Raw genomic sequence first — 114304 nt, 5'->3', positions numbered from 1 at the left:
GTTGACCGGGCAGCTGGCCCTGGCCGCGCACGTACGGCAGCCGTCGTTGACCTTCGCCTGGAAGAACGGCCCCGACATGCCGATCGCCACCGTGTCGACCAGGTCCTTGGCCCAGCCCGGATCCTTGTCGTCGGCCAGCGCGCCCTGCTGCTGCTCCAGAGCGTCATGTTTACCCGCCGCCTTGCCGAGCTGGAGCAGCGCCGCCCCGCCGGGCTCGGTCATGCCGTGCCTGGCGAACGCGCCCAGCAGCGCGGCCAGCTGGTAGACGCCGAGCTGCGGGTGCCGGTCGAGGTCGCCCGCCTTGGGCTTGGAGCCGCCCGTCTTGAGGTCGATGATCACCGCCCGGTTCTCCGAGTCGCGCTCGACGCGGTCGACCCGGCCCTTGATCTGCACGCCCTCCGACACCATCGCCGTGAACGCCTCCTCCAGGGCCACCAGCTCGCGCGGATTCTCCTTGTGCCAGCGCAGGAACTTGCCGATCATCTGCTCGGCCACCTGGCGCTGCTTGCGGTTGTACCAGACGCCGCCGAAGTCGAGCTCGTTCCAGATCTGGTCGAGGCGGTCGCCCAGCAGGTCCTCGCTGGGCAGGTCGGTGGCGGCCAGCACGGCCAGGGCGTGGATGATGTTGCCCAGTCCCTGCGCGGTGCTGGTGCCGGCCGCGCCCACCGCCGTCTCCAGGAGCCAGCGCAGGCCGCACTTGGTGAAGCTCTCGACCGCCGACGGTGAGATGTTCACGATGTCGCCGGGCCAGCTCAGCGGGCGGTCGTCGGAGATGGGGGTCAGGGCGTACCAGTCGTTGGGGTGGGCGCCCTGGACCCCGGCGGCGGCCAGGCGGGCCAGCTGCCGGGCCGCCCGCCTGCGCACGACGGCCGGTCTGGTGGGGTCGGTCACCGCGCTGCGCAGGTCGGCCACCAGCGCGGACATGGTGAGCCAGCGGGCCCGGTCGTCGACCGTGGCCGACTCGACCGCGCCCGGCATCAGCTCCGACAGGAACCTGGACGGCCGCTCGTCGGTGTCCTCCCCGCCCACGGCGGTGACCACGAGCCTGCGCCTGGCCCTGGTGGCGGCCACGTAGAACAGCCTGCGCTCCTCCGCCAGCAGCTTGGAGGCCAGCGAGGCGGCGTTGGGCTTGGCTCCCTCGACCACCTCCACCAGGTCCTCCACGCCCAGCATGGAGCCGCGCAGGCGCAGGTCGGGCCACACGCCCTCCTGCACGCCCGCCACCACCACGATGTCCCACTCCAGGCCCTTGGAACGGTGGGCGGTCAGCACGCGCACGGCGTCGCCGTCGGGGGCGCGGTCGGCCAGCGTGTCGCCGGGGATCTCCTGGGCGGCCAGGTCGTCGATGAACACCTCGGGGCCCGCCATGGGCATGCGGTCGACGAACTTGGCCGCGTGGTCGAACAGCGCCACGACGGCGTCGAGGTCGCGGTCGGCCTGCGCGCCCCTGGGGCCGCCCGACAGGCTCAGCTCGCCCCACCGCCCGGCCAGGCCGCTGCCGTCCCAGACGGCCCACAGGAGGTCTTCGGCGGTGCCCTGCTGCCTGGCGGCCTCGCGCGCGGTGGCCAGCAGCTTCGCCACCCGCTCGGCCGGCAGCGCCACGTGGGGCTCGATCCGGGTCAGCTCCCGCACGTCCTTGATGGCCGCGACGAGCAACTCCCCAGAGGACCGCGCCCCACTCCGAGACGGCACCTCCGCCTCCTCGTCACCGCCGCCCGGCTCGTCGCCGCTGCCGGGCTCAGGGTCGTCGCCGGACTCAGGGCCGTCGCCGGTGTCGACGCCGGCGCTCGCCTCACCACCCGGGCCGGCCTCCTCGCCGGTCTCCTCGCCGGTGCCGGGCTCGCCGGTGCCGGGCTCGTCGCCGTCGCCCGTGTCGCCCGCCTGTACGGCCTCGTTCTCGGCGATCTTGAGGGCGCGGCGCAGGCGGCGTACACCGATCATGTCGGTGCCGCCGAGCGGCCCCGTCAGCAGTTCCTCGGCCACCCCCTCGTCGAGCTCGGCCGGATCCAGCGCCACGCGGAGCATGGTGAGCAGCGGCCGCACGCCGGGCTCCTGCGCGATCGGCACCTCGTCACCCGCGATCATCGTCGGCACCCCGGCGTTGACCAGCGCCCGCCGCAGCAGCGGCACCTGGCGGCGGGCCGAGCGGACCAGCACCGCCATCCGGTGCCACGGCACCCCGTCGATCAGGTGGGCGCGGCGCAGCGTGTCGGCCACGATCGCGGCCTCCTGGCTGACGCTGTCGGCCAGCAGCACCCGCACGTCGCCCGCGTCGGCGTCGGGCAGCGGCACCAGGTCGCGGTGGCCGTGGCGCTGGTCGTGCTCGGGCGCGGGCGCGACCGGCAGCCTGGCCGCCACCCGGCGCGATGCCTCCAGCAGGTCGGCCCCGCTCCTGCGGCACACCCGCAGCGCCAGCACCGGCGCCTCGCGCCCGTCGCGGGTCTTGAACCGCTCGGGGAACTTCATGATGCCGTGCACGTCGGCGCCTCTGAACCCGTAGATCGACTGGTCGGGGTCGCCCACCGCGACCAGGTCGCGGCCGTCGCCGGCGAGCTGGGCCAGCAGCAGCTCCTGGGCCGGGTCGGTGTCCTGATATTCGTCGACGAACACCACGTCGTGCGCGGCCCGTTCGCGCTCGCGCACCTCCGGGTCGGTCAGCAGCGCGGAGGCCGCCCCGACCAGCTCGGCGTAGTCGTAGGTCTCCTCGGGGGCCAGGTCGAAGCGGTCCTGGTAGCGCTCGGAGAAACGCCCGGCCGCGGCCCAGTCGGCCCGCCCGTGCAGCCGGCCGAGCGCCACCAGCCGCTCGGCGTCCAGCCCGCGCTCGTTGGCCCGGGACAGGAAGTCGCGCAGCTCCTCGGCGAAGCCGCGCGTCTTCAGCGGCTCGCGCAGCGAGGCGGGCCAGTCGGGCGCGCCCCGCTCCAGCTCGCCGTGGAGCAGCCGGCGGATCTCCAGCAGCTGCTCGGGGCCGGTGAGCAGACGCGGCGGGGCCTTGCCCGCCAGCAGGCACTCGCGGCGCAGCAGCGCGTAGGCGTAGGAGTGGAAGGTCAGGGCGAGGGGGGAGCGGGTGGTGCGGCGCAGGCGGCCGGTGACGCGCCGGCGCAGCTCCTCCGCGGCCTTGCGGCTGAAGGTGAGGATGAGCACGCGCTCGGGGTCGACGCCGCGCCGCTCGATCCGCTCGACCACGCTCTCGACGATCGTGGTGGTCTTGCCGGTGCCCGGACCTGCGAGAACGAGCAGCGGGCCGCCCTGATGGGCCACCACGGCACGCTGGTGCTCATCCAGCACAGGAGGCGCAGCGGGCCCCCCGCCCCCTCGTCGCACCAACCGCCAGGTCTGAGCACTCACAGCACTAGATTCCACCAGACCACAGGGGTAGATCGTGCCGACTTGCCCGGTCTCCCTGGGAGATCCGCCTACGTTATCGAGGGAGATGCCGGATTTCTCGTGACACGCCGGTGGCGATGTTCGCCAGCAGCGTCACGATGGGCCGGCCGCTCCGGCGATTTGCCCCTCTCACGGAGAGTGAAGACTTGTAGCGTAGGGTCAATATTCGCCTTGTGCGGGGGGTTGAGCGCATGCGCTGGCAGGTCCACTCGGAGAAGTCGCTCTATCGCGATCCATGGCTGGACGTCCGCGTGGCGGATGTGGAGTTGCCCGACGGGAGCCGGCTCGACCACCGGCTGCTGCGCACGGCGCCGGCCGCAGGGGCCGTGGTGACCGACGACCACGATCGGGTGCTGCTCATCTGGCGCCACCGCTTCATCACCGACAGCTGGGCGTGGGAGATCCCGCTCGGGCAGGTGGAGGAGGGCGAGACGCCGCGGGCCGCCGCCGCGCGCGAGTTCGAGGAGGAGACCGGCTGGCGTCCCGGGCCGCTGCGCCCACTGATGGGCGTGCAGCCGAGCAACGGCGTCTCCGACAGCCTGCACCACGTCTACCGGGGAGAGTCGGCCACCCACATCGGGTCCCCGTCGGACCCGTGGGAGGCCGAGCGGGTGGAGTGGGTGCGGCTCGCGCAGGTCCGCAAGCTGATCGACAGCGGTGAGATGGTCTGCGCCACCAGCATCTCGGCGCTGCTCTACGTGCTGGTCGAGCACCTGCCGGGCGGGCGGCCGCCCGGCGCGGCGAAGCCGGGGGCCTTCGGCCTGGACTACGACCCGGGCCGGAGATACGTGCTGCCCGACGACCTGCCCGAGCTCTTCTGAGCGTCGCGGGCGAGCCCCGCCCTCGCGGACGGGGCCTGCCCGGCGTCAGGAGAAGAGGTGGTCCACCACCCGGGCCGTGGCCTTGCCGTCGTCGCGGGGCGCGAACGTGGCGCGGAAGGCGTCGTAGCGGTCGGCGTGGGCCGCCGCCACCTCGTCGATCGAGCGCAGCGCGTCGACCACGTCGGCCGACGTCGAGAGCAGCGGCCCCGGCGCCTGCTCGGGCAGGTCGATGTAGAGGCCGCGCTTGGAGGAGTATTTCGCCAGGTCGTAGCCGTACAGCACGATCGGCTTGCCGGTGGCGGCGAAGTCGAACATGACCGAGGAGTAGTCGGTCACCAGCACGTCGGCCACCAGCAGCAGATCCGCGATATCCGGATATGTCGTGACGTCGCGGGCGATGTCAGGGACGGCCGGCGCGGCCTGCATCGGATGGGCGCGGACCAGGATCTCGTGGTCGGCGCCCAGCGCCTCGCGGGTCTTGGCCAGGTCGAGCTTGACCATCGCGTTCTTGCGGTCGTAGTCACGCCACGTCGGCGCGTACAGCACCACCCGCTTGCCCTCGGCCAGGCCCAGCCGCTCGCGCACGGCCGCGGTCAGCGCGTCCCTGTCGGGCGAGTTGAGCACGTCGTTGCGGGGCAGGCCGCTCTCCAGGATCTCGCCCTTGTAGCCGAACGCCTTGCGCAGCACCGGCGTGGCCCACGGCGACTGCGACAGCAGCAGGTCCCAGCCGCGTACCTCGGCCACCTGGCGGTGCCAGATCGGCGGCCTCGGGTCGCGCTTCATGTGCGGCTGGTCACCGCCGATGAGCTTGGCCGGGGTGCCGTGCCACGTCTGCACCACCACCTGGTCCTCGCGGGCGCGGAACCACACGGGCAGGAACGAGTTGGTGATGATGTGGCGGGACCTGGCCAGCGCCTCGTGGTGCTCGCGGCTGCCGGCCCTGATGACGGTCGCGCCGCCTGGCGGCACGAACGCGCCGTCCTTGACCACCCACAGGTGCTCGCTGTCGTCGCCCCTGCGCAGCCGCTCCTCGTAGATGGCGCGGACGCTGTCGGCGTAGAGCCGTCCGTCGTTGACCACGTACACGGTGGCCTCGCGCAGCGGCTCGGTGCGCTGGGCCGGGTAGAAGACGCGGCGCAGGACGTGGGTGCCGGCGACGCCGCGCTCCTGCGCGGGACGGTCCTCCTCGACGGTGATCACCGGGACGTCGAAGCGGGTGGAGATCATCCGGTAGAGGTGGCCGCCGAGCGTGCGCGGCTCCTCGTCCAGGCCGCCCAGGGCCGCGTGGTCCATCCGCAGCGGGACGATCTCGCCCGACGGATGGCGCAGCGACATGTTCCAGGTGCCCGAGGACAGCGGGACGGCCTCGCCGAAGCGGTCCATCGAGGCCGGCTCCACCCGTACGGTGAAGTTCTGCCCGGAGCGCTCCATGGGCAGCCAGTAGGACAGCCCCGACCGGTGCCGCAGCGTGAGCGTGCGGGGCCCTGGCGCGTCGGGATAGTCGCCGCGCAGGACGAGCGCCGGGCCCTCCCAGACCGCCGAGGTGATCACCGGGCGGATGCGGTGGGCGGAGACCACGACCCGGTCACGCCGGTCGCCGAGCACGGTGATCTCGCGGTCGCCCACGGGCGTGCGGGTCTCCACCAGGTCGGCCAGCATGACGGAGGCCGCCGGGTCGCCCTTGGGCTCGACCCAGAGCCGCCGCCCGTCCTTCTCCTGCAGCAGCGCGGGCACGGCCAGCCCGACCTTGACCTCGGTGCCGTCGCCCGACGGGGTGAAGTCGGCGGCGATGCGGTGACCGCCCAGCCTGGCGTGACCCTTGGTGACCTGGCGGCCGGGCAGGGAGATCTTCAGTTCGAGGTGCTCGCCGTCGAGCGTCACACCGGTCAGCTCGGCCCTGTTGGGCTGAAGCACGACCTGCAGCGCCCGGTCGGAGGTCCAGACCGGCCTGACCCACCAGCCGGGCTTCAGCTTGAGCCCGGCGGGCCGCTCGGGACGGCCGATCGAGGAGCCGCGCAGCAGGCCCGTGGCCCGCGCGCCCCGGCTCCAGAACACGATCTCGGCCCGCCACGTCGTGGCGTCCGGCACGGACGGGCGGTGCCGCATGCGGCGGCGCACGCCCGAGACCACGCTGCGCACGGCGCCGCGCCAGCGCAGCGGCCACGTGCTCAGCTCGGCGTTGAAGCCGGACCAGTCGTAGTTGCAGCCGGGCTCGCGCGCCCCGTGGGTGGCCTCGGGGGCCAGTACGCGGCGGGTGCGCATCCGGATCGGCGGCAACCAGCGCGGCCCGCGCAGCACCACGGTCGCCCGGTTGAACCTGCGGCTGCGGACCGACAGCCCCGCCAGGTAGGCGAAGCCGGTCACGCGCAGCTTGCCGTCGGCCCAGACGATGTCGTCGATGTGGGTGACGGGCACCAGGTCGGCACGCCGCAGGCGGTAGAGGTCGGGCGGCAGTTCGTCGCGGAAGGGCAGGTCGGCGTACCAGCGCAGGCCCTTGCGGATGCGCTTGGACGGCTCCGCCGCCGCGGCCACCACCTTGGCGAGCGTCTCGCCGTCGACGAGTTCCTCGTCGGGGCGGGTCTCGATCAGGTGGCACAGGACGCGGCGCGCGACCGGCAGGTCGCGTTTGACGCCGGCGTCCACGCCCGCGAGGTACGGGCGGATGAGGTCGAGCATCTCGCGCCGCCGCGCGGGGCCGCGTTTGACCGCCAGCTCGATGCGCGCGCCGAGGTGGTTGCTGAGCACCTCGGTGTCGAATGCCGCGTCGCGGCCGCCTGGGCCGACGGCCCGCATGACCGCTGCAAAAGGCTCGCCACGATCGCAGAGATCCTGGACAGCCTTCAGGCGGTCGGCGAGCGAATCGCCGCCCTGGCTTTGGGCTGTGACGCCGGTGGCCATAGGGGTGGCACCGCCTTTCGGACCGCCATCAGTGTTTTGCCCATGGTAATGGGAGTCACATGTCACAGAATCGCCGTATTGGAGAAAGTGCAGGTCACGTTGGTTACTGAAAATCGGCTGAACGCCCGTCCCAGCGGGCCAGGCGCATGTCCACCCGCTCGCCGCGCAGCGGAGTGCCCTCGTCGCGCCAGTGGTCCAGGCAGCGTCGCAGGTGGTCAGGGGCCGCGGCGGTGCCGTCCGCGTGGACGACGCGCCACCACGGCACGCCGCCGCCCCACGTGGACATGACCTTGCCCACCTGCCGGGGGCCGCCCTCGCCGAGATATTCGGCGATGTCGCCGTACGCCATGACCTTGCCGGGCGGAATGCGCTCGACCACGTCGAGCACCCGCTCGGCGAACGGGTTCACGGGCTCCATGCGGATGGGCCCGCGTCGATGATCTCCTCGAACTTGCCGATCTCCACCACGCTGCCGCCCGTCGAGACCTCGATGACGCCGTCGCGCAGTGCGTAGACCTCGCCGTCCTCGCCCATGAGCCGGGCGCCGAGCGCGGTCGCCAGCCTCAGCAGCTGGGCCACCTGCCAGTCGGAGCCGGGCTCGCCGACCAGCTGGCCGTGCCAGCGGGCGACGGAGTGCGTGCCACCCCCGTGACCGGCCACGATCTCCTCAGATCCGCGCAGCTCGAAACCGGCCGGCGCGATGGCCTTCGCGAGCTCCGCGAAGGCGAGTGGCGACTCGCGCACCACCCGCAGCTCGTATCCCATGACGCGCGACCATAGCGGATCTTCCCAGCAACGAGAAACCTGTTCGCCTCATGCCGTTATGCCTGGTCGATGCCTGTCATCGGGCCGGTCATGGCTCCTTGCGCTGGTTGAGCACGACGATCGCCCCGCAGAACGTGACCAGCGCGAGCAGCAGGCCGCCCCCGTACAGCCACAGCCGCATCGGGTCGGGACCCGGCCTGGTGGGCACCGGAGAGTCCTCGCCCTGACCGAAGTGCTCCATGCCGGGCGTGATGCTGCGCTGCGCGCCCGTGAGGCGTTCGGCGGCGTTCAGCGCGGCGGCGGCGTCCACGACCCCGAACCCGGTCTTGTCGTCGTAGCCGGCCGCCGGCCGGCCCCTGGCGCTCGACGCCAGCGCCTGCGCGACCTGCTCGGGCGGCAGGGACGGATAACGCGACTTGATCAGCGCGGCCACGCCCGCCACCAGCGCGGCGGCCGAACTGGTGCCCTCCGACAGCTCGTAGCCCTTCTTGCGCTTGGCCACCGGCACCTGCACGCCGGGCGCGGAGACCAGCACGGACAGGTTGTCGCTGCTGAAGGTGGCCCGCCGGCCCTGCTTGTCGGTGGCGGCCACGCCGATGACGCCGGGATAGCCGGCCGGGAAGCTCCAGTAGGAGGTGCCCTTGTCCTGGGCGTACTGGGTCAGGCCGTCGTTGCCCACGGCCGCGACCAGCACGACGCCCTTGCCGAGCGCGTACGAGACCGCCTCGCGCTCCGACCTGAGCGGGCCGTACGAGCCGATCGACATGCTGACCACCTGGGCGCCGTGGTTGGCGGCGTAGCGGAGGGCGCGCGCCAGCGGGCTCTCCGCCGACGCCTCGCTCTCCAGCGGCGGGATGAGCATGGGCTCGTCGTCGATGACCATGGGCAGCGACAGGATGCGGGCGGCCGGCGCGGTGCCGACGAGCCCGTCGTCCGCGCCCGAACCCGCGATCAGGGCGGCCATGGCGGTGCCGTGCCGGCCCGGCGGCAGCTCGCGGGTGACCGAGCCCGAGGTCATGTCGGGACCGGCGGTGACGCGGCCCTTCAGCTCCTTGATCTTGCCGTCCACGGCGCTGTCCACGACGGCGACGGTGACGTTCTCCCCCTTGGTGACCGCCCACGCCTGCTCGATGTTGAGCGCGTCGAGCACCCACTTCTGCTGCTCCCTGACGGGATCGGCGGCGGGTGCGGAGAAGGCGAGCAGCGCGGCGGTGACGACGCGTACGGCGGTCAGCACACGTTCCCCTGGGTACAGGGCGGCACCTTGGGCGGGTCCGCCAGGAAGTAGGCGATCTGGTTGCCGACCGACTTGGCGGCCGGCCACAGCTCGCTGTGCAGGATCTCCTCGGGCGGGATCGCGGCCCTGGTGCGGCCGTCGGCGTAACCCGCCGTCGAGAACACGAGGTAGGGGCCCGCGCCCACCCATCCGGTGCGCTGGCGCTGGTCGGGCCCGAAGCGCTCGCTCACCGTGCCGGGGAAGGCGACGGGCAGCACTCCGACGCGGTCGTCCTGGGTGAGCTCCTCGGCGGCCGAGACCCTGGACGCCTCGTCCTTCAGCACGGCCACGCCGACCGTGATGACGAAGGAGGCCGTCTGGTCGATGTAGGTGGCTCGCAGCATGGTGCGGCACCCGTGGTTCTGCAGCACGCCGGCCACGGAGGCGTCCACGCCCTTGGCGCACTCGGTCTCGGGGGCGATGCCGACCCGCCTGGCGTACTGCTGGGCGCGGTCGAGCCCGAGGTAGCGCACCTCTTCGGGGAAGACACCGCTGGCGGGCCAGGCCTGCCAGCGCCGGGCGATCTCCTCCTGCTTGTACTGGTTCTGCTCGGCGGGCGTCAGCGGACGCGAGCGCGTTTCGGCGACCATGCCGACCGTGCCGAGCAGCACGACGACCGCCGACACCGCGATGATGACGCCGAGCAGCGTCACGAAGACCCGGCGGTTGCGGACGCCCTGCTGGAGGAGGGCCAGCTCGGCCCGCTCCTTGGCCTCCGTACGCCTGCGGGAGCCCGCCGCCGGCCATGAGCGCACGCGTGAGCGCCGGCCGGTGGTGGCGCCGAGCGGGTTCCTGTTCCCCTGCGCGGCCTCTCCTTCGGCACGCGGGAGCCCTGTGACCGACCTACGTCCCTTCACCACCGCCTCGTTCCCGCATTCGCTTCGTGTCTATTTCGTCCCCCTTGGTGGGCGGATCATGCGTCCTGTGCCATGGCGGCCCGGCGTACCCGTCTGACCAGGACGAATATGACGGCCAGGGACGCGAGCGCGCCGGCGCCGGCCGCGGCGGCGACCGCCGTGTAGACCGTGACGCGCCGTTCGTCCCTGACGATGACCTCGACCGGGCCCGCCTGCCCGCCGGCCAGCGGCCGGGCCGGGTCCTGGGCCTGGTCGCCCGCGGCGGTCTCGGTGTGCCCGGCCAGCCGGGCCGCCTCTGCCAGGGCCTTGGCGGCGTTGACGATGCCGAAGCCGGTCGCGGTGTCGTAGCCGCCGGGAGGCCGGTCGGTGGCGCTGTCGGCCATGGCCCGCGCCACCAGCGGCGGCGACATGCGCGGATGGCGCGCCTTGATGAGCGCTGCCACGCCCGACACCAGCGCGCTGGCCTGCGAGGTGCCCCGGCCGACCCAGTATTCGTCGCCGGGGCCAGCGCCCATGATGTCCACGCCGGGCGCGGCCACCAGCACCGAGGAGTTCCAGTTGGAGAACGTGGCCCGCCGCAGCCGCTCGTCGGTCGCCCCGACGGAGACGACGCCGGGGAAGGCCGCCGGGTAGGAGTAGGGGGCGAAGTCGCCTTCGACCTTCCTGTCGCCCCGGTTGCCCGCGGCGGCGACGAGCACGACGCCCTTGGAGATGGCGTAGCGGATGGCCGCGCGCTCCTCCCTGGTCGCCAGCTCCTTGGAGATCGACATGTTGATGACGTCTGCCCCCTCGTCCACCGCGTAGCGGATGCCCTTGGCCACCACGTTCTCGAAACGCTCGGCCGAGTTGAACTCCCGAAAGCCCGGCTCCTCGTCCTCGAGGATGACCCTTACCGACAGTACGTCCGCTTCAGGCGCGACGCCGATGATCCCCCGTTTTCCCTGGGGTCCGTGGCCGTGCCCGGCGATCAAGGAAGCCATGTACGTGCCGTGCAGCCTGCTGGGCGCGATCCCGGGCGGATTTGCGCCCTCGGTGAAATCCTTGCCCACGCGGACCACGCCGGCCAGGTCGCGATGGCCCGGATCGACGCCGGAGTCGAGCACGGCCACCAGCACGCCCGCGCCCTTGCTGGTCCGCCACGCCTGCGGCAGTTTCAGCGTCTCGATGACGGCCTGCTGGCCGCCGCGCACGTCGTCGGCGTGGGCGGGCTGGAGCAGTGTGCCGGCCGCGGCGGGGGCGGCGGCGAGCAGCAACGCCCCCGCCGCCGCGCCCACACCGCGCCCCGAGGCGCCCCGGTTCGGCGAGCCATGTCGCAGCACGCCTCGCCCCCTGCCCCGGGTCAGCACCGCCACTCCCTGGCGGCGCAGTCGGGCATCTTCGGCGTGCTCAGCTCGCTCAGCACCCGCTCGGCGATGTCGGTGGCGAAGGCGAAGATCGCGGGCCGCGGCTCCCCGGCCGCGTCCGCCGGCCGCCCGTCGACCTGGCCGGCAGTGGTCAGCACCAGGTACGGGCCCGCCTGGCGGACCGACCCCGACTGGCGCACGGCCGGCGTGAACCGGTCGGACACCGTGCCGGTGAAGGCCAGCGGGCGCAAGCCCGGTGCCGGTTTGCCGTTGTCGGCGAAGGCGGACTTGGCGTGTACGGCCCCCGGCTCGTCACGCAGCGCCACCACGCCGATCGTGACGAGCACGCCGCGCAGCGCGTCCACGTACGTGGCCCGCAGAACACCCTTGCAGCCCGCCGCCCGCAGCGCCTCGACCGCCTTGGCGTCCACGGCGTCCGCGCCGCACGCCGAGTGCGGCGAGATGCCGACCCGGTGGGCCCGCTCGCGCCCGCCCTGTTCGGCGGAGTAGGGCAGCGTCGCGGGGAAGATGCGGCCGGTCGGCCAGGCGCGCCAGCGCTCGGCCACCTCCTGCGCGGCCGCCGTGCGCAGCTCGGCCGTGCTGGGCCCCCTGGTGAGCTCCGTGCCCGCCGCACTGCCCGCCACTCCGGCGGTCACCGCGCAGAACAGCGTCAGCGCGGAGGCCACCACGAGTGTGGGCCAGGGGCGGGCAGAGTTCACACCTTCGACCTTAAAGGCCGTGTCTGGGGAGCATACGCAGAAACCCTCAGTAGCTGGGCAGGCTCGGGTCCACGGTCTTGACCCAGCTCAGCACGCCGCCGCCCACGTGGACGGCGTCGGCGAAGCCGGCGTTCTTGACGACCGCGAGCGCCTCGGCCGAGCGCGCGCCCGACTTGCAGTGCAGCACGATCTTCTTGTCCTGGGGCAGCTTCTCCAGGGCCGAGCCGTTGAGGAACTCGCCCTTCGGGATCAGCGTGGCGCCGGGGATGGAGACGATCTCGTACTCGTTGGGCTCGCGGACGTCGACGACGTAGATGCTCTCGCCGCGGTCCATCATGCCCTTGAGCTCGACCGCGGTGATCGTGGAGCCACTGGCCGCCTCGGCTGCCTCGTCGGAGACCGCGCCGCAGAACGCCTCGTAGTCGTCGAGCAGCTGGGTGACCGAGGGGGTCTTGCCGCACAGCACGCACTCGGGGTCCTTGCGGACCTTGACGTCGCGGTACTTCATCTCCAGGGCGTCATAGATCATCAGCCGGCCGACCAGCGGGTCGCCGATGCCGGTCAGCAGCTTGATGGCCTCGTTGACCTGGATGGAGCCGATGGAGGCGCACAGCACGCCGAGCACGCCGCCCTCGGCGCACGACGGCACCATGCCGGGAGGCGGGGGCTCCGGGTAGAGGCAGCGGTAGCAGGGCCCGTGCTCGGCCCAGAAGACGCTCGCCTGGCCGTCGAAGCGGTAGATCGAGCCCCAGACGTACGGCTTGCCGAGCAGCACGGCGGCGTCGTTCACCATGTAGCGGGTGGCGAAGTTGTCGGTGCCGTCGACGATGAGGTCGTAGCCGGAGAAGATCTCCATCACGTTCTCGGTCGTCAGCGCCGTGTTGTGGATCACGACCTCGACCAGCGGGTTGATCTCGCGGATCGAGGCGGCGGCGCTCTCGGCCTTCGGCCGGCCCACGTCGGACTGGCCGTGGATGACCTGGCGCTGCAGGTTGGACTCATCGACCACGTCGAAGTCGATGATGCCGAGGGTGCCGACCCCCGCCGCCGCGAGATACAGCAGCGCGGGCGAGCCCAGGCCACCGGCACCCACACACAGCACCTTGGCGTTCTTCAGCCGCTTCTGCCCCGCCATGCCCACATCGGGAATGATCAGGTGGCGCGAGTAGCGGCGCACTTCGTCGACGGTCAGCTCTGCGGCCGGCTCGACCAGCGGTGGCAACGACACGTTCTACGCTCCCGTTTCAGGGGTCTCATCTCAACTGTGAAACCTAGCTGGGCAGTGGGGCATTCCCCAATCGAGTCTCACTGATCAGACGGCGTGCCTCGGCCGCCACCACCTTCGGCGTCTCCATCATCGCCACGTGCCCCGCCGTCGGCAGCAGCACCAGCCTGACCTGCCGGAACGTACGGTACGCCTTCCGCGCCATGGCCGGGCGGACCAGGCGGTCGTGGCGGCCGTGAATGATCAGCGTGCGGGCCCTGACCTTCTCCGCCTGCCGCCAGAGCGTGTCCTCACCCCGGCGGAAGTACTCGGCGACGATGCCGCGGGCGGAGCGGATCATCGCCTCGCCGGCGTGCGGCAGGTCGTCGCGCCTGCGCTGCTCGTCGATGGCGTCGCGCAGGCGTACGGGATGCACGGCGCCCGCGTCGGCCCACACCATGGACATGGACGCGGTGATGCGCTGCTCGACCGGGATCAGGCGCAGCCGGTCGGCCACCCACTCGCCCAGCCTGGGCACCGCCGCCGCGGCGATGCGGACGGGGCCGTACCTCGGGAGCAGATCGGGCAGGGCCGGCGAGACGAGCGTCAGCGAACGGACCAGGTCGGGACGGGAGGCGGCCACCCTGACCGCGATCGCGCCGCCGAGCGAGTTGCCGAACAGGTGGGCCGGGCCCGTGTGCTCCAGCAGGCCGACCACCGCGCCCGCGTGGGCCGCGACCGAGTAGTCGCCGTCGGCCGGCACGGGCGAGAACCCCGCGCCCGGCAGGTCGATGGCATGGCCGGTGACGGTGTCCTTGAGCTCGTCCATCAGATCGGTCCAGTTGGTGGCCGCCCCCGCCAGGCCGTGCACGAACACCGCCTGCTCGGCGGGCCCCTTCGGCGTGGATCGGACGTACACCGGGCCGATCATGCGTCCCGGCCAGTGTGGGACCGGCTGCGCGGCCATGATCTCTCCTCCTCGTCTCCTTCGAACACCCCGTCTTTCCACGATAACCATCGTCCCTTGGTGCAGTCCGGATTCCGTACAGAGGGGCATTTACACGCTTTATCTGGACAGCAAGGCGTCACGTCCCAACCAGCACCAGGGGTACGCCATGCTCACCACCCACACCACCGCAACCCTCGCGGCCACGGCCCTCGCGCTCACCGTCCTGGGCGGAGGGCTCGTCGTCCTCGGCGACACCCGCCCCGCGAACGCGACCACCACCCTCGACCGCCCCGGCTGCAGGTACCGGGTGGTCCGGGTGAAAACCCGGCTGAACGTACGGGTGACCCCGGCGGGCCGGGTCGTGGACAAGCTGTATCCGGGGGATCGCACGTGGGGCAGCTGCAAGAAGTTCGGCAAGTGGCGCCGCATCCACGGAACCGACCTCGGCCGCAGAGGCTTCGCCTCCACCCACCATCTAAAGAAGACCGGCAAACGCTAACCACCCCCGCAGCACACCCCACCACCGCCATTAGCGCCTCTCGCCACCTTCACCCCGCCATCCGCCGCGCCCCCTGGACCGCCGTCGTTCACCGACGACCATCACGGTTCCTCCTCCGCCATCGACCAGCACCGCCTCCACACCGTCGTCGGACCGGCGTCGCGGATGGCGATGGCGGACGGCTGGAGGGCCGCCCCTGCGCAGATCGCTCATGCTTGGCCACCCAGAGGGCCTGGGCGTTTCTGGATTTTTCGTTGGATAGGGGTCTAAGCGATCTCTTGACACACCAAGGCTGTGGCAAAGGCTGGCGTAAGCCGTTTATGGCCATCGCGGCCGGAAAGCATGACGATACCGAGTGTGACGATCGAGGCACGTACCGTTAGCGGGTGGAGCGGGCCGACGATCGTCATGGCCGGGATCCACGCACAGCGGCGGACATCTCTTGGGACGGCTCGATCGCCATTCCCCGATCGACGTTGCCCGCCGCGCGCGCCGGGCAACGCACATGGTTTTTGGTACGCATCCCCATTGCGGTGAAAACGGCCAAGCCTATTCGTGTGTTTGTCGCGGCCGGCGCCGTGCCATTGTTCGCTCGCGGATTTTCGACGTCCGGGAGCGGCCGCGCATGCGCACCACCGGCACTAGAAAAGGGTCCGGCGTCGTTAGACGTCCGGGCGATGACCCGTTGCCGCCCATACTTGGCCGGGCCAAATGCGGAAGATTCGGACATATCCTCTCTTTTCAGTGGATAAATCTTTAATGCGAGCAATAAGATTGTTAATGCAGAGCAAAATGGGGTCGTGACCGTTTGCCCGCCCACCGGCCCGGAAATGACATTCCGTGGATGAGCCTTCAGCAGCCGTCCAGATCAGTTTCCCGGCAATCCGGAAAACGCCGAGAACGGGGCAACCGATCCTTTAGGGGGAAAACGCAATGCCCAAGCTCAAGAGTGTTATCGCAGGCCTCGCCTTCAGCACGGCGCTGACCGGCGGCATGGTCAGCGCGGGCGCGGCGACGACCGCGGCCAACGCCGCCACCCAGGTCACCACCGGCACGTCCGTCCTCGCGTCGGACGGCTGGGGCTGGGGCCGTCACCACCACCACCGTCGTCACCACCAGCGCTGCAACAGGGGCCACCACGGTGGCGGCGGCTGGGGCTGGGGCTGGGGCGGCCACCGGCGCAACCGTGGCGGCCACATCTGCATCGTGATCCGCAACGACAACCACAACGACAACGGCCACGAGGAGCACCACCAGCGCCGTGACGGGCAGAACTGGTAACAAAGTCCGTGCGTTGATGGCGCAGGGATGAGTGCCCGCTATTGATGCGGGTTCTCGGGAGCGGTCCGCTTTCTCTCGCGGTTCGGCCTGAGGCTTTCATTTCTCCTCGTCTCCACGGCAACTCGGTGAGGGCTCCCTCGGCAACAGCCGGGGAGCCCTCGCTGCGTTTTTCACGCCATTGTCATCGCCGGCCGGGAATCGCCGTCCCGGCTTTTCGTCGTGGGTGCCGCGCTGTTCGCCGTCCCATGGAAATGCCTTGTGTCGGGCAAAAACCGGTAAGTCCGGTTTGTCGCGCTTTCTCTTGGAAATATGCTGTGTGCGGATGAAATGTTAGTCGTCATCCGAGTCGCTGGACGGCCCATTCGCTTTGACGCGGACAGCCCTGCAGCGGCTGAACGGGGCAATCGATCCTTTAGGGGGAAAGCGCAATGCCCAAGCTCAAGAGTGTCATCGCAGGACTCGCCATCAGCACCGCTCTGACCGGAGGTGTGGTGAGCGCGGGAGCGGCCACCACCATGGCGAGCGCCGACGCGGCCACCCAGGTCAGCACCGGCACGTCCGTCCTCACCAACGGCTGCGGCTGGGGCTGGCGGCGTAACCGCTGCGGCGGCTGGGGCTGGAACCACGGCAACCGCTGGGGTCGCCACCACCACGGCCTGGGACGCATCAGGATCGTCATCATCAACCGGAACCACAACCACAACGGTGGTGACCGCCACAGGTGGTAACACCTCTGGCACGGCCTGAACCCGCCGCGCGCCCACCGCGCCGGCGCGGAGTCCGCCCAGGGCGATGAACGACCCGGGCGATGAGCTCAGGCACACCACTGAGTGCCCGCATTCACCGGCGAGCGGTACCCGACCTCCTTACCGAGGACCGGACGCCCACCCGGCGAATGCGGGCACTCAGCACGTCCGGCCCTCACATCGAACATCCACCGGGCTTGTACGCCCCCTCGACGCGTCCATCTCCCGACGCCACACCCTGCACGAACGCTCAACACGGCCGTCCCCTTGCACCAAACACCCGCCCGACCGGTACAGGCAGTCAAGGCGTCTATCCGCCCACGCCGAACACCCGCCCGATCGGTACCGGCACTTGGCGCGTCCCCCTTCGTCGGATCCACCCGGCGACCACGGGCACTCGGCGGGTCCGCTGCTCGTGCGGGCCCGCCGTCCTCTGCACGCGCGCGGGGGCTTTCGTGCAACGGCGGTCCTCATTGCGGGAGCGGCATCGTGAGGCGTGGGTCGTAAGTCGAGCGACGTCACCGCCCCTTGGCAGCTCTCGGCGCAGGGATCGGCCGTGGGGAGGTGTGGGTCGCCGGCCGGCCACAGCGCCACTCCACCAGAGCGCCACTGCACCACTGTCTCTCCGCTCCCTCGCGCCATCGGCGGCCGTCCATGCGGCTCTGTGCGACCTCGGCGTGCGGTTAACGCGCCGCCTGGCACGCGGGTCACCACCTCACAGCGATGTCCTCGCCGCTGTGAGGTGGTGGTCCTGCGCGTCGCTCCGACGTGTTCCAGGACGGACAGGCCTCGCGTACGTACGCGGGCAGGCCCGAGCCGCCCTCACCTCATAAAGGCGAGCGCTTTTCCACGGGTGCGCGAATAACAGGATGAGGACCCTCCGGCAAACGCCGGAGAGCCCTCACCTGGGTGCCGCTAGGAGAAAGGGATAACGTTCCGTATAAAACTACGGACCCACTCCTGGACGGTCGTCAATTACCGAGTGACGGCGTCGCGCTCGCCCCTCGGGAAGTGGTTGTGGTCGTGGTTGCGGTTGTAGTTGCGGTTGTGGATCTTGACGTTGACGCGGAGCTTGTGGTGGTGGTGACGGCGCCAACCCCAGCCGCCACGGTTCCAGCCCCAGCCGCCGCAGCGGTTGCGCCGCCAGCCCCAGCCGCAGCCGTTGGTGAGGACGGACGTGCCGGTGCTGACCTGGGTGGCGGCGTCGGCACTGGCAGCGGTGGTGGCCGCTCCCGCGCTCACCACACCGCCGGCCAGCGCGGTGCTGACGGCGAGGCCTGCGAGTACGCTCTTGAGCTTGGGCATTGCGTATTCCCCCTAAAGGATCGATTGCCCCGTTCTCGACGTTTCCGCAATAACCGGAAACAAATCTTGGACGCCCGCTGAAGAGTCATCCACAAGCTGTCATTTCCGACAGATTGCCTAGCAAACAGGCACAGCTCCATTTTGCTCTGCATTAACAATCTTATTGCTTGCATTAAAGGGCTATACGATGAAGTAACACGAATTATCCTGATATGTCCCATTTGGTGATCGACATGGCAGGCCGGGTAGGACCCGTCTGGTGATCCACTCGTCGCCGACTCGCTGAGCTGTGCCGGAGCCGATGCGCTGGCCGATGCGCTGGCCGATGCGATGGCCGGTGCGATGGCTGATGCGGTCCGGTGAGCGACCGGTCTGTGGATCGGCGGGCAGGTCACACGGCCGCAGAACGGCCTACGCGGCCGTACAGAGGACAGAGCTGCAGGAGTGGAGGGCGGCGAGAAGCAAGCTCGCAGCTCAGCAAGGGGGCTTCAGTGAGGCAACCCAGCAGCACGGCACGGCTCAGTGCGAAGGAGGACCAGTTGCACGGCAGGGCTCGGTGAAGCGAGACCGGCGGCACGGCAGGATTCGGTGAAGCAGGACCGGGCGGCACAGCACGCTCGGTGGAGCGGGCCCGCAGCGCGACCGGGCCCTCAGGGGGCTGCTACGCGGACTTGCGGGTCTTGCGCTTGGCGGGGGCCTTCTCCTCGCTCTTCGGCTTCCCGGCCGCCTTCTTCGGCTTGGCCGGCGCCCCTTCGCGTTCGCGCTTGGCGGCCTCCACGCTCGCCCGCAGCGCCGCCATGAGGTCCACCGCGGGCCCGCCCTCCTCTTCCTCCTGGGCGGGGATGACCTCTTTGCCCGCGACCTTGGCCTCGATCACCTGCTGCAGCGCCTCGCGGTAGGTGTCGTGGTATTCGCTGGGGTCGAAGTCCGACTCCATGGTGGTGATGAGGGACTCGGCCATCTTGAGTTCCTGGGCGCGTACCTCGATGTCCTCTTCCAGGAAGCCGAAGTCGGGCGTGCGGATCTCGTCCGGCCAGAGCATGGTCTCCAGGACGAACACGCCGTCCCTGACCCGCAGCGTCGCCAGCGACTCGCGCTGGCGCAGCGCCACCTTGACCACCGCGACCTGGCCCGAGCTCTCCAGGGCGTTGCGCAGCAGCACGTACGGCTTCGCCCCCTGCGCGTCGGGCTCCAGGTAGTACGACTTGGCGAAGTAGATGGGGTCGATCTGCTCGGCGGGGGCGAACTGGAGCACGTCGATCCGGCGCGAGGTGGTCAGGGGCAGACCTTCGAAGTCCTCGTCGGTGAGCACGACCATCTCGCCCGAGGCCAGTTCGTAGCCCTTGGCGATGTCGGCGTACGGCACCTCCTCGCCGTCCTGCGTACACACGCGCTTGTAGCGGATCCTGCCGCCGTCCTCGCGGTGCACCTGGTGGAAGGAGACGTCCTTCTGTTCTGTCGCGGAGTAGAGCTTGACCGGGATCGTCACCAGTCCGAAGGAGATCGCACCTTTCCAGATGCTGCGCATGGACACTCCTCAGCTCTCAACAGCTCGCCTTGGGGCACATACCCGTCATGGGGCAACCAATGCCATACCCAATCGAACCGATGCTCGCTGTACCTGGGGAACTACCCTCCGACCGCGATCTGTACGGTCTGGAGGTCAAGTGGGACGGAATCCGGGCCCTGCTGCACCTCGACGGCGGCGGTGTGCGGCTGATGGGCCGGCACGGGGTCGAGTACACGCGCCGCTATCCGGAGATCTCCGGCTTCGGGATCGAGAACGCAGTCATCGACGGGGAGCTCGTGGCGCTGGACCCCCGTGGCCGGCCCAGTTTCATCCGGCTCCAGCACCGCATGCACCTGACCGACCCCGAGCCGGACCTGCTGCGGCTGTACCCGATCACGTACATGCCGTTCGACCTGCTCTATCTCGACGGGACGCCGCTCTTCGACCTCACCTACCGCGACCGCCGCGCGCTGCTGGACGAGCTGGACATCGGCGCGGCCCCCTACTTCCCCGGCGCGTCCGACCTGCTCAGCGCCACGCACGAGCAGGGACTCGAAGGCGTGGTCGCCAAGCGGCTCGACTCGCCCTACCGGGCGGGCACCCGGTCGCCCTGGTGGATCAAGGTGAAGAACCTGACCACCCGCGAGGTCGTGATCGGCGGCTGGAAGCCCGGCAAGGGACGCCGCGCGGGAGGCATCGGGTCGCTGGTCATGGGCGTGTTCACGGACGAGGGGCTGACGTACGTGGGGCACGTCGGCACGGGGTTCACCGACGCCGCACTCGACGATCTGTACCGGATGCTGCGGCCCCTGGAGATCCCGCGCAGCCCGTTCCGCAACGAGGTTCCGTGGAGAAATCGGTGGGTTAGGCCCGATCTGGTCGGGGAGGTGGCCTACACGATGTGGACCGACGAGCAGCGCCTGCGCCATCCCGTGTGGCGCGGTCTGCGCCCCGACAAGCTCCCCGCGGAGGTCACGCGATGAAGGTGCCGGTCAAGGTGGACGGCCGCGAGCTGGCCCTGAGCAACCTGGACAAGGTCCTCTATCCCGAGTACGGCTTCACCAAGGCCGAGATCATCGACTACTACAGCCGCATCGCGCCCGTCCTGCTGCCGCACCTCGAAGGCAGGCCGCTGACCGTCAAGCGTTACCCCAACGGCGTCACCGGCCAGTTCTTCTTCGAGAAGAACGCCCCCGACCACACGCCCGACTGGGTCAGGCGGGTCAGCCTGCCCGTGCCCGGCAGCACCAAGAACCGCGAGACGATCGACTTCGCCGTCGTGGAGGACCTGCCCACGCTCGTCTACTACGCCAACCTCGCCGCACTCGAACTGCACGTCCCCCAGTGGCGCGTGGACGAGGACGGCGCGGCGCTGCCGCCCGACACGCTCGTCTTCGACCTCGACCCGGGGCCGCCCGCGACGATCGTCGAGTGCACGCGCGTGGCGCTCATGCTGCGCGAGGCGCTGAAGGAGGAGGGCCTCACGGCCGTGCCGAAGACCAGCGGCAACAAGGGCATGCAGCTGTACGCGGACTGGGACTGCCGCGAGGAGCCCTCCGCGTACGCCAAGAGGCTGGCCCAGCTCCTGGCCAAGGAGCATCCCGACGAGGTCGTCAGCGTGATGGCGAGGAAGCTGCGTCCGGGGAAGGTGTTCATCGACTGGAGCCAGAACAACCCGGCCAAGACCACCGTCGCGCCCTACTCGCTGCGGGCCGGAGAACGGCCCACCGTGTCGACGCCGCTCACGTGGAAAGAGGTCGAGAGCTGCGAAGATCCTGATGATCTGGTTTTCACCGCGCCCGACGTACTCGCCAGAGTGGAGAAGCGCGGCGACCTTTTCCGCCGGGCGTAGGCTGGGTGCGTCCACACCGAGAGGGGACAGAGATGTCGGAGATGGACATTCGCGGGGATGAGCGGGCCTACATCGAGGAGGACGAGGCAGAGGTGTCGATCGACGAGGGGGAGCTGTCCATCGAGACGCCCGAGGCGGACGCCGCCGAGCAGCAGCGCGAGCTGGGCGCGCAGACCGGCAGACTGCGCCGTGAGCTGCCGCTCGACGTCGATCCCGCCGACGCCGCCGACCAGGACCGCGAGGTGGACCTCGACGACGAGGACTACCGCTGAGCTGGGCTGACGCCGGCGAGGTGCGCGACGGATGACCGGTGATGAGCGTTGTCACCGGGCCGCGGCCGGCGCGCACGTAGGATGTCCGCACAGCCCGCTGAGAGAGCAATGGAGACCCGCGTGACCGCAACCCCGGATGCCAAACCCCGGGGCACCCGGCTGCCCCGTCTGGCCCGCCGCCGGCAACTCCTGAGCGCCGCGCAGGAAGTGTTCGTGGAGAACGGCTATCACGCGGCCGCCATGGACGAGATCGCCGACCGGGCCGGGGTCAGCAAGCCGGTGCTCTACCAGCACTTCCCCGGCAAGCTCGAGCTCTATCTGGCGCTGCTCGACCTGCACGCCGAGGACATGGTCAACCGGTGCAGAGAAGCGCTGGCCTCCACGCAGGAGAACAAACTGCGCGTGCAGGCCACGTTCAGCGCGTTCTTCGACTTCGTCTCCAGCCAGGGTGAGGCGTTCCGCCTGGTCTTCGAGTCGGACCTGCGCAACGTCGCGCCGGTACGCCAGCGGGTCGAGCGCTCGCTCAGCCAGTGCGCGGAGATGGTCAGCGAGCTGATCCAGGAGGACACCGGCTGCACCAGCGACGAGGCGCACCTGCTCGGGGTCGGGCTGGTGGGCATGGCCGAGGTGAGCGCCCGCTACTGGGTCACCACCCACGGCTCGATTCCGAAGGACGCGGCCGAGCAGCTCATGGCCCGGCTGGCCTGGCGCGGCATCAGCGGTTTTCCGCGTACGGCATAACCCGTTCGCTGGCCGCGATCATTCACCCTTTTCGCGGGCCTGAGCGGTCACGATGGAGTGAGCCAGCCCGTCGAATAGGGAGCCACCATGGAAGTCAAGATCGGCGTACGGTCCGTACACCGCGAACTCGTTGTCGAGACCGAGCTCACGGCCCAGCAGGTCGAGGAGGAGATCAGAAACGCGCTGGCCGTCGATCGCGGCGGCGTCTTCTCGATCACCGACGTGAAGGGCAGGCGGGTGCTGGTGCCGGTGGCCTCGCTCGGGTTCGTCGAGATCGGTGAGGACGAGGCCCGGCCGGTCGGTTTCGGCGGCACGCTGTAGAGACTCATCGAAGGGGGTACGGCTCGACCGCCGTACCCCTTCACGAGCACGAGCCATCACCTGGCTCGCCGCGCGCGGGCGGCCTGGCGGGGTCGGGTCAGTGGTGGGTGCCGGGGCGGGCGAGTGCGCAGGCGCGGGGCCATCGGCGGCGGGGGACGTACGCCCGTCCCGGTTCGGTCGCCGGGCATTCCGCGCTCCCTCTCCGCAACACCGCGCGCGAGGTCCAGCGATTCGGCCCACATCTGGTCAAGGAACTGCCGTAGCGGCGCGAGGCCCTCATGTCTGGCACGCTACCGCCGTTTCGTGCCCTCGCGCCGCCCGATGACCAGACCCGCCGCAGAACAAACCGCACAACAGCCGCACAATCCCCGCAGGACAACCCGCACAACAGTCGCACCGCCCAGACAGGCGGTGTGGGAGGGGGAAAGCCAGGCAGGGAGCAGGTCAGAGGCCCATGGCCGCCATGCGCTTGTTGTGCGCCTCGGTCAGGCTCGCGAAGAGCCGGGAGAGATCGGTCTGCCCCTCCCCCAGCGACTCCATCAGCAGCAGAGCCAGCTCCGGCCGCGCCGAGGCCACCTGCTGCCCCTGGCTGAGCGCCTCCCCGACGAGCCGGCGTGCCCACAGCGCGAGCCGCCCGGCGGCCGTCGGCTCGGCCTCGATGCCCGCCCTGACCCGCTCGACCGCGAACTGCGAGCGCTCCTCGTCCACCAGCACCTCGTCCACCAGCTTGGCGATCGAGGGATCGAGGTGCCTGGCCGCCTCCCGGTAGAAGTCGAGCGCGATGCCGTCTCCCACGTACGTCTTGACCAGCGCCTGCAGCCAGTCGGCCGGCCTCGTCTGCGCGTGCCAGGCGTCCAGCGCGGCCACGAACGGCGCCATCGCCGCGTCGGGATCGGCGCCGAGCTCGCCCAGCCGGTCGCGCAGGAGGCGGAAGTGGGCGTACTCGGTCACGGCCAGCTCGCTCAGCGCGGCCCGGTCGGCCAGCGAGGGCGCCAGGGTGGCGGCGTCCTCGGTCATCCGCTCGTACGCGCTGAGCTCCGCATAGGCCAGCACGCCGAGCAGATCGACGACTCCAGGAGACTCGTTCATGGAAGGCAGCGTACTTCGGTGAATCTACGGGAACATACGCAAGCTCGGTCAGCGTTGTGGTATCGAGTACACTGCTCTGTGAAAGTGCGACCGCACTGTGTTAATTCGGGGGAATCCCCCGATTACCCCCGATTCCCCGGGTGCGCGGTCGCTGATGACGCGAGAGGGCTGGCTCTACCGCGAGGACCCACGACACGGGGCTGTTTTCCGCCCGTCGGTCCCGGCAGGCCCGCCTTCATTTGAGACTGAGGCAGGCCACGCTGACGACTTTCCGAGACCTCGGAGTCACACCAGAGATCGCCGATGCCCTCGAGACCGAGGGTATCGTCGCACCGTTCCCCATCCAAGAGATGGCACTCCCGCTCGCCCTGAGCGGCCAGGACCTGATCGGCCAGGCACGCACAGGCACGGGAAAGACCCTCGCGTTCGGCATCGCGATGCTCCAGAGCATCGGCAAGCCGCGCAAGAACCGCAAGAAGCCCCGCGGGCTGGTCATCGTGCCGACCCGTGAGCTGGCCGTACAGGTCAGCGAGGACCTCGTGACCGCAGCCGGAAAGCTCGGCTCCCGGGTCCTCACCGTGTACGGCGGCCGTGCGTACGAGCCGCAGATCGAGGCGCTCAAGGCCGGGGTCGACGTCATCGTCGGCACCCCCGGCCGCCTGCTCGACCTGGTCAAGCAGAAGCACCTCGACCTGAGCCAGGTCACCACCCTCGTGCTCGACGAGGCCGACCGCATGCTCGACCTGGGCTTCCTGCCTGACATCGAGCGGATCTTCAAGCTGATCCCGGCGCAGCGGCAGACGATGTTGTTCTCGGCGACCATGCCGGGCGAGATCGTCTCGCTGTCGCGCAAATACCTCAACCGTCCGACGCACGTACGCGCCGAGATGGAGAGCGGCGAGGGTGAGGCCACGCCGCAGGTGCGCCAGATCGTGTGGCGCGCCCACCGCATGGACAAGATCGAGATCGTCGCGCGGCTGCTGCAGGCCGAGGGCCGCGGGCTCACCATGGTCTTCTGCGAGACCAAGCGAGCCTGCGACATGGTCGCCGAGCAGCTCGACACGCGCGGGTTCGCCGTCGCGGCCGTGCACGGCGACCTCGGTCAGGGCCAGCGCGAGCAGGCCCTGCGGGCGTTCCGCAACGGCAAGATCGACGTGCTGGTGGCCACCGACGTGGCGGCCCGCGGCATCGACATCGACGACGTCACCCACGTGGTCAACTACGACTGCCCCACCGACGACAAGACCTACGTGCACCGCATCGGCCGCACCGGCCGGGCCGGGCGCACGGGCATCTCGGTCACGTTCGTGGAGTGGGAGGAGCTGACCCGCTGGAAGATGATCAACCAGATGCTCGGCATGGACTTCGCCGAGCCCGAGGAGACCTACTCCACCTCGCCGCACGTCTACTCCGAGCTGAACATCCCCAAGGGCACCAAGGGCGTCCTGCCGCACGCCAGCCGGTCACGCGCCGGACTGTCCGCGGAGCGCATCGAGGACCTCGGTGAGACCGGCCGGATCCGCACCCGTGGCGGACGACGCCGGGAGGAGCGCGAGGAGCGCCCCGCCCGTACGCCGCGCCAGCGCCGCCGCACCCGCGGCGGACGGGAGCTGGCGGACAACGCACCCGTCGAGAGGCCGGAGGTCGAGCCTGTGAATGCCAAGACGGACGAGACTCCGGCGATCTTCACGGCGGACGAGGTCCAGGCCGCGGCCGAGCCGAAGCGCACCCGCTCCCGCAGGGGCGCCGCTTCCTCGGCCATCGAGCAGGCGCTCGCCGAGGCCCCCGAGTCGCCGGTCGCGGGCACGCCCGCGCAGCCGGCCGACGCCGAGGAGGTCACGGAGGCGCCCGCCAGGCGGACCCGTACCCGCAGGACCGCCTCGGACGTGGCCGCCGATGCGGTCACGGAGGCTCCGGCCAGGCGCACCCGCGCCCGCGCCGCCGCCCCCGAGCCGGAGACGGCCGAGCCGGTGACCGAGCGCCGGGCCGCCGCGCCGGTGACCGAGCGGGAGGCCGCGCCCGCGACAACCCGCCGGTCCGAGCCGGTGACCGAGCGTCAGGCCGAGCCCGTCGCGCGTCAGGCCGAGCCCGTCGCGCGTCAGGCCGAGCCGGTCGCGCAGCAGGTGCCCGAGCCGAGCTTCCTGTCCACGCCGCCGCCACCGGCGCGCCAGGAGCCGGAGCGCATCATCCCGCCCAGCCCGTTCGCGGTGATCTTCCAGTCGCCCGACCTGGCCACGGACGAGGACGACATCGCGCCGTCCGCCGCGACCGAGCGCAAGCAGCAGCGCCGCCAGGCCCGCGGGGGCGGCGGCAACCGCCGCCGCGCCGGCTGACCCGGACGGCCCCGGTGCGCGCCCGCCACCGGCGCGCACCCGACGAAAGGCGCGCACCCCACCCAGGGTGCGCGCCTTCCGCGCGTCCAGCCCCCTTCCGCGCGTCCAGCCCCCTCTCGCGCAGTACGGACCGCTGACGCAGTACGGACCGCTGACGCGGCACGGGCCCCTGACGCAGCACGGGCCTTCCGTGCGGACTGCCGGGTCTGGAAGCGCCGGGACGGCTACAGACGCGCGTGGACGGCCCTGAGCGGGCGTCTGGGTGGCGAAGTGTCCCCATGGGCGGTGGTGCGCTCTGGCGTGGCCTGAGAAGCGTCCACGGCTGCTCTCGCGGCCTCATGGCCGCGCCGACTGTGCCATGAGGCCGGTTCCCCTGCGCGTCCGGCCCTCCGGGGCGTCCCCACCCGGCCGATGGTGCGCCCGCGTCCGGGCCGGATCGGCGAGGTCCGGATACCTCGTAACTCCCCCGAATCCGCACCGGCGTCGAGGCCATGCCGGTGTCGAGGCGCTGACCTCTGGGTATTGTTGCCCCACGTGAGTACGCCGCGATTCCTCGACCTGCCTCCTGGCGTTGCACCACAGAAGATCGAGACGTCACAGGGCACGTTCGCGGCCCTGGAGGCGCTGCCGGTCAGTGGTGTGGTCGAGCGATGGCCCGCGCTCCTGGTCCCCGGCCTGACGGGCAGCAAGGAGGACTTCATCGCGGTCCTGATGACCCTGGCCCAGTCCGGGCGCCGGGTCGTCGCCATCGACCTGCGCGGCCAGTACGAGACTCCGGGCCCCGAGACCCCCGACGCCTACACGTGCGCCGCGCTCGGCGCGGACGTCGATCTGCTCGCCCAGGTGGTCGGCGGCGGCGATCCCGTCCATCTGGTCGGCCACTCCTTCGGCGGGCTGGTGGCCAGGGAGGCGGTCGTCGACGGGCGGACGAAGTTCGCGTCGTTCACGCTGATGGGCTCGGGTCCCGGCGCGATCGAGGGCAGGCGGGCCCGCAACGGCAAGAAGATCATGGAAGAGATTCCCGTGCTGGGTCTCGAACACGTCTGGCAGCACCGGCTGGAGCCCGAGGCGCTGGCCGCCGACGTCTCCGACGAGATCCTCGCGTTCCTGCGCAAGCGCCTGCTCACCAACTCGCCGACCGGGCTGTCCCGGATGGCCGAGGAGGTGCTGACCATGCGCGACCGTACCGACGAGCTGCGCCAGGTCGAGATCCCGACGCTGGTGCTCTACGGCGAGCACGACGACGGCTGGCCGCCCGACGCGCAGTCGGAGATGGCCGCCAGGCTCGGCGCGGACTGCGTGGTGGTGCCGGGCGCCGTCCACTCGCCCGCGGTCGAGGCGCCGGAGACGACGGCGGCGGCGCTGGTCAGGTTCTGGAACGCGGCCGAAAAGCACTATTTGGACACAAGGTCCAGCGCCATGTAATTCTGTACTTACTATGACGGCCATCGAAGACATCGTCGTCCAGCCGCCCCAGAGCGCCACCTGGCAGGTGCACCTCGACCGCTCGATGTGGGTGGCCGGCGTGCGCGGTCTCATGCTCCAGGCGCTGCATCCGCTGGCCATGCTGGGCGTGTGGCAGAACTCCAACTTCCAGGAGGACCCGTTCGGGCGGCTGCGCCGCACGGCGGACTTCGTCGGGCGGGTGACGTTCGGCAGCCCGCGGGAGGCCGACGAGATCGGCAGACGGGTGCGCAGCATCCACAAGGCGCTGCGCGTCCACGACCCCGCCACCGGCAGGACGCACCGGGTGGACGATCCCGAGCTGCTGCTGTGGGTGCACTGCGCGGAGGTGTCGTCGTACCTGGAGGTGACCACGCGCGGCGGGCTGGGCCTCAGCGCGCGCCAGGCCGACCGCTACCTGCGCGAGCAGCGCAAGAGCGCCACGTACGTGGGGCTGCACGAGGAGGACGTGCCCGGCTCGCGCGCGGAGATGGACGCCTACTTCAAGCGGGTGCGCCCCAGTCTGCGCGTGACGCCGGAGGCGGCCGCGACCGTGCGGTTCCTGCTCTGGCCGCGGCTGCCGAAGGAGTTGCGCCCGCTCTCGGCCGGAAAGCCGGTCTACTTCCCGTTCGGCGCGCTCTGCTACTACACGCTGCCCGGCTGGGCCAGGCGCATGTACGGCGCGCTGCCCGAGGTCCCGCGGGCGAGCGTGACCGCGGCGCTGGCGGCGTTCCGGCTGGCCGCCAACTCCGTGCCAGAGCCCGTGCACGACCACGCCTTCATGCCGGCCACCCGCGACATGCTGCACGCGTCCGCGGCGCGGCTGGGCGCGCTCGGCTACGACGTGCGCAAGGGCCTCAAGGGGCTGACCGACCCCCGGCGCTGGCCGAGGGCGCGGGCCGCCGCCTGACCCGACCCCCGGCGCCGGCCCAAGGCGCGGGCCGCCGCCTGACCCGACCGCCGGCGCCGGCCGAAGCCGCGGGCCGCCGCCTGACGGGCAGCAGGACCGCGGTCGCGCCGGTTCACTCCGCCAGGCCGTCCCAGGGCTGGCGGTCGGGACCGGCGGCCTGGCCCTCGGGGCAGTGCCGGCGGAAGTCGCACCAGGAGCAGATCGGCCCTGGGCTGGGCGCGAACAGCGCGTCGACCTCGGCGGGCACCTCCGGCGGCCCGACCGTCTCGCGCCGGCCCTGGGGCGCACGGCGCGTCGTGCCGGGGGGCGCCTGCACGGCCGCCCGGTAACGCTCGTCGGCCTCGGCGGCCTCACTGGCCAGGTCTTCCGCGCGGTGCAGGTGGCGGGCCAGCGACTCGTCGGTGTGACGCCACTCGACGATCTCGCCGGTGGGCAGGTGGTGCAGCTCGACCTGGTGGCACGGGGTGCGCATCATCGTCGAGGCGGCGATGGCGTAGATCGCCAGCGCGAGCGAGGAGCGGGCGTCGTCCTGGGTGAGCGGGCGGCGGCCGGTCTTGTAGTCGACCACGACCAGCTCGTCGCCGCGCCGGTCGAGCCGGTCGATGCGGCCGGAGACGGCGATGACCTTGGTCCGGGTGGCGACCGTGCGTTCGACGCCCACCGGATCGTCCGTCGGATCCAGAGTCGCGACATATCCGGACACGAGGTCGCAGGCGCGGCCCAGCCAGCGCCCCGACTGCTCGACGTCCTTGAACCCCTCGTTGATCCACCCGTTGGTGAGCAGGATGGACGCCGTCAGCGGGGTGCGCCGTTCGTACGGCTCGCGCCACCAGCCCGCCAGCGCGTTGTGCACGCTCGCGCCGACGCTGTTGTGCGCCCACGCGGGCCCCTTGGAGGGCTGCGGCCGGTCCAGGTAGGTGAACCGGTAGCGGCGGCGGCAGTCGAGCCAGGTGTTCAACCGCGACGGCGTACAGGAGTAGAGCCGCCGCGGCATCCCTTCGAGCGGAAGCTGCCCCGCGACGGAACTCATCCGGCCTCGCTCCGCGCGGCGGCCGCCGTCGCCCGGCGCCGCCCGCTCACTCCGGTCGCGCCCGCACCCACCTAGTCGTCGCTCGGGTCGAGCTTGATGCCGGAGAGCCTGGTGCCGTCGGTCAGCGGGCCCTCGGCCTCGGCGGTGGTCTCGGTACGGGTCAGCGAGCCGGACACCCAGTCGTCGAAGTGGGGCTCCAGGTCGCCGATCGTCACCTCGTCGCCGTGGGAGGCCAGCACCCGCGTGTCGGCCGGCAGCGTGAACAGCCGCCCGCCGATCGAGGTGAGCTGGTCGGCCAGGGCGGGATATTCGCCGCCCAGCTTGCCGGGACCGTCGGCCTGCAGGGCCTTGCCGGTGAAGACGGCTCCGAGCGCCTCGCAGTAGAGCGACACGCCGCCGGGCGAGACCCCGGGCGTCTCCAGGACGTCGAGCTGCACCTCGGCCACGCCGAAGACGCCGTCGTCCTCCATGTCGATGTCGGGCCAGGTCTCCCGCCAGGTCTCCCGCCACAGCGGCTTGTCCTTGGGATGCAGGGCGACCACGGCCTCGTCGCGGCTGGCCACCTCGATGGCCGCCCCGACGTGGTCGGGCAGGCCCGCCGTGCAGATGACGGCCAGCACCTCCCGCTCGCCCACCTGCTCCAGGATCTTCTCGGCGTCACGCGCCGCGTCGATGACGATGACCTCGTCGTCGTCACCCACGATCCAGGTGTTGTTCTCGACCTTGTGCTCGGTGCCGTCGATGTCGACGACGCCCTCGGTCACCACTCGCTCGATACGCGCTGTCACGCCTCCGAACTCTAGCCCGTTCGCCGGACCACGCGAATCGCGTTCGCCCGTCCTAATCCTCGAGTCTCGGTGAGAACGCCCCGAACGGCACGTCCAGATCGTGGTCACGGGCGTCGAGCAGCGACAGTTCGCCGAGCGCGATCACGCATCCGGCGTCGGCGGGCCAGGCCACGGCCCACAGCCAGTTGCCCAGCGCCTCGCCGGCGTAGACGGCCCGGTCGTCCTCGCCGTCGACGCACCACAGCGGGGCGGGATGGCCGAGCACGGACAGCTTCGCGTTCGGCGGCCCCGCGTCGAACCCCTCGCCGGGATCGGGGCCGTCGAGCCCCGCGAACGCCGCCCCGAGCCCGATGCCGGGCTCCTCCGCGATGATGAGCAGATCGGCCGGCCCTTCCATCAGCGACGGCCCGGTCAGCGCGACCAGGCTGGCTCTGGCGCCGGTGCGCTGGTCACCCACTTCGCCGAAGCCGGTCACCAGCCATCCGGCGGGCAACGGCCACGGCAGCCACACCGGTACGACGGACGTCTTGCGTATCGCCTCTAGCGCGGTGCTGGTCGGCGGCAACGGCGGCTGGTACGGCAGCACGTCACCGTGCGCGTCACATCGAAACGCACTCGACCAGGTATTCGGCCCGTGAAGCGGGCCAAAACACCGCGGGCAGGTTGGAGCCGCTCTCACAACTACCCACGGTGCTTTCCCGGGGGCGGCCGCGTCAAGACCGCTATCCGTTATCTCGTCGTAATCTTGGTCAGGTGCGCGTAAATTGTGTGGGTGCGATCATCATCGACGCTTCTGACCGGCTTCTCCTGATCAAGCGGGGTCGTCCGCCCGGAGTGGGGCTCTGGTCGGTCCCTGGCGGGAGGCTGAAGCCGGGCGAGACGGACGAGGCCGGCGTGCGCCGTGAGGTCCTGGAGGAGACGGGGCTGCGGGTGGAGGTGGGCCGGCTGGCCGGGGCGGTGGACCGCCCGGGGCTCGGCGGGGACACGTACGCGATCCGCGACTACCTCGCCACAGTGGCGGGAGGCGAGCTGGTGGCCGGCGACGACGCCGCCGACGCGCGGTGGTGCGGGCGGGCGGAGCTGCTGCGGCTGCCGCTGGTGGAGGGCCTGCTGGAGTCGCTGGGGGAATGGGACGTGCTCCCCTCCTGAGGAACGATCGGTCTGCCGCGGCTATCGGTTGGAGGTCAGGCTGGACGTCCACAGGATCAGGTGGTCGGCGCTGTACGTGGTGGACCGGCCGAGTGCCACCACCTCCGTCCCCTCGACGGCCACGGCCGACAGCCACTGGCTCCCCTGGCCCGCCAGCCGGTCCTGGGTGAGCTCCATGCGGTTCCACGAGAGCCCGTCCTGCGAGGTCCAGGCCGCGCTGTCGCCCTCGCCGGCCACGCCGTGCCAGCCGACCGCGACCAGGCCCTCGTCCGCCGCGGCCAGGTCGTACACGGCCGCCGCCCGCTCGGCCGGCAGCCAGGCCGTCCGCCAGCTCTCGCCCTCGTCGTCCGAGACGGCGGCGAACGCGCGCCGCGCCCCGTCCGTGAGGGCCGTGCCGATGGCCACGAGCTGGTCGCGGTAGGCGGTGATCCGGCGCAGCCCGGCCGAGGTCGAGCCGGGAGGTGACACGCGCTCGCGGGCGCTCCAGTTCACGCCGTCCGCCGAGTACCACACCACGCTGGTCTCCTGGTCCGCGCCGCCCGAGCCGCCCACCGCCAGGTAGCCGTCGCCGACGGAGACGACGTCGTGGACGCGGACGCCGGCGCCGCCCTGCGGCAGCTTCTCCGACCGGGTGTACTTCCGCATGTCGGGCGTGAACCACAGGGCGGCGCCGACCCGGCCGGCCTGGTCCTTGGACTCGCCCGCCACCACGTAACCCTTCTTGCCCGCCGTCACCGCGTGCGTGCGCAGGTAGGGGTGGTCCGCCCTGCGGGCCAGGTCGCCGGTGACGTTGACCCGCTTCCAGTTCTCGCCGTCGCCCGAGGTGACGAGCAGGGGGTCGGCGACGGACACGTTCGTCTCGGTGCCGCCGACGGCCAGCCAGCCGCGGGCGCCGTACGCCACGTCCTCCAGCGTCTGCCTGCCGGGGCCGCCCAGGCTCATGGACTTCCAGCTCTGCCAGTTCCTGATCGTCCACAGGCCGGCGTCGCCCGAGGCCGAGCCGACGGCGACGTAGCGGCCGGCGTGGCTGGTCAGCGCGTTCGTCTCCCTGGCGACCCTGGTCAGGCCCTCCACCTCGCCGAGCGGCACCCGAGAGGCCGAGCCGCGCGCCGGCGCGCTCATGAGCACGAGCTGGTTGTCCACGTCGGAGGCCGCCTGGTCGCCGCCGGCGAACAGGGTGCCGCCGTCGGAGATGGTGAACCCGCGCAGCGTCGCCCCCGGCGGGTTGGCGAGGTCGGTCCGCTTGTTCCAGGTGCGCCCGTCGGTGGTGGTCAGCACGGAGTACTTGCCGAAGCCGGCCTGCGCGATCGCGGCGACGCCCGACGGGTAGGAGATCAGCGACTCGACGCCGGGGCTCTGCGCGGCCAGGTCGCCGATGGAGCCGCACTGCGACCACTGCGCCCCGGTCGGCGAGCAGTAGACGCGGACGTCCCCGTCGATCGTCCGCCGCCGCGTCGGCACCAGCACGAACCGCTTGGGCAGCACCGCCACCATCCCGGCGCGCAGGTCGGTCGCCTCGGGGAGCTGGAAGCCGGTCGCCTGCCAGGTACGGCCGCCGTCGGCCGATCGGAGCACCCGCGATCCCTCGCCGTCCGCGGGGGCTCCGATGGCCACGACCGTGTCGCCCTTGGCGACCACGGCCTTGATCTCCCGTACTTCCAGCTCCCTCGTCTGCACGCGCTCCCACGACCTGCCGTCGCCGGAGCGCCAGATCGCCGGCACGATTCCGCCGCCGTCCGCCGGAGTGCTGCCGACCGCGACGAATCCCGAGCCCGTGCGCGCGATGTCCTCGATGTGGTCGCCGTTCCTGAACGCGGCCAGCCCGGAGGCCGCGACCGCCGTCCAGCTGAACCCGTCGGTGCTGGTCCACAGGCCGCGCTCGCCGGTGACGTCGTCGCCGCCGCTGGCCAGCCAGCGGCCGTCGCCGCCGACCACGCGCCGCACCGTCGGCGTGGAGGCGCCGCTCACCTGGCCGAGCTGCCAGTTCTTGCCGCCGTCCGGTGAGAACAGGAACAGCGGGCGCGGCGTCGGGCTCGTCGTGTCGCTGCCGACCGCCACCACGGCGCGGCCGACCGCGATGATGTCGTTGAGCTTCTGGTCGGTGCCGTCGGCGGCGGCCTGGACGGTGAACAGGTCGTCGCCGGAACGCCCGGTGCCCGCCTCCAGGCGCAGGCCGCCCGCCTCCTCGTCGGGCCACTGCCACACGAGCACGCCGGTGGCCACCAGGACGGCCACCGCCACGCTCAGGACGATCGGGACGGCTCTGCTGCCCCTGCGCACGGGGCTGGACCTGCGGTAGGCGGCCGGGGCCGGGCCTCTGTGGTGGCGGCCCGCGGCTCCCTGGGGGCGCGGGGTGCCGGTCGCGACCAGCAGGTCCGGCCGGGTGGGGCGGCCGGCGGGCGGCCGTCCGACCCGCCGCACCTCGGGCTCGTCCCCGTCCTCGTCCTGCTCCTCGTCGTTGGGCGCGGGCTCGCCCATCAGGTCGGCCTCGGGCCGGGGGCGAGGCACCTCGGGAACGGGCTCACGCCACTCGGGCGTCTCGGCCTCACCGCCCGCATCCCGCTCGGCGGAATCCCCGGCGGCGGCCCCATCAGGCTCGGCCGGACGTCGCTCCTGAGCGTCGGCGGCGGGCTCGGCGGCGCGGTCCCCGGGCGGAGGTGATCCGGGTGGGGGGCTCTCCGGGGAGAGCGGGCCGCCGGCGACGAGTTTGTCGGGGCGGTTGACGATGCGGCGCGGCCGCCGGCGGGGCTCGGTCTCCGGCTCCGCCGTCGGCGAGGCGTACGGCCGGCGCCCCCGGGGCGGCTCGGGCGGCTCCTCGTCCGGGATCGGCGCGGCGAACGGCGGCATCCCCCAGGGTGAGGTCAGCGGCAGCCCCCTGGCCCGGTCGTCGGTCGGGCCGGGCGGCGAGTGGCTGATCCTGGGCTCCGCCGGAGCCTGGGGTGTCGACGTGCTCTCGGAACGTGGTTCGTCGTCTTCCGGCGGTCGCCGTGGCGGTTCGCTGGGGCCGGAGGCCACGCGCCGCACCTCCTAGTCGAACTAGTCGTACAGGCCTTACAGGTCGATCCCGGCCGCGTCGCGCGGACCGTTCCAGGGCGGTCAGGGAAATCCCGCGCCGTCCCGACAGCATCCAGACCAGCATGCCTGAGCCGGAATAGCGAGACCTCTCTAGTGAGATTCCCGGCACCTCTTGCCGGGTTTATTCCGAAACAGTGCTAATTGACCGCTTTTTAGCTAGATACATCACACCAAACGCATACACCCCGAGCTGCACCACGGTTCCCGCCAACGCCTGCCACGGCACCGGCACCTTGCCTTGGTCGAGCGCGTCGTCCAGGTTGCCCGCCGCGGCGCTCACCCCGAAGGCCACCACGTTGTTGACCACGTGCAGGGCGATCGGCGCCTCCAGGCCCCCGGTCCGCACCGAAAGCCAGGCCATGACGGCCCCGAACGCGAACACGTCCACCAGCCCCGCCCACGAGTACGCGTGCAGCGAGGCGAACAACGCGGACCCGATGAGGATCGCCCAGATGGGACTGCGCACGTGCGCCCCCACCGCCTGCATGAACCAGCCGCGGAACATGTACTCCTCGGCCGCCGCCTGGAACGGCACCAGCAGCAGGATCACGATGAGCAGGGGCAGGAAGACCTCCCACCCGGCCCAGCCGAACATCTCGCTGTCCAGGCCGGCCGACGACAGCGCGAGCCACTGCGCCGTCTGCCCGAGCGCCAGCGCCAGCACGGCCAGCGCCGTGCAGCGCAGCAGCCACGACCAGCGCAGCCGCCCGGCCACCGAGGAGAGCGTGCCCGGCCTGCGCCGCTGGATCAGCGCCGCCGTGCCGAACACGAGCAGGATCGCGGGCGCGATCGACAGGAGCGTCATGGCCAGGCCGAAGGGCGTGCCCGCGGGCAACCCGGTCGCGGGGTCGAGCGGTGAGGGCAGCCCGAAGGCCACCGCCAGGATCACGAACGCGAAGACGACCAGGATGCCGATCGCGAAGAACCCGACGCCGATGATGAGCGTGCCCACGATCGAGCGCCACGGCCGCGCGGCGGCGTTCCTGGCGAGGTGGTCGAATCTGGCCCCCTCGGGAACCGGCAGGAACCAGGAGGGCGGTTGCCGCCCGTAGGGATATCCGGCCTGCTGCGCGCCGTACGGAATTGGTGACCCTGGATTTTCCTGCATGACTCTATTCTGTCCGCTTGATGCGCAATAGTTCACAGACGGTCCACCGATTCAGGCGGATGCTCGGAGGCGTAGACATTTCGACCCTGGGAGCAGTCCATGTCAAGGCTGGGACCTGTCATCACGCTCGCGGCGGGCGCAGTGCTCGCCGTGGGGCTGGGTGTCGCCAGCATCACGGCGACACCGGCCGCCGAGAACGCGGCCGCCGACAACGTCGCATCATCGCCCTCGGCCGACGAGGGCGCGCAGGAGGGCACCGGCGCTGACGCCTCGGCCGCGCCGTCCCCCTCACCCACGCGAACGGAGCCCAAGAAGATCGCCAAGGCCGACTACGGCGGCCGGGTGAAGGGCAACGGAGCGCTGATCGCCATCTCGATCAGGAACGGCAAGGCCGTCGCGTACTTCTGCGACGGCAGGTCCGAGGCCTGGTTCAAGGGCACCGAGTCGTCGGGCGAGCTTCAGCTCAGCGGCCTGGCGAGCGCCAAGTCCAAGGTCACGGCCGAACTGGGCGGCGGCCGGGCCAAGGGCTGGGTCTCGGTCGCCGGCAAGCGGTGGAACTTCACCGCGCCCACCGTGGTCAAGCCGTCGGGCCTGTACCGGGCCACCGCCATCGTCAGAGGCGCCAAGTTCCGCGCCGGCTGGATCGTGATCAAGGACGCGAACGGCCGCTCGTACCAGGTGGGCGCGGCCTTCGCCGGGGAGGAGCAGTACGACGTCCCGCAGCTGGACAGCGAGCAGCCGACCGCGCCCGTGACGGTCGAGGACACCACGGTCTACCCGAAGGACGTGGACGGCTTCATCGAGGAGATGCAATGACCGCGATCCAGCAGCAGCCGTCCCGCAGCCTGACCCCGTTACTGGTGCCGCTGCTCATCGGCGGGCTCGTGGTGCTCGCGCTCGGCGTGTACGGCCGGGCGCACACGCCGACCGGGTTCGCGGTCGGCGTGGCCGGCTTCTCCGCCGCGCTGCCGATGAAGGTGTGGCTGACGACGGGCGCGTTCGTGCTGGCGATCGTGCAGGTCGTCTCGGCCATGTCGATGTGGGGCAAGCTCGGCGTCACGATCCCGCCGGGTGTGCACCGCTGGTCCGGGCGCCTCGCGTTCCTGCTCACCATCCCCGTCGCCTTCCACTGCCTGTACGCGCTCGGCCTGCAGTACGACGTGCCCCGCGTGCTCGCGCACTCGCTGCTCGGCTGCTTCTTCTACGGCCTGTTCACCGCGAAGATGCTGGCCCTGCCCAAGCGCGGCACACCGGGCTGGACGCTGCCGGTGCTCGGCGGGCTGTCGTTCACGGTGCTCGTGGGGCTCTGGCTGACGTCGTCGTTCTGGTTCTTCACCGCCGTGGGCCTCAAGGTGTGAAGCTCTTCGTACGGGTGAGCCCGGCCGCCCGCCCCTTGGCGGCCACGACGAGCGCCATCTTCCTGGAGGCCTCGTCGATCATCTCGTCGCCCAGCATGACCGCGCCGCGCTTCTCCACCGAGGTGTAGTACTCGTAAGCCTCCAGGATGAGCTCGGCGTGGTCATAGTCCTCCTGCGCCGGCGAGAACACCTCGTTGGCCGCGTCGACCTGCCCCGGATGCAGCACCCACTTGCCGTCGAACCCCAGCGCCGCGGCCCTGCGCGCGACCCTGGTGAACCCCTCCACGTCCTTGATCTGCAGGTAGGGCCCGTCGATCACCTGGAGGTCGTGCATCCTGGCGGCCATCAGCAGCCGCATGAGGATGTAGTGGTAGGCGTCGCCCTCGACGTAGCCGGGCGGCTGCTCGCCGACCACGAGCGTGCGCATGTTGACCGAGGCCATGAAGTCGGCGGGGCCGAAGACGAGCGTCTCCAGCCGCTTGGACGATCCGGCGATGGCGTCGGCGTTGACCAGGCCGCGGGCGTTCTCGATCTGCGCCTCGATGCCGATCCTGCCGACGTCGTACCCCATCGTCTTCTCGATCTGGGTGAGCAGGGTGTCGAGCCAGACGACCTCGGTCGGGTCCTGCACCTTGGGCAGCATGACGCAGTCGACGTACTCCCCCGCCCCCTCGACGATCTCGATCACGTCGCGGTACGTCCACTGCGTGGTCAGGTCGTTGACCCGGACCACCCGCGTCTTGCCCGACCAGTCGCCCTCGCGCAGCGCGGCGACGATGTTGCCGCGCGCCTCCTCCTTGGCCAGCGGCGCGACGGAGTCCTCCAGATCGAGGAAGACCTCGTCCACGGGCAGGGTCTGGGCCTTCTCCAGGAACCGGGGGTTGCTGCCTGGCACGGCGAGCACCGAACGTCGTGAGCGCATGCGCACACGCTACTGGGCCTACCCCAAGGACTTTCGACCGGCGGAGCGTTCGCCGTTACAGTCTGAGCTGTGAGCGACAACACCAGCGGCACCACCGCGGCCATCGAGGAGGGCGCGAAGAAGTCCGGCATCCTCTGGCTCACCCTCGACCGCCCGCGCCTGGCCTGGCACGCCTGGCATGACGGCGCCATCTACCTGGTGTCGGGGGGCGAGGAGCAGGAGCTGCCCGGGCTCGACGCCCTCGACCGGGTGCGTGTCACGCTGCGCAGCAAGGACAACGGGGCCAGGCTGGTGGAGTTCGAGGCGGCGGTCGCGCCCGTCGACCAGGCCGCGGCGGCCGACGTCGTGGCGGTGCTGGCCAAGGAGCGGCTCAACGCCCGCGACAGCGAGCACCTGCCCGAACGCTGGGCCCGCGGCTCCCAGGTCTGGCGCCTCACCCCCGAACGGTGACCGCGCCCCGCCTCTGACGGCGCACCCTCGGACGCTGAACACGCCGGCGCTCACCCCTGCGCGGTGACCGGCTCCAGCTCCGGGGCGGGTTCGGGCCGGGCGCTCGCGGTGGCGGTCTGGGCGAGCAGCGCGCCGGAGAGCACGAGCAGGCCGCCCACGATCTGGAACACGCCCAGTGTCTCCCCGAGCAGTCCCCACGCCACCACGGCCCCGCCGATGACCTCCAGCGAGGCCACGGTGGCCCCCACCGCGGCCGACAGCCGCCGCACGGCGTGGACGCCCAGGATGTACGCGATCACGGTGGCGATCAGCACCATCCACAGGTACGCGGCCAGCACGGGCAGCGTGAGCCCGCCCTCCGGCGCGACGGAGCGGGTGAACGCCTCGTACGGGATGTCCCACGGCCGGGCGAACGGGATCAGCACGACGGCCGCCCCCGTCATGCCCCAGGCGATCAGGCCGAGCGGGTCGATGTCGTCGCCGAAACTATCGTTCATCAGGAAATATCCGGCGCAGCACGCTCCGGCCAGCAACCCGAGCAGCACGCCCAGCGCGTCGAGCCGCATCCCCTGCCACGCCTCGACCACGATCGCCAGGCCGACCACGGCCACGACCGCGCCCGCGTACGCGGCCCTGGCCAGGCGGATCCGGCGCACGACCCGCACCCACGCCACCACCATCACCGGCGCCATGAACTCCAGCAGCAGGGCGATCCCGACGGGCAGCCGTGTGATCGCGACGAAGTAGAGCGTCTGCACCCCGGCCACCGCCATGACGACGTAGAGGGCCAGGAACGGCAGCCTGGACGCGGGGATCCGCAGCGCTCTCGGGCGCACCAGGAGCAGCACCGCCACGAGCAGCAGGCCCGCGCCCGCCATCCTCGTCCAGACCGCCTCGATCGGCGCCATACCGGCCGCGATGAGGTATTTCGCCATGGGGCCTGAGAACCCGAAACAGCAGGAGGACACGAAAGCCAGCGCCAGCCCCGCATACCTCATCGCACACCTCACCCGTAATCACCGTTAAGCGGGTTTGATACTGACACGCCGGGCGTCCCAGGCGCAATAAGACGGCACTGTTAGCCTGACCACGTGAAGATCTTCGTGGCCCGGCTGCCGGGCACCCCGGTCTTCGACCCCGCGGGAGACCAGATCGGCCGCGTGCGAGACGTCGTGGTCGGACTGCGGATCGGCCGCCGCCCCAACGTCCACGGCTTCGTGGTGGAGGTGCAGCCGCGCCGCCCCGTCTTCCTGCCCATCACCCGGGTCCGCCGCATCGAGGCGGGCTCCCTGGTCTTCACCGGGCGGCTCAACATGCGCAGGTTCGAGCAGCGCGCCGCGGAGACGCTGGTCATCGGCGAGATGCTCGACCTGGGCGTACGCCTCGGCGACCAGCCCATGACGGTCTACGACGTGGCGATGGAGGAGGTCAGGCCGTCCACCTGGGAGATCACCAAGGTCGCCGTCTACAAGGGCAGACGGCGCGAGCCCCGGATCGTGGACTGGGAGGAGGTCTCCGGGTTCGACACGCTGCAGCAGGACCAGGGGGCCAGCGGGCTGATCTCCGCGTTCGAGTCGCTGCGGGCCGCCGACATGGCCAGTGCGCTGCACGACCTGCCGAGCAAGCGCCGCTTCGAGATCGCCCGAGCGCTCAACGACATCCGGCTGGCCGACGTGCTGGAGGAGCTGCCGCCCGACGACCAGATCGGCATCCTGGAGACGCTGGAGCCGGAGCGGGCGGCCGACGTGCTGGAGGAGATGGGGCCCGACGACGCCGCCGACCTGCTGCACGACCTGCCGGCCGAGCGGGCGGCCGAGCTGCTGGCGCTGATGGAGCCGGGCGAGGCCGCGCCGGTGCGGCGGCTGCTGAAGTACCCGGAGACCAGCGCCGGCGGCGTGATGACCAGCGAGCCGGTGATCCTCCCGCCCACCGCCACGGTCGCCGAGGCGCTGGCGCACATCAGGCAGCAGGACCTCCCGCCCGCCGTGGCCGCCCAGGTCTACGTGACCAGGCCGCCGAACGAGACGCCGACGGGCAAGTACCTGGGCGTCTCGCACTTCCAGCGGCTGCTGCGCGAGCCTCCGTCCACCCTGCTCGGCAGCGTGCTCGACCCGTCGATCGACCCGATCAGGCCCGAGTTCACGCTGCGCGAGGTCACGTACTACATGGCCAACTACAACCTGGTCGCGGCGCCCGTCGTGGACGAGCTGGGCCGGCTCGTCGGCGCGGTGACCGTGGACGACGTGCTGGACCACATGCTGCCCGAGGGCTGGCGCGAAAGGGCGGACGACCGTGACGAGTGACCGCCTCGACCAGCCGCGCGCGCTGCGGCGCACGCTGCGCCCCCACTACGACCCCGAGGCGTTCGGGCGGCTGTCGGAGCAGATCGCCCGCTTCCTCGGCACCGCCCGGTTCATCGTCTACATGACCGTCTTCGTGAGCGTCTGGGTGATCTGGAACGTGGCCGCGCCGGCCCGCCTCACGTTCGACCCCTATCCGTTCATCTTCCTCACGCTGATGCTGTCGTTGCAGGCCAGCTACGCGGCACCGCTGATCCTGCTGGCCCAGAACCGCCAGGACGACCGCGACCGCGTCCAGTACGAGCAGGACCGCGAGACCTCCGAGCGCAACCAGGCCGAGATCGAGTACCTGACGCGCGAGATCGCGGGGCTGCGCATCGCGCTGAGCGAGGTGGCCACCCGCGACTATCTCCGCGCCGAGCTGAACCGGCTGCTGGAGGAGCTGAGGGACGGCGCGCAGGAGCGCCGGTGAGAGCGGCCCCACCTCCTCGGCGGCCGCGGGCGTCACGGAGTAACCTGATGAGGACGTCAGCGCAGCCACACTTCGCACGGACATCTGACAGTGCGGATTAACTCAGCGGGGGCGCCGGTTCATACCATGGAGGGGCATCCTCGCTGGCGTCCCGCGCCTGCCACACATATATCGACTAAGGAGGGACGGCACTCCCTCGTGCCGAGACTTCGATGGCACCTACCCAGGAACTGGTGACGGCGGCGCTCTCCACCGTCATCGACCCCGAGATCCGCCGCCCGATCACGGACCTCGACATGGTCAAGAGCATCGAGATCGCTCCGGACGGGGCGGTGCGCGTCGGCGTCTACCTCACCGTGGCCGGATGTCCGATGAAGGACACCATCACCCGTGACGTCACCACCGCCGTCGGCAAGGTCGAGGGCGTGACGGGCGTCCAGATCGAGCTCGACGTGATGAGCACCGAGCAGCGCAAGGTCCTGCAGACCAAGCTGCGCGGTGACCGCGGGCCCGAGAAGGAGATCCCGTTCAACCAGCCCGGCTCGCTGACCCGCGTCTTCGCGGTGGCCAGCGGCAAGGGCGGCGTGGGCAAGTCCTCCGTCACGGTCAACCTCGCCGCCGCCATGGCCGCGAGCGGGCTCAAGGTCGGCATCGTCGACGCCGACATCTACGGTCACAGCGTTCCTCGCATGCTGGGCGCCGCCGAGCGGCCCACCAAGGTCGAGGACATGATCATGCCGCCGGTGGCGCACGACATCAAGGTCATCTCGGTCGGGATGTTCAAGCCGCCGGGCAACTCGGCGGTGGTCTGGCGCGGGCCCATGCTCGACCGGGCGCTGCACCAGTTCCTCGCCGACGTCTACTGGGGCGACCTCGACGTGCTCCTGCTCGACCTGCCGCCCGGCACCGGCGACATCGCCATCTCGGTCGCGCAGCGGCTGCCGTCCGCCGAGATCCTGGTCGTGACGACGCCGCAGCAGGCCGCCGCCGAGGTGGCCGAGCGGGCCGGATCCATCGCCGCCCAGACCCACCAGCAGATCGCCGGCGTCATCGAGAACATGGCCTGGCTGCCCTGCCCCCACTGCGACGAGCGCATCGCCGTGTTCGGCGAGGGCGGCGGCCAGACCGTCGCCGACGCGCTCACCCGCACGCTCGGCTCCCGGGTGCCGCTGCTCGGCCAGGTGCCGATCGACCTGCGGCTGCGCGAGGGCGGCGACGAGGGCAAGCCGCTGGTGCTGACCGACCCCGACACCCCGGCCGCCGCCGAGCTGCGCAAGATCGCGGCCGGCCTGAGCAAGCGCTCCTCCAGCCTGAAGGGCCTGCAGCTGGGCCTGTCCCCGAACCGCTGACCCGGAGCACGGACGAGAGCCCGCTCACCGCGGAAGCGGAGGGCGGGCTCTTCGCGTGTGCGGGCCGCTCAGGTGGCCTCGGCGTCGTAGGGCGGGATCTCACCGAAGGCGAGCTCGTCGACCGGCTCAGGCTCGTAGGGGGCCGTGGCGGCCGGCTCCAGCGACTGCTGCTTGCCGTTGTTGTTCCAGTCGTCCTCGATGTCGTCGAGGAGGTGCTTGCGGACGAAGTTGCGCGGGTTGAGGTCGGCGGGGTCGAAGTTCTGGAACTCCGGGCCCAGGCCGGCGCGAAGGTCGTCACGCGCGTTGTTCGCCATCCGCCGCAGGTTGCGCAGCGTCTTGCCCGCCTGCGAGGCGGCCTGAGGCAGTTTGTCGGGGCCGAAGACGAGGAGCGCGATCACGATCAGCGCTCCGACCTCCATCCACCCAAGTCCGAACACCGTGAGCTCCTACCGCAGTCCAACCACTCCGAGGACAACCCCGGCCTATCCACAGACTACGGGCTCCCGGGGGTAGGTCGGCCGTCCACCTAGGTCATATCACCGGCGCGGACGGCTCCGCCCAGGGGGGTCCGTTCCCGGACGAACAGGGCTCCGGGAGACGGTCGTGTCTCCCGGAGCGTAGAACCTGATCGTGGTGCCGGTCAGGACGGTGACGGCGTGGGCTCGTCGTCCGCCGTCACGACGAGCGTGGCGGAGCGTTCCTTGCCGTCGCGCTGGTACTTGACGTTGATCTTGGCGCCCGGGGCCTTGCTGCGGATCAGGGCGATCAGCTCGTTGCCGTCCTGCAGCGCCAGCCCGTCGATCTCCAGGATCACGTCACCCGCCTTCAGGCCCGCCTTCCCGGCCGGCCCGTTGGCGTCCACCGGCTGCTGGCCACCGGCCGGCTCGGTGGCGATCTTCACGCCGACCCCGCGGTAGTCCTTCTCCAGCACGATGCCGATCTTGGGCCGCTTGGCCTTGCCGGTCGTGATCAGCTCTTCCGCCACCCGGCGCGTCTGGTTGACGGGGATCGCGAAGCCCAGGCCGATGCTGCCGCTCTGGCTGCTCATCGAGCGCCCGAGCGTGGCGATCGCCGAGTTGACGCCGACGACCTCGCCCCGGCCGTTCACCAGCGGCCCGCCCGAGTTGCCGGGGTTGATGGCCGCGTCGGTCTGGATCGCGCTGATGTACGCGGGCTCCTCGGCGCTGGTGCCGGTGTCGTCACCCGCGATGACCGGGCGGTTGAGCGAGCTGACGATGCCGGTGGTCACCGTGCCGGTCAGGCCCAGGGGAGAGCCGATGGCGATGACGGGGTCGCCCACCACGACCTGGTCGGAGTTGCCGAGGGTGATCTCCGGCGTCCCGAACGTCTCCTCCGGCTTGACCACGGCCAGGTCGGAGCCGGGGTCGCGGCCGACGATGCGGGCCGAGGTGGTCTTGCGGTTGTTGAACATGATCCGGATCTCGCCGCCCTTGGCGGCCAGCGAGACCACGTGGTTGTTGGTGACCACGTAGCCGTTCTTGATCAGGAAGCCGGACCCGGTGGCGCCCTCGGTGTTGCTGCCGTTGCCGACCTCCAGCGAGACCACGCTGGGCAGCACCCGCGAGGCCACGCCGGCGACCGAGTCGGGGGCGCGGTTGGTGGCGCCGGTCGGAAGCGGGCCGAGGCTGTAGGAGGGGTCGTTGCCGTCGGCCGGCTTGGTCAGCAGGTAGGTGCCGACGCTGCCGAGCATCGAGGCGCCCAGGGCGATCACCACGGCCAGCACGACGAGGAGGCCGGTGGAGGGGCCGCGCCTGGCCGCGCCCGTGCCCTGCGGACCGGGGGGCGGTGGCGCCCAGCCCGTGCCCATGCCGAGTGCCTGGCGCGGGGGCGGCGGAGCGGATCCGCCGTAGGGGCGGGCGCCGCCGTAGGGCGGCTGCTCGCCCGAGGAACCGAACGGCGGGCCCTCGTAGGAGCGCGCGCCGCTGTCGGACGCGCCGAAGAAGGGGCTGTCGTAGGCGCGGGTGCCGTTGTCGGGCGAGTTTCCGCCGGACGGACCTCCGCCGGACGAGCCGTAGGGCTGCCCGGAGCCCCCGCCGTCGGGAGGACCGAACGTGGGAACACTGAACTGGGGGCCGGTCTGAGGGCCGGTCTGGGAGCCGGCGTAGGGACCGGTCTGGGGGCCGGTGCGGGGGTCGTGGGAGGACGCGCCGGATGGGGAGCCGCTGGAGGATGAGGCGTCGTACGAGCGGTACTCGTACGGCGGCGAGCCGTAGCCCTCGGAGCGGCCCGTCGGGTCGCCCCACGACGAGCCGAACGAGGCGGGCGGCTCGGGCCGCCTGCCGTCGTAGTCGGACCTGTCGTCCGCGGGCAGGAAGTCCGGCCGCCCCTGTGGCTCGGGGTAGTCCGACGGCGTGCGTCCTTCTCTGGGGCGCTCGTCGGTCATCTAAGTCTCACCACTCCTTGGCTCGGCCACCGCAATCCTCGCTACTGCGGCATACGAGGGTCATAAAGCTTTAGTCAGGACTTGCTTGTGACAATTCCCGAACCCAGATCGTATGCCCCGCTCGCCGCCGACTACGCCAACCGTCTGTCCCCGGCATACCGGGGGGTCAAGGCGTGGCGGTGGAAGGAGCGTTCGTAGGCGTAGTACGAGCCTGCTGCTGGAACAGTTCAACCGGCGGAGCCGGATTGTTCTGCCCCACGCCCGAGGCGGCGAAGAAGGTGCCGAGCGCCACGGCCGCGGAGACCACCCCGACCGCCACGTACGTCGTGCGCCTCCTAGAACCGCGGCCAGGGCCCGAGCCCCCACCGGTGGCGTCCCTGCGCGGGCGGTTGTCCAGCGGCGCGATGCTGTGGGGACCGGGGATGGGCACACCGCCGAACGTGCGGGAGGGGAAAGGGCGCTCCCTCGGCGGCAGCGGGCCGCCCGGCTCCGCCATCCTGAGCAGCGACATGGTCAGGTCGGCCGGCATCGCGGGAGTCTCCAGCGAGCGCAGGCGCGTCTTCAGCGCCCGCATCGACTCGACCTCGCGCCTGCAGTCAGCGCAGAAAGTCAGATGGGCGAGCGCGCGCTCACGTTCGGTGTGGTTGAGCTCTCCGTCGACGAGCGCGGATACACGTTCTCCAAGATGAGCCATATCAGACTTCCTCCCCACGGATCACGGTCGGGGGGAGTTGAGAATTACGGGGGGCCCGATGGTCGAGCGCCTCCCGCAACTGCGCCCGGCCACGGTGAATACGGCTTCGGACCGTACCCAGCTTGACGCCGAGCGTGGCCGCGATCTCCTCGTAAGACAGGCCCTCGATGTCACACAGCACGATCGCGGCCCGGAACTCGGGGGCGAGCGCGTCGAGGGCGGCCTGGATGTCGGGCTCCAAGTGAGCGTCGTCGAGCGCCTGCGCCGGCGACGGCTCGCGGCCGCGCAGCCGCTCGGCGGCGTCGTCGGCCAGACCTTCGAACCTGATGCGCTGCTTGCGCCGCGCCATGTCGAGGAACAGGTTCGTCGTGATCCGGTGCAGCCACCCCTCGAACGTGCCGGGGGTGTAGCTCGACAGCGACCTGAAAACCCGGACGAAGACCTCCTGCGTCAGGTCTTCGGCATCGTGAACGTTGCCGGTCAGCCGGTAGGCCAGCCGATACACACGCGCGGAGTGAGTCCGCACCACTTCCTCCCAGCTGGGAGGCGTCCAGTCAGACGAAACGGGAGTATCCGGCTGGTGGTCGCTTTCGTCCACCAGGACTCCTCTCTCTGGGACCACCGCTACCGCCATAGTGCCTGGTTTCGTCCCTTCGTGCGTACTGCCTGCCTTCCGGACCGGCAAAGCCCGTTTAAACCTGCAACGCCTTAGGTCCCTCCTGAGTTCCCGTCCCGGCGTGTCTCCCCTAGGCTGCGATCGGTGCCAATCTCGCGGACCAATCGCACGAAAGTGGGGGGAGGAGGCCGATGACCAGTCCGGTGGAGGCCACTCTGGCCTATGCGGAGCAGTTCCATCACGAAGATGAGATCCTGCACGCGGCGCGTCAGCGCGGGCTTGAGATGGGGGCCATGCCCATCCTTCCCGGCGGAGGGGCGGCCCTGTGCTTCCTCGCCACCGCCGTGAACGCCAAGTCCGTCGTCGAGGTCGGCACGGGCTGCGGGGTGTCGGGGCTGTGGCTGCTGCGCGGCATGCGCGCGGACGGCACGCTGACCAGCGTCGACGTCGAGCCCGAGCATCAGCGGCTGGCCAGGCAGGCGTTCGCGGAGGCCGGGTTCTCCGGCGGCCGGGTGCGTCTCATCTCGGGGCGGGCGCTCGACGTGCTGCCGCGGCTGTCGGACGGCGGCTACGACATGGTGTTCGCCGACGCCGCGAAACACGAATACGCCGACTACCTGGCCGAGGCCGTCCGGCTGCTGCGCGTGGGCGGCATCGTGGCCTTCGACAACATGTTGTGGCACAACCGGGTGGCCGACCCCGCGCAGCGTGACACCGAGACGGTGACGCTGCGCGAGGTGGGCAAGCTGGTGCAGTCGGACGAGCGCCTGCGTTCGGTGCTGATGCCGCTGGGCGACGGCCTCCTCGCCGCCGTCAAGATCGCCGACTAGCCGGCGACGATCCGCCCGGCGGACCGGCCGCGGGCGCGCCCGTCCGGCGCGACGCCGTACGGGCTCGGGCGGAGCGCCGCGGCGGGACGCCGGTCAGCGTCGGGTGAGCCACTCCAGCAGGACGCGGACGCCGAAGCCGGTGGCGCCCTTGCTGAGGGTGCCCTCGTCGACCGTGCTGCGCCCGACGCCGGCGATGTCGAGGTGCGCCCACGGCCGCCGGCCCGCGAACTCCCGCAGGAACAGCGCCGCCGTGATGGAGCCCGCGCCGAACCTGGACCCGGACTCGACGTTGGCCAGGTCGGCGATCGACGACTCCAGCGCGGGCGCGTAGTCCTCGATCAGCGGCATCCGCCACAGCCGGTCGTCGGCGGCCTGCCCGGCCTCCACGAGCTCCTTGGCCAGGACGTCGTCCGGGGAGTAGACGGCGCCGACGTGACGCCCGAGCGCGACCGTGATCGCCCCGGTCAGCGTGGCGACGTCGACCACCGCGTCGGGGTCGAGCACGGCGTCGGCGTAGGCCAGCGCGTCGGCCAGCACCAGCCGCCCCTCGGCGTCGGTGTTGAGCACCTCGACCGTGCGCCCGCCGTAGGGGGTGATGACGTCGCTGGGCCGCTGGGCGGTGCCGGACGGCATGTTCTCGGCGGCGGCGACGAGCCCGGTCACGCGTACGGGAGCCTTGAGCGCGGCCAGCGCGCCGAGCACGGCGATGACGACCGCGCCGCCCGCCATGTCGGTCTTCTGCGTCTTCATGTTCTCGTTCGGCTTGAGCGACAGGCCGCCCGAGTCGAACGTGATGCCCTTGCCCACGAGCACCACGTGGCGCTCGGCCGGCTCGGCGGGCGTGTAGGAGAGCTTGATCAGCCGGGGCGGCCTCGCCGAGCCCTTCCCGACGGCGAGGATGCCGCCGAACCCGTCGGCCCGCAGCCGCTCCTCGTCCCACACCTCGACCGGCACGCCGGTCTCGGCGGCCCGCTCGGCGAGCCAGGACGGGTCCTTGACGGACGAGGGCGTGTTGGCCAGGTCGCGGGCGAGCGCCACGGCCCCCGCCACCTCGGCGGCGCGGCGCACGGCCGCCTCGTCCGCGCCGGCGAAGACCAGGGCCCGCACGGGCTTCCTGCCCGCGGCACCGATCTTGAAGGAGTAGGCGGCCAGCAGCGCCGCCTCGGCGAACGCGGCCACGTCACCCTCGGGCGCCACCACGGTCAGCGTGTCGCGGCCCTTGACCTTCCTGGTCAGCGCCGCGGCGGCCCGGCGCAGGGCGCGGGGTGAGCCGTCGCCGACGCCGTACAGCAGGACCCGTCCCACGCCGCCGGCCCGTGCCACCGGGACCTCGACGATCTCCCCCGCCTCTCCCTTGGCCTCGTAGTGCGCCAGCAGGTCGGGCACCGGCAGGTGCAACTCGACCGCGGGAGCGAGGTCGGAGGCGTAGGGTACGGCCAGGAGTTCGGCATCGCCGGGAACCTCGGCGATCACCGACGCCGTGGTCTCAATGGGCACGGGAACATCTCCTCAAACGTCAGCGACCCTGGCGCCGGGCCACGCCAGGGTCGTCAATCAAGTGGTCTCTCGGGAGCTCTCAGCCGACGACGTTCTTCAACGCCTCGCCGAGGGCCTTCGCCTCGTCGGCGGAGATCTCCACGACGAGCCGGCCGCCACCCTCCAGGGGGACCCGCATGACAATGCCGCGCCCTTCCTTGGTGACCTCGAGCGGACCATCGCCGGTCCGCGGCTTCATCGCCGCCATGCGTGCATCCCTTCCTGCCTTGGGCTCCCGCGGCCCGCGATTTCCGACCTCCCGAGGGGGTGGTCGGCGCATTCACGTCTTCTGTGATGTCCTATTCTCCCGCATCGAGAGCGCTCATGGGTAACGATCTCCTCCCAGAATGCGTTGTCGAGGCGTGCGATGACGTCCAAACTGGACCTCGTGCACGCTCGCGCCGCTCTGTTCGACCTCTATGGCGACCACTTACGCTCACGCGGTGGACAGGTCTCCGTCGCCGCGCTCGTCCGGCTGATGAAACCCCTGGACATCGCCGCTCCCGCCGTGCGCACGGCGGTTTCCCGCATGGTGCGGCAGGGATGGCTGCGGCCGCTGAGACTGCCGCAGGGCGCCGGCTACGGGCTGACGCCGAAATGCGTCAGGCGGCTGGATGAGGCCGCACTGAGAATTTACCGAGCCGGAACGCTGACCTGGCACGGCCGCTGGCATCTGATCGTCTTCGAGCCGGTCAAGGAGCGCCCGCGAAGAGAGCGGCTCAGAGCCGACCTGACCTTCCTGGGCTACGCGTCGCTGTCGGAGACGACCTGGATCGGTCCGCGCTCGTCGATCGAGCTGGACAACCTGCTCGAAGGCGAGGGGGTGCGGGCCGACCGGTTCGACGCCGGGCTGGAGGGCGACCCGCGCGAGCTGGTGGCCAGGGCCTGGGATCTGACCGCCATCGGCGAGGCGTACGAGAGCTGGCACGCCGAAGCTGTCACGCTGGTCAGCACGCTGCCCGAACAGGCCCCGGCCGACCTGGTCTTCGCCACGAGGAGCAGACTCGTGCACGGGTGGCGCAACTTCCTGTTCCGCGACCCCGGCCTCCCGCCGGAGCTGCTGCCCGCGGGCTGGCCGGGCGAGAAGGCCAGGGTCTACTTCGAGCAGGAAGCCGCCCGGCTGCTGCCCGCAGCCGCCGCGTTCGTCGACAGGGAGTTGATGTGATCCGCTACGAGATGGCCGACGCCGTCGCCACCGTCACCCTCGACCGTCCCGAGGCGATGAACTCGCTGACCGCCGAGACCAAGCAGGAGCTGCTCGCCGCCCTGCGCCGCGCCGCCGCCGACCGCGCGGTCAGGGCCGTGCTGCTGACCGGCTCGGGCCGGGCCTTCTGCGCCGGGCAGGATTTGCGTGAGCACGCCGCGAACCTTGAGGCGGGCCGCGGCCTGGCCGACACCGTGCGCGCGCACTACAACCCGATCGTGGAGCTGATCGCCACCATGGCCAAGCCGGTGGTGGCCGCCGTCAACGGCGTGGCCGCGGGCGCGGGCGCGTCCCTGGCCTTCGCCTGTGACCTGCGGGTGGCCTCGGAGAAGGCGAAGTTCGCGCTGGCCTTCGCCGGCATCGGCCTGGCACCCGACACGGGCGCGTCGTGGACGCTGCAGCGCCTGGTCGGCCCCGGCAGGGCCGCCGAGCTGATGCTGCTCGGCGAGGCACTGGACGCGGCCCGCGCGCTGGAGCTGGGCCTGGTCACCCGGGTGGTGCCGCCCGGCGAGGTGCTGAAGACCGCCCAGGACCTCGCGGTACGGCTGGCGCAGGGCCCCACGCTGGCCTACGCCGCCACCAAGCGAGCGCTGGCCTACGCCGCCACGCACTCCCTGCCCGACTCGCTCGCCCTGGAGGCCGAGTTGCAGGACGAATGCGTCGCGACCCGCGACCACCGCGAGGCCACCCGGGCCTTCCTGGCCAAGGAAGTGCCGGCGTTCAACGCGGAGTGACCGGGCCGCCACGTCCGCGTGGGTAAGGCTGGTGCCATGCGCTCTTCCCGCTCCGCCCGCCCGTCCGCTCCGTACGACTTCGAGAGGCTGCGCGCGAGCGCCGTGAACCTGCTGACGGGCGGCGGGTTCGACGCCTCCGACCCGGTCTACGACCGGCCGCTGACCACGCTCAGCGAGCGCGCCGCCGGCTGGCTGGCCGGGATGGTGCCCGGTCTCATCTGGCCGGACCTGCCGCTCGGGGACCGGCCCGGCCGCGTGACGGGCAGCTACGGCCGGCTGCGCCTGATCGCCACCGCGTGGGCCACGCCCGGCACCGCCCAGTACGGCGACGACGCCGTGGCGGCCCGGGTGATCGAGGCGCTGGACCTGCTGCACGAGGGGCACTACAACGAGCTGCTCGCGGAGACGGGCAACTGGTGGTTCTGGGAGATCGGCACGCCCGCCGAGCTGGCCCGGGTGTGCGTGCTGCTCGGCGACCGGCTCGACGCGGGCCGGGCGGAGGCGTACCTGAGGGCGATCGACCGGTTCTGTCCCGACGCCGACCGGCGCGCGGGCTGGCCGGACGCCTCGGAGAGCGGCTCCAACCGGGCCGACAAGGCCTCCATCGTGGCCTTCCGCGGCGTGGCCGGGCGTGATCCCGGGAAGCTGGCGCTGGCCCGCGACGGGCTGTCCGACGTGCGCGACGGCGGGCGCCACAGCGTGTTCTCCTACGCCGAGAGCGGCGACGGCTTCTACCGCGACGGCTCGTTCATCCAGCACGGCAGCGTGGCCTACACGGGCTCCTACGGCCTGTCCCTGCTCATCGCGGTCTCCGAGAGCGTGGCGCTGCTGCACGGCTCCCCCTGGGAGGTGAGAGACCCCGGGCTGCAGGTGGTGCTGGACGCGGTCGAGCGCTCGTTCGCGCCCTTCGTCCACGACGGGCTGCTCATGGACACCGTCAGGGGGCGGGCGGCGACGCGGCAGGCGTTCTCCGACCGGGTGGCGGGCCATGGCGTGATCGGGGCCGTGCTGCTGCTGGCCGAGAGCGCGCCCGAGCCGTACAGGAGCCGGTTCAGGGCGCTGGCCAAGGGGTGGATCGAGCGCGGCGGGAGCCGCGCCTACCTGCGGCACGCCGATGTGCCCGAGACCAGGCGGGCGGTCGCGGTGCTCGACGACAAGAGCGTGGAGGCCGCGCCGGGGCCGTCAGGGCACTTCGTGTTCCCCTCGATGGACCGGGTCGTGCACCGGCGGCCCGGCTGGTCGGTCGCGATCGGCATGTCGTCGCGGCGGGTCGCCGCCTACGAGGCGATCAACGGGGAGAACCCGCGCGGCTGGTACACCGGCGACGGCATGACCTATCTCTACACCGGCGACCTCGACCACTACGGGCAGGACTTCTGGCCGACCGTGGATCCGTACCGGCTGCCCGGCACCACCGTGGACACCCGTGAACGGGCCGGGCTCGACTTCAGCGCCTACCGGCCGGCCAACGAGCAGGCGGGCGGGGTGGCGCTGGAGCGGCGGTACGGCGTCGCGGCCATGGAGCTGGTCGGTGACGGCGTCAGCCTGCGGGCGCGCAAGTCGTGGTTCTGCCTCGATTCCGCCGTGGTCGCGCTGGGCAGCGGCATCACCAGCACCGACGGCCGCCGGATCGAGACCGTGGTGGAGAACCGGGCCACGCGGGCGGAGCCGTACCTGGGCGACGGGTGGGCCCACCTGCCAGGGGCGGGCGGCTATGTCTTCGACGGGGTCTCGACGCTGGTGGAGACGCGGACGGGCCGCTGGCGCGACATCAACGCGGGCGACGACACCGAGGGCGCCGCCGACCTCGTCTCCCGGCGTTACGTGACGTTCTGGTACGACCACGGCGTCGACCCGTGCGACGCCGCCTACGCCTACGTCCTGCTGCCGAACGCCACCCGCGAGCGCACCAGGTCCTTCCACCGCGCCCGGCCCGCGCGGGTGCTGGCCAACACGCGGGACGTACAGGCCGTACGGACGCGCTCGCTGCTCGGGGCCACGTTCTGGACGCCGGGGACGGCGGGGATCGTCAGCGTGGACCGGCCCTGCGTGGTGATGCTGCGCCGGGCCGGCGAACGGCTCTCCCTGGCCGTGGCCGACCCGAGCAGGACCGTGGACGTCGTGACGATCACGCTCGGCCGCTCCGCCCGCGAGGTCGTCAGCGCCGACGAGACCGTCAGCGTGCGCACGGGCCGGACCCCCGTGATCACCGTGGCCGTCGGCGGGTCGCTGGGCCGCAGCCACGGCGTGGAGCTCAGCGGCTCCGCGCCAGGCAGTCCTTGATGTGGTCGTTGACCAGGCCGATCGCCTGCATCAGCGCGTAGGCCGTGGTCGGGCCGACGAACCGGAAGCCGTGTTTCTTCAGCTCCTTGGCCAGCGCCTTCGAGCCGGGGGTGACGGCGGGCACGTCGGCCATCGTCGCGGGCACGGGAGCGTCGGGGTCGGCGTGCCGCCACACCAGCTCCGACAGGCCGCCGGGCAGGTCGTGGGCGGCCCTGGCGTTGCCGATGACGGCCTCGATCTTGGCCCGGTTGCGGATGATCCCCGCGTCGCCGAGCAGGCGCTCCACGTCCTGCTCCGTGTACGCGGCCACCTTCGGGATCGAGAAGCGGTCGAAGGCGGCGCGGAAGTTCTCCCGTTTGCGCAAAATCGTCAGCCACGACAGGCCCGACTGGAACGCCTCCAGCGAGACCCGCTCGAAGACCTCGTCGTCGCCCTTGAGCGGGCGGCCCCACTCGTCGTCGTGGTAGGCGAGGTACATCGGGTCGGCCAGGCCCGCCCAGGTGCAGCGGATGGGCTCGGTCACGGGCGCTCGTCACCGTCCTTGCTCAGGCCGGCGGGCCGGGGCTCGTCCGCGCCGCCGTCCGAGGCCTGCTCGCGCAGCGCCACCGTCTCGTCGGCCTTCTCATCGTCGGCCGCGGCCTCGCCGGTCTGGTCGGGCCGCTCTTGCGCGGTTTCCGTGGCGGGCTCGTCGTCGGCCTTCGCGGCGGTCTCGTCCACGTTCTGAACGTCCTGGACCGCCGCGTCGTGGGCCTCGCCGTTGAGGGCGGCGGTGTCGCCCGGCTGGGCCACCCGCCACTCCGGCGGGCGCTTGAGCTGCGCGGCGTGCTCCCACATCGCCGTGGCCTCGCCCGCAGGCACGGGATCGCCGGACTCGGGCAGCTCGCGCGGCGCGGCCGGCGCCTCGGGCTCGTGCTCGGTACGCGGCCCCGCCCCCGGCGCGGCGTAGACCTCCTGCCGCGCGTACAGCCGGCTCGACAGCAGCTCGGAGACCCGCTGCTCCAGAACCGCGATCCTGGTGTCGCGGGCGCTGATCGCCCCGGCGGCCCTGCGCAGGGTCTCGTCGACGCTCTGCGTGTGGTAGCCGACCAGGTTGACCGGCAGTTGGAGCGCCATGAAGTCGACCGCGGTGAGCTGCCCCGCCTCGGGCAGGTCGAGCGGCGGCACGTCGGGCGGGAACTCGGTCAGCTCACCGCCCCTGCCGAGGGAGACCAGCACCACGCAGGCCAAGATGGCGACGGCGGCGATGGCGAGTATGACCAGCACATTGGCATCGTACTCATACCATCGGGGCACGAGGTCACGCACTTGCCGCGTCCGGCCCCGGATGAGAGCGAAGCCGCGCAGGTCAGCCCGCGGCCTCGCCGAGTTCGGCGACGCTCGGCCGTACCGGCTGGGTGCGGGCTTCGAGCGCGGCGAACGCCTCCGTCACGGTCGAGGTCCAGGAGATCGCGTCGAAGACGTCGGGGCGGGTGAAGCCCTGCTCGTACATGCCGTCGACCAGGGTCTTGAGCGGGTCGTACAGGCCGTAGGGGTCGAGGATGACCAGCGGGCGATCGTGCAGGCCGAGCACGCGGGCGGTCCAGATCTCGAACAGCTCCTCCAGCGTGCCGATGCCGCCGGGCAGCACCAGGAACGCGTCGGAGCGGGCGTCCATGATGCCCTTGCGCTCGCGCATGTCGGCCGTGACGATCAGCTCGTCTGACTCCTCGTCGGCCACCTCCATGTCCACCAGTGCCTGCGGGATCACCCCGACCGTCCGGCCCCCGGCGGCCCTGGTGGCGGCGGTGACGGCGCCCATGCAGGACACCGACCCGCCGCCGCTCACCAGGGTGTGGCCACGCCGGGCGAGCTCGGTGCCGACGTTCGCGGCCAGCTCGATGTACTTCTTGTCGATGTTGAGGCTTGAGGCGCAGTAGACGCAGATGTTCACGTCGTCAGAGCCTATTGGGCCTACTGGGGCTCCGCGGTCTGGGCGGCGGTGGCCTTCAGCTCCTCCTCGCGCTGCCGGGAGCGGGCCCGGTCGGCGTCCACGATGATCCGTACGGCCTCGTCCACGTCGTCCGTAATGGTGATCAGGTCGAGGTCCTGCGGCGCGATCTTGCCGGTGCCGAGCAGCGTGCTCTTGATCCAGTCGAGCAGCCCGCCCCAGAACTCCGAGCCCATCAGCACCACGGGGAAGGAGGTGACCTTGCGGGTCTGCACCAGCGTGAGCGCCTCGAACAGCTCGTCGAGGGTGCCGAAGCCGCCGGGCAGGGCGATGAAGCCGCAGGAGTACTTGACGAACATCGTCTTGCGTACGAAGAAGTAGCGGAACTCGATGCCGAGGTCGACGTAGTCGTTCATGCGCTGCTCGAAGGGCAGCTCGATGCCGAGCCCGACCGACACCGCGCCGTCGACGTCGAGCGCGCCGCGGTTCGCCGACTCCATGACGCCGGGCCCGCCGCCCGTGATCACGGCGTAACCGGTCTCGGCCAGCTTCCTGCCGAGTGCCCGGCCCATCGCGTAGTCGGGTGTGTCGGACGCGGTGCGGGCCGAGCCGAACACGGTGACCGCCGGCGGCAGCTCGGCCAGCTGGCCGAAGCCCTCCACGAACTCCGCCTGGATGCGCAGCACCCGCCACGGATCCATGTGGACCCAGTCGGAGGGTCCCTGGCGGGCCAGCAGCCGCTGGTCGTGGGTGGAGCTGGGGACGAGGTCGCCACGCACGACGGCTTGGCCCTGACGGCGCTCTCGACGAATCTTTTCCATGGGGATGACGCTAGCCCTTCTCACGCACGGTCGGTTCCGCCGTCCCAGGCTGCCTGCCGCGGGCGAAATCGCTGGTGGGACAGACGGAACATTGTCTGAAAAAATCTGGACGAAGCCGGGAACCGGATTTCGACTCCCCCGCGTCTAACTGCCGAGGGTGCTGCTCGGGACTGAAAGTGGTCTTCCCCGCCAAATGGCCGGCGAGGAAGGCCACTTTCACATGTGGAGCCAGTCACGCATCGCCCGCTCGCTCTCCACGATCTTGGGCAGCGACACGTACTCGCCCTGCTGGTGCGCCAGGTTCGGGTCACCGGGGCCGTAGTTGACGGCCGGCACCCCCAGCGCGGAGAAGCGGGCCACGTCCGTCCAGCCCAGCTTGGCCCGCGGAGTGCCGCCGACGGCCGCGGTGAAGGCCGCCGCCACCGGATGCGTCAGCCCCGGCCTGGCAGCGGGCGCGCCGTCCGTGAAGCTCACCGCGAAGCCGTCGAACACCTCACGCACGTGCTCCTGCGCCGCCTCGATCGACAGGTCGGGGGCGAAGCGGTAGTTGACCGTCACCACGCACAGGTCGGGGATGACGTTGCCGGCCACGCCGCCGCGCACGCCGACCGCGTTCAGCCCCTCGTGGTATTCCAGCCCGTCCACCACCGGCCGGCGCGCCTCGTACGCGTTGAGCCTGGCCAGCACCGGCTCGATCCCGTGGATGGCGTTGACCCCGAACCACGACCTGGCGCTGTGGGAGCGCCGTCCTGTCACCGTGACCTCGGCCCGCAGGGTGCCCTGGCAGCCGCCCTCGATCACGCCGTCGGTGGGCTCCATCAGCACCGCGAAGTCGGCCTCCAGCCAGCCCGGGTGCTCCCTGGCGACCCTGGTGAGGCCGTTGCGCTCGGCCTCGATCTCCTCGCAGTCGTAGAAGACGTACGTCACGTCCCTGACGGGCGCGGGCACGGTGGCGGCCAGCCTGAGCGCGACCGCCACGCCGGCCTTCATGTCGGTGGTGCCGCACCCGTACAGCAGGTCGCCCTCGACCCGGCTGGGCAGGTTGCCCGCGAGGGGAACGGTGTCGAGGTGGCCCGCGATCAGCACCCGCTCGGCGTGCCCCTGCTCCGTGCGGGCCACGACCGTCTCGCCAGACCTGCTCACCTTCAAGTGCGGCAGCGCCGTCAGCGCCCGTTCGACCTCGTCGGCCAGCGCCTTCTCGGCGCCGCTCACCGACTCGATGTCCACGATCGCGGCGGTCAGGTCGCGTACGTCCTGGGTCAGGTCAAGCATCAGGTGTTCACTCCGTGTTCGCGCAGCACCTCGTTGAGCGCCGCCTTGTCGTGCCTGCGCCCCGGCTCCAGGCGCTTGATCACCAGCACGCAGGGCAGGCCGAACGTGCCGCCGGGGAACTCCTTCTGCCGCGTGCCGCCCACCGCCACGCACCACGCGGGGATGGCGCCGCGGGCCAGTTCTTCGCCGCTCTCCACGTCGATGACGGGCATCGAGGCGGACAGGATCGTTCCAGCGCCGACGACCGCGCCCTCGCCGACCCTGGCGCCCTCCACGATCATCGCCCGGCTGCCGATCAGCGCGTCGTCCTCGACCACGACCGGCACCGCGCCGGGCGGCTCCAGCACGCCGCCGATGCCGACGCCGCCGGACAGGTGCACGTTCTTGCCGATCTGGGCGCAGGACCCGACCGTGGCCCAGGTGTCGACCATCGTGCCCGCGTCGACGTACGCGCCGATGTTCGTGAACGACGGCATCAGCACCACGCCGGGCGCCAGATAGGAGCCCCAGCGCGCGATCGCCCCCGGCACCACGCGGACGCCGTCGAGCGAGCTCTTGAGCGGATGCCGGTCGTGCTGGTGGAAGTCGCCCACCTGCGAGCGGACCAGGCCAAGCACCTTGAAGCTGAGCAGGATCGCCCGCTTGGCGCGCTCGTCCACGACGACCTCGCCGCCGACGAGGTGGGCCGCACGGGCCTGCCCTCTGTCGAGCAGGTCGATCGCGCCGACCACCAGGTGGCGTGCCTCGGCGTCGGCCGGCGACAGCTCCGCGCGGCGCTCCCACAGCTCGTCCACCACCGGGGGTATCGGTGAGGAGGTGCTCACGTGACTCATGGCCACGGAGCTTATCCGGCCGGGTAGGTTCTTCAGGGTGCGCGTGCGCTTCTCTCGTGGGGTCATCACCATCGTGGTCGTGGTCGTCGTGCTCGCGGTGGGCGTCTCGGTGGGCCTCTACCACCTGCTGAAGCGGGCGCCGAAGCTGGCCGTCGAGCCCGAGGCCTACTGCACCGCCGTCACGCCCGACGGCACCATCGGCCTCGACACCGAGCAGGCTCGGATCTCGGCCACCATCGCGGCCGTGGCGGCGCGCCGCCGGCTGCCCGAGCGGGCCGTGGTGATCGCGTACGCCACCGCGCTGCAGGAGTCGAAGCTGTCCAACCTCGGCTACGGCGACCGCGACTCGGTCGGGGTGTTCCAGCAGCGCGAGTCGCAGGGCTGGGGCAGGAAGAAACAGCTCATGGACCCCGTCTACGCCACGAACAAGTTCTTCGCCGCGCTGGTCAAGGTGAAGAACTACCGCAAGATCCCGCTGGCCGACGCGGCGCAGGCCGTGCAGCGTTCGGCGGGCGGCTACGCGTACGCGCCGCACGAGGGGGACGCGAAGATCCTCGCCGCCGCCTTCACCGGGCGGGTCCCGCGGGCCGTCCACTGCTGGTACCCCGCGGTCAAGGAGACCCCGCCGCCGCGGCCGAAGACCACCGAGGCGCGCAAGCAGCTGGCCCGGGCGCTGGGCAGCACCGCGATCACCTCGAAGAAGCGCGGGTGGCTGGTGGCCGCCTGGTCGGTGGCGCACGCCGAGCAGTACGCCATCAGCCGGGTCGGCTACAGCGGCGTGACCTGGTCCAACGACGTGGAGCTCGAAGGCTGGCAGGCGGGCGGCAAGGCCGGCGACCGCCGGGTCGAGCTGTCCTGAAGGCACGCTCCTCAGGACGTCATGAAGACGCCTGTCAGGAGGTCCTGAGGGCGCCGCTCAGGAGGCGCGGCGGACGATGGAGATCGAGCCGGGCGGGAGCGGCTGGGCGTAGCCGGCCGTCCACGAGCCGCCCTGGATGCGTTCGAAGGACAGCAGCCGCCCGTCGGCGGCCCGGTAGTCGGCGAAGTCGAGCAGGCCGCGCTCGGGATAGCCGGTGTCGCCCTCGGTCCTGAACGCGGCCGTGCCGCGCTCGATCGGGAAGAACTCCACGCCCTCCATGATCAGCATGCTCTTGGCCGGAACCATGCCCTGCGTCGGCACGTCGTTCCAGAGCTGGACCTCCAGGTGCGGCGGATCACCGTCGCGCACCTCGACCGAGAGCCGCTGGTAGCGCCGGGAGGCGTCGCGCAGAAAGATCTCGGTCCACTCCTGGCCCTGCCACGAGATGTACATCGCCCCGAGCACGCGGGCGCGTGACCCGTGCACCTGGATCCGGTCCCCGATCCGGAGGGTGCGAGGGTCGGTGTAGTCGGTGCCGACATGCGCCGGGACGCTCACCGGCGCCGCCAGCGGGGTCTCGAAGGACGCGACCTGCGCGGGCGGCGCGCTCGTGCGGCCTCTCCTGTCCTGCCGCAGGGTAGCCAAGAAGGCACCCAGCAGCAGCAGGACGGTGGCGATGCTCAGCCCGAGTACGACCATGGAGGTCATGCTCATCGATCAGCTCGCTCCACTCGCGGTCTGCCTCGGCATAAGCCCTTATCAATTTGTGCGTGCTCAAGCCAGTGGGAATGGCTACGACGCGCGATCCTACTGGAGGCGGCGCACCGCCGCACCGATCCGCTCATCAGTCGCGGTCATCGCGATGCGGATGTGGCGCCCACCTGCTGATCCGTAGAATTCTCCCGGCGCGACCAAAATCCCGATTTCGGAAAGCTTGGCTACCTGATCCCAGGCGTTCTGTCCGTTCGACGCCCAGAAGTACAGACCTGCCGTCGAATGGTCGATCTCCCAGCCGGCCTTCTCCAGTGCGGGCCGGATCAGCGCGCGGCGCGCGGCGTAGAGCTCGCGCTGGTGCTCGGCGTGCTCGTCGTCGCCGAGCGCGGCCGTCATCGCGGCCTGCACAGGCTGCGGCATGATCATGCCGGCGTGCTTGCGGGTCTCCAGCAACCGCTTGACCAGGACGGGATCGCCCGTCACGAACCCGGCGCGGTATCCGGCCAGGTTGGAGCGCTTGGAGAGCGAGTGGACGGCGAGCAGCCCCTCGTGGGAGCCGCCGCAGACGTCGGGGTGGAGGATCGAGATCGGCTGCTCTTCCCAGCCGAGCTCGATGTAGCACTCGTCGGAGGCCACGACGGCGCCGCGTTCGCGGGCCCAGGCCACGACCTTGCGCAGGTGTTCGGCGGGCAGCACGCGCCCCGTGGGGTTGCCGGGGCTGTTGACCCAGATGAGGTCCACGGGCTCGGGTCCGAGCGCGAGCGTGCTGTCGGACGCGGTGCCGACCGCGCCGGCGAGTCTGGCGCCCACGTCGTAGGTGGGGTAGGCCAGCTCGGGGAAGACCACCCGCTTGGCGCCCAGGTAGGTGGGCAGCCAGGCGACGAACTCCTTGGAGCCGATCAGCGGGAGCACGTCGCGCGGCCCGACCGTGACGCCGTGCCTGCGCCGCAGCCAGGCGGCGGCCGCCTCGCGCAGTGCCACGGTGCCGTGGGTCAGGGGGTAGCCGGGACTGTCGGCCGCCCCGGTCAGGGCGTCCTGGACGATCCGCGGCACGGGGTCGACGGGCGTGCCGACCGACAGGTCGACGATGCCGTCGGGATGCGCCAGCGCACGCTCTTTGTACGGCTCCAGCCGGTCCCAGGGGAAGTCAGGCAGTTTGTTCACGATTCTTCTCCTCGGCGTACTGGAGCGCGGCGGCCGTGGAAGGCCGCGTCACGGGCGCATGGCACGCGAACGGGGCGCATCCCCTCGGATGCCCCCGTACACGGCGTCGGGACTCGTCAGTGGTCCTCGCCCTGCGGCGGCAGGGCGGCCACCACCGGATGGTCCTTCTCGATCTTGCCCACCTTCGAGGCGCCACCGGGCGAGCCGAGGTCCTCGAAGAAGTCCACGTTCGCCTTGTAGAAGTCCTTCCACTGCTCGGGAAGGTCGTCCTCGTAGAAAATGGCCTCGACGGGGCACACGGGTTCGCACGCGCCGCAGTCCACGCACTCGTCGGGGTGGATGTAAAGCATGCGCTCGCCCTCGTAGATGCAATCAACGGGGCATTCCTCGATGCACGCCTTGTCCAGGACGTCCACGCAAGGCTGCGCGATGACGTAGGTCACCTCGAGCTCCTTCTTCTCCGCACCATGGCATGACTCTGACCGCGGTTTGCTACGCCCTAGTATTGCCGTGCTTGCACGCTGGCCGAAACGGAGGGTGCCAAACTCATGGCCGCGCGCCTCGTCATCGCCATCACAAGTCACGATATAGGCGCACGGATCACCACCCGTAGACGCGTCCCCGGCGGGTTCAGCGACGCGGTGGGCGTGCTCGTGTCGTGGTCGGACGGACTTCTCAAAGTCCGCAAAAGGGACGGCACTGTGGTGGAGATCCCCGAAGAGACACTCGTGGCCGCCAAGGTCGTTCCGGCCGCGCCTCCTCGACCTGGGCGGATGTAACAGTAAGTATTCAATCTGTGACTGTACGTACCTGCGCCGCCGCAGCAGCCATCCTCGCCAGCGCCGGATGCGGCGCGTCGTCCACGGACACCGCCTCCACCGAGGCCAGGAACCTGCCGCCGATCAACACCGGAGCCACCTCCATGAAGGCCGGCTTCGGCACCATGGACCGCCTGGCCGAGGCCGCCAAGCGCGAGGGCGAGCTCAGCGTGATCGCCCTGCCCCGCGAATGGGTCAACTACGGCGAGGTCATCGACACCTTCGCCGACAAGTACGACATCAAGGTCAACGAGCTGGAGCCCACGGCGAGCAGCAAGCGTGAACTGGACGCCGCCGCCCAGCTCAAGCCCGACGTGTTCGACCTGACGATGGACGTGGCCGTCTCCGCGGCCGACCGGTTCGCCCGCTATCAGGTCCAGGGCTGGCAGGACCTGCCCGACCACGTGAAGGAGCCGTCCGGCGCCTGGTACGCCGCGTACGGCGGCTACATGTCCATCGGCTACGACCCCCGCGCGGTCAAGCCGCCCGCCTCCTTCGCCGCCCTGCTCGGGCCCGGCTACAAGGTCGCGCTCGACGGCGACCCGCTGCGCTCGGCGTCGGCCTTCGGCGGCGTCATGGCGGCGTCCATGCGCTCGGGGACGCCGCAGCCGCAGCAGGGCGTCGAGCTGTTCGCCAAGCTCAAGCAGGCGGGCAGGCTGACCGACCTGGCCAAGGCCAACGTGGTCATCGCCTGGGACCACCTCAACGCCCGCCGCAGCGCCGAGCACGCCGACACCTGGAAGGTGACGATCCCCCGGGACGCGGCGCTCGGCGGCTACCACGTGCAGGCGATCAACAAGGCCGCCCCGCACCCGGCCGCCGCCCGGCTCTGGCAGGAGTTCCTCTTCTCCGACGAGGGCCAGAACCTGCTGCAGAAGGGGTACGCCCGGCCGGTGCGCGGCGAGGCGATGCTCATGAAGGGCACGCTCGACGGCGAGCAGGCGGCGAAATTGCCCAAGGCGCCCGGTCCGCCGGTGCTCATGACGATTCCGCAGGCAGACGCGGCGAAGGCGTACTTGAGGAAGGAGTGGAGCAAGAAGGTGGGATGAGTCCTATGTGACTTGATATGTCGTAGCGACAATCAGCCTCTAAAGTGAACAGACAGCACGGCCACGGGGGCCCGATGTCTGATCGATTGTGAGCTGATCGTCTTGCGATACGACACACCGAGTTTGGAGCGGTGGAACAGTCGCGCCTACGACAGCAGCTTCGGCTACGTATCGACCCAAGGCGCGCCACTGGTCGACCTGCTCGACCCCCGGGCAGGCGAGCGAGTGCTCGACCTCGGCTGCGGCACCGGGGTGCTGACGGCGCAGATCGCCTTCAGAGGCGCCGACGTCCTCGGCATCGACGGCTCGTCCGCCATGATCGAGAAGGCGCTGGCGCAGTATCCCGGCATCGACTTCATCATCGGCGACGGGCACGACTTCACGGTGGTGGACCCGTACGACGCGGTCTTCTCCAACGCGGCGCTGCACTGGATGAGCCGCGACCCGGCCGCCGTGATCGCCAGCGTCCGCGAGGCACTCAAGCCTGGCGGGCGCTTCGTCGCGGAGATGGGCGGCGCCGGCAACTGCGCCGAGCTGACCACCGCGATGCTGACGGCCTGGCGCGAGTACGGCCTGCGCGAACCCGAGCTCCCGTGGTACTTTCCCACGCCTGCCGAGTACGCCCGCCGCCTCGAGCAGGAGGGGTTCGTCGTCAGGTTGCTCGAATACTTCGACCGGCCGACCCCCCTTGACGAGTGCCCCGGCGGGGCCGCCGACTGGGTGCGCGTGTTCGCCGCATCGGTGCTCGAAGGGCTTCCCCCGGAGATCGTGGAGCCCCTGCTCCGTCGCGTCAACGAACTGGCCGCGCCCGCACTTCGCAGGGAGACTGGCTGGATGGCCGACTACGTGCGTCTACGCTTTGCCGCTGTTCGGCGTTGATGCGTCGTGCATGATGCGTAGGGCTGTTTTGCCGGACTATGGTCTGTTCCGTGGGCGGCGAGATTTGGGCTGCACCGCTGCGGCGGCGTGAGGGGCTGGTGAACGGAACGGGATGAACTTCTGCCTGAGCGACCTCGTACCACCGTTGAGGTGGAGCGACGCGTCGACGATCACGCTACTCACCGGGCAGCCGGACCTGCCGGATGCGTGGTGGCGCAGCCTGCCCATGCCCCGCGTCCTGGCCGCGATCGGCCCCGAGTCGCTGGGCGAGCTGCTGACGGAGATCGCCCTGGAACACTGGCCGGCCGCCTCGATCGGTGACGTCCTGCCCGCCCTGCACGTGCTGGACCCGGACGAGGCCGACGAGCCCGCGGTCGCCATCGCGCTCGACCGCACCGGGTCGTGGGCCGGGCTGCTGGCGCTGACCGGCCGGGAGCTGGTCGACCAGCCGTTCATCCAGGCGCGGCCGGTGCTGAACACGCTGTTCTCCGCCGTCCTCGTGCACCTCGCCCAGCCGCTCGCGTACGCCGCTCCGGCCCAGGGCGGAAAGCAGGAGACGCCGCCCGCCGCCCAGCCGCCGCTGGCGCATGAGCCCTTCGCGCACGAGCAGGACGTGCGGGACCAGGCCGCGCGCGAGGCTGAGCCCGCCGCTGCGGCGCCGGAGGGGGAGCACGAGGCCGAGGAGGCCCGCTCCGCGCCGGTCGCGGCGGAGAACGCCGCTGAGGACGCCGCCGGCACCGGGGACGCCGCCCGGCACGACGCCGAGGTGGCCGCCGCCCAGCACGCGGCCGAGGTCGCCGCCGCCGAACAGGCCGAGGAGGCCGTCGCGCCGGAGAGCGAGCCTGAGAGTGCGCCTGAAAGTGCGCCTGAAAGTGCGCAGGTCGTGGCGGCGCATCACGAGGACGCGCTTGAGCCGCGCCACGGGGACGCGGCGGAAGCGCACCAGGGAGACGCTCTGGAAGCGCATCGCGGGGACGCGCTCGCGGTGCACCACGGGGACGCCTTGGACACCGCCGACGAGCCCGTGCCCGCCGCCCAGGAGGCGGAGCCGGCCGGGGACGTCCTCGGCGAGCACGTTCCCGAGCACGTACAGGAGGACGTCCACGAGGGCGTCCACGCCGAGCAGGTCCCGGTCGAGCAGTTCCCCCTGGAGCCCGCCGAGCACCCCGAGCACGCCGAGCTCGCCGCGCCCGTCCAGGACGAGCACGGCGAGCAGGACGGCGGGGAGGCCGCGGCCGAGGGTCGCGGGCAGGAGCTTCCCGAGCTGATCGAGGCCGCGTTCGCCGGTCTGGACGACAAGAGCTGGGCCGTGGCCCAGAACCGGGTCTTCACCGACGAGCCGTCCGCCGTGGACCAGCTGGCCAAGCTCTTCGCCGTCCCCCCTGCCGAGATCGCCGCCACCGAGGACGCGCTGCGCACCCGCCTCGACCACTGGCTGTCCAGCGACGAGGCGGCCCCGTACCGCGCTCATCTGGACGAGCTGGTCGCGACGATCGGCCCCGAGGCGCCCAAGGAGCGGCTCATCGGCGCGGCCGACTGGCACAACGTCGAGATCCGCGCGCTGGAGGTCCCGGCCTGGCAGTTCGTGCTGACCACGCTGGCCCCGCCGCCCGTACGGGAGCAGCAGTACGAGCAGCCCCGAGAGCCCGAGCCCCAGCAGGCCCCGGCCGAGCAGTTCCAGGACCAGCACGCCCCGGACCAGCTCGCCCCGGACCAGCACATCCCGGACCAGCTCGCCCCGGACCAGCAGAGCCAGGATCAGCACGGCCCCGACCAGTACGGCCCCGACCAGCAGGCCGCCGTGCGGCAGGAGCCGGTGGAACTGCTGCAGTCGGCGTTCGGCCCCGTCCAGCTGCCGCCGCCTCCCCCGGGCCCGCCGCAGTTCCAGGCGTTCACCCCGGTGGCGCCCCCCGCGAGCGAGACGAACGGCGGAGCGCCCGAGCCGGACAAGCCGTACCAGCCGCTGAAGGACGTCTCCCAGACCAAGCGCTGCTTCCGGCAGCCCGACGGCCGCTGGTGGCTGCGCGTCGACGTGACCGCCGAGCAGCTGGCGGGAGGCGAGTGCGCGCTGCCGACGGGCTTCGCGTCGTACCTGGGGCTGAATCCGGGTGAGAGCAGGACGGTCAGGAGCGCCGCGGGCGAGCTGACCATGACCTGGCACGGCTCGCCGGTGCTGCAGTCCGTCGAGCACCTGCTGGTGGACGTGGGAGCCCGTGAGGGCGGCCACCTGTTCCTGACGCTGTCGGACGAGGGCGTGCTGCGGGCCAGGCACCTGCCGGTCGCCGCGCAGGGCGCCGAGAAGATCACGAAGGCGCTCCGCCTGGTCGGGTACACGGCTCCGGGCGGAACGCGAGATCAGGCGGCCAGGGTGATCGCGACCAGGATCGGCATGACGGGGCCCGTCGCCCTGCCCGAGCTGCTCAACAGGCTCCGCGAACGCGGGGACCGCGACCTGCTCGAACTCTTGGACTGAGCCTGTGCCGCGGCTCGCGATCGGCCCGGAGTTCCGCGGGGAGCTCAGCGCACTGGCCCAGCCGGTGCGCAGGGACGCCGTGGTCGCGCTGCGCCGGTTCCTGCTGAACGTGGCCGGCGCCCCGCACGCCGAGCGGGTGCGGGGCGCGCGGGATCCGCGGGTCGCGACCCTGCGCCTGGCGGCCGGCTACCGCGGGGTGGTGGTGCGGCAGCGGGACGTGTACTGGCTGCGCGACCTCCTGCCGGACGCCGATGCCTGGTCGTACGCGCGCCGCCACCGTTACGGCGTCAACCCGGTGCTCGGCGTCGTCGAGGAGTGGGACGCGGAGGCCCTTGAGCGGGTGGAGCCCGCGTTGCGCCGCTCGGCCGGGTCGTCCGGGCTGTTCGACCCGATCTGCGACGGCGACCTGCTGGGGCTCGGCCTGGACGGGCACGCGCTGCCGCTGTTCCGGCTGATCACGACCGAGGCCGACGTGGCCGCGCTCGAACCGCTGCTGCCGCCCACCCAGTACGCCCCGCTGGCCGTGCTGGCGCGCGGCGGCACCCTGGCGGAGGCGTGGCGTGAGCTGGACCCCTGGCGGGCCTCCGACGAGGCGAGCGGCCCGATCGACACCGAGGACCTCTACGCGGCGCTGCGGCGCAGCCCCGACCGCGCGGTCTTCGTCCAGGACAAGGTGGCGCTGGAGCGGGTGCTGGACGCGCCGGCGTGGTGCACGTTCCTCGACCCGCCGCAGCACCGGCTGGCCAGGGCCGCCAGGTACGAGCACCCGGTGCTGGTCGTGGGCGGGGCGGGCACCGGCAAGACCGTGCTGGCGCTGCACCGGGCGGCCCATCTGGCGGCGCGCGGCGCGGGGCCCGTGCTGCTGGTGACGTTCTCGCAGAGCCTGGCCGAGGAGCTGTCGGCCCGACTGGACCTGCTGATCGAGGACGAGGTGGTGCGCAAGCGGGTCGAGGTGGACAACGCCGAGCGCCTGGCCCTGCGGATCGTGGCCGACGCCGAGGGCCGCCGCCCGGTGCTGGTCGGTCCGGACGCGCGTTCGCTGGCCGAGCTGACGGACGAGGCGTTGCGGTTGCTGTCGATCTCGACGGGTGATCTGCTCGACGATGTGGATCCAGGGCTCAAGCCGTACCGTCACATGGTCGTGGACGAGGCGCAGGACGTCAGCGCGGCGCAGTGGCGGCTGCTGCGGGCGGCGGTGCCGCGGGCCCGCGACGACCTGTTCATCGTGGGCGATCCGCACCAGCGCGTCACCGACGCGCGCGTGACGCTCGGCGCGCTCGGCATCCCCGCCGTCCAGCACACGCTCAAGCGCTCCTACCGCCTGCCGCAGGAGGTGCTGTCCTTCGCCGTCCGGCTGCGCGGCGGCGGCCTGTCCCCCGGCCTGGTCACGGGCGTCACCGACATGTACGGCTTCGGCGCGACGCGCAACGGCGAGCGGCCGGTCGTCAGGGCGTACGACACGCTGGAGGCGGAGCTGGCGGGCCTGCGCGCCACGGTCGAGGGCTGGCTGGCCGACGGCGTGCCGGCCGGCGAGATCGCCGTCGGCGCCCGCCACCAGCGGCTCGCCCGCCGGGCCGGCCGCGCGCTCGACGGCCTGGAGGTGCGGGTGGCGAGCTTCCCGCAACTCAAGGGCCTGGAGTTCGAACGGGTGGCGCTCGTCGGCGTCGCGGAGGACGTGGTGCCGGGTCCGCTGCCGGAGGAACCGCAGGCACGTGCTCACGCGTTGCAGCGTGAACGGAGCATACTGTTCGTCGCCTGCACCCGTGCTCGCTCGATGCTCTATATCTCCCATTCTGGAAGAGGCAGCCCGTTTCTACCCCTCTGATCACATAGTCTGAACTGCGGATATCTTCCCTTTGCCGGTTGGACCTCAATGAACCTCAGCCTGAGCGACCTCACGCCACCACTGCGCTGGACCTCTCCTGGTCAGATCGCGCCGATCGTGGAGGAGCCACAGCTGCCCGAGGCCTGGTGGCAGGCGATTCCTCTCGACCGCGCGTGCGCCATCGTCGGCACACAGACCGTGGCGGGCCGTCTGGCCGACCTGGCCGTGGCCTGCTGGGGACATCTGACGCTGGGCGACATCCTGCCGTTGTTGCGCTTCTCCGACCCCGCCGAGGCCGAGCGGACGCCGGAGACGCTGGGCAAGGACGTGGTGCAGAAACTGTTCAGCGGCGTCTTCGAGCGGCTGCTCGAACCCGCGCCCGAGGCGGTGCCCGCGCCGTCCGGGACGGACAAGCCGCTGCCCGACCTGATCGACGAGCTGTTCGCGGCGCTGGACGACCGGCAGCGCGCCATCGCGCGCGACCGCCTGTACGCCGAGCAGCGGGCCACCCTCGACGAGCTGGCCCAGCGCTTCTCCGTCACCAGGGAGCGGATCAGGCAGATCGAGCGCGACCTGCGCGAGCACATCGACGCCTGGCTGGCCAAGCCCGAGGCGGGCGGCCTGGTCGCCCACGTGACGTGGCTGCGCGGGCGGCTGGGCGTGGCCGTGCCGGCCGAGGACCTGCAGACCGTCGTGCCGTGGCACGCGGGCGACCTGCGCGCGCTGGGGATCCCGGCGTGGCGGTTCGTGCGCACGCTGATGACCGGCTACGAGCAGTCGGACGGCTGGCTGGTGGCCGGCGGGGCCGACGACCTGCGGGAGAAGACGCGCCAGCTCTTCGCCGACGGGCCCCGCCCGCTGCCCGAGGCCGTGTCCATGGTGTCCCAGCTCGGCGTGCACGAGGACGTGGCCGAGCGGTGGATCCTGGCCGTGCCGCAGCTGCGGGTGCTGGGCCAGCACGTGGTGCCGTGGCCGCGCAGCGTCAACGAGAAGGCCGAGGCGGTGCTGGCGGTGGCGGGCACGCCCCTGTCGCCCGAGGAGATCCAGGAGCGCATCGGCGAGGACTACAGCCTGGTCGGCATCCGCAACCAGCTCACCGCCGACGAGCGCTTCCGCCGGCTCGACCGCAACAAGTACGGGCTGACCAGGTGGGGCGGCGACGAGTACCTGGGGATCAGGGAGATGATCGCCAGGGAGATCGAGCGGGCCGGCGGCGAGGCCTCGGTGAGCACGGTCGTGGCCAACCTGACCTCGCGCTACGACGTGAGCGAGAGCTCTGTCCGTGCGTACTCGGGCGGGCCCGGGTTCGAACGCACGCAGCGGGGCTGGATCCGGGTGGCGGGCACCTCGCCCAGCGGGGAGGCGGAGCCGTACCAGCCGCGCAAGGACGTCTCGGAGACCCGGCGCAGCTTCCGCTCGCGCGACGGGCGCTGGTGGCACCGGGTGGACATCAACGCCGAGCACCTGCGGGGCTCGGGGTCGCCGCTGCCGACGGGGTTCGCGGCGTACCTGGGGATGGCGCCGGGCGGGCAGCTGACGGCCTCCGCGCCGTCCGGCGACGTGGTGATCAGCTGGCACAACCAGCCCACCATGGGGTCGATCCGCAACGTGCTGGCCGAGTACAAGGCCAACGAGGGCGACCACGTCTTCCTCACCGTGTCCGACGGCGGCGAGCTGCTGACGCGCTATCTGCCCGCCGCGCCGCTGGCGATGCCGCCGGTGAACCGGGCGCTCTACCTGCTCGGCTACACCGCTCCGGTCAGCTCGGAGATGGAGGGCCTGCGGCTGATCGGGGCCAGGATCGGACTGTCAGACGCGGCCGGCCGCGAAGAGGTGATCGCCAGGCTGCGCGAGCGCGGTGACCGGGACATTCTCGGTTTCCTGGGCAGTTGACGCCGGGCTAAGCTCGGGAGATGTTGCGGATCTACGACACGCGCGCCAGGCAGGTCGAGCGGATCGACGCCGGGCGGGCGCTGCGGATGTACACGTGCGGGCCGACGGTCTACCGCCACGCGCACGTGGGCAACCTGCGCACCTACGTGCTGTCCGATCTGATCAGACGGGTCCTGGAACGGCGGCGGGTGCGCGTCGTGGCCTGCCAGAACATCACCGACGTCGGCCACCTCGCCGACTCCTCCGCCGAGGGCGCGGCGGAGGGCGAGGACAAGGTCCTGGCCCAGGCGCGGGCAGAGGGGCGCTCGCCGCTGGAGCTGGCCCGCTTCCACGAGGAGTCCTTCGTGGCCGACGCCTCCGCGCTCAACCTGCGCCCGCCCGAGCACATGCCGCGCGCCAGCGAGAGCATCGACCTGATGGTGGAGCTGATCGCCAAGCTGATCGAGCAGGGGCACGCGTACACCGTGCCCGACGGGTCGGTCTTCTTCGACGCGCGTACGTTCCCCTCCTACGGCGAGATCTCCGGCAACCGGCTCGACGCGCTGCGGCCCGCCCACCGCATCGAGGCCGTCGATCCGCGCAAGCGCTTCCACGCCGACTGGGCCCTGTGGAAACCCGCCGAGGGCGAGCTGACCTGGGACACGCCGTGGGGCCGGGGCTTTCCCGGCTGGCACGTCGAGTGCTCGGCCATGTCGCTGCGCTTCCTCGGCTCGCGCTTCGATCTCCACCTCGGCGGGATCGACCTGCGCTTCCCGCACCACGAGGACGAGCGGGCCCAGTCCGACGCGGCGGCCGGGCACGAGGTGGTGCGGCACTGGGTGCACGGCGAGCACCTGCTGTTCGACGGGCGCAAGATGGCCAAGTCGACGGGCAACGTGGTGCTGCTGTCCGACGTGGTGACCGAGGGGCTCGACCCGCTGGCCGTGCGGCTGGCGTTCCTGGAGCACCGCTACCGCCAGCAGATGAACCTGACCTGGGACACCCTGCGGGCCGCCGACCGTACGGTGCGCAGGTGGCGGGCCAGGGTGGCCGAGTGGTCCGAGTCGGTGAGCGCTCCGCTGTCCAAGGACTACACGGACCGGGTGGAGGCGGCCTTCGACGACGACCTCGACACTCCGGCGGCGCTGCGGATCCTGCGGGAGCTGGAGCGCGACGATTCGGTGGCGCCAGGGGCGAAGTTCGAGACGTTCCTGCATCTGGACCAGGTGCTGGCGCTCGATCTGTCCATCGAGATCGGCAAGGCCAAGGTGCTGCCGCCCGGTGCCGGTGAGCTGCTGGAGGCGCGGGAGCGGGCGCGCGAGGCGAAGGACTGGCCGGCCTCCGACCGGCTCCGCGACAAGCTCGCCGACCTGGGTGTACGGGTGTCCGACACCTCGGAAGGCCAGACCTGGGAGTGATCGTCCCGGCCGGGGCGAGCCCCCGCTGGAGTGCTCGTCCCGTCCGGAGCAGTGATCGCGAACTGCCAGACTTGATGCCAGTTCGGCATGAAGGAGGTGGCGGTGAGGCCCTATGCGTGGATGCCGTGGCCGTTGCGGTGGGCGGCCCGGTCGTTGACCGTCACGCTCGCGCTCGTCCTCGTGCTGGCGGGCGTGCTGGTCTACACGGTGCGGAAGTCGTTCCCTCAGGTGGACGGGTCGCTGCGGCTGCCCGGCCTGACGGGAAGTGTGGAGATTTATCGCGATAAATCTGGAATTCCACACATCTACGCGGACAGCGCCACCGACCTGTTCATGGCCCAGGGCTTCGTCCACGCCCAGGACCGCTTCTACGAGATGGACTTCCGCCGCCACACGACCGCCGGACGCCTGTCCGAGCTGTTCGGCGCCTCCACCCTCGACAACGACAAGGCGCTGCGGACCATGGGCTGGCGCCGGGTGGCCGAGCAGGAGCTGCCCGAGCTGGCCCAGGACACGAAGGACTACCTCGACGCGTACGCGGCGGGCGTCAACGCCTGGCTCAGCGCCAACCCCAACGCCTCCGACCGCAGTCTCGAATACTCCGTGCTCAAGCTCCAGGGCGGCGGCGGCACGCCGGAGAAGTGGACCGCGGTCGACTCCCTGGCCTGGCTGAAGGCCATGGCCTGGGACCTGCGCTCCAACATGGAGGACGAGATCGACCGCGCGCTCGCCCTGACCAAGCTGCCCAGGGAGCGCGTCGACCAGCTCTATCCCGGCTACCCCTACGACCGTCACCTGCCGATCGTCAACGAGGGCGCCATCGCCCAGAACCGCTTCGACCAGCGGGCCCAGCCGCGGCTGCGGGCCGGGCGGGCGCTCACCGACGCGGCCGGGACGCTGCGGAACGTGCCGAGCACCATGAGCACCGCGGACCGGGAGGGCATCGGGTCGAACTCGTGGGTGGTCTCCGGGGCCAACACCCTCAGCGGCAAGCCGCTCCTGGCCAACGATCCGCACCTGTCGGCGCAGATGCCGTCGGTCTGGTATCAAGCGGGGCTGCACTGCCGGACGATCACCGAGGCGTGCCCGTACGACGTCACCGGGTTCACCTTCGCCGGGCTGCCCGGGGTGGTCATCGGGCACACGGACAAGATCGCCTGGGGTTTCACGAACCTGGGGCCCGACGTGGCCGACCTGTTCCTGGAGCAGGTGTCCGGCGACACGTACCTGTACCAGGGCGAACAGGTCGAGCTGGAGACCAGGAAAGAGGTGATCAAGGTGGCCGGCCGGTCGCCCGTCACGATCACCGTCAAGAGCACCCGGCACGGCCCGCTGATCAACGAGGTGATGCCGAACGCGCGGCCCAGCGGCGAGGCCAACGCGGTGGCGCTGCAGTGGACCGCCCTGACGCCCGGCCGCACGGCCGACGCGATCTTCGCGCTGAACAAGGCCACCGACTGGAACGAGTTCAAGGCCGCGGCCTCGCTGTTCGACGTCCCCTCGCAGAACCTCGTCTACGCCGACACGACGGGCAAGATCGGATATCAGGCCCCTGGGCGCGTCCCCGTACGGGAGAAGGGCGACGGCACCTGGCCCGTCCCCGGCTGGACCGGCGAGTACGAGTGGCGGCCCGCGCCCATCCCGTACGACCAGCTGCCCACCGTCGAGGACCCCGAGGACGGCTTCATCGTCACCGCCAACAACGCCGTCATCGACCCCGGCCGCTACAAGCCGCTGCTGACCAAGGACTGGGCCTACGGCTACCGTTCGGAACGCATCCGCACCCTGCTCACCGAGGCGCTCAAGAAGGGCCCGATCGACACCGAAACCATGCTGCGGATCCAGCGCGACTCGGGCAACGGTTTCGCCGAGACGCTCGTGCCCGCGCTGATGAAGGTGGACCTGGCCGGGCCGGCCGTACAGGCCAGGGAGCTGCTGAAGTCGTGGGACCGCGCGCAGGAGTCCGGCTCGGCCGCCGCGGCCTACTTCAACGCCGTCTGGCGCCACCTGCTCACGCTGACGTTCGACGACGACCTGCCCGAGGCCGCCCGGCCCACGGGAGGCGACCGCTGGTACGAGGTCGTCAGGCGGCTCCTGGAGGCCCCTGACGACCCCTTCTGGGACGACGCGGGCACCGAGGAGCTGACGGAGACCCGCGACGACGTCCTGCGTCAGGCGATGGCGTCGGCGTACCAGGAGCTCGCCGACCGGCTCGGGCCGGAGGTCAAGGCGTGGCGCTGGGGCGATCTGCACCAGCTCGAACTGGTCAACGGCTCGCTCGGCATGTCGGGCATCGCGCCGGTCGAGGCGCTGTTCAACCGGGGGCCGCTGGCGGTGTCCGGGAGCAAGGACGCGGTGAACGCGACGGGGTGGAACGTCCAGCAGGGGTACGCGGTGACCGCCGTGCCGTCGATGCGCATGGTCGTCGACCTGTCGGACCTGGACAAGTCCCGCTGGATCAACCTGACCGGCGCCTCCGGGCACGCCTTCCACGACAACTACTGGGACCAGGCGGCGGTGTGGGCGAAGGGCGAGCTGCTGCCGATGTACTCCTCGCCGGAGGCGGTCAAGAAGGCCGCGGCGCACACGCTGCGGTTAACGCCCTGACCTTGACAGAGGCTCGTCAACCTGGGCTGCCGCCGCCGCGCCGCCAGCGCGCCGGCCTGCGCGGGTAGCCGCCTTCGTCCAGCCCGGCCAGCCGTTCGAAGACGTTGTACGACGCCTGGTGCCCGCAGACGATCACCGACACCAGCATGGACAGCAGATAGAGCGGCAGCATCGGCAGCCCGACGCACCAGGCCCACTGCGTGGCGTGCCGCCCCTCGTGCAGGACGAGCTGCTCACTCAGCGAGTCGTGCCTGGTCAGGACCACGTTCCCGACGGTGAACGCCCCCGCGACGGGGAACCTGTAGCGGTAGCCGAAGGCCAGGATGAGGCCGTTGGGACCGGGCGTCCTGGACGCCCCGCCGACGACAGCGATCAGCAGACCGAGCGGCGTGGAGAGGTTCACGTAGTTCGCCGCCCGCCGGAACCGGAAGCGCCTGTTCATGCGTCTGAGTCTTGACCAATCTTGACAAGTCGGAATAATGATCCCCGTCCTGAAATCTCCCAAAGAGCAGGATTATGAGATTCTCCATCCTGGGCGCGCTGCTCGGCACCGTTGCACTGGCAGGAGCCGGCGGAGTCGCGATCACCCAGACGTCAGCCACCGATTCCCTACGATTCACCGACACCCCTTCCAACGGGCGGCTGGCGTTAGCCGCCGCACCCTCGACGACGCCACCGTCCGAGACGCCCCCGTCCCAGACGCCGCCCTCCGAGACACCGCCTCCTTCGGGGCCGCCTTCTTCTGGGCCGCCTTCTGAGACGCCGCCCCCGACCGAGACCCTGACCCCGGCCCCCACGCCGACGGAGAGCCCCACGACCGGGGAATACACCGCCGAGACGAAGGTGGTCAAGAGGCGGGGCGTTTCCTATCTGAACGTCTCGGTCACCTACGAAGGAGCGGGCTTCTTCTCCGTAGAGCAGCGGGTGTGCAAGAGAAGATCGTGCAAGACCGCGAACGTGGAGCTCACCGTGCTCGGCGGCGAAGGGAGCACCCGGGCCCGGCTGGGACGCGGCACGTACAAGAAGCAAGGCAAGGCCGGCGTCGCGATGGCGCCGCTGCCGACCGTCACCATCAAGGAGACGGTCACGGTGACCGAACCGGGTCCCACGGTCACCGTCACCGAGCCGGGGCCGACGGTCACGTTCACCTGTCAGCCGTCCGTCGAACCGTCCGACCCGCCCAGCGAGCCGCCGGCCGTTCCCACCGACACGACCTCACCGACCGCGACCGTATCGCCCACCGTGACGCCGAGCGCGACACCGACGCCTACGCCGACGGTCAGTGAGACCCCGACGCCGACGCCGACCGTGACCGATCCTCCGACCGATCCCCCGTCGGATCCGCCGTCGGATCCGCCGTCGGATCCGCCCACCGATCCGCCCGCGGACACCGCTCCTCCGAGCGCGTCCCCGACCACCGAGATCCCGACCTGCCCGCCGCCGTCCGAGCCTCCGGCCGAGGACCCCTCGGAGACCCCGACCCCGACTCCGACTCCGACTCCGACTCCGACTCCGACTCCGACTCCGACGGATACGACCGCCCCGACCGACACGAGCGTTCCGACGGACACCACCGCTCCGGCCGGCACTTCGGGGGACGCCACGACGGCCGCCCAGCCCGGCCCCGCTGTCGCCCGTAACCAGTAGAACCAGCACGCACCAACCAGGAGAACCGGCACGCGACCGGCCGCACAGCCGGCCACCGTTCCGCCCAGCAGGACCGGGCCAGGCCGAAGCGCCTGGCCCGGCTCATGCCCGGCCGCGCCGCATTCACCTCACAGGGTCTTGTAGCGCCCTTCGTGGTACAGGAGCGGCGCGGCGTCCGTCGGCGTGTCCAGCGCGCTCACCTCGCCCACCACGATCGAGTGGTCCCCGCTGTCGTGCACCGCCGTGGTCGCGCACTCGACGGTGGCGATGGCGCCGTCGAACAACGGCACCCCCGACACGCCCCGATGATGCGGCCACCTGGCGAGCTGGCCGTTCAGCGGACGCCCCCGGTGGGCGAAGAAGCGCGAGGCGTCCTCCATGGAGGCCGGTAACACCGACACGCCCCACGTCCCGGACTCCAGCACCGCGTCATGGAACCGCGCCACCTTCTCGGCGCAGAACAGCACCAGCAGCGGATCGAGCGAGACGGAGGTGAAGGAGTTGACGGTCATCGCATGATCGACGTCACCGAGTCGGGTCGTGACGATCGCGACTCCTGTGGCGAAACGGCCGACGACTTTACGGTAGGTTGCCGGGTCCACGTGCCGCTCGATGGAATGCACTAAGCCACTGTATGCCTCTACATGGAATTCTTCGGGGGGTACCCACGCAAAAGCCACGAACCCCCTCCTGATGAGGGCGAAAGCAGATAGCCCGCCACAAGAGCAGCCAATCCCCCGTAAAGGTAGACATAGCCCGGCGCTCCGCTCGCGATCACCAGGTCACCGGCGCTCAGCTCCAGCGTGAACGGCATCGTCACCAGCAGCCACCCGAGCCCGGCCGTCGTGGCGCCGAGCTTCGCCCGCATCAGCCGGCCCGCCCCGGCACACACCCCGAACAACGCCAGCACCCAGACGATCGCCGACACCGGGATCAGGCCGGACTGCCACACGGGATGCGTGAACCCACCCACGATCGCCATGACGACCCCGAGCACGAACAGCATCCCGTACGCCGCCCCGCCCAGCGCCGACTCGGCCTGGCTGCGATGTTCCATATCGCACGAGGTTAGTGGATGCCCGCGAAGAGATCGTTCTCGCGGTCGTGCGGCTCTCCGAGGCCACCCGCCTCGACCGGCGGACCAGGCACCGGAGGGCCGGGCACGCCGATGGCCAGCGTGTAGTGCTCGACGCCCAGGACCTCCTGGCCGATGTTGTTCGACAGCGCGTACCAGGGCGGCTCGACGCTGATCTGCGTGGCGTGCGCCCGCATGGCCTCGATCTTGTTGCCGATCCAGGGACGCGCGTCGATCTCGGTGGTGATGTCCTCGTCCTGGCAGCCGAAGGGCATGTCGTCGACGTCCTCCAGGAGGAAACCCGTCTCGGACTCGCGCATCGCCTCCGCCCCGCGCCGCAGGACGGACCTGGCCACGGCCGTGTGGTAGAACTTCGCGATCTGCCAGGGCTCACCCTCGCCGAAGCCGGGTTTCGCCGCCAGCTCGAACGCCCTGCGCGAAACCCGGTGCGCCTGGATGTGGTCGGGGTGGCCGTAGAAGCCGTTGGCGTCGTACGTGACGAGCACCTGCGGGCGTACCTCGCGGATGACCTTGACCAGCTCGCCCGCCGCCTCGTCGAGGTCGGCGCCCCAGAACGCCTTCGGGTGGTCGTTGCCGGCCACGCCCATCATGCCCGAGTCGCGGTAACGGCCCGGCCCGCCGAGGAAGCGGTGGTCCTCGACGCCGAGCGCCTGGCAGGCGGCGGCGAGCTCGCCGATCCGGTAGGGGCCGAGCGCGTCGTCCCGGTCGGCGGCCAGCTGCGCGAGGTCGTGCGGGATGATCTCGCCCTCCTCGCCCAACGTGCAGGTCACGAGCGTGACGTGGGCGCCCTCGGCGACGTATTTGGCCATGGTCGCGCCGGTGCCGATCGCCTCGTCGTCCGGGTGCGCGTGCACGAGCAGCAGCCGTCGATCAGTCATGCCCACGAGCGTAGCAATGGCAGGATTGAGGCCATGAGCGAGAGCTTCCCGCGCCTGTCTGCCAGGACCCGCCGTTTCACCCTGGGCGTGCCCAGGGGCTTCACCATCTCCCCCGACGGCGACCGGGTGGTGTTCCTGCGCACCAGGTCGGGCACCGATCCGGTGACCTGCATGTGGGAGCTCGACACCGGCACCCATGTCGAGCGCCTGGTGATCGACCCGCGCACGCTGCACTCCGACGACGAGGACCTGCCGCCGGAGGAGCGCGCCAGGCGCGAGCGCAGCCGCGAGGCGGCGGGCGGCGTGGTGGCCTACGCCCCCGACGCCGGCCTGACCAGGGCCTGCTTCGCCCTGTCCGGCGCGCTCTACGTGGTGGAGCTGGCCGGCGGGCAGGCCCGTCGGCTGGAGACGCCCGGCCCGGTGATCGACCCCCGCCTGTCCCCCGACGGGCGACATGTCGCCTACGTCACCGGTGGCGCCCTCCGCGTCCAGGACCTGGCCTCCGGCACCGATCGCGCGCTGGCCGAGCCGGAGACCGAGACGGTCACGTACGGGCTGGCCGAGTTCATCGCCGCCGAGGAGATGGACCGGATGCGGGGCTACTGGTGGTCCCCTTCCAGTGACGCGCTCCTGGTCGAACGCGCCGACGAGGCCCCCGTCCGCGTGTGGCACATCGCCGACCCGGCCAACCCCGACCGTCCCCCTGTGGCCCAGCGCTATCCGGCCGCGGGCACGCCCAACGCGGTGACCGGGCTGTTCGTGCTGGGGCTCGACGGGTCGCGGGTGGCGGTGCCGTACGACGAGGAATACCTCACCACCGCGGCCTGGGACTCCCACGCGCTGTCCATCGTCACCCTCACCCGCGACCAGCGGACGATGCGGCTGTTCACCGTCGACCCGGTGACCGGCGCGTCCTCGCTGGTGCGCGAGGACACCGATCCCGCCTGGGTCGACATCGTCGGCGGCGTGCCCGCCCACCTCGACGACGGCTCGCTCGTGTGGGTGGCCAACTCCGAGGGCGGCCACCGGCTGTTCGTCGGTGACCGCGCCGTCACGCCCCCGACGCTACAGGTGCGCGCCGTGCTCGACGTCGATCACGACAGCGTGCTGTTCAGCGCGAGCGGCGACCCGACCGAGATCCAGCTGTGGACGTGGGACGGCCACTCGCTGCTGCCCGTGTCGACCCGTTCCGGGGTGTTCTCCGGGCGGATGTCGGGCGGGGTCGGCGTGCTGACCGAGCAGAGCCTCGACGCCGAGGGCGTCTCCACCACGGTCGTCCGCCGCGACGGCATGGCGGTGCCGATCCCGTCGTTCGCCGAGCGTCCCGGCCTCGACCTGCGGGTCTCGCTCGGCCGTTCCGGCCGACGCGAGCTGGCCACCGCCGTGGTGCTGCCCTCGTGGCACGAGCAGGGCTCCGGCCGGCTGCCGGTGCTGATGGACCCGTACGGCGGGCCGCACGCGCAGCGGGTGCTCAACCGGCGGGGCGCGTTCCTGGAGAGCCAGTGGTTCGCCGAGCAGGGCTTCGCCGTCATCGTGGCCGACGGCCGCGGCACCCCGGGCCGGGGCACCGACTTCGAGCGCGCAGTCCGCGGCGACCTGGCGAGCCCCGCGCTCGACGACCAGATCGACGCGCTGCAGGGCGTGGCCGAGCAATATCCCGACGACCTCGACCTGAGCCGGGTCGCCATCCGCGGCTGGTCCTTCGGCGGCTTCCTGGCCGCACTCGCGGTCCTGCGCCGTCCCGACGTCTTCCACGCCGCAGTCGCGGGCGCGCCGGTGACGGACTGGCGGCTCTACGACACCTGCTACACCGAGCGCTACCTGGGCCATCCCGAGCAGCATCCGGAGGCGTACGACAACTCCTCGCTGTTCGCCGACGCGGCCAAGCTCGAACGCCCGCTCCTGCTCATCCACGGCCTCGCCGACGACAACGTCGTGGCCGCCCACACCCTCCGCCTCTCCTCCGCCCTCCTGGCCGCCGGCCGCCAGCACAACGTGCTGCCGCTGTCGGGGGTGACCCACATGACGCCACAGGAGGTCGTGGCGGAGAACCTGCTGCTGCTCCAGGTGGAGTTCCTCAAGCGCTCCCTGGGCATCACGACCTGACGCACGTACGGCGGCGCGGCCCCTCCCCCACCGCGCCGCCGCACACCACCCACAACAGCCTCCCGGCCGCCGTACGCCAGCCCCCGGCCGCCATGCCCCGTGCGCCGTGCGCCATGCCCCGTGCGCCGTGCGCCATGCGCCGTGCGCAGGCACAGCACGCCGCCGTGGTCGGGAGTGCCTCACATGACGCCCGCGCCACCGTACGCCAGCCGCAACCATCCGGCCCACGTCCCCAACACGCCGCCGCGCGCGGTCACGGCGAGGAACCCGCAGCAACCCTCGCCCTCGACGACCTCGCCGTCTCTGGCGAAGACCTGCCCACCGGCGACGTCGGCGACCATAGTGCCCGCCCGGCCCGCACCGCCGTGCCCTCTACGGACACCACCTCCCTCCTCCCCGCCGCACACCCACCCTGCACCCGCACACCGCACGGGGACGAGGCACCAGCGATCCACCCATCACGGATGACCGCCCAGTCCACCCCGGCCCCTCCAACGAGACAACCCACCTCCCACCCCGACGTCCTGACCTGACCTCGCGTTCACCGAGGACACCCACGTCAGAGGCCACACTTCACGAAATTTCGAAGTATCGACCAACCCTCACAGCACCTGGTCGGTCCTCGACGATCAACCCACGGTCTGACAACTCCCGGTCTTACTTCCCCCTCCCATAAACCAAACCCCCGTCTGACGCGATGCCACCACCCCCTCCGGCATCGTGAACGCCATGCCCAACCCACACCCCTCCTCCCGTACGCGCCGCTTCGCTCTCCCCACAACCGTGCCCCTGGCGCTGACCCTCTCCCTGGCCCTGCTCAACGCAGGCATGGCATCCTCGCCGGCAGCCGCGCGGGCAAAACCCAGTCCGACCACCACCACAAGCCCGGCCACCGACAGCCCGTCCACTACCGCCACCACCACCAGCACCACCAAAAGTGCGGCCAAGAGCAGCAGCGGCGGCACGCTGAAATGGGAGTCCTGCCCCAATGACAAGATCGGCATGGACTGCGCCGACCTCCAGGTCCCAGCCGACTGGCACAAACCCGACGGCCGCAAGATCACCCTCAAGGTGGGCCGCCTCAAGGCCACCGGCACCTCGGAAGGCTCGGTCCTGGTGGCCTACGGCGGCCCGGGCGGCCCCGGCATCGCCCTGACCCAGTCCTCCCCCGATTGGTGGGCCAAGCTGCGCCAACGCATGGACGTCGTGACGTGGGACACCCGCGGCTACGGAGCCGACCAGTTCCAGGGCCTCAGCACTGGCCTGCCGTGTGTCTGGACCCGCGTCCCCATCGCCGACACTCCGAAGGACGACGCCGACTTCGGCCGCCTTTCCGACACCAACCGCGGCTACGCCGAAGCGTGCCGGCTCAAGGACCCGGAGCTGTTCGCCAACATGAGCTCGGCCGACCACGCCAGAGACATGGACGCGATCAGAAAGGCCCTCGGCGACGACAAGCTCAACTACTACGGCGCCTCCTACGCGGGCTTCTACGGCCAGGACTACGCCCGCCTCTTCCCCGGCCGCGTCCGCACCATGGTCCTGGACGGCACGTGGAGCCACAGCGCCGTCAACTGGCAGCGCGAGCTGGAGGAGATGGCCAAGTCCAACGAGCAGTTCATGCGGCGCTTCTTCACCTGGTGCGCCGCCAACGACTGCAAGGACGTCCCGGCGCTCTGGCGCGCGCTGATCGCCCGAGCCGACCGCACCCCCGTCCCCACCACGACGGCGAACGTCGCCTACAAGGCCCGTGACCTGCAGACCTTCGCCGTGGCCCTCGCCCGCCAGGGCTCCCCGGCCTGGCCCAAGCTGGCCACGGCGATCCGCAAGGCGAGCAAGGGCGACGCCTCCGACTTCGTACCGGCGAGGGGCGCCCGCTACCCCGACCAGGCGACCGGCGTCACCGAATGCACCGACTGGCCCCGGGTCGCCAACCGCAAGGAGATGACCTCCATCTTCACCCGCCTCCGCAAGATCGCCCCCAACACGGGCATCGCCGGCAGCAACGCCTCCGCCACCCTCAACTGCGTCGGCTGGCCCGTCCCGGTCACCAACCCACCTGCCGCCCTCCCCAAGAACCTGCCGCCCATGCTCGGAGCCGGCGCGTGGGGCGAGTCCGACGCCGTCGAACGTGTCCTGACCCAGGTCCCCGGCAGCGCCACCATCCACCACGACGGCCCCGGCCATACCCTCTACGGCTTCAACCCCTGTGCCCGCGACCACATCAACCGCTACTTCACCGACCGCACCCTCCCCTCCCGAAACACCAAGTGCTAACCAGCCAACCCACCTATCGCCCCTCACCCTTCGAGGGGCCATCCCACCAGCCACCGCCACGGTCTACGAACCCCACACGGCGTACTGATCCCGTGAAAGCACGCCCGACCACTGCAATGTCCCGCAACCGCGACACACCCTGGCCCCACCGCTACCGACGCTCCCTGACCAACGCCACAACCCGCCCCACCGCTGCCCCAGCCCCCGACCCACACCACGACCCTCCCAGCGGCCGCCCCGATTCCCCACCACCCCCACAACCCGCCCCACCGCTGCTCAAGTCCCCGACCGCCCCACAACCCGCCCGGACCCTGAACGGCAATGTTCCTGGTCAGGTGGTGTTACGCGTCGGAACGTCAGGAAGGGGAGGCGCTCGTGGTGGGGGTGGGGGTGGGAGTGGGCGTGGGGGTGCCGTGCCAGCTGCTCCACAGGGCCGCGTACGAGCCGCCTTCCGCCACCAGCTCCTCGTGCGATCCAAGCTCGATGATCTGCCCGTCTTCCACCACGGCCACCCGGTCGGCGTCATGAGCCGTGTAGAGGCGGTGGGCGATGGCGATCACCGTGCGGCCGTCCAGGACGGCGGCCAGCGAGCGTTCGAGGTTTCTGGCCGCCCTGGGGTCGATGAGGGAGGTCGCCTCGTCCAGGACGAGGGTGTGCGGGTCGGCGAGGACGAGGCGGGCGAGGGCGAGTTGCTGGGCCTGGGCGGCCGAGACGGCGACGCCGCCGGAGCCGACCTCGGTGTCCAGGCCGGACGGCAGTGCGAGCACCCAGTCGAGGGCGTCGACCGCCTCCAGGGCCTTGAGCACGGCGGCGTCGGCGGCGTCGGGGCGGGCGATGAGCAGGTTGTCGCGCATGGTGCCCTTGAACACGTGGTGTTCCTGGGTGACGAGGGCGACGTGCCCGCGCAGGTCGTTCAGGGGCAGCTCGACGAGCGGCACCCCGCCCACGGTGACCGATCCGGTGCGCGGCCCGTGGATGCCGGCCAGCAGTCGGCCGAGGGTGGACTTGCCGGCCCCGGAAGGCCCCACCATGGCCAGCCGCTCGCCGGGCTGGACGGTCAGGGAGACGTCGTGCAGCACGTCGCGGCCCGCGCGGTAGGCGTACCGGACAGAGGAGGCCTCGAGCAGTTCGCCGGCGGGCCGGGCCGTGGAGGGGACGCGGTCGTCGGGTACGTTGGCGACGCCTAGCAGGCGCGCCATGGAGGCGCCGCCGACCTGCAGTTCGTCGATCCACATGAGGAAGCGGTCGAGTGGGTCGACGAGTTGCTGGGCGTAGAGGGTGGCGGTGGTGACCTGGGCCAGCGTCACCCAGGAGTTGGTGTAGAACAGCCCGCCGACCAGCAGCGCCGTCACCATGGGGATGACGTAGCCGAGCTCGACGGCGGGATACCAGCGGGTGCGCAACCCCAGCGTGTACCGCTCGGCCGCGAACGACCGCGCGACGTCCCGGTCGGTGCGCACCCGCCGCCGCTCGCGCAGGCCGAGGGCCTCCACGGCGCGGGCGCCTTCGATGGTCTCGGCCAGGCCCTCGGTGATGTCGGCGTAGGCGGCGTTCTCGCGGAGGTAACCGTCGCGCGCCCGCCGCAGGTACCACCGGGTGGAGGCGGCGATCACCGGGCCGGCGAGGAGCATGGGCAGCATGAGCAGGGGGCTGGTCAGCAGCACCGCGCCGATGGTGATCACGAAGGTGACCACGGCGATCAGCGTCTCCGGCACGGCGTGGCGCACGGTGCGCGAGAGGGAGTCGACGTCGCGGGAGGTGCGGGTGATGAGGTCGCCGGATCCGGCCCGTTCGACGGTGGACAGGGGCAGGGCGAGCACCCGGTCCACGAACTCCTCGCGCAGCTCGGCCAGCACCTTCTCGCCGAGCTTGGCCGAGGCCAGCACCGCGTACCGGACGAGGATGCCCTGGAGCAGCAGGAACGCCCCGATGGCGGCGGCCACGACGGCGACGTTCACCTCGTGGCCGTACTGGAGGTTCTGCACCAGCTCGCCCAGCTGCCACGGCACCAGCAGCCCGGCGACGGCGGCCAGGCCGTGCAGGAGCAGGGCGAGGCTGAGCCGGCGCGGATATTTCAGGGTGAGCCGCCTGGCGTAGGCGCGCACCTGCTTCCGGTCGGCGACCGGCAGGATCTCACGGGACATCGATCTCAGCCCTTCGCCAGCAGGAGGAGGTGGGTTTGTGCGGGGCAGCGATCGGAGACTTTCGCGGGAGGTGGGCATGCGCGGGCCATCGATCGCAGCCCTTCGCCGACCGGAGGTGGGCTGGTGCGGGGCAGCGGTCTCGGCTCTATGCCGGCTGAAGGTGGGCTGGTGCGGGGCAGCGGTCTCGGCTCTATGCCGGCTGAAGGTGGGCTGGTGCGGGGCAGCGGTCTCGGCTCTATGCCGGCTGGAGGTGGGCTGGTGTGGGGCATCGGTCAGTCCTCTCCGCGCGTTACGGTGGCCGCGTACTGCGGGGAGGTGTCCAGGAGTTGGCGGTGGGTGCCCTCGGCCAGGACGCGCCCGTCCTCGACGTAGACGACGTGTTCGGCCCGGTCGAGGACCAGAGGGCTGGTTGTGCAGATCATGGTGGTGCGGCCGGCTCGGGCCTTGGCCAGGCGGTCGGCGATGCGGGCTTCGCTGTGGGCGTCGACGGCGCTGGTCGGCTCGACCAGGATGAGCACCTCGGGGTCGGACAGCAGTGCCCTGGCCAGCCGCAGCCGTTGCTGCTGCCCGCCGGAGAACTCGCGCCCGGCCTCGGCAACCTCGGCGTCGAGTCCTTCGGGCAGGGCGTCGACGATGTCGGTGGCGCAGGCGGCGTGCAGGGCCGCGCGTACCTCGTCGTCGTCGGCCCCGCCGCGTACGTCGAGCTCGTCGCGGAGCCGGCCGTTGAACAGCCGGGCGCCGTTGTCGGCGACCAGGATCCGGGAGCGGACCTGGTCGATGGGCAGGGTGCGCAGCTCGACCGCGCCGAACGTGACGTCGCCCTCGGCGTAGCGGCCGAGCCGGTCGGCGATGGCGGCGGCGTCGTCGGGGGTGGAGGCGGCGACGGCGGTGAGGGAGCCGGGTTGGAGCGTTACACCGCTGTAGGAGTCGCGCAGCACGCCGCCCTCGCTGCTGCCGGTGCCGCCGGTCATCTCGGGCTCGATGGACAGGATGTGGATCACCCGCCCGGCCGCGACATGACCCTTGGTGATCTTGTCGGCGGCCTCGGTGAACGTGCGCATGGGCCCGATGAGGAACACCGCGTACAGGTAGAACGCGACGAGTTGCCCGGTGGGGATCTCGCCGGCGACGGCGAAGGTGGCGCCGATGCCGGTGACGATCGCGATGAGCAGCCCGGGCAGGACGATCTGGGCGCCTTCGAGCACCGACTCGATCCCGGCGACGCGTACGCCCGCGTGCCGCACCCGCTGCGACTCGGCGCGGTAGCGCTCGGCGAAGACCTGCTCCCCGCCGATGCCGCGCAGCACCCGCAGCCCGGCCACGATGTCGGCGGCCCTGGTGGACAGCTCGCCGGACAGCTCACGCTGGACCCGCTGGCGGTTGTGCATCGGGCGCAGCAGCGGCCCGACGGCCACGGCCATGAGCGGCACCCCGAACAGCACGAGCAGCCCCAGCGGCAGCGAGGTGGAGATGAGGATCACGGTGACGGTGACGACGGCCACGACCGAGCCGACGCCGCGCAGCAGGATGTCCATGGAGCTGCCGATGTGGGCGATGTCGGAGTTGCCGACGCTGACGACCTCGCCGGTCGAGAGCCGCTTCGGCAGCGTGGCGCCGAGCCTGGCGGCGTGTCTGCTGGTCAGCTGGACGGTGCGGTAGGCGGCGGCGAGCCAGTTGTAGACGGCCATCCGGTGCCGCATGATCCCGGTGAACGCCTGCAGCAGCCCGAGCCCGAGCAGGATCGACGCCCACATGAGCAGCGCTCTGGTGTCCTTGGCCGTGACGGCCTCGATGCCCTTCCCGAGCACGGCCGGCATGAGGGCCTGCACCAGCCACCAGAGGGTGGCGAAGCCGATGCCCGCGAGCAGCTGTGGCATCTGCCGCCGCGCGTTCCACCACAGGTAGCGGAGCGGGCTGCGTAGATCGGGCACGCCGGGATCGGCCTCAGGAAGGGAGCGCATAGCCTGACCACATTGACAAGGTGCACCCTCTTCCGGCAAACCATTTTCGCAAAGTGGAACGACCCCCCGAGCGCCGAACTTTACGAAGTCAGAACATGCACCCTGTGTAACAGAGGGTCACTTTCTGTGATGAAGTGGGGGTGTGAGCGCCGAAGATCTCCTGCTGAAGACGGGCCGCTTCCTACGCCGTTCGGCCACCGGCCGTGACCTGCACACGCTCTTCCTCAAGGGCGGCACGGAAGGCGACGCCTTCTACCGTGACCGCTGGAGCCACGACAAGGTGGTCCGCTCCACGCATGGCGTGAACTGCACGGGTTCGTGCTCGTGGAAGGTGTACGTCAAGGACGGCATCATCACGTGGGAGACCCAGGAGACCGACTACCCCGGCGTCGGCCCCGACCGCCCCGAGTACGAGCCGCGCGGCTGCCCACGCGGCGCCGCCTTCTCCTGGTACACCTACTCGCCGACCCGGATCCGCTATCCGTACGCCAGGGGTGTCCTGGTCGAGATGTACGCGGAGGCGAAGGAACGCCTGGGCGACCCGGTGGCCGCCTGGGCCGAGATCACCACGAATCCGGAGCAGCGGCGCCGCTATCAGAGCGCCAGGGGCCGGGGCGGCCTCGTCCGGGTGAGCTGGGACCTGGCCACGGAGCTGGTCGCCGCCGCCCACGTGCACACCATCAAGACCTACGGCCCCGACCGCGTCGCCGGCTTCTCCCCCATCCCGGCCATGTCGATGGTCTCCCAGGCGGTCGGCTCCCGGTTCGTGTCCCTGATCGGCGGCACCATGCTGTCCTTCTACGACTGGTACGCCGACCTCCCGGTGGCCTCGCCGCAGGTGTTCGGCGACCAGACGGACGTGCCGGAGTCGGCCGACTGGTGGGACGCGGCGTACCTGATGCTCTGGGGCTCGAACGTGCCGGTCACCCGCACGCCCGACGCGCACTGGATGGCCGAGGCGCGCTATCGCGGCCAGAAGGTCGTGGTGGTCTCGCCCGACTACAACGACGCGGCCAAGTTCGCCGACGAGTTCCTGGCCGTGCGGCCGGGCACGGACGGCGCGCTCGCGATGGCGATGGGTCATGTGCTGCTGAAGGAGTTCTTCGCCGACCGGGACACCCCGCCTTTCACCGACTACGTCAGGCGTTTCACGGATCTGCCGTTCCTGGTCACGCTGGAGCGGCGCGGCGACGCGTACGTGCCGGGCCGGTTCCTCACCGCCGAGGACCTCGGCTCGGAGGAGGAGGCGGCCGGGTGGAAGACGGTGTTCCTGGCCGAGTCCGGCGAGCCGGTGGTGCCGAACGGCTCGGCCGGCTTCCGCTGGACCGACTCGGGCGAGGGCCGCTGGAACCTCGACCTCGACCACCAGCCGAGACTCACCCTGTACGACTCCCAACCCCCTCCGGAGTGCGCAGAGGTCCTGCTGCCCCGCTTCGACGGCGGCCGTTCGGTACGCAGGGGCGTCCCCACAAGGCAGGTGGCCGGTCGTACGGTCACGACCGTCTACGACCTGCTCCTCGCCCAGTACGGCGTGCACCGCCCGGGCCTCCCGGGCACCTGGCCGACCGGCTACGACGACGCGAGCGAGCCCTACACCCCCGCCTGGCAGGAGCCCATCACCGGCGTCCCGGCCGCACGAGCGGAGAAGATCGTCAGGGAGTTCGCCAGGACGGCCGAGGCCACCGGCGGCAGGTGCATGTTCATCCTGGGCGCGGGCACCACCCAGTGGTTCCACGGCGACACGACCTACCGCGCCTTCCTGTCGCTGCTGCTCCTGACCGGCTGCCAGGGCCGCAACGGCGGCGGCTGGGCCCATTACGTGGGCCAGGAGAAGTGCCGCCCGCAGGCCGGCTGGGCGCTGCTGGCGGGCGCGCTCGACTGGCAGCGCCCGCCGCGTCAGGTCCCGGGCGCCCTGTTCTGGTACCTGCACACCGATCAGTGGCGGTATGACCACTTCGACGCCGGTGAGCTGACCAGCCCGCTGGCCACGGGACTGTTTCGCGGCAGGCGTACGTCCGACCTGGTGACGGAGGCCGTACGCAACGGCTGGATGCCGATGGCGCCCGCGTTCGACCGCAATCCGCTGGAACTGGGCGAAGCCGAGGATCCGGTCGCGCACACCCGGGCGGAGCTCGCGGCGGGCCGGCTGAGGCTCGCCGCCGAGACTCCCGACGACCCGCGCAACTGGCCCCGCGTGCTGACCCTGTGGCGCTCGAACCTCCTGGGCTCCTCCGCCAAGGGCAGCGAGTACTTCCTGCACCATCTCCTCGGCGCGACGTCCAACCTGGAGCACCCCGATCCGCGCGCCCCCGCGGGCAAGCTGGACCTGCTGCTGACCCTCGACTTCAGGATGACCTCCTCGACGATCTTCTCGGACGTGGTGCTCCCGGCCGCCACCTGGTACGAGAAGCACGATCTGTCCTCGACCGACATGCACCCGTTCGTGCACGCGTTCAACCCGGCCATCAGCCCGCCCTGGCAGACCCGCACCGACTTCGCCGCCTTCCACGCCATCGCCCGTTCCTTCAGCGCCCTGGCCAAGGACCACCTGGGCGTGCGCAGGGACGTGGTGGCGCTGGCGCACCAGCACGACACCCCCGGCGAGCTGGCCGGACGCGCCCAGCCCGAGCTCGCGGTGGTCGAGCGTGACTATGGCGCGGTCGCGGAGAAGCTGGCCGCCCTGGGACCGCTGACGGAGAAGCTGGGCATCCCGGTCAAGGGTGTGACGCTCCGGCCCGACGAGGAGGTGACCTGGCTGGGCGAGCGCTGCGGCCTGGTGCCGCGCGGCGTGGCCAAGGGACGGCCGGAGCTGGACACCGAGGCCAAGGCGTGCGAGGCGATCCTCGCCCTGTCGGGTGTGAGCAACGGCCGCCTGGCCGCGCAGGGCTTCCGCCAGCTCGCCCGGCGCACCGGGCGGAGCTTCGAGGGCCTGGCCACCGAGGGGCACCGGATCGTCTTCGCCGACACCCAGGCCAGGCCGGTCCCGGTCGCCGCCAGCCCCGAGTGGTCGGGCAAGGAGTCGCACGACCGCCGCTACGCGCCGTTCACGATCAACGTCGAGAACGGCAAGCCGTGGCACACGCTGACCGGGCGCATGCACTTCTTCCTCGATCACGAGTGGATGCACGAGTACGGCGAGGCGCTGCCGATCTACCGGCCACCGCTGGACCTGGCCGCGTTGTACGGCGAGAGCGGCACCCTGCGCTACCTGACCCCGCACAGCAAGTGGTCGATCCACTCCGAATACCAGGACAACCTGCTCATGCTGTCGCTGTCCAGAGGCGGCCCGACGATCTGGATGTCCACCGAGGACGCCGCCGAGCTGGGGATCGCCGACAACGACTGGGTGGAGTCGGTCAACCGCAACGGCGTGGTCGTGGCCAGGGCGATCGTCTCCCACCGGATGCCGAAGGGCACCGTCTTCATGTACCACGCCCAGGACCGGCTGATCGACGTGCCGAAGTCGGAGGCCACGGGCCTGCGCGGCGGCGTGCACAACGCGCTGACGCGGGTGCTGATCAAGCCGACGCATCTGATCGGCGGGCACGCCCAGCTCTCGTACGGCTTCAACTACCTCGGCCCGACGGGCAACCAGCGCGACGAGATCACCACGATCCGGCGCAGATCACAGGAGGTGCGTTACCGGTGAAGGTGATGGCGCAGATCGCCATGGTGATGAACCTCGACAAATGCATCGGCTGCCACACCTGTTCGGTCACCTGCAAGCAGACCTGGACCAACCGGCCGGGCGTCGAGTACGTCTGGTTCAACAACGTCGAGACCCGCCCCGGCCAGGGCTATCCCCGCCGCTACGAGGACCAGGAGCGCTGGCGCGGCGGCTGGGAGCTGACCCGCGGGGGCAGGCTCAAGCCGAAGGCCGGCGGCCGGCTGCGCAAACTGCTGACCATCTTCGCCAATCCGCTCATGCCCTCCATCGACGACTACTACCAGCCATGGACGTACGACTACCAGAACCTCACCGATGCCCCGCTCTCGGACGACGTGCCCGTGGCGCCGCCCAGGTCGCTGATCACCGGCGACCCGATGAAGATCGAGTGGAGCGCCAACTGGGACGACGACCTCGGCGGCGACCCGAGCCCCGACCCGGTGCTGGCGACGGTGTCGGAGCAGGTCAAGCTGTCGTTCGAGCAGGCGTACATGTTCTACCTGCCGCGCATCTGCGAGCACTGCCTGAATCCTTCGTGCGTGGCCTCCTGCCCGTCCGGCGCCCTGTACAAGCGGGCCGAGGACGGCATCGTGCTGGTGGACCAGGATCGGTGCCGGGGCTGGCGGATGTGCGTGACGGGGTGCCCGTACAAGAAGGTGTACTTCAACCACAAGACCGGCAAGGCCGAGAAGTGCACGTTCTGCTACCCGCGCGTGGAGGTGGGCCTGCCCACGGTCTGCTCCGAGACGTGCGTGGGGCGGCTGCGGTATCTGGGCGTCCTGCTGTACGACGCCGACCGCGTCACGGAGGCGGCCTCGGTGGCGGACGAGCGTGATCTCTACCAGGCTCAGCTCGACCTGTTCGTGGACCCGTACGATCCGGCCGCCGAACGCGCCGGGCTGCCCGCCGACTGGCTGGAGGCCGCGCGCAGATCGCCCATCTACGACCTGATCAAGCGGTATCGGATCGCGCTGCCGCTGCATCCGGAGTACCGGACGCTGCCGATGGTCTGGTACGTCCCGCCGCTCTCCCCCGTCGTGGACGCCCTGTCCACCACCGGGCACGACGGCGAGGACGCCGGCAACCTGTTCGCCGCCATCGACTCGCTGCGCATCCCCGTCGAGTATCTGGCCGGGCTGTTCACCGCGGGCGATCCGGCGCCGGTGACGGCCGCGCTGCGCCGGCTGGCCGCGATGCGGTCGTACATGCGGGCGGTCAACCTCGGGCAGGACCCGGTCCTGCCCGACGTCGGCCTGTCCGAGGAGGAGCTGAACGCGATGTACCGCCTGCTCGCCCTGGCCAAGTACGACGACCGCTACGTGATCCCGACCGCGTACGGCAACGTGCCCGGCGTCGTGGAGGAGGGCGGCTGCAGCCTCGACTACGACGGCGGGCCCGGCATGCAGGGGCCGTTCGGGGAGGCGTCGGGGCGTCCCGTGCCGGTCTCGATCGAGAGCTTCCACGGCCTGAAGGAACGCCAGACCGGCGACGAGATCACCCAGGACCGGGTCAACCTGCTCAACTGGGACGGCCGCGGCGCTCCGGCCGGACTTTTCCCGCGAAGGAAAGGCAAGTCATGAACCCCGCCGTCGTCTGGCAGGCCGCCGCCCACCTGCTCGCCTACCCGGACGAGCGCTTCTGGCGCCGCCTGCCGCTCATCAGGGAGGCCGCGGAGCCGCAGTTCGCCCCGTTCCTGGCGCTGGCCGCGGAGCTGGGTCCCGGTGAGCTGGCCGCCCACTACGTGGACACGTTCGACCTGCAGCGGCGCTGCTGCCTCTACCTGACCTACTACACCGACGGCGACACCCGCCGCCGTGGCGAGTCGCTGGCCGCGCTGAAGCGCCGCTACCGGCTGGCGGGCTGGGAGCTGATGGAGGACGAACTGCCCGACTTCCTGCCGGTGCTGCTGGAGTTCGCCGCGCTGGACGAGTCGGGGGCCGCGCTGCTCAACGAGCACCGGGCGGGGCTGGAGCTCCTGCTCACCGCCCTGCGCGAACGCGACTCGCCGTACCGGCACGTGCTCGGCGCGGTGTGCGCGGCGCTGCCGCCGATCGGCGCCGCCGACCGGGCGCGGGCCGCCCGGCTGGCCGCGTCAGGGCCGCCGGCCGAGAGCGTGGGAGGCTACCGGTGAGCTGGGGCGAGAGCATGTTGTGGACGGTCGCGCCGTACGTCACCCTGGTGATCTTCGTCGGCGGGCTGATCTGGCGGCACAAGTACGACAAGTTCGGCTGGACCACCCGCTCCTCCCAGCTCTACGAGAGCCCGCTGCTGCGGGTGGCCGCCCCGCTCTTCCACTACGGACTCCTGTTCGTGATCGTCGGCCACGTGACCGGCCTGGTCGTCCCGCTCGCCTGGACCGGCGCCGTCGGCGTGTCCAACGAGGCGTACCACGCCAACGCGCTCATCTGGGGCGGCCTGGCGGGTCTGGCCACCCTGGCCGGGCTGGCCCTGCTGATCTACCGCCGCCGCACCAAGGGACCCGTCTTCCTGGCGACCACGGTCAACGACAAGGTCATGTACGTGGTCCTGGCGGCCGCCATCGTCACGGGGACGGTGACCACGATCGCGGGGTTCGTGCCCAGTGAGGTGAGCTATCGGACCACGGTCGCGCCCTGGTTCCGCGGCATCTTCACGCTGCGTCCGGATGTGGTCGCGATGAGCCACGCGAGCGATCTTTACAAGGTGCACACCGTGGTGGGGATGGTGCTGTTTCTCCTTTTCCCGTTCAGCCGCCTGGTGCACGCGCTTTCCGCCCCGCTGGGGTATTTGTTCCGTCCTTACATCGTGTATCGGAGCCGCTCGGATAGCGCGCCGAGGGGCCCGGGAGGCGTGCGGGTACGCCAGAATCGACCCTTGTGAAGCACGGGTACACCAACAGCACATTCGGCGACGGCGCCCTGGTCGTGAAGTGCTACCAGGGGCCCGAAGCGGCGTTTCGGCTGAGCACGGAGAGTCGTTACCTGCGCCGCCTGCGTGGCCGCCTGCCGGTCCCCCGCGTCCATCAGGTCACCTCGACCAGCCTGACCACCCGGTTCGTGGACGGCTCCCACGGCCAGGATCTCATCGACGACGGGCGGGCGGCCGAGGTGTTCGCCGAGTGCGGACGGATGCTGGCCCGTATCCATCGGCTCGGCATCGTCCATGGCGACTACGGCCCGCAGAACATGCTGTTCCACCCGGCCACGATCGAGACGGCCGCGATCCTCGACTGGGAGTGGGCCCATCCCGGCCGACCGGTCGAGGACCTCGCCTGGCTGGAGTGGATCGTCCGCAGCCACCATCCCGAGCAGGCGCCCCTGCTCCCGCATTTCTTCGCCGCGTACGGCGACGACGTCCCCGGCTGGCCCGACCGCCAGGCGGCCATGGTGGCGCGCTGCCGCGACCTGCTCGACTTCTGCGCCCGCTGGGAGCCGGGGGGCGACGGCGAGAAGCTGTGGCGCGAACGCCTCGACACCACGGCGGCCTGGACGGAGTAGCCGGTCGGCGCTCCTGACGCGTTCTGCCCGGCGGCGTCCTCTCCGGCGGGACTTCCTGGCCGAGCGGCCCGCGCCCTTGACGGGTTCTGTCGGTGGCCTTTGCTTGACTACGGGCATGACCAGCCAAGTGATTCTCGTGCTAGGCGCCACCGGCTCCACCGGCCGCCGTGTGGCGGAACAACTTCAGGCCGCCGGTCATCGCGTCCGCGCCGCCTCAAGGACCGCTGAGACCCGGTTCGACTGGTCCGATCCCACCACGTGGGAGGCCGCCGTGTCCGGCGTGTCGGCGCTCTACCTGATGGCCCCCGACGGCACCCCGATCGATCCCGCGTTCGTGTCGCTGGCCGTCGAGCAGGGCGTCGAGCGCATCGTGCTGCTGTCCAGCGGCGGCATCGAGACCATGGGCGACGAGCGGCTGCTGGCCGCCGAGCGCACCGTCCGCGACAGCCCGGCCGGGTGGACGATCCTGCGGCCGAGCTGGTTCGACCAGAACTTCGACGAGGGCTTCCTGCGGCCCGCGATCATGGCGGGCGAGCTGGTGCTGCCGATCGGCGACGTCGGGCAGGGCTTCGTCGACGCGGGCGACATCGCCGCCGTCGCCGCCACGGCCCTCACCGAGGGCGGCCACGCCGGGCAGACCTACGAGCTCACCGGGCCGCGCTCGCTGCCGTTCGCGGAGGCCGTGGAGATCGTCGGCCGGGCGAGCGGCCGCGAGGTGCGCTATCTGGGCGGCGACGAAGACTACATCGCGGCCAACGGGTTCACGGGCGAGTCGATCCAGGCGACCAAGGCGTTCGCCGCCCTGCGCGCCCTCGGCGACCAGCCGGTGACCGAGACGGTGGCCCAGGTGACCGGCCATCCACCGAAGTCCTTCGAAACCTACGCCAAACAGGCCGCCGCCAACGGCGCCTGGCGCTGACCACGACCCGCTCTCTGGCCACGGCACGCGGCGGAACCCCGCGCGGTCGCGGACGCCTGGCGCTCACGACCCCCAGGCGGATCGGGTCAGGAGGCCAGCTCACGCACCAGCGTCACCGCTTCGCCCAGGAGGTCGATCTCCCGGTCGCTGAGCGTCGGGTTGGCGTTCCGGATCGCCGCCGCCTCGTCCAGAGGATCGCCCACGTCCAGGGCGTCACCCAGCTCGGTAACCAGCGCGGCCAGCGCCGCGCGGGCCTCCTCCGGCGCGCCGATCTCCTCGTCCACGGCCACCTGCGCGATGATCAGCGCCGACAGGGCGCAGTCGAGCGCGGGTGGCCCAGGCCGGGAGTTGGCCCAGTCGATCACCACCGGCCCCTGCGGGGCGAGCATCACGTTGTCCGGATGCAGGTCCAGATGCAGGACCCGATCACCCGGTTCGCCCGGCTCCATGGGCGGGATCTCGTGCAGCCGCCGCAGTAACCCCGCCAGCATCCGGCCCACCTGCCCCGCGTCCGCCTTCCCCGTGGCGAACGCCTGCAACAGGGTCGGCCCTCGCACCAGGCTCATCACCAGGTCGGTGGAGCGCCCCTCGCCGGGGAAGACCTCGGGAACGGGGTAGCCGTGCTCGGCCACGTACGCCATGACCGCCGACTCCTGGCCGGCGTCGCCGTCGTACCGGTAGCGGCGCAACACCCGCCCGCCGCCGATCGCGTACACGTCGGCACTGCGCCCGGCCCCGAGCAACTCCCCGATCCGCATAGGGTCAACCTACGCGCTGACCACAGCCGAACGCGTCCAGACGAGACAGCCGCACCACAACCCGATTCATCGGGCGATCCGGTCCAGCTCGGCCAGTTCTTTCGTGTGCTCACCGGCCATCGCCTTCGCCAGCTCCCGCACGCGCGCCGCACCGCCGGCGTCGCGCTCGCCGTTCGCCACCAGCACGAGCTGATTCAGGTACGCCCGCAGCAACGCGGTGAAGCGCCGTTCGAAGGCGTCGCCGCGCTGCCCGTCCAGGGCACGCAGTTCGTCGGCGGTGGGCATGCCGGGCATGTCGTGCAGGGCATGCGGATTGTCCCCGGTGACCCCGGCCTCGGCGAGCAGCGCACGCAACCGCCCGCGCCCCTTCTCGTGCGCGGCGCCGAGCCGACGGGCCAGGTCGGTCAGCGGCCGGCCGGCGCGGTCCGGAGTCAGCTCAAGCAGCGGCACGACCCGCCCGTGCAACGCCTCGGCGAGCTGCAACCAGGCCAGATCGGTCGGGCTGAACCCAGCGGCAGCACTCGCACCGGCCGACCCCCCTGAGTCGACCCCGTGAGAGCCGGACGCGTGAGAACCGGACGCCTGAGAATGAGACGCCTGAGAATGAGACGCAGCAGGAGCAGACACCACGTCGGCCGGGCCCCGAGCGGAAGCAGAGCAGCCCACGAGGGCAAAGCACACAACCACCACGACCGACATCAACCCACATCTCAGCACCGAAACCACCCTCAGGCGAATAGCCCGGGCGGGCGGGAAGGGACGCCCGCCCGGGCAAGATCTACGACGACCGCCTGCCCGCGCCTGATGACCGGCCCAACGACAGACCGCTCGCCGGCGTCGAACACGTGACGACCGGCCCTACGACGGCCGCCCGTCGGCGCCGCACTTGATGACCGGCCTGATGCAGTCACGCACCCGGCGCTCCATCTCCGCGGCCGGCCAGGCGTTGAAGAAGTCGCCGTGCATCGTGAACCCGCCGCCGGAGGCCAGCCGCAGCCGCGAAGGATCGCCGGTCACGGGGTAGCGGATCACCTGCCGCAGCTTCGGCACCGGTACCGGATGGCTGCTCGGGCACTGCAGGCCCACCGGATAGGCCATGTGGCTCTTGTGGTCGGCGGAGTCCAGGTCCCGCCCGTTCCAGCACTGCGGGAAGTCCAGGTACGACTCCAGCATCGTCCCGGACGGGCAGTTCACGAAGTCCTTGGAGGGAGGAACATGCCCGGCGTGCAGGCAGGACCACCGGGAGATCGTCGTGTCGTCGGGCCCGGTCGCCCTGGCGTTTCCGGCCACGATCCGCAGCCCGAGCGGCAGCGGCTGGGTCCTGGCGACGATGTCGTCACGTACGCCCTCGCCGAGGTAGTAGAACGTGATGATGGCCGGCTCCACGGGAGCGTTGTCGCGGTAGAGGGTCGGCACCCAGTACGACGACTTGTCCACCGCCGGGTTGCAGTTGGTGGCGCCCCGCTGCAGGTCGGCGAGCTGAGTGTGGGCGTTGGTGACGCGGCTGCCGAAGAAGCTGTGCATGTGCGAGGCCCCGGGCAGCCCGGGGAAGACGATCGGGTCGTCGGGCAGCCGATGGCTGAACGGGCAGTCGGCGAGGAACTCCGCCACCCGTACGGGCTCGGCCGAGGCGGGCCCGGGGGCCACGGCGAACGTGGCGAACAGCACGGACAGCAGGGCGATCAGTCGTGAGAGGGATGACATGGCGGCTCCCTTGATCATGGATAGACCTGTGCGCGATCGACGAGCATCGGCGGCGGCGTTCTCGGCGGCGTTCTCGATGGAGGCGGACTCGCCCGCGAACAGCGGGACGCCACCGGCACGGGCGGGCACCGCGGACGCGCCGGCGATCTGGCGCCCGCTCCAGCAACGAAGGCCGCCAGGCGGCGCAGGGGTGAGCTCACGAGGTCTCCGTCAAACTGGGGGGTTGGTTCGAGGGAGCGCTCCCTGAAAGGAGCGTGCTCGCCTCCCGACCCGCTGTCAAGACATCGGTTAACCCAACCGAAACCTCCCAGAAGCGGCCGAGCGCCTTCCTCCGCTACCCAGCAACCGATCTACCAGCGACAAAGCCCTCTGATCGACAACCACCCGCCACACCCGGCCACCGCCAGAAACACCCCCATAAGCCCCACCTTGACTCCCCACTCGACCACACTTCCCCATTTCAGGGAGCGCTCTCTTATCTGTCGGCCTCCGGCGCCGTCCGCCTGACGCCCAGCCCCGACCCGGACGATCACCCCTGCGAGACGCGCAGAGCCGCCAAGACCTCTGGGCCGCCCAGGACGATGTCCGCTCCCGGCGCCGCCACGATCCGATACATCGCCTGCAGCACATCGGCGAACGGCTGCTCGTAGAGGGCGTTCAACATCCGGATCGCCTCCTGGCTCCTTCCGGAGCCCCGCAGATGGAGATAGTCGCGGAGCATGGCCTGACAGCGCGGAAAGGCGAGTTCCCGACCTCGCCGCAGATCTGCCCGATTCAGCTGAAAAACCTCAATGGTCGCCTGCCCCTTGGGCGTGCTCCAGCGATACGTACCGGTCGTCAGAATCAACCTAAGGTGATCAAATGGGTCGTCGACCGACGGATCGACGAGCAGTGATCTCCCGAGGTTGTCGACCGGATACTGATCCCGTTTGGCGTTGCTGTTGCACGACGAACAGGCCAGCAGGTGGTTCATCCAGTCGAAGGCGCGGAAGGGCGCCGATCCGATCGGCTCGAAATGGTCGATGTCCGTGCCCCGGCTGTCGCCGCAGTACATGCACCGCTCTATCGCCGTCGACATCCGGCGCAACACCGAACGAAGCTGCGCCCGCTCCGTGGAAGCGGCACGCCAGGATCGCCGGGCGACGCCGGGGCCGGCGCCCGACTGCTTCAGCGGCTCCGTTCGCTCGAGCAGCTTGAGCGCCAGTTCGGCATCGAGGTTCGTACGGTGGACGCGGATCAATCCTGTCTCCTCAGGCGCGCGGACACCTCGTCCACACGAGCCGAGAGCGAGCTCTCCAGCATCTTGCCGAGCTTGCGGTAGTCCTCGATCTCCGCCTCAGAAGCGGACCCGCTCAAAACCTTCTCCTCAAGGTCCCCGAGCTGCCGTCGGACATCTTCCGCCCGGGTCGAATACGGGCTGTCGACGCCGAAGAGTTCGGTCAGGATCGCGTCGTCACCGGAGCCGAAGACGACCCGCTCATAAAGATCCCTGTGCACCACGTGCGCCGATTTCGGCTCGCGTGGTCCGGGCAGCGCGATGAGACCGTTCAGATCAGCGGTCTGGCACACGTACGGGCTGTGCGTGGTCACGATGAACTGCACGAGGGGGAAGTGACTCGTCAGCCACTCACCGATTCTCTTCTGCCAGCCGACATGGAGATGGTTCTCGATCTCATCGATGAGAATCACGCCTGGATAAGCGAGTGTCGGGGTGTCTCCCTGATAGGTGACGCGCAGGCTCCCGTACGCCAGATGCATCTGCCGGATGATGTCGACGACAACGGCTGTGACCGTTCTGTAGCCTTCGCTCATCTGCCGGAGGGAGGTTTCGGCGCCATCTCCCTGCCGCACCCACAGCCCGTCCGAGTCGACCCGGACGACTTGGTGATCGTCAGGGAGCATCCCGTCGGCCAGCAGCGACAGAACGACCTCCAGGAGTTCCGCCGCGCCGGTGCGGCCCTCCAGCTGGTACAGATGCTGCTCGATGAGCCAGCCGACCCCCTCCGTGAGGGTGACGTCCTCGTCGAAGAGGGTGCGCAATCCGGCGTACATCACGGAGCGAGGCGATTCTCCGCGCCCGAACGCATTCGGCGAGAGCCTGCGGAACGGCCCGTAACCCGCGAAGAACCAGCCCTCGCCCGGGCCGAAGCGGAGTGCCCCGATGTTTTTTCCTCTGCCACGCGAGCCCGCGGACCGTGGCGGCACATAAGGATGGCCCTCGTCGTCCCATCGCAATTCGAAAACCTGCGGCCCGAAATCGAGTCCGCTGTCGAAATTCGAATCCTGTACGACGGTGACGGCGATGAGCGCCTGTTCGCCCGTCCGCCTGCCGCTCCATACGTCCCAGCCGCGAATGAAATAATCGCCGACGATGCCCAGGGCGATCGCCTGCAGAAACGTCGTCTTCCCTGATCCGTTCCGACCGGCGAGGACGGTCCATCCCGCATAGGTCCCGTCCGGCCTGCTGAAGTCGAGCGCCACCTCTCGTGGCCCGGAAAATCCGCGGAATCCTTGCACGACAAGCTGTGAAATATACAAGTTGATCCCTCGTCCCGGGACTGCACGTGATCCACGCACTCTACGGGAATCGAGCCGATGAGCTGCTACGAGCTACATCCTGGCCTGCACGCTTGTCGGCGTCCACACGAGTCGGAAAAGCGAAATGGCCGAGCAGGGGCCGGTCCGACGGGACCGGCCCCCGCTCGCCTGGCGAAGCTCAGCCCTTGATGCAGATGAGCTGGCGGAGGTGGGCGACGACCTGGACCAGGTCCGTCTGGGCCGCCATCACCGACTCCAGATCCTTGTAGGCCCCCGGGATCTCGTCGATGACCCCCGAGTCCTTGCGGCACTCCACGCCCGCCGTCTGCTCCTGCAGGTCCTTGACGGTGAACGTCTTCTTGGCCTTGTTCCTGCTCATCTTCCGCCCCGCCCCGTGGGAGGCGGAGTTGAAGGCGGCGCTGTTGCCCAGGCCCTTGACGATGTAGGTGCCGGTGGCCATCGAGCCCGGGATGATGCCCAGGTCGCCGGAGCCGGCCCGGATCGCGCCCTTTCTGGTGACGAGCACGTCCACGCCGTCGTACCGCTCCTCGGCCACGTAGTTGTGGTGGCAGGAGATGGGCTGCTCGAACGTGATGTTCGGCAGGTGGCGGCGCAGCACGTCGCAGACCAGGCCCATCATGAGCGAACGGTTGCGCCGCGCGTAGTCCTGGGCCCAGAACAGGTCGCGCCGGTAGGCGTCCATCTCCGGGGTGCGGCCGAGGAAGACCGCCAGGTCGCGGTCCACCAGGCCCTGGTTGTGCGAGAGGCCGCGGGCCACCCCGATGTGGTGCTCCGCCAGCTCCTTGCCGATGTTGCGCGAGCCCGAGTGCAGCACGACCCACACCCAGCCCTCGTCGTCGGCGCACACCTCCAGGAAGTGGTTGCCGCCGCCGAGCGTGCCCATCTGCGCCTCGGCGCGCTCGCGCCGCGCGTGCACGGCCGGCGCGAGGTCGTCGAAGTCCTTCCAGAACTCCGCCCACCCGGCCGTCTTCATCCCGTGCACGTTGCCCGGATCGACCGGCCGCTTGTGGTGGCCGAACCCGACCGGCACCGCCTGCTCCAGCTTCCCGCGCAGGTAGGCCAGGTTGTCGGGGAGCTGCGAGTCCTTGTACGTGGTCTTCACCGCGGTCATCCCGCAGCCGATGTCCACGCCGACCGCCGCCGGCGAGACCGCGTCCTTCATCGCGATGACCGAGCCCACCGTCGCGCCCTTGCCGTGGTGCACGTCCGGCATGACGGCGACACCGTGGACCCACTCGAGGTTCGCCACGTTACGCAGTTGCTGCATCGCCTGCGGATCGACCGTCTCGGGCTCTGCCCACATGCGCAGCGGCCTCCTGGTTCCGGTCACCTCGTTGTACGTCATCTCCGTATCGCCTCCTTCCGGTCGCAGCTGGGAACGTGATCTATCAGGCCAGAGTTCCTCTACCCGCCGCAAGCGAATTAGCGCGGTACGTCCGCTCTCTCCGCCTCCGCAGGCACGGCCGCCGGCGCCCTGGCCGTCCGGCCCGGGAGCAGCGGCACGAGGGCCAGGACGATCACCGTGGAGACGACGCCGACCCAGAAGACGCCGCGCAGGCCGTTCATCGTGTCGGCCGCGCTCTGCACGACGAGGGTGACCAGGGCGACGCCGAGCGCCGCGCCGAGCTGGTTGAGCATGTACAGGACGGAGCTGCCCTGCGCCACCATGGGCCCGGGCAGCGTCCGGTAGAGCGACCCCATGGTGGGCGCGCTGAAGCAGCCGCTGCCCAGGCCGAGCGTGAGCGCCGCCAGCGCCGACCAGACCTCCGGCGTCCCCGCCTCGATCCTGGTCAGGGCGAACATGCTCAGGATCGCGACGACCGCCCCGCCGGCGGCCAGGCCGCGCGCGCCGACCCGGTCGGAGAGCCGGCCGGCCAGCGGCATGGCGATGGAGCCGCCGAGCCCGAGCGGGGCCATGAGCAGCCCGGCCGCCAGCACGCCGTGCCCGTGTGCCTGCTGGTAGTAGAGGGGCAGCGCGAACAGGCCGGAGAACAGGCCCATGCCGCCGAGCCCCATGATCGTGACGCTGGCGCTGAATCCCCGGTTGCGGAACAGCCGCAGGTCGATCAGCGGCGTCCGGCGCCGGCCCAGGGCGTGCGCGGCGTACCCGGCGAGCAGGGCCAGGCCCAGTCCCAGGGGCGTCAGCGCCTGCCACACCGCGATCGTGCCCTGCTCGGCCGTCTGCGACAACCCCAGCACCACGGCCGCGAACCCGGGGCCGAGCAACGCCAGGCCCAGCACGTCCAACCGGGACGGTCCCGGCGAGCCCGGCTCGTCGGCGGGGATCACCCGTACGGCGAGCACCAGCGCCACCATCCCGACGACCACGCTGATCAGGAACATCGCCCGCCACGTGAACGCCCCCAGGATCGCCCCGCCCGCGATCGGCCCGAGCACCGGCCCCAGCGACAGCACCACACCCATCAGCCCCATCACCCGCCCGGCCCGCCGCGGGCCCGCGGCCCTGGCCAGCAGGATCAGCACGAGCGGATCGAGCAGCCCGGCCCCGAGCCCCTGCACGGCGCGGAAGGCGATCAGGCTGCCGACGTTCCAGGCCAGCCCCGCGGCCAGCGAACCGGCCAGGAACACCAGCAGCCCCGCCGTCCACAGCCGCTTGCCGCCGTACCGGTCGACGGCCCAGGTGGTGAACGGGATGGTGGCGGTCACGGCCAGCAGGAACCCGGTGGAGGCCCAGCCGACCGTGCTCAGCGACGTGTCGAACGCCAGCACCAGGGTGTCGGTGGCGACGGCGGCCATCGTGCTGTTGAGGATGCCGAGCAATCCGCCGAGCAGGACCACGGCGATGATCCCCACCAGCCGGCGACCCAGCCGATCATCATTATCTGAACTCATGAGTTAAACATAAATACCTCGCCCGTACGATTGCAACCAGCTCGTCCATCAACCTGAACCCGCGCGTACAATCGATGGCATGAGCACCACCCGCGGACGGATCGACAAGCGCCAGGCGATCCTGGACGGCGCCTTCACCGTGTTCGCCCGGCACGGCTACGCCCAGGCCGGGGTGGAGGACGTCGCGCGCGAGGCGGGCGTGGCCAAGCCGACGGTCTACAACCACATGACCGACAAGGCGACCCTGTTCCGGCACGCCATGAGGGCCGCCGCCATGGACGCGCTCGACCAGCGCGTGGCCGCCCTGGCGCCGCTCGCCGACCCGGGCGACGATCTGCCCGCCACGTTGGAGGACGTCGCCCTCACCCTGCTCCGCCTGCACACCGACAGCCGCTACTGCGCCCTGCGCAGCCTGCTCTACTCGGAGATCACCCACTTCCCCGACATCCTCGACATCGTCAAGGAGTTCGGCCTCGATCGCGTCAACCAGGCGCTGGCCGACCGGCTGGCCCGGCTCGCGCTGGCCGGCCGGCTGCGCACCACGGACCCCGACCTGGCGGCCGAGCAGTTCATGGCCCTGGTCCTGGGCCCCCTTGAGGCCCGCTCGCAGATGGGCACCCGGCAGTTGGAGGAGGCCGAGCTGGCGGGCATCGCCCGCGCGGCTGTGGAGACGTTCGCGCGGGCCTGGATTGTGTCCTAGAGCTCGTCGCGCCCTAACCAACACGTATGGGAAATATCGCCGACAAGGCCCCTTGTCGGTGTTAGTCAAGGGATATAGTCTGCCGCGTGTGGTGGAACGAGATGATTACGCGGCCATCCGCGACCGCATCATCGGGCTCTCCCGCCTCCACGGCCTGCGCCCCGACTGGGTGGAGACGACGAGGCGGCAGCGCTTCCTGCTGCTGTGGGACGCCGGGGGCCGGGTCGCGGCCCGCGCCATCGTCCCGCTCTACCCAGGGGAGACGCCACAGCTCGTGGACTCCCTCGAAGAAGGGCTGGCACACCTTTTCGGCGACGGCTGGCTGAAGGACTGACTGGAGCACCGATGACCGCAGACCGCGTCGACGTCCACGTCACCATGGCCGGCAGCCTGTGGCTGGCCCAGGTGGACGGCGTGGCCGGCGGCATGTCCGCCCGTACGCTCAAGGAGTTGCACGCCGACGTCACCGAGGGGCTGCCGTTCCTGTTCGCCGACCGCCCCAGGCCGCCGTCCCCGGTCTACCACTACGCCCTGCCCGGCCTGTCGGAGCAGGACCTCGACGACTTCGCCGCCCTCCAGCGCCAGGCCGCCGCCATCGCCGAGGACTACACGCGGACGCTGAAGAAGCGGGTCAAGCACATGCACGAGCTGGGGCTGTCGGACGGCGACATCGGCGAGCTGCTCGGCCTGACCAAGCAGCGCATCCAGCAGATCCGCACGAACGCCAACGACGCGGCCCGCCAGAGCGGCTGACCACACAAGCCGCCAGAGCGGCTCGCCGGCGCGGATGCGCGCCCGGCGAGCCGCGTGCCCGGAGACGACGAGGTCAGGAGCCCTTGGGTCCCGCGTCCGTCCAGCCGGACCCGATCAGCACCTCCGACGTCCACACCGTGCCCGGCTCCAGCCCGGCCTGGAACGTGCCCGCCTTGACCACCACGTTCTCCCTGGCCAGCGCCCGCCCGGTCGACTCGTCGAAGACCAGCCGCTTCTCGTCGATGCCGCCCCCGTGCGTCGGCTCCTGCACCGACACGGCCGTCCCGCTCCGCCCCTCGGCGTCGGTGACGTCGGCGGTCACCTTCGCCTCGTCGAGCTCGGCCAGCATCCGGAAGGCGGCCCCCCGGACCTCGGGCGTCACCGGCATGTCCATGATCAGCCCCATGCTGACCGTGAACAGCCACACGTCGCCCGACATCTCCTGGCTGTCCCCTTCGGTCCCGTGGCCCTCGTAGGAGGCCATCAGCCACTTCTTCAGCTTCGCCGGGTCGCTCGGCAGCCCGCGCAGGTCCTTCATGGTGACGTTCCGGCCGAGCCAGAACACCTTGTCACCGTCGACCAGCGGGCTGCGCTCGGTCCTGGCCGGGCGCGGGGAGGTGGACAACGGGATGGCGCCGTACTTCTCCTTTCCGCTCCCCTTGCCGGGGATGACGGCCTCGAACGCGGACGGCGACCCCGCCCGCTCCCACGCCTTCCTGTCCTGCTCGGTGGCGGGCCGCGCGCCGAGCGACTTGCTGCGCGACCACTGCTCGCCGCCGGTGGCGCTGGGCGTCCAGCCTTCGAGGCGGTTCCGGTCCACGACCAGGTAGCCGCCGTCCTTGACGGTGTAGAGGTTCCGGCTCACCGACTCGCTGTGCCAGTAGTCGCCGCTGCCCTCGTCCTGCCGCGCCGCGTTCTCGGCCGCCGCCAGCAGCACCTGCCTGGCCGGCAACGCCACCCGCGGCGCCCGCGTCCGTGTGCCGCTCGCGCTGGGTTCCGCGCTCGCCACCACCCCCGTGCCGCCTGGCGCCCGGGACGGGTTCGCGGGCACCGGTCCGTTCCCGGACACCACCACCACGGCCGCCGTCACGGCCGCCGCGGCCCCCGCCAGCCCCAGCCCCCAGGCCGGTCGTACGACTCTGCGCCGGGCCGGCGCCAGCCGGGGTCCCGACATCGCCCGGGCCAGCTCCGTGGCCCTGGTCAGCTCGTCCACCCGGCCGCCGTCGTCCAGGTGCGCGGGCTTGGCCGCCCGAAGTTCGTCGATGGGGTTCATGACCACTCCTCGCTGAGGTTCCGCACATGGGGCGTGGGCGACTCGCGCCGGACCGGCTCTCCGGCGTACGGCGCGCTCGAAGACGGCTCCCCGGAGTACGGCGCACCCACCGCCGCCTCCCCCGACTCGATGGCCTGTTTGAGCCGTTTGCGAGCCCGATGCAGCCGCACCCGGTACGCCGCCGACGAGCACCCGATCACCCGCGCGGCCTCCTTGGGCGACAACCCGTGCCAGGCGACGAGGACGAGGATCTCCCGGTCGTCCTCCCGCAGCGCGGCCAGCGCGCGCACGACCGCCATGCGCTCGGTCACCTGGTCGGCCACGTCCCCTTCGGTCCACGCCTTCAACTCGGCGGCCATGGCCTGCCTGCGCACCTCCGCGCGCACGTTGTCGCGCAGGACGTTGCGGGCGACGCCGAGCAGCCAGGGCAGCGCCGGGTCGGGCACGTCGTCCAGCCGCCGCCAGGCGATCGCGAACGTCTCACTGACCACCTCGTCCGCGACCTGCCGCCCGGCACGGCTGACGACGTAGGCCCAGACCCGTTGCCGGCATTCGTCGTACATGCCGGTGAACCGGTGCGCATCATCCGCCACCGCCCAGCCCCTTCGTTCGGAATGCGTTCTTCTGACACCAGGAAGTGGTCACATCCCGCCCGTTGTTACCGCCCGTCTCAGAGAATTCGGCGCGGCACCACCACGGGGTCCGCACCTTCGACCAGCGTAGGCACTCCCACCAGCAGCACGTCTCCCCTGCGCCGCGGCGCGTCGGCCCGCCCCTTCCGGTCGTTGACGGCGGTCGCCGCCACCAGGCCTGCCTCTCCCCGGAACTCGGCCCGACCGCGTAGCCAGTCTCGGGCGCACTGCTCGAAGTGGGGACCCAGGACGCCGGCCACGAACGTCGGCCTCGACCGCTGCCAGGCTTGTGCCGACTGCCCCGTGTCGACGAGATCGCGCTGCGGCACGGTGATCAGATTGTGAAAGCGCACGATGGGGTCCACCACGGTGATCACCGGGCGTCTCTCCCACAGGGGATCGGTGTCGTACCGGAGGAATCCGGCGCTCGTCAGGGCCTTCAGCGGGCGGGCCGGCGCGGTGCGCGGCTGCTCCAGCAGACCGCCGATCTTCGCCTCGGTTTGCTGACCATCTGATCACCTGCGTTCAGAACGATGGGCGCAACTATGATAGTTGCGCCCATCATTCTGAACCGGCTCCTACTTGGCGTTCGCCTTCAGGTAGTCGCTGTTCATCTGGGCGATCGTGTCCAGGGGGATGCCCTTCGGGCACACCGCCGTGCACTCGCCCGTGTTGGTGCAGCCGCCGAAGCCCTCCGCGTCCATCTGGTCAACCATGGCCTTCGCGCGGGTGAGGCGCTCGGGCTGGCCCTGCGGGAGCAGGCTCAGGTGGGTGATCTTGGCGGCGGTGAAGAGGGAGGCCGAGCCGTTGGGGCAGGCCGCCACGCAGGCGCCGCAGCCGATGCAGGTGGCCGCGTCGAAGGCCGAGTCCGCGTCCTCCTTGCGCACCGGGATGCTGTGGGCGTCGGGCGCGGAGCCGGCCGGGACCGAGACGAAGCCGCCCGCCTGGATGATCCGGTCGAACGCGCTGCGGTCCACGACCAGGTCCTTGACGACCGGGAACGGGGCCGCGCGCCACGGCTCGATGGTGATCTCGGCGCCGTCCTCGAAGTGGCGCATGTGGAGCTGGCACGTCGTGGTGGCGCGCTGCTCGCCGTGGGCCACGCCGTTGATGACCATGCCGCACATGCCGCAGATGCCCTCGCGGCAGTCGTGGTCGAACGCGATCGGGTCGTCGCCCTCCAGGATGAGGCGCTCGTTGAGCACGTCGAGCATCTCCAGGAAGGACATGTCAGGGGAGACGTCCTCCACCTTGTACGTCACCATGCGTCCGGCGTCGGAGGGGCTGCTCTGCCGCCAGACGCGCAAGGTCAGGTTCACTTGTAGCTCCGCTGGGTCATCTTGACGTACTCGTACTCGAGCGCTTCCTTGTGCAGCACCGGCCCGTCCTCGCCGCCGAACTCCCAGGCGGAGACGTGCGCGAAGTGCTCGTCGTCGCGCAGGGCCTCGCCGTCGGCGTCCTGGGACTCGGCGCGGAAGTGGCCGCCGCAGGACTCGGTGCGGATGAGGGCGTCCAGGCACATGAGCTCGGCCAGGTCGAAGAAGTCGGCGACGCGGCCGGCCTTCTCCAGCACCTGGTTCAGCTCCTCGGCGGTGCCACTCACCTTGACGTTCTGCCAGAACTCCTCGCGCAGCTCGGGGATGCGCTCCAGCGCCTTGCGCAGCGACTCCTCGGTGCGCTCCATGCCGCAGTAGTCCCACATGAGCTTGCCGAGCTCGCGGTGGAAGGAGTCGGGCGTGCGGGTGCCGTTCACGGACATGAGCCGGTCGATCTTGGTGCGGACCCTGATCTCGGCCTCCGCGACGGCCTCGTCGTCCACGTCGCCGAACGGGCCCGCGGCCAGGTAGTCGCCGATGGTGGTCGGAAGCACGAAATATCCGTCGGCCAGGCCCTGCATCAGCGCCGACGCGCCGAGCCGGTTGGCGCCGTGGTCGGAGAAGTTGGCCTCACCTACGACGAACAGACCGGGGATCGTGGACTGCAGGTCGTAGTCCACCCACAGCCCGCCCATCGTGTAGTGGACGGCGGGGTAGATGCGCATCGGCACGTCGTACGGGTTCTCGCCGGTGATGCGCTCGTACATCTCGAACAGGTTGCCGTACTTCTTCTCGACCGCGTCCCGGCCGAGGCGGTCGATGGCGTCCCTGAAGTCGAGGTAGACGCCGAGCCCGCCGGGGCCGACGCCGCGGCCCTCGTCGCAGACGTTCTTGGCGGCGCGGGAGGCGATGTCGCGCGGCACCAGGTTGCCGAAGGCCGGGTAGATGCGCTCCAGGTAGTAGTCGCGCTCCTCCTCCGGGATGTCGCCAGGGGCGCGCTCGTCGTTCTTGCGCAGCGGCACCCACACGCGGCCGTCGTTGCGCAGCGACTCGGACATGAGCGTGAGCTTGGACTGGTACTCGCCCGACACCGGGATGCAGGTCGGGTGGATCTGCGTGTAGCAGGGGTTGGCGAAGTACGCGCCGCGCTCGTGGGCCCGCCAGATGGCGGTGGTGTTGCAGCCCTTGGCGTTCGTGGACAAGAAGAACACGTTGCCGTAGCCGCCGGTGGCCAGCACCACGGCGTCGGCCAGGTGGCGCTCGATCTCGCCGGTGACCATGTCGCGCACGATGACGCCGCGCGCCCGCCCGTCGGCCACGATCAGGTCGAGCATCTCGTGCCGCGTGTGCATCTCGACGGTCCCGGCCGCGATCTGCCGCTCCAGCGCCTGGTACGCGCCCAGCAGCAGCTGCTGCCCCGTCTGGCCGCGGGCGTAGAACGTACGGGAGACCTGGGCGCCGCCGAAGGAGCGGGTGTCGAGCAGGCCGCCGTATTCACGGGCGAACGGTACGCCCTGCGCCACAGCCTGGTCGATGATGTTCACCGAGACCTGGGCCAGGCGGTAGACGTTCGACTCGCGGGCGCGGAAGTCGCCGCCCTTCACGGTGTCGTAGAACAGGCGGTAGATGCTGTCGCCGTCGCCGCGGTAGTTCTTGGCGGCGTTGATCCCGCCCTGCGCGGCGATGGAGTGGGCCCGGCGCGGCGTGTCCTGGTAGCAGAACGACTTGACGTTGTAGCCCAGCTCACCCAGGGTCGCCGCGGCCGAGCCGCCCGCCAGGCCGGTGCCGACGACGATCACGTTGAGCTTGCGCTTGTTGGCCGGGTTGACCAGCTTGGCGCCGAACTTGCGCTTCTCCCAGCGTTCCTCGATAGGCCCGGCGGGAGCCTTGGTGTCCCTGATCGCGGAACCTTCGGTGTACTTCACTTGACAACTCCGAACGTGATCGCGAGGGGCGGGGCCAGGAAGCCGATGACCAGGACCGCGGAGACCAGGGCGGCCGACGCGCGCAGCAGCCGGTAGCGGCCGTGGCCGGCCCAGCCGAGGGTCTGGAAGGCGCTCCAGAGGCCGTGCCGCAGGTGCAGGCCGACCATGACGACGGCGACGATGTAGATCAGCGTCACCCACCAGCGGGAGGCGTCGAAGCCGGCGATCATCCGGTCGGCGGGGGCCGCGTCGAAGCCCTTCGGGTTCACCACGCCGAAGGTCAGGTCGAGCAGGTGCCAGATCACGAACAGCACGATCGTCACGCCGCCCCAGCGCATGATGTGCGTGGTGTAGCCGCCGGCCTGCGACTTCTTGGCCACGTACTTGACCGGCCTGGCCTTGCCGGCGCGGCGGGACAGCGAGATCGCGGCCCACATGTGCAGGCCGACCGAGGCCACGAGGGCGATCTCCACGAGCGTCAGCAGCGTGCGGTAGGGAGCGAGCGGCTCCAGCAGCGTGCGCAGAGCGTGGGCGTAGTCGTTGAAGGACTCGCGGCCGAAGAAGATCTTGAGGTTGCCGAGCATGTGGCCGAGCAGGAAGAGCACCATCACGGCGCCCGTGACGGCCATGACGGCTTTCTTGCCGTTCGAGGAGCCCAGGAACCCGCCCGGCTTCTTCCTCGTCGGGGCCTTACGGGGAGGGGTAACAGACGCGGTGGCGGCACCGCGCTCTATCGTGGCAGTCACGTCATCGACGCTAGGTATCCAGCATTGATCCGTCCAAGTCATCACAGATCTGGTTTCGATAGCCAGGGGCTATGATGAGGCAAGGCGCGGCTTTTATCGTCGCCTTACGCCGGGCCGGTGCGAGGAAAATCACATGCAGTTCCAGCAGCTCGCGTACTTCGTCGCGGTGGCGGAGGCCAGGCACTTCACCCAGGCGGCCGAGCGCATGCGGGTCGCGCAGCCGTCGCTGAGCAAGCAGATCAAGGCTCTGGAGGCCGATCTCGGCGCGCCCCTGTTCTCGCGGGCGCGCGGCAACGTGACGCTGACCGCGGCCGGCGAGGCGCTGCTGCCGCTGGCCCGCCGGATCCTGGCCGACGCCGACACCGCCAGGCAGGAGGTGGCCGAGCTGGCCGGGCTGCGCCGCGGCCGGGTGCGGCTGGGGGCCACGCCGTCCCTGTGCGCGGGGCTGCTGGCCGACGCGCTGGCCCGCTTCCATCGCGCGTACCCGGGGATCGAGCTGCTGGTGGAGGAGGGCGGCTCGCGTGACCTGATCAGGGCGCTGGCCAGGGGGCAGCTCGACCTGTCACTGATCATCATGCCGCTGCAGAGCGACGATCCCTCGCTGGTGACCGAGGAGATCCTGCGCGAGAACCTCGTCGTCGTCGCCCCGTCCCACGAGCAGATCAAGGGTCCCTACCTGCGGATCGAGGACCTGCGCGGCCGGGCGATGGTGATGTTCAGGCGCGGCTACGACGTGCGCGAGGCGACGCTGGCGGCGTGCCGGCAGGCGGGCTTCGAGCCCCGGTTCGCGGTCCAAGGCGGGGAGATGGACGCCGTGCTACGGTTCGTGGAAGCGGGACTGGGCGTGGCCGTGGTGCCGTCGATGGTCCTCGACGGGCGGCCCGGCCTGCTGGGCACGCCGCTCGCGCCACCCGGGCTCAGCCGGACGATCGCGCTGGCCCACCGCAAGGACGTCGAGCCGACCAGGGCCGCGCAGGCGTTCAGACAGACCCTGCTCTCCTTCGTCCTGGAAGCAGATCACGAAGGGACGCTTCCGCAAGGGGTCGAACTCATCGCGGAAGCCGGTCACTAGGCCGTGTTTCAGAAGTAGTGGACTCATAGCCAGGTGTCGATCACGGCGATGTGGATGGTCGCTTCGTAGCGCACGGCCAGCTTGTCGAAACGGGTGGCCACCGCTCGGTAGCCCTTGAGCCGGTTGATGCCACATTCCACCGCGTGGCGCAGCTTGTACGACTCGGGGTCGAACGCCGGTGGCCGGCCGCCCTGGGAGCCCTTCCTGCGCCGGGCGGCGGCTTGGTCCAGCTTGATCGGAATGGTGGCCTTGATGCCGCGCCTGCGCAGGTAACGGCGGTTTCCGTGCGAGCTGTAGGCCTTATCGGCCAGCACCCGGTCCGGCCGAGTCCGGGGCCGGCCCCCGCCCAGGCGCGGCACCCGGATACCCTCCAAGACCGCCCTGAACTGAGGACTGTCACCACGCTGCCCGGCCGTCAGCACGATCGACAGCGCTCGGCGGCCCTGCTCGGTCGCCAGATGCAGCTTAGTGCTCAAGCCGCCACATGAACGCCCCAGCCCGTGATCGGCCGGCTCCTCCCGCACCCCGCCCGGCGACTCGACCTGCAGATCCCCCTTTTCCGCGCCCCTGCGGCGTGCTGATGGGCCCGGCAGACGGTGGAGTCGACACTCACATCCCACGTGATCAGCCCGGCCGCGTCCGCCTGGGCTTGCAAGACGGTCAGGATCTGCTGCCAGATGCCGGCACGCTGCCAGCGCCGGAACAACCCGTAGATCGTCTGCCAGCATCCGTACCGCTCCGGCACGTCCCGCCACGGCGCACCCACCCGCACCCGCCACCGGATACCGTCGATGAGCTGCCGTTTCGTCCAGATCGGCGGGCGCCCTGGCTTCCGGCCGACGGGCAACAGCGGCTCCAGCACCGCCCACTGCGCATCGGTCAGATCAGCCCGCCCCGCCACCGGTAAGGTGTCCACGAGGTCTCCGTGCAGATGGTCTTCTTGGTCGTTGACTCATCTACCGGAGACCTCCTCTTTTGTCGATCTACGTCACCGCGCAACCGCCACGCAACTCACTTCTGAAACACGGCCTAGTGCCCGCTTCCGCAAGGGGTTGAAGTCATCGCAGAATGAGCATCTAGCGGTCCTACCCGGAGAGGCTTTTTGACGGCGAACCTTTCGCAGACGCTCACGCTGCTGCTCATCGAGGACGACGACGGCGACGCGTTCCTCGTCGAGGAGTTGCTCAACCAGGCCCAGGCACCGCCGCGCATCTTCAGGGCGCGCAACCTGCGCGAGGCCAAGGAGCAGCTGACCCCCCAGATCCAGTGCGTGCTCGTCGACCTCTCCCTGCCCGACGCCAGCCGGCTGGAGGCGCTGGAGGAGGTGCTGGCGCTGGCGCCGCACACGGCGGTGCTGGTGCTCACCGGGCTGCGGGACGTCCACGTCGGCGTCTCCGCCGTGCAGTCGGGAGCCCAGGACTACCTGGTCAAGGGCGACGTGGACGCCCGGCTGCTGGCCAGGTCCATCCGGTACGCGATGGAGCGCAAGCGCGCCGACCTGGCCCAGCTCAAACTCGTCCAGGCCGAGCTGACGGCCCAGGAGAACGCGCGGCTGGAAAGTGCCCTGCTGCCCGGCCCGCTGCTGCGCTCGTCCGCCATCGAACACGTCACCCGCTACCTGCCGGGCAGCGGCGGCACCCTGGCCGGCGACTTCTTCGACACCGTGCAGACGCCGGACGGCTCCGTGCACATGGTGATCGGCGACGTGTGCGGCCACGGCCCCGACGAGGCCGCGCTCGGCGTGGCGCTGCGCATCGCCTGGCGCACGCTGGTCCTGGCCGGGCAGCCGGACGACACGCTGCTGCGGACGCTCGACACCCTGCTGCGGGCCGAGCGCAAGGCCCCCGAGATCTTCACCACGCTGTGCACGGCCACGATCAGCCCCGACCTGAGCCACGCCACGATGCGCGTGGTCGGCCATCCGCCGCCGCTGCTGGTGCGCGACGGGGAGGTGCGGGTGGTGACCGAGGCGCCCTCCGGCCCGCCGCTCGGCATCTTCGCCGACGCGGAGTGGGCGGTCATCGACGTCCCACTGGGCACGGAGTGGTCGATGATGCTCTACACCGACGGCCTGATCGAGGCCGCCGTCGGCGAGCCGAGCCGGCTGCTCGGCGTGGAGGGCCTGCTCGACCTGGTACGCGAGCACGGCGCCATCGACCTCGACCGGCTCATCAGCCACGTGGGCACGCTCAGCGACGACCTGGCCGTGGTCATGGTGCGGAGGTGCATCACATGACGATCCATCCCCTTCCCCCTCCCAAGCAGCCGATCGGCCTGGGCCGGGTGCCCGTCGCCCACTGGTTCCTGGCCACCGCGACGGTGGCGGGCCTCACCTTCGTCGCCGGGGTCGTCATCGTCATGACGATGACCGCGAGGACCGCCGAGCTCAACCCGCAGCCCGAGGTGGCCGCGCAGATCGAGCGGCTGACCGTGGCCCTGATCGTGGTCTTCGCCCTCCTGCTCGCCTGCGGCGCCGGGCTGGCCGTGATCGTGCGCTACGCCGTGCTCAAGCCCATCGGCCAGCTCACCGAGCAGGTCCGTACGGTCGCCGGCGGCGACTTCGACCGCGACCTGCACGTCGACAGGCCCCTTGAGCTGGCCGAGCTGTCCAGCCACATCGACTCCATGCGCGCCCGCATCGTCTCGGCCTGGCGCACGGCCGCCGACCAGACCGAGGAGCTGAGCCGGTCCAACAGCGAGCTGGAACAGTTCGCGTACGTCGCCAGCCACGACCTCCAGGAGCCGCTGCGCAAGGTGGCCAGCTTCACGCAGATGCTGGAGCAACGCTACGGCGACCAGCTCGACGAGCGGGCCAGGCAGTACATCCACTACGCGGTGGACGGCGCCAAGCGCATGCAGCTGCTGATCAACGACCTGCTCGACTTCTCCCGCGTCGGCCGGGTCACCGGCGAAAAGGCCGAGACCGAGTCGGGCACGGCGCTGGACCGGGCGCTGGAGAACCTCTCGGCCACGATCGAGGACACAGGCGCCACCGTCACCCGGGACGAGCTGCCCCGTGTCGTCGGCAACCAGGTGCAGCTCACCCAGCTCTTCCAGAACCTCATCGAGAACGCGGTCAAGTTCCGCGCCGAGGATCCGCCGCGCGTGCACATCGGGGTCAGGCGCGACGGCGACCGGTGGGAGTTCAGCTGCTCCGACAACGGCATCGGGGTCGAGCCCAAGTACGCCGACCGCATCTTCCTCATCTTCCAGCGGCTGCACCCGCGCGACGTCTACCCGGGCACCGGCATCGGGCTGGCGCTCTGCCGCAAGATCGTCGAGTATCACGGCGGGACGCTCTGGCTCGACGGAGACCGAGACGCAGACGCAGACGCAGACGCAGACGCAGACGGAGCCGGGGACGGGCACGGCGCGACGTTCCGATGGACGCTGCCCGCCGCGGGAGACGAGCGATGAACGACTGGCGGCCGATCGAGGTGCTCCTGGTGGAGGACGACCAGGGCGACATCCTGCTCACCAGGGAGGCGTTCGACCTCAACAAGGTGCGCAACCGGCTCAACGTGGTCAACGACGGCGAGCAGGCGATGGCCTACCTGCGCCGGGAGGGCGACTACGCCGGCGCGCCGCGCCCCGACCTGGTCCTGCTCGACCTCAACCTGCCCAGGATGAGCGGTATGGAGGTGCTGGAGGAGGTGAAGGCCGACGCCGAGTTACGCACGATCCCGGTGGTGATCCTGACGACGTCCGAGGCGGAGGAGGACATCCTCCTCAGCTACCGGCTGCACGCGAACGCATATGTGTCGAAGCCAGTGGACTTCGAGCAATTTATTCGCGTTGTCCGGCAGATCGATAACTTTTTCGTGACAGTGGTGAAGTTGCCGCCCCTGGAACAGCCCCTCTGACGGGCTACGTGACAGGAATCACAGCTAGTCATCGAAAAAGTGAGTGACCCCGCTCACAAATGTCGATCCCGTCGTCGTAACGTATCCCCCACCAACGCGCGCCCGAGCGGATCCCGCCCTAAGAGCGCGCCCAGTGAAACGAAACCACGGACCCCCTGCGCTAAGGGTCCGCGGGAGGTGGAGAGGTCCGCGATGACCCAGACGACGCCCGAAGCCCCGGTCCGCCGGCAGCGTGCGCAAGTCAAGGTGCGCACCCTGCGTACGGACAGATGGTGGCTGGTCCCGCTCGTGACGTTCTTCGGGCTCAGCTCATTCCTTGTCTACGGTGTATGGGCGATCATCGACAACAGCATCTTCGTCGATCCCTACATCGCCCCGTTCGCCTCGCCCTGCCTGGCCGCGGTCACGTGTCCCGAAGGGGCGCAGCTGTTCGGCTGGGCGCCGATCGGCGACTGGTACACGCTGTCGCCGGGGCTGCTCATCCTGGCCCTGCCCGGTGGGTTCCGGCTGACCTGCTACTACTACCGCAAGTCCTACTACCGCTCCTTCTGGCTCTCGCCGCCGGCCTGCGCCGTGCAGGAGCCGCACGGGAAGTACACCGGTGAGCGGCGCTTCCCGCTGATCATGC

At 70.9% G+C, this 114304-nt stretch carries 105 protein-coding genes (2 of these 105 cut by a window edge); 49 read left to right on the top strand and 56 right to left on the bottom strand.

What is annotated here, in order from left to right:
* A protein-coding gene (locus OIE67_RS55110) for an ATP-dependent helicase (RefSeq protein WP_326635357.1) crosses the window boundary here: on the bottom strand, positions 1-3285 show its 5' portion. Its footprint begins 24 nt before the window's first position; only the first 3285 of its 3309 coding nucleotides appear in the window; its start codon is at positions 3283-3285; its stop codon lies beyond the left edge, outside the window.
* A gap of 290 nt (positions 3286-3575) precedes the next feature.
* On the opposite strand from OIE67_RS55110, the gene OIE67_RS55105 reads away from it, so the two are divergent.
* Positions 3576-4205, top strand: a complete 630-nt coding sequence (locus OIE67_RS55105) for an NUDIX domain-containing protein (protein WP_326635355.1) — start codon at positions 3576-3578, stop codon at positions 4203-4205.
* A gap of 45 nt (positions 4206-4250) precedes the next feature.
* Here the strand turns inward: OIE67_RS55105 and OIE67_RS55100 are convergent, their stop codons facing one another.
* The 9 genes from OIE67_RS55100 to OIE67_RS55060 all read right to left on the bottom strand — a co-directional run bounded on the left by OIE67_RS55100 (position 4251) and on the right by OIE67_RS55060 (position 14234).
* Complete coding sequence (locus OIE67_RS55100) at positions 4251-6998, bottom strand: CDP-glycerol glycerophosphotransferase family protein (RefSeq protein ID WP_326635353.1); 2748 nt, start codon at positions 6996-6998, stop codon at positions 4251-4253.
* A gap of 208 nt (positions 6999-7206) precedes the next feature.
* Positions 7207-7521, bottom strand: a complete 315-nt coding sequence (locus tag OIE67_RS55095; RefSeq protein ID WP_106240930.1) for an MGMT family protein — start codon at positions 7519-7521, stop codon at positions 7207-7209.
* Positions 7509-7868, bottom strand: a complete 360-nt coding sequence (locus tag OIE67_RS55090) for a hypothetical protein (protein ID WP_106240928.1) — start codon at positions 7866-7868, stop codon at positions 7509-7511. The genes OIE67_RS55095 and OIE67_RS55090 overlap by 13 nt, the downstream gene beginning before the upstream one ends.
* Before the next feature lie 88 nt (positions 7869-7956).
* Entirely contained in the window at positions 7957-9105 is a 1149-nt protein-coding gene (locus OIE67_RS55085) for a S8 family peptidase (RefSeq protein ID WP_326635348.1), read from the bottom strand.
* On the bottom strand, positions 9099-10001 hold the full coding sequence (locus OIE67_RS55080) for a hypothetical protein (RefSeq protein ID WP_326635346.1): 903 nt from the start codon (positions 9999-10001) through the stop codon (positions 9099-9101). The genes OIE67_RS55085 and OIE67_RS55080 overlap by 7 nt, the downstream gene beginning before the upstream one ends.
* Before the next feature lie 56 nt (positions 10002-10057).
* Positions 10058-11320 carry a S8 family serine peptidase gene (locus OIE67_RS55075; RefSeq protein WP_326635344.1) on the bottom strand — a complete coding sequence of 421 codons (1263 nt, stop codon included), beginning with the start codon at positions 11318-11320 and terminating at the stop codon, positions 10058-10060.
* Between the two features lie 20 nt (positions 11321-11340).
* Positions 11341-12063: a hypothetical protein gene (locus tag OIE67_RS55070; RefSeq protein ID WP_326635342.1), complete on the bottom strand. Its 723-nt coding sequence runs from the start codon at positions 12061-12063 to the stop codon at positions 11341-11343.
* Positions 12064-12109: 46 nt separating this feature from the next.
* Positions 12110-13291, bottom strand: a complete 1182-nt coding sequence (gene moeZ / locus OIE67_RS55065) for an adenylyltransferase/sulfurtransferase MoeZ (protein ID WP_326635340.1) — start codon at positions 13289-13291, stop codon at positions 12110-12112.
* 43 nt (positions 13292-13334) lie between these two features.
* A complete protein-coding gene (locus tag OIE67_RS55060; protein ID WP_326635338.1) occupies positions 13335-14234 on the bottom strand; it encodes an alpha/beta fold hydrolase in 900 nt (299 codons plus the stop codon).
* Positions 14235-14382: 148 nt separating this feature from the next.
* Between OIE67_RS55060 and OIE67_RS55055 the strand changes: the two genes are divergently transcribed.
* The 3 genes from OIE67_RS55055 to OIE67_RS55045 all read left to right on the top strand — a co-directional run bounded on the left by OIE67_RS55055 (position 14383) and on the right by OIE67_RS55045 (position 16724).
* Positions 14383-14715 (top strand): hypothetical protein, encoded by a 333-nt coding sequence (locus OIE67_RS55055; RefSeq protein WP_326635336.1) that lies wholly within the window; start codon positions 14383-14385, stop codon positions 14713-14715.
* Between the two features lie 933 nt (positions 14716-15648).
* Positions 15649-15996: a hypothetical protein gene (locus OIE67_RS55050; protein WP_326635334.1), complete on the top strand. Its 348-nt coding sequence runs from the start codon at positions 15649-15651 to the stop codon at positions 15994-15996.
* 428 nt (positions 15997-16424) lie between these two features.
* A complete protein-coding gene (locus OIE67_RS55045; RefSeq protein ID WP_326635332.1) occupies positions 16425-16724 on the top strand; it encodes a hypothetical protein in 300 nt (99 codons plus the stop codon).
* Between the two features lie 993 nt (positions 16725-17717).
* Here the strand turns inward: OIE67_RS55045 and OIE67_RS55040 are convergent.
* Both OIE67_RS55040 and ku read right to left on the bottom strand, forming a co-directional pair.
* Positions 17718-18047 (bottom strand): hypothetical protein, encoded by a 330-nt coding sequence (locus OIE67_RS55040; protein ID WP_326635330.1) that lies wholly within the window; start codon positions 18045-18047, stop codon positions 17718-17720.
* Positions 18048-18708: 661 nt separating this feature from the next.
* Positions 18709-19575, bottom strand: coding sequence for a non-homologous end joining protein Ku (gene ku / locus OIE67_RS55035; RefSeq protein ID WP_326635327.1), 867 nt, complete (start codon positions 19573-19575; stop codon positions 18709-18711).
* A gap of 80 nt (positions 19576-19655) precedes the next feature.
* On the opposite strand from ku, the gene ligD (OIE67_RS55030) reads away from it, so the two are divergent.
* The 5 genes from ligD (OIE67_RS55030) (at position 19656) to OIE67_RS55010 (ending at position 22743) form a co-directional block, all read left to right on the top strand.
* Positions 19656-20540, top strand: a complete 885-nt coding sequence (gene ligD, locus OIE67_RS55030) for a non-homologous end-joining DNA ligase (protein WP_326635325.1) — start codon at positions 19656-19658, stop codon at positions 20538-20540.
* Positions 20537-21409, top strand: coding sequence for a non-homologous end-joining DNA ligase (gene ligD / locus OIE67_RS55025; protein ID WP_326635323.1), 873 nt, complete (start codon positions 20537-20539; stop codon positions 21407-21409). The genes ligD (OIE67_RS55030) and ligD (OIE67_RS55025) overlap by 4 nt, the downstream gene beginning before the upstream one ends.
* 41 nt (positions 21410-21450) lie before the next feature.
* Positions 21451-21681, top strand: a complete 231-nt coding sequence (locus OIE67_RS55020; protein WP_326635322.1) for a hypothetical protein — start codon at positions 21451-21453, stop codon at positions 21679-21681.
* Positions 21682-21801: 120 nt separating this feature from the next.
* Positions 21802-22422 carry a TetR/AcrR family transcriptional regulator gene (locus OIE67_RS55015; protein WP_326635320.1) on the top strand — a complete coding sequence of 207 codons (621 nt, stop codon included), beginning with the start codon at positions 21802-21804 and terminating at the stop codon, positions 22420-22422.
* Positions 22423-22509: 87 nt separating this feature from the next.
* Positions 22510-22743 (top strand): DUF3107 domain-containing protein, encoded by a 234-nt coding sequence (locus OIE67_RS55010; protein WP_106240896.1) that lies wholly within the window; start codon positions 22510-22512, stop codon positions 22741-22743.
* Positions 22744-23187: 444 nt separating this feature from the next.
* On the opposite strand, the gene OIE67_RS55005 is transcribed toward OIE67_RS55010, so the two are convergent.
* Entirely contained in the window at positions 23188-23832 is a 645-nt protein-coding gene (locus OIE67_RS55005; protein ID WP_326635318.1) for a ferritin-like fold-containing protein, read from the bottom strand.
* 350 nt (positions 23833-24182) lie between these two features.
* Between OIE67_RS55005 and OIE67_RS55000 the strand changes: the two genes are divergently transcribed.
* From OIE67_RS55000 to OIE67_RS54990, 3 genes are all read left to right on the top strand, one after another.
* On the top strand, positions 24183-26165 hold the full coding sequence (locus tag OIE67_RS55000) for a DEAD/DEAH box helicase (protein ID WP_326635316.1): 1983 nt from the start codon (positions 24183-24185) through the stop codon (positions 26163-26165).
* Between the two features lie 534 nt (positions 26166-26699).
* A complete protein-coding gene (locus OIE67_RS54995) occupies positions 26700-27590 on the top strand; it encodes an alpha/beta fold hydrolase (protein ID WP_106240893.1) in 891 nt (296 codons plus the stop codon).
* A 13-nt stretch (positions 27591-27603) separates the two neighbouring features.
* On the top strand, positions 27604-28518 hold the full coding sequence (locus tag OIE67_RS54990; protein WP_326635314.1) for an oxygenase MpaB family protein: 915 nt from the start codon (positions 27604-27606) through the stop codon (positions 28516-28518).
* 112 nt (positions 28519-28630) lie between these two features.
* On the opposite strand, the gene OIE67_RS54985 is transcribed toward OIE67_RS54990, so the two are convergent.
* From OIE67_RS54985 to OIE67_RS54975, 3 genes are all read right to left on the bottom strand, one after another.
* Positions 28631-29548, bottom strand: a complete 918-nt coding sequence (locus OIE67_RS54985) for a RecB family exonuclease (RefSeq protein ID WP_326635312.1) — start codon at positions 29546-29548, stop codon at positions 28631-28633.
* A gap of 71 nt (positions 29549-29619) precedes the next feature.
* Complete coding sequence (locus OIE67_RS54980; RefSeq protein WP_326635310.1) at positions 29620-30336, bottom strand: MBL fold metallo-hydrolase; 717 nt, start codon at positions 30334-30336, stop codon at positions 29620-29622.
* A gap of 52 nt (positions 30337-30388) precedes the next feature.
* On the bottom strand, positions 30389-31015 hold the full coding sequence (locus tag OIE67_RS54975) for a DUF6758 family protein (protein ID WP_106240885.1): 627 nt from the start codon (positions 31013-31015) through the stop codon (positions 30389-30391).
* Positions 31016-31026: 11 nt separating this feature from the next.
* Between OIE67_RS54975 and OIE67_RS54970 the strand changes: the two genes are divergently transcribed.
* On the top strand, positions 31027-31485 hold the full coding sequence (locus OIE67_RS54970) for an NUDIX hydrolase (RefSeq protein WP_326635307.1): 459 nt from the start codon (positions 31027-31029) through the stop codon (positions 31483-31485).
* 21 nt (positions 31486-31506) lie between these two features.
* Here OIE67_RS54970 and OIE67_RS54965 read toward each other — a convergent pair whose 3' ends face one another.
* Positions 31507-34500 (bottom strand): beta propeller repeat protein, encoded by a 2994-nt coding sequence (locus tag OIE67_RS54965; protein WP_326635306.1) that lies wholly within the window; start codon positions 34498-34500, stop codon positions 31507-31509.
* Between the two features lie 181 nt (positions 34501-34681).
* Complete coding sequence (locus tag OIE67_RS54960; protein WP_326635304.1) at positions 34682-35668, bottom strand: CPBP family intramembrane glutamic endopeptidase; 987 nt, start codon at positions 35666-35668, stop codon at positions 34682-34684.
* A gap of 99 nt (positions 35669-35767) precedes the next feature.
* Between OIE67_RS54960 and OIE67_RS54955 the strand changes: the two genes are divergently transcribed.
* Entirely contained in the window at positions 35768-36484 is a 717-nt protein-coding gene (locus tag OIE67_RS54955) for a hypothetical protein (protein ID WP_146178219.1), read from the top strand.
* On the top strand, positions 36481-37026 hold the full coding sequence (locus tag OIE67_RS54950) for a DUF6529 family protein (protein ID WP_326635301.1): 546 nt from the start codon (positions 36481-36483) through the stop codon (positions 37024-37026). Before OIE67_RS54955 ends, OIE67_RS54950 begins: the two co-directional genes overlap by 4 nt.
* On the opposite strand, the gene OIE67_RS54945 is transcribed toward OIE67_RS54950, so the two are convergent.
* Positions 37016-37948: an HpcH/HpaI aldolase/citrate lyase family protein gene (locus tag OIE67_RS54945; protein WP_326635299.1), complete on the bottom strand. Its 933-nt coding sequence runs from the start codon at positions 37946-37948 to the stop codon at positions 37016-37018. The two genes, OIE67_RS54950 and OIE67_RS54945, sit on opposite strands and share 11 nt — an antisense overlap.
* Before the next feature lie 69 nt (positions 37949-38017).
* On the opposite strand from OIE67_RS54945, the gene OIE67_RS54940 reads away from it, so the two are divergent.
* Positions 38018-38398, top strand: a complete 381-nt coding sequence (locus OIE67_RS54940) for a hypothetical protein (RefSeq protein WP_326635297.1) — start codon at positions 38018-38020, stop codon at positions 38396-38398.
* A 50-nt stretch (positions 38399-38448) separates the two neighbouring features.
* On the opposite strand, the gene OIE67_RS54935 is transcribed toward OIE67_RS54940, so the two are convergent.
* Positions 38449-39333, bottom strand: coding sequence for an EamA family transporter (locus tag OIE67_RS54935; protein ID WP_407674823.1), 885 nt, complete (start codon positions 39331-39333; stop codon positions 38449-38451).
* Between the two features lie 156 nt (positions 39334-39489).
* On the opposite strand from OIE67_RS54935, the gene OIE67_RS54930 reads away from it, so the two are divergent.
* From OIE67_RS54930 to OIE67_RS54920, 3 genes are all read left to right on the top strand, one after another.
* A complete protein-coding gene (locus OIE67_RS54930) occupies positions 39490-40701 on the top strand; it encodes a magnesium transporter MgtE N-terminal domain-containing protein (protein WP_407674822.1) in 1212 nt (403 codons plus the stop codon).
* On the top strand, positions 40691-41170 hold the full coding sequence (locus OIE67_RS54925; RefSeq protein WP_326635293.1) for a DUF1003 domain-containing protein: 480 nt from the start codon (positions 40691-40693) through the stop codon (positions 41168-41170). The genes OIE67_RS54930 and OIE67_RS54925 overlap by 11 nt, the downstream gene beginning before the upstream one ends.
* 212 nt (positions 41171-41382) lie before the next feature.
* Complete coding sequence (locus OIE67_RS54920) at positions 41383-42519, top strand: Mrp/NBP35 family ATP-binding protein (protein ID WP_106240863.1); 1137 nt, start codon at positions 41383-41385, stop codon at positions 42517-42519.
* A gap of 68 nt (positions 42520-42587) precedes the next feature.
* On the opposite strand, the gene OIE67_RS54915 is transcribed toward OIE67_RS54920, so the two are convergent.
* The 4 genes from OIE67_RS54915 to sigE form a co-directional block, all read right to left on the bottom strand.
* Positions 42588-42956, bottom strand: coding sequence for a sec-independent translocase (locus OIE67_RS54915; RefSeq protein WP_326635290.1), 369 nt, complete (start codon positions 42954-42956; stop codon positions 42588-42590).
* Positions 42957-43159: 203 nt separating this feature from the next.
* Positions 43160-44923: a S1C family serine protease gene (locus tag OIE67_RS54910; RefSeq protein WP_326635288.1), complete on the bottom strand. Its 1764-nt coding sequence runs from the start codon at positions 44921-44923 to the stop codon at positions 43160-43162.
* Positions 44924-45089: 166 nt separating this feature from the next.
* Entirely contained in the window at positions 45090-45617 is a 528-nt protein-coding gene (locus OIE67_RS54905) for an anti-sigma factor family protein (protein ID WP_106240857.1), read from the bottom strand.
* A gap of 1 nt (position 45618) precedes the next feature.
* The gene (gene sigE, locus OIE67_RS54900) at positions 45619-46251 is read right to left on the bottom strand and encodes an RNA polymerase sigma factor SigE (protein WP_326635284.1); all 633 of its coding nucleotides are present in this window, start codon (positions 46249-46251) and stop codon (positions 45619-45621) included.
* Between the two features lie 173 nt (positions 46252-46424).
* Between sigE and OIE67_RS54895 the strand changes: the two genes are divergently transcribed.
* Positions 46425-47063, top strand: coding sequence for an O-methyltransferase (locus OIE67_RS54895; RefSeq protein WP_106240850.1), 639 nt, complete (start codon positions 46425-46427; stop codon positions 47061-47063).
* A 93-nt stretch (positions 47064-47156) separates the two neighbouring features.
* On the opposite strand, the gene OIE67_RS54890 is transcribed toward OIE67_RS54895, so the two are convergent.
* Positions 47157-48560 carry a leucyl aminopeptidase gene (locus tag OIE67_RS54890; RefSeq protein WP_326635280.1) on the bottom strand — a complete coding sequence of 468 codons (1404 nt, stop codon included), beginning with the start codon at positions 48558-48560 and terminating at the stop codon, positions 47157-47159.
* Positions 48561-48639: 79 nt separating this feature from the next.
* Positions 48640-48807: a DUF3117 domain-containing protein gene (locus OIE67_RS54885; RefSeq protein ID WP_020545024.1), complete on the bottom strand. Its 168-nt coding sequence runs from the start codon at positions 48805-48807 to the stop codon at positions 48640-48642.
* Between the two features lie 159 nt (positions 48808-48966).
* On the opposite strand from OIE67_RS54885, the gene OIE67_RS54880 reads away from it, so the two are divergent.
* The 3 genes from OIE67_RS54880 to OIE67_RS54870 are packed head-to-tail and all read left to right on the top strand — an operon-like array spanning position 48967 to position 52820.
* Entirely contained in the window at positions 48967-49764 is a 798-nt protein-coding gene (locus OIE67_RS54880) for a PaaX family transcriptional regulator (RefSeq protein ID WP_326635260.1), read from the top strand.
* Between the two features lie 11 nt (positions 49765-49775).
* Positions 49776-50537 carry an enoyl-CoA hydratase-related protein gene (locus tag OIE67_RS54875; RefSeq protein ID WP_326645812.1) on the top strand — a complete coding sequence of 254 codons (762 nt, stop codon included), beginning with the start codon at positions 49776-49778 and terminating at the stop codon, positions 50535-50537.
* 36 nt (positions 50538-50573) lie between these two features.
* A complete protein-coding gene (locus OIE67_RS54870) occupies positions 50574-52820 on the top strand; it encodes a polysaccharide lyase 8 family protein (protein ID WP_326635258.1) in 2247 nt (748 codons plus the stop codon).
* Here OIE67_RS54870 and OIE67_RS54865 read toward each other — a convergent pair.
* The 6 genes from OIE67_RS54865 to OIE67_RS54840 form a co-directional block, all read right to left on the bottom strand.
* Positions 52792-53298 (bottom strand): DNA-3-methyladenine glycosylase I, encoded by a 507-nt coding sequence (locus OIE67_RS54865; protein ID WP_326645810.1) that lies wholly within the window; start codon positions 53296-53298, stop codon positions 52792-52794. The genes OIE67_RS54870 and OIE67_RS54865 overlap by 29 nt on opposite strands.
* Positions 53299-53339: 41 nt before the next feature.
* On the bottom strand, positions 53340-54083 hold the full coding sequence (locus OIE67_RS54860) for a hypothetical protein (RefSeq protein ID WP_326635256.1): 744 nt from the start codon (positions 54081-54083) through the stop codon (positions 53340-53342).
* Between the two features lie 82 nt (positions 54084-54165).
* Complete coding sequence (locus OIE67_RS54855) at positions 54166-54750, bottom strand: LOG family protein (protein ID WP_326635254.1); 585 nt, start codon at positions 54748-54750, stop codon at positions 54166-54168.
* 20 nt (positions 54751-54770) lie between these two features.
* The gene (locus OIE67_RS54850; RefSeq protein ID WP_326635252.1) at positions 54771-55568 is read right to left on the bottom strand and encodes an LOG family protein; all 798 of its coding nucleotides are present in this window, start codon (positions 55566-55568) and stop codon (positions 54771-54773) included.
* Between the two features lie 216 nt (positions 55569-55784).
* A complete protein-coding gene (dapE, locus tag OIE67_RS54845) occupies positions 55785-56840 on the bottom strand; it encodes a succinyl-diaminopimelate desuccinylase (RefSeq protein WP_326635250.1) in 1056 nt (351 codons plus the stop codon).
* Positions 56840-57673 carry a 2,3,4,5-tetrahydropyridine-2,6-dicarboxylate N-succinyltransferase gene (locus OIE67_RS54840; RefSeq protein WP_106241062.1) on the bottom strand — a complete coding sequence of 278 codons (834 nt, stop codon included), beginning with the start codon at positions 57671-57673 and terminating at the stop codon, positions 56840-56842. Before OIE67_RS54840 ends, dapE begins: the two co-directional genes overlap by 1 nt.
* A 43-nt stretch (positions 57674-57716) precedes the next feature.
* Here OIE67_RS54840 and OIE67_RS54835 point away from each other — a divergent pair, with 43 nt between their 5' ends.
* The gene (locus tag OIE67_RS54835) at positions 57717-58532 is read left to right on the top strand and encodes a hypothetical protein (RefSeq protein WP_326635248.1); all 816 of its coding nucleotides are present in this window, start codon (positions 57717-57719) and stop codon (positions 58530-58532) included.
* Between the two features lie 57 nt (positions 58533-58589).
* On the opposite strand, the gene OIE67_RS54830 is transcribed toward OIE67_RS54835, so the two are convergent.
* The 3 genes from OIE67_RS54830 to fdxA form a co-directional block, all read right to left on the bottom strand.
* Positions 58590-59246 (bottom strand): DUF4178 domain-containing protein, encoded by a 657-nt coding sequence (locus tag OIE67_RS54830; RefSeq protein WP_326635246.1) that lies wholly within the window; start codon positions 59244-59246, stop codon positions 58590-58592.
* 93 nt (positions 59247-59339) lie between these two features.
* On the bottom strand, positions 59340-60410 hold the full coding sequence (dapC, locus tag OIE67_RS54825; RefSeq protein WP_106240828.1) for a succinyldiaminopimelate transaminase: 1071 nt from the start codon (positions 60408-60410) through the stop codon (positions 59340-59342).
* Positions 60411-60526: 116 nt separating this feature from the next.
* On the bottom strand, positions 60527-60853 hold the full coding sequence (gene fdxA, locus OIE67_RS54820) for a ferredoxin (protein WP_106240826.1): 327 nt from the start codon (positions 60851-60853) through the stop codon (positions 60527-60529).
* A gap of 105 nt (positions 60854-60958) precedes the next feature.
* Between fdxA and OIE67_RS55810 the strand changes: the two genes are divergently transcribed.
* The 8 genes from OIE67_RS55810 to OIE67_RS54785 all read left to right on the top strand — a co-directional run bounded on the left by OIE67_RS55810 (position 60959) and on the right by OIE67_RS54785 (position 73351).
* Positions 60959-61189 (top strand): putative acetyltransferase, encoded by a 231-nt coding sequence (locus OIE67_RS55810; RefSeq protein ID WP_106240824.1) that lies wholly within the window; start codon positions 60959-60961, stop codon positions 61187-61189.
* 17 nt (positions 61190-61206) lie between these two features.
* Positions 61207-62277 (top strand): ABC transporter substrate-binding protein, encoded by a 1071-nt coding sequence (locus OIE67_RS54815; RefSeq protein ID WP_326635241.1) that lies wholly within the window; start codon positions 61207-61209, stop codon positions 62275-62277.
* A gap of 102 nt (positions 62278-62379) precedes the next feature.
* Positions 62380-63156: a class I SAM-dependent methyltransferase gene (locus OIE67_RS54810; protein ID WP_106240821.1), complete on the top strand. Its 777-nt coding sequence runs from the start codon at positions 62380-62382 to the stop codon at positions 63154-63156.
* 112 nt (positions 63157-63268) lie between these two features.
* Entirely contained in the window at positions 63269-65629 is a 2361-nt protein-coding gene (locus OIE67_RS54805) for a hypothetical protein (protein ID WP_326635238.1), read from the top strand.
* Positions 65630-65633: 4 nt separating this feature from the next.
* Positions 65634-67454, top strand: a complete 1821-nt coding sequence (locus tag OIE67_RS54800) for a UvrD-helicase domain-containing protein (protein ID WP_326635236.1) — start codon at positions 65634-65636, stop codon at positions 67452-67454.
* A gap of 48 nt (positions 67455-67502) precedes the next feature.
* The gene (locus OIE67_RS54795) at positions 67503-69347 is read left to right on the top strand and encodes a sigma factor-like helix-turn-helix DNA-binding protein (RefSeq protein WP_326635234.1); all 1845 of its coding nucleotides are present in this window, start codon (positions 67503-67505) and stop codon (positions 69345-69347) included.
* Between the two features lie 20 nt (positions 69348-69367).
* A complete protein-coding gene (gene cysS, locus OIE67_RS54790) occupies positions 69368-70744 on the top strand; it encodes a cysteine--tRNA ligase (RefSeq protein WP_326635232.1) in 1377 nt (458 codons plus the stop codon).
* Between the two features lie 120 nt (positions 70745-70864).
* Complete coding sequence (locus OIE67_RS54785) at positions 70865-73351, top strand: penicillin acylase family protein (RefSeq protein ID WP_326645809.1); 2487 nt, start codon at positions 70865-70867, stop codon at positions 73349-73351.
* A gap of 16 nt (positions 73352-73367) precedes the next feature.
* On the opposite strand, the gene OIE67_RS54780 is transcribed toward OIE67_RS54785, so the two are convergent.
* Complete coding sequence (locus tag OIE67_RS54780) at positions 73368-73793, bottom strand: hypothetical protein (protein WP_326635230.1); 426 nt, start codon at positions 73791-73793, stop codon at positions 73368-73370.
* A gap of 74 nt (positions 73794-73867) precedes the next feature.
* Here OIE67_RS54780 and OIE67_RS54775 point away from each other — a divergent pair, with 74 nt between their 5' ends.
* A complete protein-coding gene (locus OIE67_RS54775) occupies positions 73868-74998 on the top strand; it encodes a hypothetical protein (RefSeq protein ID WP_326635229.1) in 1131 nt (376 codons plus the stop codon).
* Positions 74999-75126: 128 nt separating this feature from the next.
* Here OIE67_RS54775 and OIE67_RS54770 read toward each other — a convergent pair whose 3' ends face one another.
* Genes OIE67_RS54770 through mshB form a run of 3 tightly spaced genes read right to left on the bottom strand, consistent with a single transcriptional unit; the run spans position 75127 to position 76972 of the window.
* The gene (locus tag OIE67_RS54770) at positions 75127-75621 is read right to left on the bottom strand and encodes a flavin reductase family protein (RefSeq protein WP_326635227.1); all 495 of its coding nucleotides are present in this window, start codon (positions 75619-75621) and stop codon (positions 75127-75129) included.
* A 17-nt stretch (positions 75622-75638) separates the two neighbouring features.
* The gene (locus tag OIE67_RS54765; RefSeq protein WP_106240802.1) at positions 75639-76055 is read right to left on the bottom strand and encodes a DUF6113 family protein; all 417 of its coding nucleotides are present in this window, start codon (positions 76053-76055) and stop codon (positions 75639-75641) included.
* A gap of 11 nt (positions 76056-76066) precedes the next feature.
* Entirely contained in the window at positions 76067-76972 is a 906-nt protein-coding gene (gene mshB, locus OIE67_RS54760; RefSeq protein ID WP_326635223.1) for an N-acetyl-1-D-myo-inositol-2-amino-2-deoxy-alpha-D-glucopyranoside deacetylase, read from the bottom strand.
* Positions 76973-77005: 33 nt separating this feature from the next.
* Here mshB and OIE67_RS54755 point away from each other — a divergent pair, with 33 nt between their 5' ends.
* The gene (locus OIE67_RS54755; RefSeq protein ID WP_326635221.1) at positions 77006-79078 is read left to right on the top strand and encodes a S9 family peptidase; all 2073 of its coding nucleotides are present in this window, start codon (positions 77006-77008) and stop codon (positions 79076-79078) included.
* Positions 79079-79257: 179 nt separating this feature from the next.
* Here the strand turns inward: OIE67_RS54755 and OIE67_RS54750 are convergent, their stop codons facing one another.
* A complete protein-coding gene (locus OIE67_RS54750; protein ID WP_326635219.1) occupies positions 79258-79419 on the bottom strand; it encodes a hypothetical protein in 162 nt (53 codons plus the stop codon).
* Positions 79420-79807: 388 nt separating this feature from the next.
* Between OIE67_RS54750 and OIE67_RS54745 the strand changes: the two genes are divergently transcribed.
* Positions 79808-81355, top strand: coding sequence for an alpha/beta fold hydrolase (locus OIE67_RS54745; RefSeq protein WP_326635217.1), 1548 nt, complete (start codon positions 79808-79810; stop codon positions 81353-81355).
* Between the two features lie 356 nt (positions 81356-81711).
* Here OIE67_RS54745 and OIE67_RS54740 read toward each other — a convergent pair whose 3' ends face one another.
* Both OIE67_RS54740 and OIE67_RS54735 read right to left on the bottom strand, forming a co-directional pair.
* The gene (locus tag OIE67_RS54740; RefSeq protein WP_326635214.1) at positions 81712-83499 is read right to left on the bottom strand and encodes an ABC transporter ATP-binding protein; all 1788 of its coding nucleotides are present in this window, start codon (positions 83497-83499) and stop codon (positions 81712-81714) included.
* A gap of 272 nt (positions 83500-83771) precedes the next feature.
* Positions 83772-85460: an ABC transporter ATP-binding protein gene (locus OIE67_RS54735; RefSeq protein WP_326635212.1), complete on the bottom strand. Its 1689-nt coding sequence runs from the start codon at positions 85458-85460 to the stop codon at positions 83772-83774.
* A 142-nt stretch (positions 85461-85602) separates the two neighbouring features.
* On the opposite strand from OIE67_RS54735, the gene OIE67_RS54730 reads away from it, so the two are divergent.
* From OIE67_RS54730 to OIE67_RS54705, 6 genes are all read left to right on the top strand, one after another.
* Entirely contained in the window at positions 85603-89109 is a 3507-nt protein-coding gene (locus OIE67_RS54730) for a nitrate reductase subunit alpha (RefSeq protein WP_326635210.1), read from the top strand.
* A 5-nt stretch (positions 89110-89114) separates the two neighbouring features.
* Positions 89115-90707: a nitrate reductase subunit beta gene (gene narH, locus OIE67_RS54725; RefSeq protein ID WP_326645807.1), complete on the top strand. Its 1593-nt coding sequence runs from the start codon at positions 89115-89117 to the stop codon at positions 90705-90707.
* Complete coding sequence (gene narJ, locus OIE67_RS54720; protein ID WP_326635208.1) at positions 90704-91258, top strand: nitrate reductase molybdenum cofactor assembly chaperone; 555 nt, start codon at positions 90704-90706, stop codon at positions 91256-91258. Before narH ends, narJ begins: the two co-directional genes overlap by 4 nt.
* Entirely contained in the window at positions 91255-91986 is a 732-nt protein-coding gene (gene narI, locus OIE67_RS54715) for a respiratory nitrate reductase subunit gamma (protein WP_326635206.1), read from the top strand. Before narJ ends, narI begins: the two co-directional genes overlap by 4 nt.
* On the top strand, positions 91983-92603 hold the full coding sequence (locus OIE67_RS54710; RefSeq protein WP_106240775.1) for a phosphotransferase: 621 nt from the start codon (positions 91983-91985) through the stop codon (positions 92601-92603). The genes narI and OIE67_RS54710 overlap by 4 nt, the downstream gene beginning before the upstream one ends.
* Before the next feature lie 115 nt (positions 92604-92718).
* On the top strand, positions 92719-93522 hold the full coding sequence (locus tag OIE67_RS54705) for an NAD(P)H-binding protein (protein ID WP_326635204.1): 804 nt from the start codon (positions 92719-92721) through the stop codon (positions 93520-93522).
* Positions 93523-93608: 86 nt separating this feature from the next.
* Here OIE67_RS54705 and OIE67_RS54700 read toward each other — a convergent pair whose 3' ends face one another.
* From OIE67_RS54700 to OIE67_RS54670, 7 genes are all read right to left on the bottom strand, one after another.
* A complete protein-coding gene (locus OIE67_RS54700; RefSeq protein ID WP_326635202.1) occupies positions 93609-94280 on the bottom strand; it encodes a phosphotransferase in 672 nt (223 codons plus the stop codon).
* Positions 94281-94346: 66 nt separating this feature from the next.
* Positions 94347-94763, bottom strand: coding sequence for a DUF305 domain-containing protein (locus tag OIE67_RS54695; RefSeq protein ID WP_326635200.1), 417 nt, complete (start codon positions 94761-94763; stop codon positions 94347-94349).
* A gap of 375 nt (positions 94764-95138) precedes the next feature.
* A complete protein-coding gene (locus tag OIE67_RS54690) occupies positions 95139-95984 on the bottom strand; it encodes a DUF1996 domain-containing protein (protein ID WP_326635198.1) in 846 nt (281 codons plus the stop codon).
* A 529-nt stretch (positions 95985-96513) separates the two neighbouring features.
* The gene (locus tag OIE67_RS54685) at positions 96514-97224 is read right to left on the bottom strand and encodes an HNH endonuclease family protein (protein WP_326635197.1); all 711 of its coding nucleotides are present in this window, start codon (positions 97222-97224) and stop codon (positions 96514-96516) included.
* Positions 97221-98501 carry an AAA family ATPase gene (locus tag OIE67_RS54680; RefSeq protein ID WP_326635195.1) on the bottom strand — a complete coding sequence of 427 codons (1281 nt, stop codon included), beginning with the start codon at positions 98499-98501 and terminating at the stop codon, positions 97221-97223. The genes OIE67_RS54685 and OIE67_RS54680 overlap by 4 nt, the downstream gene beginning before the upstream one ends.
* A 199-nt stretch (positions 98502-98700) precedes the next feature.
* Complete coding sequence (locus OIE67_RS54675; RefSeq protein ID WP_326635193.1) at positions 98701-99888, bottom strand: RtcB family protein; 1188 nt, start codon at positions 99886-99888, stop codon at positions 98701-98703.
* Positions 99889-99965: 77 nt separating this feature from the next.
* Positions 99966-101396: a DHA2 family efflux MFS transporter permease subunit gene (locus tag OIE67_RS54670; protein WP_326635191.1), complete on the bottom strand. Its 1431-nt coding sequence runs from the start codon at positions 101394-101396 to the stop codon at positions 99966-99968.
* Positions 101397-101475: 79 nt separating this feature from the next.
* Between OIE67_RS54670 and OIE67_RS54665 the strand changes: the two genes are divergently transcribed.
* The 3 genes from OIE67_RS54665 (at position 101476) to OIE67_RS54655 (ending at position 102849) form a co-directional block, all read left to right on the top strand.
* Entirely contained in the window at positions 101476-102096 is a 621-nt protein-coding gene (locus OIE67_RS54665; RefSeq protein ID WP_326635189.1) for a TetR/AcrR family transcriptional regulator, read from the top strand.
* A 91-nt stretch (positions 102097-102187) separates the two neighbouring features.
* The gene (locus OIE67_RS54660) at positions 102188-102430 is read left to right on the top strand and encodes a hypothetical protein (protein WP_146178217.1); all 243 of its coding nucleotides are present in this window, start codon (positions 102188-102190) and stop codon (positions 102428-102430) included.
* An 11-nt stretch (positions 102431-102441) separates the two neighbouring features.
* Positions 102442-102849 (top strand): hypothetical protein, encoded by a 408-nt coding sequence (locus tag OIE67_RS54655; RefSeq protein ID WP_326635186.1) that lies wholly within the window; start codon positions 102442-102444, stop codon positions 102847-102849.
* Between the two features lie 73 nt (positions 102850-102922).
* On the opposite strand, the gene OIE67_RS54650 is transcribed toward OIE67_RS54655, so the two are convergent.
* The 6 genes from OIE67_RS54650 to OIE67_RS54625 all read right to left on the bottom strand — a co-directional run bounded on the left by OIE67_RS54650 (position 102923) and on the right by OIE67_RS54625 (position 108741).
* Positions 102923-104122 carry a CU044_5270 family protein gene (locus OIE67_RS54650; protein WP_326635184.1) on the bottom strand — a complete coding sequence of 400 codons (1200 nt, stop codon included), beginning with the start codon at positions 104120-104122 and terminating at the stop codon, positions 102923-102925.
* A complete protein-coding gene (locus tag OIE67_RS54645) occupies positions 104119-104715 on the bottom strand; it encodes an RNA polymerase sigma factor (protein ID WP_245955893.1) in 597 nt (198 codons plus the stop codon). The genes OIE67_RS54650 and OIE67_RS54645 overlap by 4 nt, the downstream gene beginning before the upstream one ends.
* A 77-nt stretch (positions 104716-104792) precedes the next feature.
* Positions 104793-105131: a hypothetical protein gene (locus OIE67_RS54640; RefSeq protein WP_326635181.1), complete on the bottom strand. Its 339-nt coding sequence runs from the start codon at positions 105129-105131 to the stop codon at positions 104793-104795.
* Positions 105132-105332: 201 nt separating this feature from the next.
* Positions 105333-106073 carry a succinate dehydrogenase/fumarate reductase iron-sulfur subunit gene (locus OIE67_RS54635; RefSeq protein ID WP_326635179.1) on the bottom strand — a complete coding sequence of 247 codons (741 nt, stop codon included), beginning with the start codon at positions 106071-106073 and terminating at the stop codon, positions 105333-105335.
* Positions 106070-107995 carry a fumarate reductase/succinate dehydrogenase flavoprotein subunit gene (locus OIE67_RS54630; protein WP_326635177.1) on the bottom strand — a complete coding sequence of 642 codons (1926 nt, stop codon included), beginning with the start codon at positions 107993-107995 and terminating at the stop codon, positions 106070-106072. The genes OIE67_RS54635 and OIE67_RS54630 overlap by 4 nt, the downstream gene beginning before the upstream one ends.
* Positions 107992-108741, bottom strand: coding sequence for a succinate dehydrogenase cytochrome b subunit (locus OIE67_RS54625; protein ID WP_326635175.1), 750 nt, complete (start codon positions 108739-108741; stop codon positions 107992-107994). The genes OIE67_RS54630 and OIE67_RS54625 overlap by 4 nt, the downstream gene beginning before the upstream one ends.
* A 133-nt stretch (positions 108742-108874) precedes the next feature.
* Here OIE67_RS54625 and OIE67_RS54620 point away from each other — a divergent pair, with 133 nt between their 5' ends.
* Positions 108875-109813: a LysR family transcriptional regulator gene (locus OIE67_RS54620; protein ID WP_326635173.1), complete on the top strand. Its 939-nt coding sequence runs from the start codon at positions 108875-108877 to the stop codon at positions 109811-109813.
* Between the two features lie 23 nt (positions 109814-109836).
* Here the strand turns inward: OIE67_RS54620 and OIE67_RS54615 are convergent.
* Positions 109837-110714, bottom strand: a protein-coding gene (locus OIE67_RS54615; protein ID WP_407674929.1) for an IS5 family transposase whose coding sequence is annotated in 2 segments (ribosomal slippage) — positions 109837-110318 and positions 110318-110714 — 879 coding nt in all. Because the reading frame shifts where the segments join, the coding sequence is not laid out codon by codon here.
* Positions 110715-110915: 201 nt separating this feature from the next.
* Between OIE67_RS54615 and OIE67_RS54610 the strand changes: the two genes are divergently transcribed.
* The 4 genes from OIE67_RS54610 to OIE67_RS54595 form a co-directional block, all read left to right on the top strand.
* The gene (locus OIE67_RS54610; RefSeq protein WP_326635171.1) at positions 110916-112049 is read left to right on the top strand and encodes a PP2C family protein-serine/threonine phosphatase; all 1134 of its coding nucleotides are present in this window, start codon (positions 110916-110918) and stop codon (positions 112047-112049) included.
* Positions 112046-113230, top strand: coding sequence for a sensor histidine kinase (locus tag OIE67_RS54605; protein ID WP_326635169.1), 1185 nt, complete (start codon positions 112046-112048; stop codon positions 113228-113230). The genes OIE67_RS54610 and OIE67_RS54605 overlap by 4 nt, the downstream gene beginning before the upstream one ends.
* Positions 113227-113676, top strand: coding sequence for a response regulator (locus tag OIE67_RS54600; RefSeq protein ID WP_106240731.1), 450 nt, complete (start codon positions 113227-113229; stop codon positions 113674-113676). The genes OIE67_RS54605 and OIE67_RS54600 overlap by 4 nt, the downstream gene beginning before the upstream one ends.
* A gap of 192 nt (positions 113677-113868) precedes the next feature.
* Positions 113869-114304, top strand: the 5' portion of a protein-coding gene (locus OIE67_RS54595) for a hypothetical protein (protein ID WP_106240728.1). 353 nt of this gene lie beyond the right edge of the window; 436 of the gene's 789 nt are visible here — the first part of the coding sequence; it begins with the start codon at positions 113869-113871; its stop codon lies beyond the right edge, outside the window.

Source organism: Nonomuraea fuscirosea (assembly GCF_035917475.1).
Classification (GTDB): Bacteria; Actinomycetota; Actinomycetes; order Streptosporangiales; family Streptosporangiaceae; genus Nonomuraea; species Nonomuraea fuscirosea.
Note: the sequence above shows the minus strand (reverse complement) of the source record. Positions and strands in the feature narration are given on the sequence as shown.

Bases quoted from the DNA above. Each gene is read 5' to 3' on its own strand.
- OIE67_RS55810 (WP_106240824.1), top strand. From the start codon at position 60,959: ATGGCCGCGCGCCTCGTCATCGCCATCACAAGTCACGATATAGGCGCA.
- OIE67_RS54945 (WP_326635299.1), bottom strand. From the start codon at position 37,948: ATGCGCTCACGACGTTCGGTGCTCGCCGTGCCAGGCAGCAACCCCCGG.
- OIE67_RS55090 (WP_106240928.1), bottom strand. From the start codon at position 7,868: ATGGGATACGAGCTGCGGGTGGTGCGCGAGTCGCCACTCGCCTTCGCG.
- mshB (WP_326635223.1), bottom strand. From the start codon at position 76,972: ATGACTGATCGACGGCTGCTGCTCGTGCACGCGCACCCGGACGACGAG.
- OIE67_RS54885 (WP_020545024.1), bottom strand. From the start codon at position 48,807: ATGGCGGCGATGAAGCCGCGGACCGGCGATGGTCCGCTCGAGGTCACC.
- OIE67_RS54670 (WP_326635191.1), bottom strand. From the start codon at position 101,396: ATGAGTTCAGATAATGATGATCGGCTGGGTCGCCGGCTGGTGGGGATC.
- OIE67_RS54955 (WP_146178219.1), top strand. From the start codon at position 35,768: ATGTCAAGGCTGGGACCTGTCATCACGCTCGCGGCGGGCGCAGTGCTC.
- OIE67_RS54805 (WP_326635238.1), top strand. From the start codon at position 63,269: ATGAACTTCTGCCTGAGCGACCTCGTACCACCGTTGAGGTGGAGCGAC.
- narH (WP_326645807.1), top strand. From the start codon at position 89,115: ATGGCGCAGATCGCCATGGTGATGAACCTCGACAAATGCATCGGCTGC.
- OIE67_RS54745 (WP_326635217.1), top strand. From the start codon at position 79,808: ATGCCCAACCCACACCCCTCCTCCCGTACGCGCCGCTTCGCTCTCCCC.
- OIE67_RS55055 (WP_326635336.1), top strand. From the start codon at position 14,383: ATGCTCACCACCCACACCACCGCAACCCTCGCGGCCACGGCCCTCGCG.
- OIE67_RS54665 (WP_326635189.1), top strand. From the start codon at position 101,476: ATGAGCACCACCCGCGGACGGATCGACAAGCGCCAGGCGATCCTGGAC.
- OIE67_RS54700 (WP_326635202.1), bottom strand. From the start codon at position 94,280: ATGCGGATCGGGGAGTTGCTCGGGGCCGGGCGCAGTGCCGACGTGTAC.
- OIE67_RS55000 (WP_326635316.1), top strand. From the start codon at position 24,183: ATGGCACTCCCGCTCGCCCTGAGCGGCCAGGACCTGATCGGCCAGGCA.
- OIE67_RS55040 (WP_326635330.1), bottom strand. From the start codon at position 18,047: ATGCCCAAGCTCAAGAGCGTACTCGCAGGCCTCGCCGTCAGCACCGCG.
- ligD (WP_326635325.1), top strand. From the start codon at position 19,656: ATGCTCGCTGTACCTGGGGAACTACCCTCCGACCGCGATCTGTACGGT.
- OIE67_RS55020 (WP_326635322.1), top strand. From the start codon at position 21,451: ATGGACATTCGCGGGGATGAGCGGGCCTACATCGAGGAGGACGAGGCA.
- OIE67_RS54935 (WP_407674823.1), bottom strand. From the start codon at position 39,333: ATGGCGAAATACCTCATCGCGGCCGGTATGGCGCCGATCGAGGCGGTC.
- OIE67_RS55010 (WP_106240896.1), top strand. From the start codon at position 22,510: ATGGAAGTCAAGATCGGCGTACGGTCCGTACACCGCGAACTCGTTGTC.
- OIE67_RS54880 (WP_326635260.1), top strand. From the start codon at position 48,967: ATGACGTCCAAACTGGACCTCGTGCACGCTCGCGCCGCTCTGTTCGAC.
- OIE67_RS54605 (WP_326635169.1), top strand. From the start codon at position 112,046: ATGACGATCCATCCCCTTCCCCCTCCCAAGCAGCCGATCGGCCTGGGC.
- OIE67_RS54740 (WP_326635214.1), bottom strand. From the start codon at position 83,499: ATGTCCCGTGAGATCCTGCCGGTCGCCGACCGGAAGCAGGTGCGCGCC.
- OIE67_RS54750 (WP_326635219.1), bottom strand. From the start codon at position 79,419: ATGGTCGCCGACGTCGCCGGTGGGCAGGTCTTCGCCAGAGACGGCGAG.
- OIE67_RS55100 (WP_326635353.1), bottom strand. From the start codon at position 6,998: ATGCGGGCCGTCGGCCCAGGCGGCCGCGACGCGGCATTCGACACCGAG.
- OIE67_RS54850 (WP_326635252.1), bottom strand. From the start codon at position 55,568: ATGGAAAAGATTCGTCGAGAGCGCCGTCAGGGCCAAGCCGTCGTGCGT.
- sigE (WP_326635284.1), bottom strand. From the start codon at position 46,251: ATGGCGGTAGCGGTGGTCCCAGAGAGAGGAGTCCTGGTGGACGAAAGC.
- OIE67_RS54675 (WP_326635193.1), bottom strand. From the start codon at position 99,888: ATGACGTACAACGAGGTGACCGGAACCAGGAGGCCGCTGCGCATGTGG.
- OIE67_RS54600 (WP_106240731.1), top strand. From the start codon at position 113,227: ATGAACGACTGGCGGCCGATCGAGGTGCTCCTGGTGGAGGACGACCAG.
- OIE67_RS55060 (WP_326635338.1), bottom strand. From the start codon at position 14,234: ATGGCCGCGCAGCCGGTCCCACACTGGCCGGGACGCATGATCGGCCCG.
- OIE67_RS54795 (WP_326635234.1), top strand. From the start codon at position 67,503: ATGAACCTCAGCCTGAGCGACCTCACGCCACCACTGCGCTGGACCTCT.
- OIE67_RS54875 (WP_326645812.1), top strand. From the start codon at position 49,776: ATGGCCGACGCCGTCGCCACCGTCACCCTCGACCGTCCCGAGGCGATG.
- OIE67_RS54650 (WP_326635184.1), bottom strand. From the start codon at position 104,122: ATGAACCCCATCGACGAACTTCGGGCGGCCAAGCCCGCGCACCTGGAC.
- OIE67_RS55045 (WP_326635332.1), top strand. From the start codon at position 16,425: ATGCCCAAGCTCAAGAGTGTCATCGCAGGACTCGCCATCAGCACCGCT.
- OIE67_RS54905 (WP_106240857.1), bottom strand. From the start codon at position 45,617: ATGGCTCATCTTGGAGAACGTGTATCCGCGCTCGTCGACGGAGAGCTC.
- OIE67_RS54690 (WP_326635198.1), bottom strand. From the start codon at position 95,984: ATGTCATCCCTCTCACGACTGATCGCCCTGCTGTCCGTGCTGTTCGCC.
- OIE67_RS54655 (WP_326635186.1), top strand. From the start codon at position 102,442: ATGACCGCAGACCGCGTCGACGTCCACGTCACCATGGCCGGCAGCCTG.
- OIE67_RS54870 (WP_326635258.1), top strand. From the start codon at position 50,574: ATGCGCTCTTCCCGCTCCGCCCGCCCGTCCGCTCCGTACGACTTCGAG.
- OIE67_RS54950 (WP_326635301.1), top strand. From the start codon at position 36,481: ATGACCGCGATCCAGCAGCAGCCGTCCCGCAGCCTGACCCCGTTACTG.
- narJ (WP_326635208.1), top strand. From the start codon at position 90,704: ATGAACCCCGCCGTCGTCTGGCAGGCCGCCGCCCACCTGCTCGCCTAC.
- OIE67_RS54775 (WP_326635229.1), top strand. From the start codon at position 73,868: ATGAGATTCTCCATCCTGGGCGCGCTGCTCGGCACCGTTGCACTGGCA.
- OIE67_RS54620 (WP_326635173.1), top strand. From the start codon at position 108,875: ATGCAGTTCCAGCAGCTCGCGTACTTCGTCGCGGTGGCGGAGGCCAGG.
- OIE67_RS54960 (WP_326635304.1), bottom strand. From the start codon at position 35,668: ATGCAGGAAAATCCAGGGTCACCAATTCCGTACGGCGCGCAGCAGGCC.
- OIE67_RS54990 (WP_326635314.1), top strand. From the start codon at position 27,604: ATGACGGCCATCGAAGACATCGTCGTCCAGCCGCCCCAGAGCGCCACC.
- OIE67_RS55105 (WP_326635355.1), top strand. From the start codon at position 3,576: ATGCGCTGGCAGGTCCACTCGGAGAAGTCGCTCTATCGCGATCCATGG.
- OIE67_RS54910 (WP_326635288.1), bottom strand. From the start codon at position 44,923: ATGACCGACGAGCGCCCCAGAGAAGGACGCACGCCGTCGGACTACCCC.
- OIE67_RS54920 (WP_106240863.1), top strand. From the start codon at position 41,383: ATGGCACCTACCCAGGAACTGGTGACGGCGGCGCTCTCCACCGTCATC.
- OIE67_RS54780 (WP_326635230.1), bottom strand. From the start codon at position 73,793: ATGAACAGGCGCTTCCGGTTCCGGCGGGCGGCGAACTACGTGAACCTC.
- OIE67_RS54785 (WP_326645809.1), top strand. From the start codon at position 70,865: ATGCCGTGGCCGTTGCGGTGGGCGGCCCGGTCGTTGACCGTCACGCTC.
- OIE67_RS54895 (WP_106240850.1), top strand. From the start codon at position 46,425: ATGACCAGTCCGGTGGAGGCCACTCTGGCCTATGCGGAGCAGTTCCAT.
- OIE67_RS54840 (WP_106241062.1), bottom strand. From the start codon at position 57,673: ATGAGTCACGTGAGCACCTCCTCACCGATACCCCCGGTGGTGGACGAG.
- OIE67_RS54765 (WP_106240802.1), bottom strand. From the start codon at position 76,055: ATGGAACATCGCAGCCAGGCCGAGTCGGCGCTGGGCGGGGCGGCGTAC.
- OIE67_RS55095 (WP_106240930.1), bottom strand. From the start codon at position 7,521: ATGGAGCCCGTGAACCCGTTCGCCGAGCGGGTGCTCGACGTGGTCGAG.
- OIE67_RS54985 (WP_326635312.1), bottom strand. From the start codon at position 29,548: ATGAGTTCCGTCGCGGGGCAGCTTCCGCTCGAAGGGATGCCGCGGCGG.
- dapE (WP_326635250.1), bottom strand. From the start codon at position 56,840: ATGCTTGACCTGACCCAGGACGTACGCGACCTGACCGCCGCGATCGTG.
- OIE67_RS55005 (WP_326635318.1), bottom strand. From the start codon at position 23,832: ATGAACGAGTCTCCTGGAGTCGTCGATCTGCTCGGCGTGCTGGCCTAT.
- OIE67_RS55050 (WP_326635334.1), top strand. From the start codon at position 15,649: ATGCCCAAGCTCAAGAGTGTTATCGCAGGCCTCGCCTTCAGCACGGCG.
- OIE67_RS54755 (WP_326635221.1), top strand. From the start codon at position 77,006: ATGAGCGAGAGCTTCCCGCGCCTGTCTGCCAGGACCCGCCGTTTCACC.
- ku (WP_326635327.1), bottom strand. From the start codon at position 19,575: ATGCGCAGCATCTGGAAAGGTGCGATCTCCTTCGGACTGGTGACGATC.
- OIE67_RS54830 (WP_326635246.1), bottom strand. From the start codon at position 59,246: ATGAGCATGACCTCCATGGTCGTACTCGGGCTGAGCATCGCCACCGTC.
- OIE67_RS54865 (WP_326645810.1), bottom strand. From the start codon at position 53,298: ATGTACCTCGCCTACCACGACGACGAGTGGGGCCGCCCGCTCAAGGGC.
- cysS (WP_326635232.1), top strand. From the start codon at position 69,368: ATGTTGCGGATCTACGACACGCGCGCCAGGCAGGTCGAGCGGATCGAC.
- OIE67_RS54735 (WP_326635212.1), bottom strand. From the start codon at position 85,460: ATGCGCTCCCTTCCTGAGGCCGATCCCGGCGTGCCCGATCTACGCAGC.
- ligD (WP_326635323.1), top strand. From the start codon at position 20,537: ATGAAGGTGCCGGTCAAGGTGGACGGCCGCGAGCTGGCCCTGAGCAAC.
- OIE67_RS54705 (WP_326635204.1), top strand. From the start codon at position 92,719: ATGACCAGCCAAGTGATTCTCGTGCTAGGCGCCACCGGCTCCACCGGC.